Raw genomic sequence first — 111469 nt, 5'->3', positions numbered from 1 at the left:
CGCTGGCACTCGTCGAATTTGTGGTTCGCGTGCCGGAAATTGGTGGAAGGGCTGAAGGGGTGGTTGAGTCATCGCCTTTCCCAGCAGTGCCGAGCGGCTGGCTTCCTTCAAGGTTCTTCGTGGGGCGGTAGAGGTCGGGGGTGGTGATGTTGAGCTGGGCTTGGGCCAGGTCGGTGCTGAGGGTCGACATCAAGGACTGGGCCTGCAGTTGGAGATCCAACTGCCGTGACGCGACCGCGGTAGGCGCGGATACCGGTCCGCGGTACTTGCTGACCGTCTCTTGATAACTCCGCTGTCGGATCGCGTAGGCGTCCAGGTCCTGCTGGTTGGCTACGTACTCTCGATGGATCGCCTCGAGCTTCAACCGGGCGCCGACCAAGGCTGACGTCGCTACTCCCAGGGCACGGTGGTTCTCCACCGTCGCGTGATAGGTCTCGCTCAGGTGTTTGATCAGGTCGTCCAGCCGGTCCAGGTACTTGGCGGACGCCTGGCTCTTCTCCGGAGGCCAGGCTTCCGCGAGGTCTTCGCGGTACCGTTTCACCCGGGACAGGTGATCCACCAGCAGGTCGGCGGAACGCTTCCACGTGAGGAGCAGTTCCTTGTGAGCTGTCCCGTCGTGGGCCGCCAGCATCGACCACATCTCCGGGACGGATTTCTGTGCCCAGTCCGTACCGCCGCCGTTGTCGGAGTTCGCGAACATCAGGCACTCCCCTTGGTTGAGGAGGTGGACGGAGGTGACGCCCAAGGCGACAAGGAGGGTGAGGCAGGCCGCGAAGGCGCCGGCGGATCCTGAGAAGGCGTCGGCGAGGGTGGGGAGGATGCCGGCGGATCCTGAGAAGGCGTCGGCGAGGGTGGGGAGGATGCCGACGGATCCTGAGAAGGCGTCGGCGAGGGCTGGGAGGGTGCCGACGAAGCCTGAGAAGGCGAGGCATCGAACGGCACGGACGATTCAGATGAGGGCGAGACCGGAGCCGACGCCGGCGACAGGTCGGCGGGGGTGCCGGCCGAGGGCGGGGAGCCGGAAGACGGAGCCGCACCCGGTCCCGGCGGCAACAAACCAGCCGTGACCAGCGCCGACTCCACATCCGCCAACCGGGCGCGCGCAAACGCGTCCGACCCCCGATAGAGGCCGCTCACCTGCTCGGCAGCCTTCGCGAAGCCATGGGCCCCGTTCGCGAAGTTGTAGATGTTCTGCTGGCAGCTGTCCTGTGCCCACTCCAGAACGCCCACGAACGCGGCCAGTTCGTTGAACCGGCCGTCCGCCGCTGGGAGGCGTGTCAGTAGCTGGTTCGCCAGGTTGTCGGCGTGCGGGGCGTAGTGATCGTCGACGTACGCCAAGAGGTTTCTGGCGAAGTCTTCCATCGCGGTGATGTCGGCGGAGATGTGACCGTCATCGTGCCCGAGGTCGTCGTTCGGAGCCACGCAGCGAGGCTAACCGTTTACGGCACGCTACATCGACCCCTGTGGAAGGGTCTGTGGACAAGGCTTCCACCGGCGCGTCGTGGTCGGATTTCGGACCGCGGTCGGTGAAGCTGGAACCGGGGCGGGGAAGGGGGAGCGTCAGCGTCCGTGGGGGAGGCCGGAGGATTTCCAGGAGCGTGTTCCCGCTGCTGGACGCGCTGATCGGATCCAGTCTGAGGTGCCTCGCGGCGTAGCTCCCGAATTGACCGAAGTAGATCGAACTGCGAGGATGGCGACAAGGGCGGCCAGCTCATGATCGTCTAGGCTTCCACGTACGACTCCGACCAGCGGTTCCTCTTTCATTGGCCGAGCGTACGACGGGTGGCCCGGCTTCCGGTGACACGTGTCCCACACTCGGCTGATCAATTCGCGGCCGCTCGACAGAACCAGGTATTTTCTGCGTGATGTCTTCTTCTCCCCCGCTCATTGTCGCTGATCGGTACCGGCTCATCGCGCCGCTCGGTCAGGGCGGGATGGGTCGCGTCTGGCGGGCGACCGATGTCGTCCTGCACCGCGAGGTGGCAATCAAAGAGCTGGTGCCCCCGCCCGGACTGACGCCCGCCGAGCGGCAGGAGATGCGCGAGCGATCCCTGCGTGAGGCGCGGGCCATCGCCCGTCTCAACAACATCAACGTGGTGCGCGTCTTCGACGTGCTGCGTACGGACGCCGACCCGTGGATCGTCATGGAGTATGTGCCGTCCCGCTCGCTGCAGGACACGCTCGCCGCCGACGGCCCGTTCAACGCGGTTCGCACCGCCGAGATCGGCCTCGGGGTGTTGAACGCGTTGAAGGCCGCGCACCGTGCCGGTGTCGTGCACCGCGACGTCAAGCCGGGCAACGTGCTGATGGGCGGCGACGGCCGGGTGGTCCTGACCGACTTCGGCCTGGCCACCGTCCCCGGTGACCCGAACGTGACGCGCACCGGCCTGGTCCTCGGCTCCCCGGCGTACATCGCTCCCGAGCGGGCCCGCGACGGCACAGCCGGTCCGGGTGCCGACCTCTGGTCGCTCGGGGCCACGCTCTACGCGGCGGTCGAGGGGCAGTCGCCGTTCGCGCGCCCCTCCGCGATCGCCACGCTCGCCGCGCTGGCCACCGAGAACGTGCCGCCGGCGCGGAACGCCGGCCCGCTCAAGCCGGTGCTCAACGGTCTGCTCCGCAAGGATCCGGCGCACCGGATCGACGCGGAGGAGGCGGAGCGGCTGCTGGCGCGTGCCGCCGGGCGGCGCGCGAAGCTGAGCTTCCCGATGAGCCCGACCATGCGCCGTCCTGGTGTCGGTCGGGAACGGCCGTCGCTGCCGAGCGGTCCGGGTGGCCCGCCGGTGCTGCCGGGCAGCGGTTTCGCGACCGCCACCGGCTCGGCCCCGGTCGTGCCGACTCCGCGCCCGCCGGTGACGCCCCGTCCGGGCGATGTGCCGAACCGTTCGCGGAGCGGCGCCAACAGCATGGGCAACAACGCTCAGGGACGACCGACGATCCCGCCGGCGTCCGGCCGTGCCGGGTTCACGCCGGGCAGGGCCACCGTGGGTAACCCGGTGCCGCCCGCTCCTCCGGCGCGTCCGGGCGAGAATCGGCTGGACCCGACACGGATCGACGGGCCGCCGGTCCGCGACGAGTCGGTCACCCCGGCAGCGCGGCAGGCGCCGCCGGCCACCCCTCCCGGTGCGCGGCAGGCACCCCCGGCCGCGCCCGATGGCACCCGCCCGGGTGCGGTGCCCGGCCGGGCGACCCCGGTCGCACCGTCCACGACCCCGGTCGTGAACACCGCCCGGATCGGTTTCACCGCCGCCGACGTCGCCGCCAACCGCCGTAAGCTGGCAGCTCCGGAGCACGAGGCTTCCCTCGCCGCCGCGACCGGGGCGTTCCCGGTGGTCGCCGCGCCGGAGTCGGCTGACGCCGTCGAAAGCTCCGCGCCGGCCGACGTCCAGAAGCCGGCCGAGGCCGCCGAGCCGGTGGCCGTGGAGGCCCCGGCCACGAAGCCCGCCGAGCCCGAGCCCGCGAAGGCCGAGCCGGAGGCGAAGGACGAAACGAGCGGCGCCGCGCAGGTCACACCGGTGCCGGCTCCGCTGCAGGAGGAGACCGAAACGGCGCCGGCCGCGGCTGAAGAGGGCGAAGCGGCGCCGATCCCGGCCGGAACCGTTCAGCCCGAATCGGACGAGGCGCCGGACACACCCGAGGCGGAAGCCCCGGTTGTCGAGGAGCCCGCGGCGGCGCCCATCGACGCGGCGGAGAAGGCGCCCGAAGAGCCGGTCGAACCCGAACCGGCCGAGGCCCTTGCCGCCCAGCGCCCGGCGACCGCCCTCACTCCGGGACAGCGCCCCGCCTCGGCCCCCGATCAGGACAAGACCTCGGTGGTCGACTTCACCGCGATCGTGCCCCGGTCCCCGGTCGACGAGCCGGCCGGCGCCACCCGAGTGGTCAACCAACTGCCCCCGGCCCAGGATTTCGCGCGATCGAACCGTCCGGCGTGGACGCCGATGCCGGTGCGCCCGATGGGCGGCCGGTCCAACGGCGTCACGATCTTCGGCACCACGCTGACCCGTCGTCAGGCGGTGATCGGTGCGGCGATCGTGCTCACCTTCGTACTGCTGGTCGGCATCATCCTGGTGCAGGCGTTCGGCAACGACGACGAGAAGACGGCGACGCCCCCGGCCGCGAGCAAGCCCGCGGCGACGGGAAGCAAGGCGGGGGCGAGCAATGGGAGCCCCAGCTCGGCGACCAAGCCGTCGGCCACGTCCGCGTCCAGCGCGCCGGCGGCGACAGTCCCGGCCGGCTGGAAGACCGTCTCGTTGGGCGACTATTCGATGGCGGTGCCGGCGGACGTCCAGTTCAACAACAGGGACGGCGGGAAGCAGGCGGATTGGGACGGCCGGCAGCTGTACATCTTCCGGTACGCCGGCGACGAGGATCCGGCGTCGATGTTCCCGCTGAACCCGCGGCCGTCCGGGTTCCAGCAGCAGATCAGCCTCGAGCAGACCACCTACCAGGGCCGGCCGGCCGCCGACTGGCAGTACTACCGCAGCACCAGCAACGGCGGGAAGCAGCGGGTCCTGGTGCGCGGCTTCAGGGTCGGCGGCACGGTCTACCAGATCCGCTGGTACACCATGGAAGACGACTGGAACGCATCGCAGAAGGACCTCGCCGGAGTCCTCGCCGGCTTCAAGGTGGGCTGAACGCACGGCGGGAAACGCGAACCACATGCGTGATTTCTCGGCAACGTGGGTAGTTGCCGGGAATCACGGATGGAGGTACGTCATGAACTGCCGACCGCACGGCGGTAAGCCCACAGTCGCCCTGTGGATGCTCGTCGCCCTCGCCGACGTCGGGATCATCGCGACCGCCGCCGGCCCGGCCCTGGTACTGCTGATCATCGCAGGATTGCTGATCGCGGCCGGTGGCGTCTATGCGGCACGGAGTCTCGGCCGGCGCGCCCCGGCTCCGGCGAAGGCCGAGTTCCGGCGCCGCGCCTGACCCGCGGCCGCACCGGAATCGCCTCGCGGCGCGCGCTGCCGGCGGAAATCGCGCCTTCCTGTCGTACGCCGAAATCGTGTTTTGACTGAACGTTTTGATTTGCGACGACAGTCGGTGCGACGCGACTTCTAGCGGGATCGGCTACAGTCCCCGGCGTGTTGTCGATCGACGGTGTGAGCGACCTGTGGGACCAACTTCTCGGCGCGCAGCCCGACCCGCCCGGGTTGGTGGTTGCCCTGACCGCGGTCGCGGGCTTGCTCGCGGTGGCGTTCCGGCCGGCCTGGCGGGTGGCGCGGAACGCGGTGACCATCGCGCACGAGGGTGGCCATGCCCTGTTCGCGCTGCTGACCGGCCGCCGGTTGCGGGGCATCCGGCTGGAGTTCGACACATCCGGCCTGACCTTGTCGTCCGGCCGGCCGACCGGTTTCGGGATGATTCTGACCCTGCTCGGCGGATACATCGCGCCGTCGCTGGTCGGGGTGCTGGGCGCGTGGCTGCTCGGCGGTAACCGGATCACGCTGCTGCTCTGGCTGGCCGTTGCGCTGCTGCTGCTCATGCTGATCAACATCCGGAACCTGTTCGGGGTGATCTCGCTGCTGGTCACCGGCGCGATCGTGTTCGCGGTGTCCTGGTATGCGTCGCCGGAGGTGCAGTCCGCTTTCGCGTACGCGGGCGTCTGGTTCCTGCTGTTCGGCGGGGTGCGCCCGGTCTTCGAGCTGCAGAGCCTGCGCGGCCGCGGCCGGATGCGCGACTCGGACCCGGACCAGTTGGCCCGGATCACGCATGTGCCGGCGCTCTTCTGGGTCGGCGTTTTCCTGGTGGTGAACCTGGGCGCGCTGGTCATCGGCACGTTCCTGCTCGCCGGCCAGTGGCTGCCGGCGAGCATCTGAGCCGCGCGGATCAGAGCGGGATGTTGCCGTGCTTCTTCGGCGGCAGGGTCTCCCGCTTGGTGCGAAGCATCCGCAGGGCACGGGTGACCTGAGCGCGGGTGTCCGACGGCCGGATCACCGCGTCGACATAGCCCCGCTCCGCCGCGATGTAGGGGTTGGCGAGCGTGTCCTCGTACTCCGTGACCAGCTCGGCCCGCCGCGCCGCCGGGTCCTCGGCCGTGGCCAGCTCGCCCCGGTACAGGATGTTGACCGCGCCCTGCGCCCCCATCACCGCGATCTGCGCGGTCGGCCAGGCGAAGTTCATGTCGGCGCCGATGTGCTTGGACCCCATCACGTCGTACGCCCCGCCGTACGCCTTCCGGGTGATCACGGTGACCTTCGGGACGGTCGCCTCGGCGTACGCGTAGATCAGTTTGGCCCCGCGCCGGATGATCCCGTCCCACTCCTGGCCGGTGCCGGGCAGGAAGCCGGGCACGTCCACGAAGGTCAGCACCGGGATGTTGAACGCGTCGCAGGTGCGCACGAACCGCGCCGCCTTCTCGCTGGCCGCGATGTCGAGCGTGCCGGCGAAGTGCATCGGCTGGTTCGCCACGACGCCGACCGGCCGTCCCTCGACCCGGCCGAAGCCGACCACGATGTTCTGCGCGTAGAGCGGCTGCACCTCGAGGAAGTCCTCGACCACCGTCTCGACCACGGTCTTGATGTCGTACGGCTGGTTCGGTGAGTCCGGCACCAGGGTGTCCAGGGCCAGGTCGGCGTTGCCGGCCGCGAGGTCCGCGGCCTCCTCGTAGACGACCGGCTCGTCCAGGTTGTTGCTGGGCAGGTACGACAGCAGCGCCCGTACGTAGTCGATCGCGTCCTCCTCGTCGGAGGCCAGGTAGTGCGCGTTGCCGCTGCGGGTGTTGTGGGTGCGCGCCCCGCCCAGCTCCTCCATGCCGACCTCTTCGCCGGTGACCGTCTTGATCACGTCCGGCCCGGTGATGAACATGTGCGAGGTCTGATCGACCATCACGGTGAAGTCGGTGATCGCGGGGGAGTAGACCGCACCGCCCGCGCACGGCCCCATGATCAGCGAGATCTGCGGGATGACGCCGCTGGCCCGGACGTTGCGGAAGAAGATGTCGGCGTAGAGGCCGAGCGCGACCACGCCCTCCTGGATCCGGGCGCCGCCGGAGTCGTTGATCCCGATGATCGGGCAGCCGGTCTTCATGGCCAGATCGAGCACCTTGACGATCTTCTCGCCGAAGACCTCGCCGAGCGAGCCGCCGAAGACCGTGAAGTCCTGTGAGAACACGCAGACCTGGCGACCGTCGACGGTGCCGTGCCCGGTCACCACGCCGTCGCCGTACGGCCGGTTCCGCTCCAGGCCGAAGGCGGTGGACCGGTGCCGGGCCAGCTCGTCCAGCTCGACGAAGGAGTCCTTGTCGAGCAGCAGCTCGATGCGTTCCCGGGCGGTCTTCTTACCGCGCGCGTGCTGTTTCTCGACGGCTCGGGCAGAGCCCGCGTTGACCGCCTCCTCGGAGCGGTTCGCGAGGTCCGCGAGCTTACCGGCGGTGGTGTGGATGTCGGGCTGCGTTGTCACGATGGTCTCCACATGCGGGCGGCGATGCACTCCTGATGATCGTAGCCGCGCTCATGTTGCACGCGGAGGCTGTCAATGCGCGTCCGTTTCATACCCGTTGCCCCATTCGTTACGACTCACGTGACGAACTGGATGACCGCGGCCGGGCTCGCTTTCATCGCGGGGGGCCTCGCCACGTTGATCAGTTTTCGCGCCGTGCTGTTCGGCGGCGGCGACGCTGGTGAGCAACGTTCCCGCGGAGCGTCGGCGCCCGGCCGCCGTCGCCCGGTGGAACCGGTGCACACGCCGCCGGAGCTCGAACTCCGCCAGGAGGACGAGGCGGCCGGGGCGGACGAGCCGGGCCGCGGGCGCCGGCTGGCGGCCGCCCTCAGCGGCCGCTCCGTGCGCGCCGCACGCGGCGCCGGTCTCGCCTCGATCGGCCTGGCCGACGAGGACGAGTACGGCGGCGGGCCACGGCAGGAACACGCGGTCCCGGCCCGCCACGACGACGCGGTTCCGGCCCGCTACGACGCGGTTCCGGCCCGCCACGACGACGCGGCCTGGTCCGGCGAGCAGCAAGGCGAGACCTCCTGGCATCGCGACGCGGCCTGGCCCGGTGAGCAGCGTGCCGGGACCTCCTGGCACGGCGACGGGGTCAGGCCGGGGGAGCAGCAGGGCGAGACCTCCTGGCGTGACGACGGGGCCGCCGGCCACGCACCCCATTCCTGGTACGAGAACCAGGCCATCGTCGAGGAGGAGCACAACACTCCCGAGGGCGGGCGCGGCTACGACTATCCGAGGGATCCCGGCTACGACGACCACCGCCCCGAGGTCGCTCCGGCGCATGCCCGCACGGACAGCCCGCTGGGCGACCCGTCCGGTGAGGACTCCCGGTACATCGACAACACCGCCTGGCGGGCGGGTCCGCCACCCAGCCAGGAGACGGCGGAGCCCGGCTGGACCGTCGCCGGCGACGATCAACCGGTCGACGAGCGGTACGTCCGCTTCTCCGGTTCGCCCCGCCCCGCCCCGATCGATCGTTCCGCCCGCGCCTACAGCGATCCGATCGATCGTTCCGCCCATGCCTACAGCGATCCGATCGATCGCTCCGTCCACGTCTACAGCGATCCGATCGATCGTTCCGCCCATGCCTACAGCGATCCGATCGATCGCTCCGCCCGTGCCCACGGCGATCGGGCCGATCGTTCCACCCGCCCCCACGGCGATCGGATCGATGGCTGGGTCCGCCCGCACTATCGCGACCTGGACGACCGTCCAGCCGCCGGTGACTACTGGACCCCGGTCCCCGACGAGCTCTACGCCGACCCGGAGCCGTCGGCCCGCGGCTATGGCTGGCCGATCCTGGTGGAGCGCCTCCCAGCCGTGCCCGACTACGGGCCGGTGACCGGTTTTGATCTGACCCCGGTGCAGGCCGCCGAGCCCACCACCCTGATGCCGGCCTGGCAGCCGCGCGTTCCGGACCACGACCACCAGATCCGGCTGCCCCGCACCTGGGCGGCTCGCGACGAGCAGGGCCGCGGCCACGCACATCTCGGAGAAGTCGGTGCGGAGCCGTCCTGGAACAGGTCGACGGGCCGCAGCCACCACGCCGCCGACCTCGAACCGCCGCACGACCGTGGCCCGCGACCGCGACCGCGCCCCCGCCCGGCCCCCGCGGCCGAGCCGGACTCGTCCTACATCAGCCGCCACTCGGCCGGCCCGTACGGCTGAGCCGAACTCGTTCTCCGCCGGCACAGAGGGCTGAGCCGGACTCGCCTCACGCCGGCCCGCATGGCTGAGCCCGCGCATCGCCCGGAACAGCCGAACCCCTGCGAGCCGGCCGCCCCGGGGACAGGGCATAAGCTGCCGGGATGGCCGCTTCCGGGTACACCGATCTGGACCGTCCGCCGCTCTCCGAGCGCGCGCTGACCCGCGCCCTGGTGCAGCCCGGCGCCCTCTGGTCACGGATCGACGTACGCACCGAGACCGGCTCCACGAACGCGGACGCCGCCGAGGCGGCCCGGCAGGACGCACCGGAGGGCTTGGTCGTCGTCGCGGAGCGGCAGGTCGCCGGCCGCGGCCGGCGGGATCGGCAGTGGCTCAGCCCGGCCCGCGCCGGGCTGACCGTGAGCGTGCTGCTGCGCCCCGGCACGCCGGTGCCGGACCGCGACTGGCCGGCCGCCGGCCCCGGGGTGTTCGGCTGGTTGCCGTTGCTGGCCGGGGTGGCGCTGGCCGAGGCGGTGACCCGGGTGGCCGGCGTCGACGCAGCGCTGAAGTGGCCGAACGACCTGCTGGTCGGGGACCGCAAGTGCGCCGGCATCCTGGCCGAGGTGGCCGGCGACGCGATCGTGGTCGGGATCGGGCTGAACGTGAGCACTCGCGCCGAGGAACTGCCGGAGACCACCGGGCTGCCGGCCACCTCGCTGCACCTGGCCGGTGCGGAGACCCAGGATCGGGATCCGCTGCTGCGGGGGCTGCTGCGTGGTCTGGAGCGCTGGTACACGGGCTGGCGTGAGGCCAGCGGCGACGCCGAGATGTGCGGGCTGCTCGGCGAGTACCGGCGGCGGTGCGCGACGATCGGCCGTGACGTGCGGGTGCTGCTGCCCGGCGGTGGCGAGCTGACCGGCGAGGCCGTCACCGTGGACCGGGACGGGCAACTCGTGATCCGTACGGTGGATGCTGTCGAGCATCGCGTCTCAGCGGGTGATGTGCTGCACGTACGCTGACCGCGTGGCGTTCCCGGCGGATGTTCTCTCGGACCAGGAGGAGGTCGTCCTCCACCTGCGTCCGCACGGCAGGTCGATGGTCGGGCCGGTTCTGGTGGTCGTGCTGGCCGTGGCCGCCATGATCCTGGCCTGGGTGCTGCTGCCGGAGAACGAGGGCGGCCGGATCGGGCTCGGGCTGGTCGCCGCGATCATGCTCTACAACGGGCTCCGCTACGGCGTGCATCCGCTGGCCGAGTGGCGGTGCACGCACTACGTGCTGACCACCGAGCGGATCCTGACCCAGCAGGGCCTTCTCGTCCGGGTCCGGCGGGACCTGCCGCTGAACCGGGTGAACGATCACACGCTGACGCAGTCGCTGCTGGACCGGGTCTTCGGGACCGGCACGCTGGTGATCGACTCGATCGGCGAGCAGAGCGCCCGGCTGTCCGGGGTGCCGCACGCCCAGCGGGTGCAGAGCACGCTCTACGAGCTGATCGAGATGGCTCCGGAGGACGAGGAGGAGGAAGCGGAGGTCAGCTCTTGAGCCGGGTGTCCAGCTCGGCGACGCTGCCCGGCACGTCCATGGCGCTGAGCTCGGCCAGGCCGGCGGTCGCGTCCAGCTCGGTGATCGCGCCCTCGTGCCCGTCGACCGGCGGCTTCAGGAAGACGAACGTGCGGTACGCCCAGAACCGGAAGATCGTGGCGATGCCGATGCCGACGACCGTGACGCCGAGGAACATCAGCTCGTCGTCCTGCTCGGTGAGGCCGAAACCGTACTTTCCGATCGCCACCAGGCCGGACTGGATCACCATGCCGACCAGGTTGAAGCCGAAGAACAGCGTGTACTCCCGGCGCAGCGCGGTGCGCGTGTGGTGCCGGTAGGTCCAGTAGCGGTTCGCCACATACGCCAGCGTGGTGGTGATGAACGTGGCGATGACGCTGGCCTTGACCGCGCCGATCGGCAGCGCCATCCAGTAGATCGCCATGTAGAGCAGCGTGTTTCCGGCTCCGATGATGCCGAAGGCGACAGCTTCCGGAGCGAGACGGCGCAGGCGATCCGTCAGCGATGTGGCTGAAGGCATTGGGCAACCTTACGGGGGCGGGGCGAGAACGCCGAAATCACTGAGGGGTGGGTGACGACGTTGTCACACCGGTCGTCCGAGCCAGGTCGGCCCGGAAGACGAACTTCCGGTATGACCAGAAGCGGAAGACCGTGCCGATCGCGGTGCCGACGAACTGCGCCGCGATGTTGTCGGCGGCCTGGCTCTGCAGCACCGGCCAGAACTGGCCCAGGCCGTAGTGGCTGATCGCGAGGCAGGTCAGGGCGATGCCGAGGCCGACCGCGTTCAGGACGAAGAAGATCGTGTACTGCCGGGCCATGTTGGTGTGCGCGCCGTCGCGCCACGTCCAGAACCGGTTGCCGAAGAAGGCCAGCGAGGTGGCCACGATCGTGGAGACGGCCTTGGCGGTCAGGGTCTCGCTGCCGAGGCTCCACAGCAGGTTGTAGAGGAGTAGGTCGACACCGAACGCGATGGTGCCGACCGTCCCGAACTTGCTCGCCTCCCGAGCCAGGGCGCGCAACCGGGCGTGCAGTCCGGTGGGCCGCGGTGAGGTCGGGGGCACGCGACCGAGGGTACCGTCGCCCGCAACGCACCGCTGATCTCGTTGCACACTCTCAACCGGCGGTGCCCGCAGGGTCACGCTGCCGGTACGGTCCGTGACGGAAGCCGTCGATCTCACGGATTTCGGCGAGCCGTCCGCGGCACTCCGCGCACCGTCCGAGGTGGGTGCGCATCCGGTGCGCGTCGCGGGCCGCGAGCCGGCCGCGCACCTGCGGACCGAGCCGGTTGCCGGCCCACCGGCACTCCGGATGGTCCGCCGCGGTGACGTGCTGCTGGAGATAGAGGCTGCGCAGTCCCTCCCGTGCGCGGTGCGCGAGGACCGCCACCGCGTTCGGGGTCAGTCCCATCCGCGGGGCGAGCTCGGCGGGTGTGTTGCCCTCCACCTCGGTCTGCCAGAGCACGTCGCGCCAGCGCGGTGGGAGCTGCCGGAAGGCGGCCGCCGCGTAACTGCGCTCCAGTCGGTCCAGGGCCGGGTCGATGAACGGCTCGCCGGCGTCGTAGCGGCTCAGGTCGTCGGTGAACTCCAGGCGCCGGTCCGAGCGCGCGCGCTGGTAGCAGACGTGCCGCATGGTGGTGTGCAGGTAGGCGCGGAACGCGACCAGGGGGCCCCGGCCGGCGCGCAGCGAGGCGAACACCTTGGCGAAGGTCTCGGCCACCAGGTCGTCGGCGTCGGCGGGGTCGCGCTCCAGGCCGTACGCGAAGAGTCGTGCCGCTGCGTGGTGCCGCTCGTAGAGCGTTCCGTACGCGGCGGTGTCGCCGGCCCGGACGGCGGCGAGCAGATCCATGTCCGAGTCCACTTCGTTGCCCGGGGCCGTCATTCCGCCTCCTGTGACAGGAACTGCGAGGAAAACCCGATACGTGAAAGTGTACGGCGATAAGTCCGTTTTGCGAAAGTTGCCGAGAATGGCGGTGTGGCTGGCGGGGCTGCGCGGTCGTGCATCGAGCGACGAAGAATCAATCGTCATTGCGCACCGAAACCAAAGATTGTGCGGTTGTCCACAGGTTCAACCGATGAACTGCATGGGTATCGGGATTAACCTGATGTGACTCCCATGACAACAGTCGGATTTTCCGGCCTATCCGTCATTGGTCAGTGCCGACCGAAGGAGCTTCACTTTGTCTCACCCCCACACCTCGCACCCTCGCCTGCTGGCGTGGATCGACGAGGTCGCCGCCCTGACAACGCCCGACCGGATCGTCTGGTGCGACGGTTCGGACGCCGAGTGGACCCGGCTGACCGACGAGCTCGTCGAGTCCGGCGCGCTGGTCCGGCTCGACCAGGAGAAGAAGCCCAACTCGTTCTGGGCTCGCACCGACCCGTCCGACGTGGCGCGCGTGGAGGAACGCACCTTCATCTGCTCGGTCGACGAGGCCGACGCCGGTCCGACCAACAACTGGATGGCTCCGGCCGAGATGAAGTCCCTGATGACGGAGCTGTACCGCGGCTCGATGCGGGGCCGGACGATGTACGTCGTCCCGTTCTGCATGGGTCCGCTCGACGCCGAGCAGCCGATGTTCGGTGTCGAGCTCACCGACAGCCCGTACGTCGTCGCGAGCATGCGCATCATGACCCGGATGGGGGCCGAGGTCCTGAGCGCGATGGGTGACGACGCGGACTTCGTGCCGTGCCTGCACTCGATCGGCGCCCCGCTGGAGCCGGGACAGAGCGACGTCGCGTGGCCGTGCAGCGAGACGAAGTACATCTCGCACTTCCCGGAGACCCGGGAGATCTGGTCGTTCGGCTCCGGGTACGGCGGCAACTCGCTGCTCGGCAAGAAGTGCTACGCGCTGCGCATCGCCAGCGTGGCCGCCCGCGACGAGGGCTGGCTCGCCGAGCACATGCTGATCATGAAGCTCACCTCACCGGAGGGGCAGGTCCGCTACATCGCCGGCGCCTTCCCGTCGGCCTGCGGCAAGACGAACCTGGCCATGCTCGAGCCGACCCTGCCGGGCTGGAAGGTGGAGACCGTCGGCGACGACATCGCCTGGATGCGGTTCGGCGAGGACGGCCGGCTCTGGGCGACCAACCCCGAGTTCGGGCTCTTCGGCGTCGCGCCCGGCACCGACTTCCACACCAACCCGAACGCGATGCGCACGCTCGCGAAGGGCAACTCGGTCTTCACCAACGTGGCGCTGACCGACGACGGCGACATCTGGTGGGAGGGCATGGGCGAGCCGCCCGCGCACCTCACCGACTGGAAGGGCCAGGACTGGACGCCGGAGTCCCAGGCGCCGTCGAGCCACCCGAACAGCCGCTTCTGCACCCCGATCGAGCAGTGCCCGATTCTCGCCGACGAGTACTACGACCCGCGCGGTGTGCCGATCGACGCGATCCTCTTCGGCGGTCGCCGCAAGACCACGATTCCGCTGGTCACCGAGGCCCGTGACTGGGTGCACGGTGTGTACATGGGCGCGACCCTCTCGAGCGAGACCACCGCCGCCGCGGTCGGGCAGGTCGGCGTGGTCCGCCGCGACCCGATGGCGATGCTCCCGTTCATCGGTTACCACGCGGGCGACTACTTCCAGCACTGGATCGACATGGCCAAGGGCGCCTCTGGCGACGCGTCCAAGCTGCCCAAGGTCTTCTACGTGAACTGGTTCCGGCGCGGCGACGACGGCCGGTTCCTCTGGCCCGGATTCGGGGAGAACAGCCGGGTGCTCAAGTGGGTCGTGGAGCGGCTGGACGGCAAGGCCGACGCCGTGGAGACCCCGATCGGGCACGTCGCCACCCCGGAGGCGCTCGACCTGAGCGGGCTGGACCTCGACCCGGCCGACCTCGAGGCCGTGCTGCGCGTCGACACCGACGAGTGGCTGGCCGAGCTTCCGCAGGTCACCGAGTGGTTCGAGAAGTTCGGTGACAAGCTTCCCGCCGTGCTCTGGGCGGAGCTGGACGCGCTGCGCGCGCGGCTGGCCGACGCCTGATCCGACTCGGCTCGCGCCCGCCCTCAGCGTCGAGGGCGGGCGCGGCCGGCCGCCGACCGGACGGCCAGTCCCGGGATGGCACGATCGGCCTGATCCCGGCGCGGATCGTTCCACGGCACACGGCCGCCGCTTGAGTGCGCGGCGCGGGTGGCTACGCTTTGCCGTGATGAGTGTGCGCTCTCTGGTCTACTCCTTCTACGAACGACGGCTCGCTGGGAAACTGCTCGGCAAGCCGGTACCCCGTCATGTCGGTGTGATGTGTGACGGCAACCGGCGCTGGGCCCGCGAGATGGGCTTCGTCGACCCGAACGACGGCCACCGGGTCGGCGCCGTCCGGGTCAAGGACCTGCTTACCTGGTGTGATCAGGCCGGGATCGAGCACGTCACGCTCTATCTGCTGGCCACCGACAACCTGCAGCGCCCGGCCGCCGAGCTGGACCCGCTCGTGCGGATCATCGAGGATCTGGCGACCGAGCTGGCCGAGGAGGGCAACCCCTGGCGGCTGCGCATGGTCGGCGCCCTGGACATCCTGCCCGCCGCGACCGCGGCGACGCTCAAGGCCGCGCAGGAGAAGACGCAGGACCGCAGCGGTGGCGTCGAGGTCAACATGGCCGTCGGGTACGGCGGCCGGCGCGAGATCACCGACGCGGTGCGCTCCCTGCTGCAGCAGCACGCGGCCTCCGGCGGCACCCTGGAGGAGCTCGCCGAGATCCTGGACGTCGAGCACATCGCCGAGCACCTCTACACGCGTGGCCAGCCCGATCCCGACCTGGTCATCCGGACCAGCGGGGAGCAGCGGCTCTCCGGCTTCCTGCTCTGGCAGTCGGCGCACTCGGAGTTCTACTTCCACGACGCCAACTGGCCGGACTTCCGGCGCATCGACTTCCTGCGGGCGCTGCGCTCCTACGGCAACCGCCAGCGGCGTTACGGAGCCTGATCTCCGCCCGGTCGCCGGGCGCGGATCGCGCCGGCGCGGGTCGAGAAGATGATCCGGCTCAGAACCGGTTGAGGCCGTCGTTGATGAACTTGGCGACGGCCTCCGGCGACACGAGGGTCAGGTCGGCGGCGTCGGAGACCTCCGCTCCGGTCTCGTTGTTGGCGACCGCGATCGCCATGCCGAAGAAGCCCGGGTCGGCCGCCTCGCGGGCGCGCAGCGCGTCGAAGGCCCGGATGTCCGACATGTCATCGCCGAAATACCACGCGGTGGCGGAGTCTCGCACCGTCTCGGTGATGACCATGCCCTTGTCCTGGTTCACCGGCGGTTTCAGCTCGACCACCATGCGGCCGCCCTGGATCTTCAGCCCCTCCCGCTCGGCGCGCTCGTGGGCCCACTGCTCGACCTCGGCGGCGCGCTCCGGGCAGTTGCGGAAGTGCAGGGCGACGGAGAGGCGTTTGTACTCCACCTCGACGGGCTCGTGGAACGCCGCCCGGGCCGCGGCGTCGAGCGCCTTCATCGGCTCCACGTAGTCCAGCGCCGCCGGCTTGGTGACGACCTCGCCCTCGTGCAGCATCTCCAGGCCGTACAGACCGAAGAAGTCGACGTGGGTCAGGGTCGGGAAGCGATCACGCAGAAAGTCCACCGGACGGGCGGAGACGATCGCCACCCGTCCGACCTTGGTGGCCAGTCGTTCCAGAACGGCGGGCACCGCGGCCACCGGCTGGGAGTCACCCGGCTTCTTCGTGATCGGCGAGAGGACCCCGTCGAAGTCGAAGAAGAACGTTGTTCTGGAGGCGTGCCGGGCGGTGCGTGCCCAGGCGTCGTCGGCGCTCGCGGGATGGGTCGGACGCTCGGTCTCTGCCACGCCGTCAGACTACCCGCGGCGGGTGTCCTTTTATGCCATGTGGATTTCGCGTGGGGCGCGCGTCACCCGTCGGTGCCCGATTTTGCGCACTACCGCAGGAGGCTGTTGACCGCTAGCGTTTGAGTCATGGCACGGGGTCATCCCGAGCCAGCCGGCCGGCCCGGACCAGCGACGACTTGCGCCACAGGGCCCGCAATCCGTCCCTGTGCATGTGCCGGCGGCCGGAGGTGGCGGACCGCGGGTGGCGGGTTGCACGCCCGCTGGAGCAGGCCTGTGACATCTCGCCGTACCGATGCCGGTGTCGCTTCGTCCGACCCGGTCGACAAGGTCACCAGGACCCGTGCCACGACCACGCGTCGTAAGACCCGTGACCGGCACGCCGACGCCGAGCCCGCCCCGGCCGGCAAAGTCTTCGTCCTGGATACCTCGGTCCTGCTGTCCGATCCGGCGGCGTTCCGCCGGTTCACCGATCACGAAGTCGTGGTCCCGCTCGTGGTCATCTCCGAACTGGAGGGAAAACGTCACCACCCCGAGCTCGGCTGGTTCGCCCGGCAGTCCCTGCGGATGTTGGACGAGCTGCGGATCAAACACGGTCGCCTGGACCAGCCGGTGCTCTGCAACGACGAGGGCGGCACCCTGCGCGTCGAGCTCAACCACGCGGACCAGAGCGTGCTGCCGCACGGCTTCCGCAACGACTCGAACGACACCCGGATCCTCTCGGTGGCGCTCGGGCTGGCCGCGGAGGGCCGGGACGTCACGCTGGTCAGCAAGGACATGCCGCTGCGGGTGAAGGCGGCCTCGGTGGGCCTGACCGCCGACGAGTACCGGCACGGCCAGGCCAGCGATCCCACCTGGACCGGGATGGCCGACCTGCAACTCGGCGAGGAGCAGGTGAACGCGCTCTACGCCGGCGACGAGCTGGAGCTGGAGGAGACGGAGAACCTGCCCTGCCACACCGGCTTGGTGATCCACTCGTCGCGCGGCTCGGCACTGGCCCGGGTCAATCCCGACAAGACGGTCAAGCTGGTCCGCGGTGACCGGGACGCCTTCGGGTTGCGTGGGCGCTCGGCCGAGCAGCGGATCGCGCTGGACATCCTGCTCGACGAGCAGATCGGGATCGTCTCGCTGGGCGGCAAGGCCGGCACGGGCAAGTCCGCCCTGGCCCTCTGCGCCGGCCTGGAGGCGACCATGGAGCGCAACCGCCACAAGAAGGTCGTGGTGTTCCGTCCGCTCTACGCGGTCGGCGGCCAGGAGCTCGGTTACCTGCCCGGCAGCGAGTCGGAGAAGATGTCGCCCTGGGCGCAGGCGGTCTTCGACACGCTCGGCTCCGTGGTGCACGCCAATGTGGTCGATGAGGTGCTGGCCCGCGGCATGCTGGAGGTGCTGCCGCTGACCCACATCCGCGGCCGGAGCCTGCACGACGCGTTCGTCATCGTGGACGAGGCCCAGTCGCTGGAACGCAACGTGCTGCTGACCGTCCTCTCCCGGATCGGCCAGAACTCCCGGGTGATCCTGACGCACGACGTGGCGCAGCGGGACAACCTGCGGGTCGGCCGGCACGACGGGGTCACCGCGGTGATCGAGGCGCTGAAGGGGCATCCGATCTTCGCCCACGTCACCCTCACCCGTTCGGAGCGATCACCGATCGCCGAGGTGGTCACCGACCTACTGGAGGACATTCCACTCTGATGTGACGCCAGCGCGGCTTTTTTGTCCTGAATGTAGGACTAAGCACGGTGACTAAAGTCACAGAACCGCGCTGGCATTTCACATACAACGCGCGCTGCGCCATGGTGTCTGGCGAGCACCAGCGAGTGGCAGCGCGTCGGAGATCGACGGAGGCCACCCCCTCGCGGCCGCGAGGCGGCCTGACGGGTCGCGGTGCTCGCGGCACGACCGTCCGCCATCTGGTGGAGGCGTGCCGCGTCATTGCCCCCGACGAAGGGAATCTTCGTGAATCGGCTCTGGAGCCGGCTCGGAGTTCGTACGGCGTCTGTCGGTCTGCTGGTGGCGGGACTCAGTGGCGGCGTGTACCTCGGACAGAGCCAGAACAGCCAGCAGCAGAGCGCGGAAACGCAGCTCGTCATGCAGGCGAACGCCGAAGAGGTCGCACTCCTGAAGGAACGGCAGGCCGACCACGCCGCCGCCCGGGCGTACCGCCACTCGGCGGAGAACGCCGCCGCGGCGAAGGCCGCCGTCGAGGCCAAGAGCGCCGCGAGCAAGGCGCGCGCCCTGGAGCAGAAGGTGATCGCCGCCGAGGAGGCCGAGAAGAAGGCCGCCGCGGAGAAGAAGGCCAGGGAGTCCGGCGGGGCGGTGCCGTTCGCAGGCGAGATCCCCAGCTCGTGCAGCGAGTTCCCGGGTAGCCGCGGAGTCGGGTGCGCGCTGATGCTGGACGCCGGCTTCGAGATCGACCAGTTCCCGTGCCTGGACAAGCTCTGGAAGCGGGAGAGCGGCTGGAACTACAAGGCCCTCAACAGCGGCTCCGGGGCGTACGGGATTCCGCAGGCGCTGCCCGGCAGCAAGATGGCCTCGATCGCGGACGACTGGAAGACCAACCCGGCCACGCAGATCAAGTGGGGCCTCGGCTACATCGAGGACCGCTACGACACCCCGTGTGGGGCTTGGAACCACTCCGAGAACGTGGGCTGGTACTGAGACTCTGAGACCGAAAAAGGGCCGCGCGGCAAGCCGTGCGGCCCTTTTCTCTGTGAGAAAATGTCCATATGGTACGAAATGTCGCCTCGGCCGTTCTGGCGATAGCCGTGGCGGTCGTCCTCGCCGCCGGTGACGTGCCGGCCCGCGCGAGTGTCGGCGGCCGACCGATCACCGAGGTGGTCGGGGGCAACGTGGCAAAGGCCGGGGAGTTCCCCTGGGCGGTCCGGCTCTCGATGGGCTGCGGCGGCGCGCTCACCGCACCCCGGGTGGTGCTCACCGCCGGGCACTGCGTCGGCCCCACCGGAGCGAACAAGAAGATCGCGGTGACCGCCGGATCGACCGACCTGAAGGCGAAGACCGCGCTCACCGCGCACTCGCTCGAAGTGATCCGCGCACCCGGCTTCACCACCGAGACCAAGGGCAACGACTGGGCGGTGGTCAAGCTGGACCGGGTGCTCGGCCTGCCCACCCTCCGCCTGGTCCCGGACGCCTCCAGTGATCAGGGCGAGGGCACCGTGATGGGGTGGGGCCAGACCACGGAGAGCGCGCTGCGCCAGGAGCAGCGGCTGCATTACGCGACCGTGCCCACGATTCCGGACGACACGTGCGCGAAGGCGTACCTGGCCGCGAAGGTGGCCCTGGTCAAGGAGGACTCGATCTGCGCCGGGCGGCACGGGGTGGACACCTGCCAGGGCGATTCCGGCGGTCCGATGGTGCGGCGCGGCAGGGACGGGCAGTGGGCCCAGGTCGGCATCGTGAGCTGGGGGCTGGGCTGTGCCCGGGACGCGTACCCGGGGGTCTACACGCAGATCTCCAAGTTCCGGACGGCGATCCTGGAAGCCACCCGAAAACTTTCCTGACACGCGCTCGGGTGGCCGGTGACCCGGACGCCTGGGAGCATTCGAGTCATGAGCTATCGGCCGGCCGTCGCGCGTACCGATGAGGCCAGATTCGGCACCGACGCGTTCTATGCGTCCATCGGGCGCGCCTTCGTCACGATGTGCGCGGTCATCCCGATTCTGTTCCTGGTCGAAGCGCTGGACGTCGCTCTCGGCCCCGGCACCCTGGACGTGGCCGGCGGCATCATCCCCCACCACCTCGACGGGCTGGACGGGGTGCTGTTCAGCCCGTTCCTGCACGCCGGCTGGGACCACCTCTACGGCAACGCGGTGCCGCTCATCCTGGTCGGCACGTTCGCGCTGGCCGGCGGGGCTCGCCGATTCATCTGGTCGACGCTGACCATCATGCTGATCAGCGGCCTGGGCGTGTGGTTCGTCGGCGATCCCGACACCATCGTGGTCGGGGCCAGCGGCGTCATCTTCGGCTATCTCGGCCTGCTCTTCGGCCGTGGCTTCGTCGAGCGCAGCTGGTGGAACCTGGGCGTGGCCGCCTTCATCGGGCTGCTCTACTGGTACCAGGTCTACAACATCCTGCCGACCGATCGCACGGTCTCCTGGCAGGGTCATCTGCTCGGCCTGGTCGGCGGTTTCGTCGCCGCGTTCCTGTTCCGCCGGCGCTGATCGCCCGGCGGGGACCCGGGCCGGGCCCCCGCCGCACGGCTCAGCGGCTCGGCTCGTCCCCGCTCGGTCCGGCCGACAGGCGGCCCTCGAAGTCCACCGCGGAGTAGAGCGCCAGCTTCTCCAGCCGGTGATACGAGTCGATCACCCGGATCGTCCCGCTCTTCGACCGCATCACGATCGACTGGGTGTGTGCGCCACCGGCCCGGTACCGAACCCCCTTGAGCAGGTCACCGGAGGTCACCCCGGTCGCGACGAAGAAGCAGTTGTCGCCGGTGACCAGGTCGTCGGTGGTGAGCACCCGGTCCAGGTCGTGGCCGCCGTCGATCGCCTTCTGCCGCTCCGACTCGTCGAGCGGCCAGAGCTTCGCCTGGATCATGCCGCCCAGGCACTTGATCGCACAGGCCGCGGTGATCCCCTCGGGCGTGCCGCCGATTCCCATCAGCACATCCACGTCGGACTCCGAGCGGGCCGCCGAGATCGCGCCGGCGATGTCGCCGTCCGAGATGAACTTGATGTTCGCCCCGGCCCGCCGGACCTCCTCGACCAGCGCCGCGTGCCGCGGCCGGTCGAGGATGCACACGGTCACGTCGGAGATGCTGGACCGCTTGGCCTTGGCGATCCGGCGGAGGTTCTCGGTCGGACCGGCGTTGATGTCGATCACGTCGGCGCAGTCCGGGCCGACCGCGATCTTGTCCATGTAGAAGACCGCGCTGGGGTCGAACATCGCGCCCCGCTCGGCGACGGCCAGGACGGCCACGGCGCCGGGCATACCCTTGCTCATCAGGGTGGTGCCGTCGACCGGGTCGACCGCGACGTCCACCTCCGGCCCGGTGCCGTCGCCGACCCGTTCGCCGTTGTAGAGCATCGGGGCTTCATCCTTCTCACCCTCGCCGATCACGACGACGCCCCGCATCTGGATCGAGTTGATGAGCTTGCGCATGGCGTCGACGGCCGCGCCGTCGCCACCGTTCTTGTCTCCGCGCCCGACCCAGCGGCCGGCCGCCATGGCGGCGGCCTCGGTCACGCGGACCAGGTCAAGGGCGATGTTGCGGTCGAGATCCTGGGGAATCCTGGCAGGCATGTCGGCCTCCTCGCGTCGTTGCGGGGCTGGTGATTCCCTCGATCCTCACATCTTCGGACGTGCCAAGTCCCGGTTCAGCGACATGGTTAACAATGAGCACGTGGAACCCCCTGCTACCGACACCCCGCCGGCTCAGCCGCGCCTGACCAAGCGTGAGGGCCGCTCGCCGCGCGACATGGCCCTGTCCTTGCTGGTGCTGATCGTGCCGATCGCGCTGATGCTCACCTTCTACCGGGTGGTGCTCAGCGGCGACGAGCCGCTGACCGTCGACCCCGCCTCGTCGATCGAGCTGGCGTCGAGGGAGTTCACCGTGCTGGTGCCGGCCGGGCTGAGCGCGGACTGGCGGGTCACCACCGCCAACTTCAAGCGGGAGAGCGGCGGAGCCACGCTCCGGATCGGTTACGTCGACCCGGACGACAGCCCGGTGCAGCTGGTGGAGAGCACCACGCCGGCGGAGAGCCTGGTCCCGGCCGAGGTGGGCAAGGACGGCAAGCGCACCGGGGCGTACCGGACCGACGCGCGGAGCTGGATGGTCTACAGCGGTCGCCCGGAGGAGACCGTGCTGATCTACACCGAGGGGAAGCGCACGGTGCTGATCATCGGCAAGACCGACCAGAAGAACCTCGAGATCCTGGCCTCTGCCCTGAAGTAGGGGCCTCCGCCCTGAGGCAGGGCGTCGAACGCCCGGTCAGCCCCGGTTGGCCCGGGCGGCGTCGATCCGCTCGCGGGCGCCGTCCAGCCAGCGCTGGCAGATGTCGGCGAGCTTCTCGCCCCGCTCCCAGAGCGCGAGCGACTCCTCCAGGCTGCCGCCGCCCTGCTCCAGCCGCCCGACCACCTCGGCCAGCTCGGTCCGCGCCTGCTCGTAACTCAGACTCTCGTCGCTCATGCCGCCACCTCCGCTTCGCTCCGGCGTCGACATGAGCCAACACCTGAGCTGACCGATTCGCTCGCAAGCTCGCTCATGCCCGCCACCTCCGCTGCGCTCCGGCGTCGACATGAGCCAACACCTGAGCTGACTGATTCGCTCGCAAGCTCGCTCATGCCCGCCACCTCCGCTTCGCTCCGGAGCCGACATGAGCCGACAACCGAGCCTGATGATTTGCTCATTCGTTCGTTTCCGGGGTGACCACTGCGGTCAGCGATCCCTCGAACAGCCGGACCCGCAGCGGATCGCCCGACTCCACCTCGTCGGCCGCCCGCACCACGTGCCCGTCCTCGCGCTGCACGATCGCATAACCCCGCTCCAGCGTGGCCAGCGGCGACAGCGCCCGCAGCCGCGCCAGGGTGTGCCGCAGCTCGTCGTCGGCCCGTCGCACCCGGTGCTCCAGGCTCCGGCCGGCGCGGTCGCGCAGCGCGGTCACCTCGCCGGACCGCTGCTCGATCAGCGTCTCCGGCCGGGCCAGGACCGGCCGGGACCGCCACGCCTCGATCCGCTGCCGCTCCCGGTCGATCAGGGCCAGCACCCCGCGGTCGAGGCGGCCCCGCGCCTGCTCGATCAGCCGCAGCTCGTCGCCGAGATCGGGGACGATCCGCTTGGCCGCGTCGGTCGGCGTGGAGGCGCGCAGGTCAGCGACGTAGTCCAGCAGCGGGGTGTCGGTCTCGTGGCCGATCGCGCTGACCACCGGGGTGCGCGCGGCGAACACCGCCCGGCACAGCGCCTCGTCGGAGAAGGGCAGCAGATCCTCCACGCTGCCACCGCCCCGGGCGATGACGATCACGTCGACGGTCTCGTCGTCGTCCAGCACCTTGAGCGCGCCGAGGATCTGCGGCACCGAGTTCGGACCCTGCACCGACACGTGAGCGACCCGGAACTCGGCGGCCGGCCAGCGCCGCCGCACGTTCATGAGCACGTCCCGCTCGGCAGCCGTGTTCTGCCCGGTGATCAGGCCGATCCGGGTGGGCAGGAACGGCAGCCGGCGCTTGCGCTCACGGGCGAACAGGCCCTCGGCGCCGAGCAGTTTCTTCAACCGCTCCAGCCGGGCCAGCAGCTCGCCGAGGCCGACCTGGCGGATCTCGTCGGCGCGCAGGCTCAGCGTGCCCCGCGCCGGGTAGAACTCCGGCTTGGCGTGCAGCGTCACCCGGGCGCCCTCGGCCAGCTCGGGTGCGCCCGCCTCGAGCACGTCGCGGTGCATGGTGACGGTCAGGCTCAGGTCGGCCGCCGGGTCCCGCAAGGTCAGGAAGACCACGCCCGAGCCGGCGCGGCGGCTGATCTGGGCGACCTGCCCGTCGACCCAGACCCAGCCGAGCTTGGCGATCCAGGCGCCGACCTTCTGGCTGACGACGCGCACCGGCCACGGCTCCTCGGCGGTGCTCTTCGGCGGCGCGGCGGCCTGGGCTTCGTTCACCCGGCAAGACTAGGTCAGCCCACCGACATTTTCGTCGGTGCGATGTTGCGCCGCGTACGCGTGCGACTCGCCGTGCCACCCCAGGTATCCGGCCAGCTCCACCGGCACGCGCCGTTCCGGCAGCCGCCGCTCGACCGCCCGCGTCCCGGCCAGCGCGACCAGCCCGGCGCACGCCCAGAAGACCAGGTCGGCGCCGAGGTAGCGCAGGTCGGCGTGCATGCCGTCGCCGGTGCCCAGGAACGGGAACGGAAACCCGTGGCGCTCCGGGTACCCGGCCAGACAGCACCGGGTGGTGACCGGGGGCAGACCGAACCCGAAGCCGGCCACGGTGACGAGGGTGGCGACGGCGTACTCGGTCCGGCCCGGCCGGATGCGGTGCAGGGTCAGCAGGACCACCCCACCGAGCGTCACCGTCACGTGGAACACCACATAGACCGTCCCGTCCACGCCGGTGGCCAGGTTGAGCAGGCCGGCCCCGAAGAGCAACCAGCCGGTCATCACCCGTGCCACCGCCGGGAGCGAGGAGCGCTCGACGTTCATGAACCCGAGTATCCCGTCCGGCGGCCCCGGTACGGCTTGGAACGGATCAAGAAGCCGGGAGGTCAGCGCCCGCGGCCGCGCCAGGCCCGCCCGGTCAGGCCGATCCCGATCGTGAGCAACATGCCCAGGCAACCCCAGACCAGAACATCCAGGACGAAAGGCAAGAAAGAGAAGTCCCAGCCGGACGCGATCGCCATCTGCCGGGCCGCCTCCGGACTGTCCGCGCCGCCCCCGCGGGACAACCACGCGTACGGCCAGCCCCGGTGCTCGTTCCAGCCGAACATGCAACAGAGCTCCTCCGTACGTACCGCAAGAGTCCCGAGCGTGCCCGCGACCGCACCGGCCACCGCGCCCACCGCGGCGAACCCGGCCGAGGGCCGCAGCCGATGCCACCAGACCAGCGTCGCCCCGGCCGCCAGCACCGCCAGCCCGCTCGGGTCGAAGACCGTGAGCAGGGCACCGAGCACGCACGTGCCGGCCCCGATCATCACCTGATACGGGTGATCGCTGATCTTGGAAGACGTCGCCATGGGTGAACCTTCTACCACCCGAGGCCAAGGTTGTGGCACTGATCGCAGGCAGACGGCTCCCGGGAAAGGGCACGTACCATGGCGGGGTGACTGAAGCTCGTAAGCGGGTGTTGCTCGCCAAGCCGCGTGGCTACTGCGCCGGTGTCGACCGCGCCGTGCAGACCGTCGAGGAGGCGCTGAAGCTCTACGGCGCCCCGGTCTACGTGCGTAAGCAGATCGTGCACAACAAGCACGTGGTCAGCACGCTGGAGGCCCGCGGCGCGATCTTCGTCGAGGAGAACTACGAGGTGCCCGAGGGCGCGACCGTGGTCTTCTCCGCGCACGGTGTCGCGCCGGAGGTGCACGAGCAGGCCCGCGAGCGCAACCTCAAGGCGATCGACGCGACCTGCCCGCTGGTGACCAAGGTCCACCACGAGGCCAAGCGGTTCGCCGCCGAGGACTACGACATCCTGCTGATCGGGCACGAGGGCCACGAGGAGGTCATCGGCACCGCCGGCGAGGCCCCCGCGCACATCCAGCTGGTCGACGGCCCCGACGACGTGGAGAACGTCGTCGTCCGCGACCCGGCCAAGGTCGTCTGGCTGTCGCAGACCACGCTCTCCGTCGACGAGACGATGGAGACCGTGGCACGGCTCAAGACGAAGCTGCCGCTGCTGCAGTCGCCGCCCAGCGACGACATCTGCTACGCCACGTCCAACCGGCAGCACGTGATCAAGGAGATCGCGCCGGAGTGCGACGTGGTGATCGTGGTCGGCTCCACCAACTCGTCGAACTCGGTGCGGCTGGTCGAGGTCGCGCTCGGTGCCGGCGCCCGGGCCGGGCACCTGGTCGATTTCGCCTCCGAGATCCAGGACGAGTGGCTCGAGGGCGTCAGCACGGTCGGCGTCTCGTCCGGCGCGAGCGTCCCGGACGAGCTGGTCATGGAGGTCCTCGCGCACCTCGCCGAGCGTGGCTTCGGCGAGGTCACCGAGTTCACCACCGCCGAGGAGCGCCTCACCTTCAGCCTGCCGCAGGAGCTGCGCCGCGACATGAAGAAGGCGGCCGCCGGCTGAGTTCGGAGCGCTCGGGGCTGAAGGCGGCCGCTAGCTGAGCTCGGGCGCCTGAGGCTGGCGCGGCGCCACCTCGATCTGGGGTGGCTGCGCCAGCTCCTCGTCCGAGACGCCCATCTCGGCTAGCTTGCGGGCGCTGACCAGCACCCGCGACTCCAGCGAGCCGACCGCCTTGTTGTACGCGCTGACCGCCCCGTTCAGCGACACCCCGAGCCGGCTCACATGGTCACCGAGGGTGGAGAGCCGGCCGTAGAGTTCCCGGGCCAGGCTGTGCACGGCGACCGCGTTGCCGGTCAGCGTCTCCTGCCGCCAGGAGAACGCGATCGTCCGTAGCATCGCGATCAGCGTCGCCGGGGTGGCCAGCACCACGTCGCGGCGGAACGCGTACTCCATCAGCACCGGGTCACGCTGCAGCGCGGCGTCCAGGAACGGGTCGGCCGGCACGAACAGCACCACGAAATCGGGCGAGGAGTCGAACGCGTTCCAGTACTCCTTCGCCGACAGCGCGTCCACGTGCGCCCGCAGGTGCCGGGCGTGCTGGTCGAGGTGGAGATCCCGGTCCCGCTCGTCGCGCGCCTCCATCGCCGAGAGGTAGCCCTCCAGCGGCGCTTTCGCGTCGACCACCACGGTGCGCCCGCCGTGCAGCCGGACCACCAGGTCGGGCCGGACCACCTGATGGTCGGTCTCGCTGGTCACCTGCTCGGCGAAGTCGCAGTGCTCCAGCAGCCCGGCCGCCTCCACGATCCGGCGCAGCTGGTGCTCGCCCCAGCGGCCGCGTACCTGCGGCGTGCGCAGCGCCGACACCAGCTGCCGGGTCTCGCCGCGCAGCTCGGTGGAGACGACGCCCATCGCCCGCACCTGCTCGCGCAGCTCCGCGTACGCGTCGATGCGGTCGTGCTCCAGGTCGGCGACCCGCTGCTCGTAGCGGCGCAGGGCGTCGTGCAGCGGCGCGACCGCCCGGGCCACCGCCTCCTGCGACTGCGCGGTCGCCTCATAGGAGAGCGTCCGCATCGACTGCTCCAGCCGATGCTCGCCGTCGCGGGCCGCGGCCACCGTCGCCTCCAGGCGGGCGATGTCGGCCGCCGCCCGGGCCCGGGCGGCCAGCCAGCCCAGGGCGGCACCGGTCGCCAGACAGGTCAGGATCACGGCCAGCGTCGAGAACGTCACCATCGCAGATTGCCAGAACCGTGCGACAAGACCACCGGGAGTACCTTGGGAAACATGAACGGCGTGTTGCTCATCCTGGCCATCGTCGCGATCGTCGCCCTGGTCGTCGTCGGCGTTCAGCGCGGCGGCGGAAAGCACCAGCAGACCCAGCTCCAAGACGCCCGCGCCGACGCGCAGCGGTGGTACGAACGGCTCGGCGGTCAGGTGCTGAACCTGCACGCCGACGACCCGGCCGCGCGGCAGGCCCTCGCCGACGCGAGCGAGCGGTACAACGCGGCCGGTGGCCAGTTGCAGCAGGCCAACACGGTGCGACAGTTCGAACTGGCGCGCGAGTCCGCGCTGGAAGGTCTGGCCTACGTGCGGGCGGGTCGCCTCGCCATGGGTCTTGATCCGGGCCCCGACCTGCCGCCGCTCGCCTCCTCCCGGGGCGTCGGGCAGCTCACCCAGGAGCGCGAGGTCAGCGTGCAGGGGCACGCCTACAAGGCGGGGCCGCGACCCGGTGCGGAAACCCCGTACTACTACCCGGGCGGCCGGGTGCAGGGTCGGCCGGTGCCGGCCGGGTGGTATTCGACGCCGGTCTGGAAGACCGCGCTCGGCACCGGCGCCGGTGTCCTCGGCGGCATGTTGATCTTCGATGCGCTCTTCTCGCCGGCCTTCGGCGACGTCGGCTACGCGGACGGCTACCAGGACGGTTTCGACGCCGGCAACGATGTCGGCGACACCAACAGCCTCGGGGACCTCGGCGGCGGTGACTCCGCCGGCGCCGGCGACTGGGGCGGTGGCGACTGGGGCGGCGATTTCGGTGGCGGCGACTTCGGCGGTGGCGACTTCTGAGTCTCCGCCGCGGCGGCTGTCACCAGGGTTGCGGCGGCCGGACGACGGCGGCCGGCCGCGGATAGGGGTGCAGCCGGCGGGTCAGCTCCCGGCGGAGCGCGCGGGGGCTGGGCCAGATCTGGGTCAGGTCGGCGGTGAAGGCCGGACCGCGTGACGTCTCGGTGAGTGCCGGCCAGCCCGTTCCCGAGTCCTGCACCGGGTGGACCGTGTCCAGGTCCACCGGCGTCACCTCCAGCACCGTGCGCAGGCCGTCCCGCCGCACCGTGACGGCGGCGATGTCCGCCCAGGCCAGCAGCACCGGGTCGCTGCCCTGGGCGGCCAGCTCCAGGCCGACGGCGGAGATCCGCACCCAGGTGGAGAGCGCGGCCCGCGCGGACAGCGAGTAGAGGGCGGCGACCGCGGCCCCGACGATCACCGCCTGGATGGTGGTCACCCACCACGGATCGGTGTCGGGAGCGAGCCGCCCCACGATCGGGGAGACCACCAGGAACGACAGCATCAGCACGGCGAACACCGTGACGAACGTCCGGGCCGGCGACGACCGGAACAGCACGGTGTCTCCAGCGGGCGCCTCGACCTCCTTCGGGGCGATCGGCATGCCTCCTATGGTGGACCGAACCACGGGTCCGGCTCCCGGGATCGCGGCTTTTGCCATTCGGGGACCGTGCCCACCGGTACCGGTGCGAACGGGGAGGGCGGAATGGCGGATTCGGTCAGCATCGCGGTGGTGGGCGCGGGCAGCCGTGGCGGGATGTACGCCAGGGTGGCGGCGGAGAGCGGGCGGGCCCGGGTGGTCGCCGTCGCGGAACCCGACGACGAGCGGCGGGAACGGTTCGCCGCCGAGTTCGGTCTGTCCGCCTCGCGGGTCCACCGGGACTGGGCCGGGCTGCTGGACGGGCCGCGGGTCGCCGACGCGGTGATCGTCGCGACTCAGGATCAGCTGCACGTCGAGCCGGCGGTCGCGCTGCTCGGGCGCGGGTACGACGTGCTGCTGGAGAAGCCGATGGCGCCCACCCTGCCGGAGGCCGAGCGGATCGCGGAGGCGGCCGCGGCCAGTGGGCGGATCTTCGCGGTGTGCCATGTGCTGAGGTACACGCCGTACACCGCGACGGTGCGCGAGCTGATCCGGGACGGGGCGCTCGGGGACGTGATCAACGTGCAGCACCTGGAGCCGGTCGGGTGGTGGCACCAGGCGCACTCGTACGTTCGGGGCAACTGGCGTTCCGAGGCCGGGTCCGGGCCGATGCTGCTCACCAAGTCCTGTCACGACGTGGACTGGATCATGCACGTGGTCGGAGACGGCGTGGCCCGGGTGTCGTCGTTCGGCGGGCTCGCGCACTTCCGGCCGGACCGGCAGCCGGCCGGCGCCGCCGACCGGTGCGTGGACTGCGCGGTCGAGAGGGAGTGCCCCTACTCGGCCAAGCGTCTCTACCTCGGCTGCCTCGGCGACGCGCGCCGGGAACGCTGGCCGCTCGGCCCGGTGACCTCGGACGCCACCGAGGCGGGGGTGCTGCACGCGCTGCGGACCGGCCCGTACGGCCGCTGCGTCTACCGCTGCGACAACGACGTGGTCGATCACCAGGTGGTCAACTTCGAGTTCGCCGGCGGTGCCACCGCGACGCTGACCATGACCGCGTTCTCGCCCTCCGACGGTTACCGGCGGACCCGGATCTTCGGCAGTCACGGCAGTCTGGAGGGCGACGGTCGCACCCTGACGCTCACCGACTTCCGCGACGGCGGCGAGCGGGTCATCCCGGTACCGGCCGGCGCCGGCGGCACCGCGGCCGGCGGACACGGCGGCGGCGACGCCGGCCTGGTCGAGGCGTTCCTCACCGCGGTACGCACTCGCGACGACTCCGTCCTCGGTTCCGGTGCGGCCGCCAGCCTCGACAGCCACCGCGTCGTCTGGGCCGCCGAGCAGGCACGGCACACCGGAACCGTGGTCGCTCTCTGACCACGATGGACCCGCGCGGCTGACCTCGATGACCGGCGTGGCGAAGATGACCGAAGAAGCCGCGCGCCTGACCGTCCAGCCACAGTTCCTGGCCCTGCCCGGCGCCGACTTCGACCTGCTCACCGGGCTCGGCGCCGGCCGCGACGTCGAGGTCGCCATGGCGGGCGTCGCTTTCCGGGTGGTCGCGGCCGTCCGCCGGGCGCCGGCCGCCAAGGCTTCGCGATCCGGGTACGACCGATGGGTGGTCCCGGAGCGCAACCTGCTTCTGGGGTACGGCCATCGACACGCCGCGCTCAGCGACGTGACCGGGCTGTCGCTCCCGGGGTGGACCACCATGCGACGGTACGGTCGTCGGGAACGTGCGGGACACCGGTCACGGTTCCGCCCTCGAGCTTGCCGACCAGCCTGGAAAAGCCGTGCACGCTTTACTGTGGACCGGGGAACTCACCGTGCCGGCGGACGTGCTCCAGCATCCGGCGCACGCCGCCCATCCGGATCGCGGCGTCCCGGGCGGCCCGGAAACCGTCGCCGTACACCGGATCGGGGCGGTTCGCGATCCGGCGGCGTTCCCACTCCGCCGGCGCGCCCGGCTGATCCTTCAGCCACGCGTGCGCCAGCAGCTCGCACAGCCCCTCCTCGACCCGCTGGGGCAACATCCCGAACCCCTGCTGGGCCAGGTACGCGTGCATCACCTCGTGGGAGACCACCGCCCCGAACCGCATCAGCGGTAGATCCCGGACCACCATCAGGTCGATCACCTCGGTGCCCGCCGCGACGGTCACGCCCTGCACCTCGCCGTGCCCGCTCAGCAGGCCCTGCGCCTCGGCCAGCGGCACCAACCGGACCCGCACCGGCTTCGTCGTCCGGATCGACAGCGCCCGGATCCGCGCCGCGATCGGTGGGAGCACCCGCTTCACATCCTGCTGGGTGCGGACCGCTGTCGTCGCGCACCGCGGGCACAGCGGCCGGTCCGTACCGAGCGTGAGATCGGCCGGCAGCCCGCAACAGGCGGACGGCTGCTCGTGGGCGTGCCGGTGACAGATCAGCTCACCGTTCTCCGTGACGAACCCGGTCAGCGACATCAGCCGGCCACAGGCGGCACAGCGCGGCAGTCTCACCTCGACCACCGCCGGACCGTCATGTCGCCTCACCGCCACGCATCGAGCTGCCGCCGCGTGCCCAGTGTGCCGCCCACCCGCCACCGAGGGCGGTCACCTCAGCCGGCCGACTCCAGGTGTCACTTCGTTTGTCCAGCCGGTCTCCAGGTGTCACTTCGTTTGTGTTGGGCCGGCCTCCAGGTGTCACTTCGCTTGTGTTCGGCCGACTTCCAGCGGTCGCCTTGCCCGTGTTCAGCCGGCCGACTCGTGCTCCAGCAGCCAGGACTTCACCGGCAGGCCCCACCGGTATCCGCCCAGCGAGCCGTCCGTCCGCAGCACCCGGTGACACGGCACGATCAGCGCCACCGCGTTGCGCGCGCACGCCGCGGCCGCCGCCCGGATCGCCGCCGGGCGCCCGGACAGCTCCGCGTAGCGCGAATACGTCACGGGATCACCCGGCTTGATCTCGCGCATCACCCGCCAGGCGTGCGCCATGAACTCGCCACCGGTGTGCTGCTCCACCACCACCGAATCCAGTGCGAGCAGGTCACCCTCGAAATACGCCCGCACCGCGGCCTGTGCCGCGCCGACGTCGTCGGCCGGCTCCGTCGGCTCCACCAGCGACGGGTGGATCAAGCTGACGAGCTCCGGCAACTCGGTGGTGAAACCGGACGCGCGCACCGCGCCGGAATCCGCGACCACCAGGGTGAACGCACCGCCGGGAGTGTCCATCGTCGAATGACGCAACATGCTTCTCGACTCCTTGTCTCAGGGTGTTCCATCCTGGCCCGTTTCAGCCGGCCGGGAGCAGCTTTCCGCGCTGCCTGTGGAGAGCGAAACCGCCTGTGGACAACGCTTTCCTCGGGCGGTTGGGGGAGTACGTTCGGGTCAGGCCGCCCGCCACAGGCGGATCAGCGCATAGGAGCGCCAGGGCCGCCAGCGTTCGGCATACCCGGCCAGCGCTTTCGCCGAGTCCGGCAGACCGAGCGCGGCCGCACCACGGCGCGCGGCCAGATCGGTGGCGAGGAAGGTGTCCGGGTCGCCCATCGCGCGCATCGCGACGTAACCGGCGGTCCACGGGCCGATGCCGGGGAGCTCCAGCAGGCGAGCGGTGGCCTCCGCGCGGTCGGCGCCCGGCTCCAGGTCGAGCTTGCCGTCGGCGACCGCGGCGGCCAGGGTGCGGATGGTGGCACGCCGCGCCGCCGGCATGCCGAAGGCGGAGTCCGGGAGCTCGGCGACGACCTCCGCGGCCGGGAAACCGGAGAGCTGCCCCTCGACGGGTTCCGTCCCGGCCGCCCGGAGCAGCCGGACCAGCGTGGTTCGCGCCCCCGCGACGCTGACCTGCTGCCCGACCACGGCCCGGACAGCCGTTTCGAAGCCGTCGACGGCCCGCGGCACACGCACTCCCGGTTCCGCGTGGACAGCCGCCGCCAGCGCCGGGTCGGAACCCAGCATGCCGTCGACCGCGTCCGGATCCGCGTCCAGATCCAACAGTCGCCGGCATCGCGCCACAGCGGGCGCGAGGTCCCGGACGTCGCTCAGCCGCAAGGTCGCGAAGATCCAGCGATCCGCCGGCCGTAGTGCGACGCTCGCGAAGCCGTGTGGCAGGACCAACCCTCGCCGGTACGTATCGCCGTCCAGCTCGTCCACTCCCGGAAGCGTCCTGGCGCCCAGGAATTCGAGCAGCGATCCCACGTGCAGCGGAGCCCGATACGCCAGGCGGAGGTTGATGGTTCCGGCCTCGCGCTGGACCGCCCGCCGGGTCTCGCGCAACCGGCTCGGTGACCGCGCGTAGATCTCGAGCATCGTGTCGTTGAACTGGCGCACACTCCCGAACCCGGCCGCGAACGCGATCTCCGCCAGCCCCAGGTCGGTCGTCTCCACCAGGATCCGGGCGGTCTGCGCCCGCTGTGCCCGGGCTAGCGCCAGCGGCCCGGCCCCGAGCTCCGCGGTCAGCATCCGGTTGAGGTGCCGTTCCGTGTATCCGAGGCGCGCGGCGAGCCCGGTGACGCCCTCCCGGTCGACGATCCCGTCGCCGATCAGCCGCATCGCCCGCCCGACGGTGTCCAGTCGCGTGTCCCACTCCGGTGACCCGGGGGCCGCGTCCGGCCGGCACCGCAGGCAGGCCCGGAAGCCGGCGCGCTGCGCCGCGGCCGCGGTCGGATAGAACTCGACGTTCTCACGCTTCGGCGTGACAGCCGGGCAGGAGGGCCGGCAGTAGATCGTGGTGGTCCGCACCGCTGTGTAGAAACATCCGTCGAACCGCTGGTCACGGCTGTCGGCAGCGCGGTAACAACGTTCGAAGTCCAGCTCCATGCCACCGAGTCTGCTCCGCACACCGACCTATCGGCTGGCGGGTTTCGGACATGACCGTCAGAGCTGAAAGGGCTCGAGCTGGCCGGGCAACGGCTCAGTGGCGGGGTGGGTCGAGGATCCAGATCGCTTCGGCGCTGTAGTGCGTGGTCAGCCATGCACCTGTCGTGATCGGCCACGTCTCCCCGGGGTAGCCCGCAGCTTCGGCGATCAATCGGGGGTGCATGATCGAGAAGGTTGGTGTCAACTTGAGTTGACGGCACATGGACTGTCAACTACGGTTGACAGCATGGAGACATTGGTGGCGATGGACGTGCGGTGGCGGGTCTTCGGTGACGGTGGCCCCAAGGTCGTGCTGCTGCACGGCGGTCTGCAGAGCTCGGCGAACTTCACGAAGCTGGCCCACGCGCTGGCCGGCGACTTCACCGTCTACGTCCCGGATCGCCGTGGGCGTGGGCAAAGCGGTCCGGCCGCACCCGGGCACGGCCTGCGGGCCGAGATCGACGACCTGGCCGCGATCCTCGACGAGACGGGGGCGCGCAACGTGTTCGGGCTCAGCTCCGGGGCGGTCATCGCGCTGCGTGCGGCCCTCGAGTTGCCGATCGAGCGGCTCGCGCTCTACGAGCCGCCGCTCAAGCACGGCGGCCACGACCCGGTCGCTTGGCTTGGCAGGTACGAGGCGGAGCTGTCCCGCGGTCGCAAGGGCGCCGCGTTCACCACGGTCGTGAAGGGCACCGGCGGTGCCCGGTTCCTGCCGCGAACGGTGCTGTTGCCGCTGGCCGGCCTGGCGGTGCGCAATCCGGAGATCGCGGCGCTGGTGCCGACGATGCGGCTGGACGCGGCCGTGGTCGAGGACGCGGCCGGGCCGCTGAGCGCGTACGCGCGTGTGACGGCGGAGACGTTGCTGCTCGGTGGGGACCGCTCACCCGCGTACCTCAAATCGGTCCTGAACGGTCTCGAGCCGGTGCTGCCGAAAGCGACCCGGGTCACCTTGAGCGGTGTCGGTCATCTCGCCGCGGACAACAGTGGCAAACCCGCGCTGGTCGCTGCCGAACTGCGGAAGTTCTTCGGATGACACTTGCGTAGACTGGCGTTCCGTGAGCCTCACCATCGGAATCGTCGGCCTGCCCAACGTCGGCAAGAGCACCCTGTTCAACGCCCTGACCAAGAATGACGTGCTCGCCGCGAACTACCCGTTCGCGACGATCGAGCCCAACGTCGGCGTGGTCGGGCTGCCCGACGAGCGGCTGGGGAAGCTCGCCGAGCTGTACGGCAGCGAGAAGATCCTGCCCGCGCCGGTGAGCTTCGTCGACATCGCCGGCCTGGTCCGCGGAGCGTCGAAGGGCCAGGGCCGGGGTAACGCGTTCCTCGCGAACATCCGCGACGCGTCCGCGATCTGCCAGGTGGTGCGCGCCTTCTCCGACCCGAACGTGCTGCACGTCGACGGCAAGGTGTCGCCCTCCGACGACATCGAGACGATCAACACCGAGCTGATCCTGGCCGACCTGCAGACGGTCGAGAAGGCGCTGCCGCGCCTGCAGAAGGAAGCGAAGCTCAAGAAGGAGAAGGCGGCCGCCGTCGCCGCCGCCGAGGCCGCGTTCAAGCTGCTCAACGATGGCGTCACGCTGTACCAGGGCGCCGGCCCGGCCGGCATCGACGTGGCGCTGCTGGACGAGCTCCACCTGCTCACCACCAAGCCTTTCCTGTACGTGTTCAACGTCGACGAGGCCGAACTCGGCAACGAGGCGTTCCTGGACGAGCTCCGTGCCCTGGTCGCCCCGGCCGAGGCCGTGTTCATGGACGCGAAGATCGAGTCCGAGCTGATCGAGCTGGACGAGGAGGAGGCCCTGGAACTGCTGCAGTCCACCGGCCAGTCTGAGCCCGGCCTGAACCGCCTGATCCGGGTCGGTTTCGAGACCCTGGGCCTGCAGACCTACCTGACCGCCGGCCCGAAGGAGGCCCGCGCCTGGGTCGTCCCGGTCGGCGCGACCGCGCCCGAGGCCGCCGGCGTCATCCACTCGGACTTCCAGCGCGGCTTCATCAAGGCCGAGATCGTCAGCTTCGACGACCTGATGGCGGCCGGCTCCATGACGGCGGCCAAGGCGGCCGGCAAGGTCCGCATGGAGGGCAAGGACTACATCATGAAGGACGGCGACGTCGTCGAATTCCGCTTCAACGTCTGATTTCGAGCCGGCGTCTGCCGCATCGGGTCTGCGCCTGAAGCCGGCGCGAGTTCGATCGTAATGCGTTCCGCGCGTCGGCCCTGCCTGGGATTAATCCTGGTCAGGGCCGACTCGCCAGGTTCGGATCAGGCTCGTCCCGTGGCGGTAACACCATGGTATGGTCGATGAATGGCGAGGACGAAGAAGGTCACGATCACGCTGCCGGCAGAACTGCTGGAGAGCATGAAGTCGCATACCGACAACGTCTCCGGCTACCTCACCGAGTTGGCCGAGCGGGCCGAGCGGCGCAGGCTTCTCCGGGAGGAGTTGGATCGCTACCAAGGCGAGTTCGGGGCGTTCACTGACGAGGAGATGGCCGAGGCTCGGGCGCTCCTGCACGGGACCGAGGAGATCGGGCGTGCGGCGTGAGCCTTGAGTCGCTGGTGCTCGACTCGCAAGGCTTGTCGGAGTGGATCGACCAGGACCGCAAGGTGATGCGTCTGCTGGAGCAGGCGGAGCGTGACGGCGTCGACCTTGCCATGTCGGCCGCCACGATCATCGAGGGTTCTCACTCTGGTGTGGATATCGCGCGGCTGAGCTGGCTGCTGTCCCGGATCCGGGTGGAGCCGGTGACGAAAGAAAGCGCCCGCCGCAGCGCGGGGCTACTGAAGGCGGCGGGGCTGCACGGGCACAAGTACGCCATCGACGCCATGGTCGCCGAGTTGGCGCTACGGCTACCCGGGCCGGTGGCGGTCTTGACATCCGATGTCGACGACATGGTCAAGCTGTGCGGGCAGCGGGTTCGGATCATCGGGCTGTAGGTGGGTTCGCCGGTGGTCGCGGTGGGATGTCAAGTCGTTGATCGGCGAGGCACCCCGCCGAATTCCGCGTCAGTGTGTAGCCCGGTTCCGGCCCGATCTTCGGCGGAACTCGGTGCCCGGTCTAGCTCTTGCGACCGGGTACCAGCCCATCCAGATCGAGCTTGATCGCGAACGGCGTCGTGGTCCGCAGCCCGCGTCGGTGGATTCCGGTCGCCACATACGACCGGGTGGGTTCGTCGAGTTCGTAGGCGTGGACTACTGGTGAGCCGTCCTCGTCCTCGACCCGCCAGTAGTTCGCGATACCTGCTTCCGCGTACTTGCGCAGCTTGACTGTCCGATCACGGTGCGCCGATTCCGGCGAGACCACCTCGACCACCAACAGCACCTGGTCGGGCGTGTAGTAAGTCAGGTTCGGGTTGTAGCATGGCGCTCTCGTGGCGAGAAGGTCGGGTTCGGGACGGTTCCGGTCGTCGAGCCGGATTGTCATCTCCCGCTCGACCTCGACGCCCGTCGGTGCCTGCTCCGAAAGCGCGAACAGCAACGCGGAGACAGCCCGGCTGTGCCATGCCCGCTGGGGGGACATCATGAAGACGAGTGCTCCATCGATCAGTTCGGTGTGACGGGGCGCTTCAGGGAGGTGGTCGAGGTCGTCGGCATACCACCCCTCGGGCCGAGGCGGCCGCATCCACTCGGGCACCGCAGTCATGCCGTCACCGTAGCATTCGGTAACGGTCGGCCTGCCCTGCTGAGATCCGCCGTCGATGCTCATTTCCGACGCCGTCCTGGCTGTCGTCCTACGGCGAAGAGTGTTCGAGTGGTGCGCGGCTGAGCGGCTCATTTCGCGGGTGGCCGAGATCTATGTGAGTACGGATGTCGTGATTCCGGGCGCTATTCGATGCTGAGCTTCGCGTCCGCGGCGTTCGGGGCCGACGGCACGCTGGTCGGTACGTATACCGCGAATCTCGAGGCCCTTCCCGAGGCGGTGAGGGATCCGGACACGATGGCCTGGTGGGCGAAGAATCCGGGCCTGGCAGGCGTGCCGGTCCGCGTGACCCGGTGCGGCGATGAGCGAATACCGTACGTCGCCATGCGACGAGCAGCCCGCTCCGCAGACGGCCCGCTCGGTGAGGGAGGGTGCGACCGTCCTGATGCCACATATCGCCGGGATCCGGTTCGACCTTGGGAGGAAACCGAAGCCGTAGCGCTGGAGAAGTGCTGCGGGGAGGGGCTGTGGATAACGTCGAGTGACGTATCCCGTTCCGGGTCAGAGTGGTTGTGAATGGCGTTGGGCAGCTCAGGGCCGGTGGCCGGCGGAACTCGGGAACCCGGCGCTAATGAACGTGGAAACATTTGGGTGGCCTGCCAGAATGGGGCGTGATCAACACCGAGGTGAGCGCGAGCGTGAGCGAGCGGGTCGCGCGCATTGTTTCTGAGGTGCTCGCGCCGGCGGTGCTGGTGGCGGTGCTGCTGGTCGTCGTGGGGTGGCACGCCGGTGAGGCGTCGGGCGTCTCCCGCTGGTGGGGGCTGCCGGGGGCGATCTTCGCGGCGGTCATCCCGCTGGGGTACGTGCTGCATGGGGTGCGGACCGGGCGCCTCACCGACCATCACATCCCGGAGCGGGCCGCCCGACGGGTGCCGCTGCTGTTCGGGGTCGCGTCGCTCTGCGCCGGACTGGCTCTGTTGATGCTGCTCGGTGCGCCGCGGGAGGTGCTGGCGCTGTTGGTCGCCGGCGGCACCGGTCTCGTCATATTCGCGCTGGTCACACACTGGTGGAAGATGTCGATCCACGCGGGGGTGGCCGCTGGGGCACTGGCCACGATGGCAGTGATCTACGGACCGGTGGCGTTGCTCGGGACGCCGCTGGTGGTGCTCGGCGGGTGGGCTCGGGTGCGGCTGACCGCGCACACCCCGGCGCAGGTGGTGGTCGGTGCGCTGGCCGGGGCCATTGTGGCCGGCACGATCTTCCCAGCCCTGCGCTGATCGAGGCGGGCACGGCGCTGAGCGGAGCGGGCCGTGACGCGCGGCAGCGGCCCGGGATGGTGCGGGCCCCGCGCGAGAACGCCACGGGACTCGGCTCGAGCCTGGCCACGGGGCCCGACAGGTCGTACCCGGGAATGGATCTTAAAAGAGACCGAAAGCGATCAGCGCCGCATCCAGCATCTCCACCTGCTGCGTTGCAGGAAAGGCGGCCGGGTCGGCCGCCCCGAGAGCCGCGGCGCCCTCGGTCATCGCGATCAACGCCAGCGCCACCGACGAGACCCGCGCGGGGGCCCAGTCCGGCGCGGCGGCCGCGGTGAGGCGTTCCACCCGGGTGCGCCAGGAGTGGTTGTTCCGGCGATGCTCAGCGATCAGTTCGTCGTCGGAGATCGCGGACGCCAGAAATCCCAGCCAGACGACAGCTTCCTGCCGATTCTGCTCGTCGATGGACATCCCTTGCAGCAGGATCGCGCGCAGCGCGGCGCGGATGGTCGGCGCGGCGGCCTCCAGCGCCTCGACCCGGGCCAGGGTGACCTCGTGGAGCAGTTGCCGGGCGTGCAGCAGAAGCGCCCGCCGGTTCGGGAAGCGGTGCATCACCAGGCCGGTGGTGCAGCCGGCCGCGGCCGCGACGGAGCGGACGGTGAGGCGCTCCAGGCCCTGGGTGGCGAGCACGTCCCAGACCGCGCGGGACAGCGCCGCACCCTGCGCGGACCGGTCTGCCGATCGTGACACGGATCGCACTCCTCTCGTCGTAACGAATGTTACCGTAACGCTTGTTACGAACCGGTCGGTGAGCGGAGGGTCGTCATGACCTGGATGATCGAAGAGCGCCCCTGGGAGGATCCGGCAGGTGCCGCGCTGCGGCTGGCGCAACGGGCCGAGCTGGACGAGCGCTACGGCTGTGACGATCACGAGCCCGGCGGTGCCCCGGTCGCGTCCGAAATCGACATCTTCCTGGTCGCGTCGAGGGACGGCGAGGCGCTGGGTTGCGGAGCCCTGCGGCAGCTCGACGAGCACAGCGCCGAGGTCAAGCGGATGTATGTGGTGCCCGCCGGCCGGGGCTCCGGAGTGGCGACCGCGATCCTTCGCGCGCTGGAGACGGCCGCCCGGGAGCGGGGCTGGACGGCGCTGCGGCTGGAGACCGGGTTCGCGCAGCCCGACGCGATCCGTTTCTATCAGCGCGAGGGCTACCGGGAGATTCCGCTGTACGGCAAATATGTCGGCTCGGAGATCTCCCTCTGCTTCGAGCGGGTCCTATAGCTCCTCCGTCGCCATCGCGGCGAACGCCACGGCCAGCCGGTCCAGATCCAGCTCGCCCAGGTGGTCCAGGATGTGCCGCCGCACGCTGGCCAGATGCGTGGGCCAGGCTTCCCGCAGCCGCTCCATCCCGCGGGCGGTGAGCACCGCGTTCGCCCCGCGCGCGTCCTCCTCGCACCTGATCCGCTTCAGATAGCCGAGCGACTCCAGCTTCGCCGCCAGCCGGGTCATCCCGCTCAGCGACATGTCGCAGGCCGCGGCCAGTTCGCTCATTCGCATCCGGTGACCCGGCGTCTCCGAGAGGTGCCGGAGCACCGAGTACTCGCTGGCCGACATGCGCTGCTCGCGCATCAGGTCGGCGTCGAGCGCCCGCGGGACGACCAGCAGGAACCGGCCGAGCGCGCGCATCACCGCTTCCTCCTCCGGGCTCAGGGGCGTGAGGGGTCCGGATCGCGGCATGCCTGTGATCGTACGACCGGCTGCAAACCCGTGACCTCACACTTCTTGGTGGTGTGGCGGGGTGTAGGGGGCGCGTCGACTCGGTTACGGGCAGCGCTGGTCAGCATTTCGGGGGACTATCGGACACTTGCATTCAGCGCGGGACAAGCAACAATGCTCTGGTGCAAAACCAGACAACTAGTGACTCTCTACAGCATTTGCTTGAAATGCCGCGAAAGTCTTGGTGGGCCCGCCTGCCGTTCGGCGTCCGCATGGTCGCCGGCGTCGGCGCGCTGCTGGTGCTCCTCGGTGGTGCGGCTGGCGCGGCCGTGCTGACCAGGGGCGACGGTCCCGCCGAGACCGCCGAGCAGACACTGGCCAAGGACCCGGGTGCCGCACGCCTGGAGCAGGACCCGGAGGTGGTCAGCCGGGAGGCGGCGGCCGCGGAGCCGTTGCCTCGGCGGCACACACACGCTCCGGTGCAGCCCCAGCCGCCGGCCGCCGGTGAGCCGGCGCAGAGCCTCACGGAAACCGGGGCCGAGTTGAGCCGCGCGCGGGCCGAGGATCCGGCCGACCGCACCGGATCGCGGTCGCCGCGCTCGGCACATCTGGCGCGTTCGGCCAAGGGAGGGTCGACGAAGGACGGGTCGCGAGACGCCGCGAAGAAGAGTCGTGTCAGAGCCGAAGCGGTCGTCACCACCCGTACCGAGGTGGAGACCCGGCCCATTCCGTACCGCACCCAGGTGGTCCGCGACGACACCCTGCCGCGCGGCTACCGGAAGGTGCGGGTCCCGGGCGCCGCGGGCCAGGAGACGGTCCGCTACCTGGTGACCCTCGTCGACGGGAGGCAGGCCGGCCGGCGGGTGCTGGACACCACCGTCACCCGGCAGCCGCGACAGCGGGTGGTGATCTTCGGGACGCGGGACGAGTGTGCCGTCGCCTTCGACCTCTGCCCGCCGAGGGGCCGGATCGCGTGCACCGGCGAGACCGACGTCTCGCAGCCGTACCCGGACGGGCCGGAGGCCGGCGAGAACGGCTCCTCCGCCGTCACCGACGAGGATCTCGCGCTCTTCGATCAGGAGTCGGCGGCCGACGTGCGGCTCGAACCGACGTCGGCGTGCTGATCCATCGCACGCGATGATGTTGTGATGACCGCAGATATTCCCACCATTCTGGCTACCAGCGCCGGCTTCGAGCGGGGCCGGCGTGGCAATTTCGACATCCGCCCGGGCCGGATCCACCACTTCGCGGCCGAGTTGGCCAATGCGACCGCGGCCCCGAAGATCTGCGTGCTGGCCCAAGCGACCGGCGACCCGGATACCCGCATCGGGGCGTTCTACGCGGCCTTCGCCGGGACCAAGTTCACTGTGTCCCACCTGCAACTGTTCCCGATGCCGAACATCGACGACATCCGCTCGCACATCCTGGCGCAGGATGTCATCTGGGTGGACGGTGGCAGCGTGGCGAACCTCTGTGCGGTCTGGCGGGTCCACGGGCTGGACGAGATCCTGCACGAGGCGTGGCAGGCCGGTGTGGTGATGAGCGGGGTGTCGGCCGGCTCGATCTGCTGGCACGCCGGCGGAAGCACGGACAGTTTCGGTCTGACGCTGCGCGGATTCACCGACGGGCTGGGCTGGCTGCCGTACAGCAACGGCGTCCACTACGACGCCGAGGAGCAGCGCCGGCCGAAGATGCACGAACTGATCGGCGACGGCACGCTGCCGGATGGCTTCGCCACCGACGACGGCGCGGGGCTGGTGTACCGGGGGACCTCGCTGCAGGAGGTGGTCGCGGATCGAGAGGGCCCGCTGGGGTACGAACTCAAGCGCGCCACCGACGGCACCGTGACCGAGACCCCGCTGCCGACCCGGATTCTTCCGGTATATCCGAACTAGACGGGCCTACCCGGCTAAACTACGCGCGGACCACAATCGCATCGCGACCGATTCCGCTGTCTGTTGCGGAGTCGATTGCAAAGGGAGAGCTATGACGACGATGGCGAAGCTACCCTGGCCGCGCGGCGGCGAGGGTGGCAGCTACTGACAGCCGGACCCGGGGGTCAGTGCAGCGCGACTGTGGCCAGGCCGACCAGTACGGCCGAGAGCAGCAACGCCATCGCGAAAATCGCGTTCGCGCCGAGCAGCACGGCCAGCCGATGTGGCTGACCCCCTTCCCCGCTGCCGGCCGGCGCGGGGCCGAGATCGTTGCCGAACAGTTCGCGGCTCGGCCTCCGGGTCAACGGCTTCTGCAGGTGGGCCAGCACCGATGCTCGCCTCCGGGAGTCAAAGGGGCATTGATGGATCGCGTTGAAACCTCCTGGGTAGCATGCAAGGGCCGCTCCGAGTCAGCAATGTCTACTCGCCAGTAACCGTTCCTGGGCTCCCGTTCTGGCACGCCGTATCCAGTGATCGGCTTTTTCAAACGTCGCTCGGACGGCGACACCAGATCGGGCTACGTCACCCTCTGACGGGATTTGTCCGACCAGGATCGGTCGGCATCATGATGACGATGTCAGCGACACCGTCGAAGTATCAGTCAGTATTCAGGGGCACCCTGAATGTCCTCATCATGCTCCTCGGGCTGGCCTCCGGCGTCGCCCAGTTGGCCGAGTTCCCGGCCCGGATCGCCCAGTGGGCACTGACCGCCGTCTGCCTCGCCTGCCTGCTCTACTTCGTAGTCCGGTTCTGGCAGATCGCCTTCGTCCTGAAGATCCGCCAGCTGCGCGGCGAGGTGGTGGAGAAGACCCAGGCGCTGGCCCTGCAGCGAGTCGGGCACCAGCGCTATCTGGACGCCATCCAGCGGATCAGTGATCGGGAGAAGCCGCTCTTCCAGGAGACCCTGGAGGTGACCGTGACGGTCGGCGCCGACGACGACAGTGACCGGATCGTGGAGAAGCGGGTCACCACCCCGGGACCGCTGCTCACGCACCGGACCATGCGACCGATCGTGCCGACCTATGACGATCGCATCGTCCGGCTCGACGACGTCGCGTTCAAGGCGTACCGGCAGACCTCCGGCACGATCACCGCGCTGCCGCTGGAGCAGACCCGGCTGCTGCGGGTTTGGATGATCTTCGATCCGGCGATGACCTCGCCGACCGAGTGGCAGGTCGAGTACCGGCCGCGGGGGCTGTGGCGCCCGCTCCGCGAGCGCGGCTGGGATCAACTGGTCTGGGAGGACAGGCTGCCCACGGCCGCCGGTACACCGTCCGCGTTCACCCGCTTCCAGGTGACGTTCTCGTTCCCGGAGAACGCCAAGCCGCCGAGCGTCAAGGAGCGGGAGGGGTACGGCGTGATCGAGGAGCCGGTGCGGGGCCCGTCCGGCCGGTGGGAGATGGTCTGGCGGGACGAGAAGCCCGCCGGCCGCAGGTACATCTGGGATCTGACGCAGTCGGTCGGCGGGCCCTGAATCCGTCGGTGGAGGGTCAGGAAGCGAAGCCGAGGATGAGGTTGTGGGCGTGGTGCGCCTTGTCCGAACCGCGGAACTCGACCTCGTAGACGTGCTGCCCGACGGTGATCGCGATCTCGCCGCTGGAGAAGAACTGGCCGGCCCAGCTCTTGTTGCTGACCACGCTGACCGAGCTCACCTTGTTGTAGGGGATGCTGGTGAGCGCGAACTTCTTACCGACGAACGACTTGTCCTGGATGATGATCCGGCGGTTGGTCAGCCCGATGAAGCCGGTGCCCACGCCGATCGCGTCGTAGACGGCGATGATGGTCTCGCCCTCGAGCAGTCCGCTCTGGATCTGCTCCAGCTGAGATTTGTTGTCGTAGATCACGTCTGCCATGCGGCGCAGCGTAGTCCGCCGGCTCTACGGGTGGTCGAGCACGGTGCGATAGAAATCCTCGATCCGGGCCGCCAGCGTTACCTCACCGTCGGTGATGGCCTCACCGTCCCGGTCACCCAGGCAGATCTGAGTGTGTCCATCGACCCGCCGGATCATCGGGCGGATCGCGAGTGTGTCCGCCGCCACCTTGATCCGCTCGGTCAATGCGGCATGCTGGCTGTCATCACAGGCCAGGTCGCGGCGCAGCTGTACGCCGTCCCGGGTCCAGCCGCCCAACAGCGTGAGAGCATCGCTCAGATAGTCGGAGCCGGGGTCGTTCCGGCGTTTTCTAGCCCGCATGGCCGCACCCCCCGAAGCGTTGTTGCCGGCTTGTGGCCGAACTGTCGCCGTGTCGTCATGGTCGGTACGGACAGTCTTGCCCGTTGGGACAATGATGTCCACGCCCACATATCCGTGTTTGGGGGACGATCGGGGCGGCTCGGGCAACCTGATCGGCGGAGTTTTGTGCGATCTTGGATCTCATGCCGTCGGAACAGTACGTCAAATCCTCGCCATCACCCAGGGTAATCGTGGCGGCCGTCATCATCGATGACGGGCGGGTGCTGGCCTGTCAGCGCAGCTCCCCGCCGGAGGCGGCCGGTAAATGGGAGTTCCCCGGCGGCAAGGTCGAACCGGGGGAGACCGACCAGCAGGCGCTGGTCCGAGAGTGCGCCGAGGAGCTCGGCATCACTGTCGAGGTCGCCGGCCGGGTCGGCCCGGACGTGTCCCTGGCCCACGGCCGTGCCGTGCTCCGGGTCTACGCCGTCGAGGTGCTCGACGGCGGTGTACCGGAGGCGCTGGAGCATTCCGCCCTGCGCTGGCTGACCGTGGACCAGTTGAACAGCGTCCCGTGGCTACCCGCGGACGTGCCGATCGTCGCGGAACTGCCGAAGCTACTGTTCCGCTCCTGAGTACTGCTCGCGCAGCTCCCGCTTGAGCACCTTCATGCTGGGCCCGAGCGGGAGTGACTCGGCGAACCGCACCTGGCGCGGGTACTTGTGCTTGCCCAGGCGCTCCCGGGACCAGTCGATCAGCTCCTGCTCGGTGAGCCCCGCGTCCTCGAGCACGACGACCGCGCAGATCTCCTCGCCGTGCGTCTCGTCCACCACACCGATCACCGCGACCTGCTGGATCGACGGGTGCCGGGCGAGGACCTCCTCGACCTCTCGCGGGTACACGTTGAAGCCGCCCCGGATGATCAGGTCCTTGGTCCGGTCGACGATGCTGATGAAGCCCTCGTCGTCCTTGACGCCGAGGTCACCGGTGCGGAACCAGCCGTCGACGATGGCCTCCGCGGTCGCCTCCGGCCGGTTCAGGTAGCCGGCGAAGACGTTGTGCCCCCGGATCACGATCTCGCCCAGCTCGCCGGTGGGCAGGAACTCGATCCGCTCCGGGATCTCCGGACGGGCGATCTCCACCTCGACGCCCCAGATCGGGTGGCCGACGGTGCCCGGCCGCGCGCCGTACGCCGGCTGGTTCGTGGTCGCCGTCGGCGACGTCTCGGAGAGGCCGTAACCCTCCCAGATGTGCGAACCGAACGCCTCGGCGAACCGCTCCAGCACCGCCACCGGCAGCGACGCCCCGCCGGACACGCAGAGCTTGAGCTTGGGCAGCTCCTCCGCCTTCGCCGCGGCCTCCAGCAGCCCGATGTACATGGTCGGCACGCCGTGGAAGATCGTCACGTTCTCCCGGACGATCAGGTCGATCGCGGCCTCGCCGGAGAAGCGGGGCAGCAGCACCAGCGTCCCGCCCAGCCGGAAGGTGGCGTTCATCCCGACCGTCTGGCCGAACGTGTGGAACAGCGGCAGGCAGCCCAGCACGATGTCGTCGCCGGTGATCGGGTGCACGTCGAAGACGTTCACCGCGGCGTTCATCACCAGGTTGAGGTGGGTGAGCAGGGCGCCCTTCGGCTTGCCGGTGGTGCCGCTGGTGTAGAGGATCACCGCGACGTCCTCGGCCTCGCGGGTCACGTAGGTGTGCAGTGCCGGAACCCGGGCGGACACCTCCTCCAGCCGCTCCGGGGGATTCGGCAGGTCGGCGGGGAGCGGGCCGACGTTGACCAGGCGGGTGCCGGCGAGCTGTGCCGCGCCCGCGCCCACCTGCAGGAACGCGGAGTGGGTGACCAGCAGGTCCGCCTCGCTGTCGGTGAGGACGTAGGCGACCTCCTCCGGGGTGAGCAGCAGCGAGACCGGCACCACCCGGGCGCCCACGGCCAGCGCGGCGTAGTAGACCCGCGGGAAGTCGGCGACGTTCGGGATCATCACGGCGATCGTGTCGCCGGCACCGATGCCGAGCTCGCTCAGGCCCGCCGCATACTCCCGGGCCTGCTGCCAGAGCTCGCGATAAGTGATCCGGGCGCCCGCGTCGATCACCGCGACCTTATCCGGGTAGCGGCGTGCGCTCTCCGCGAGAACGGTGGCCAGGGACAGAGTCGTCATGCTGGGCTTCCTCCGGTCCTAGTAGGCCCGCGAAGTGATGTACGTCGCAGCTTGCGCATAAACTAGCGGCGTAAGTTTTTGCGCGTCCAGTGTTGATTCCTGTTTTTCAGCGATCCGGTTGGAGGAGGAACGGCGGATGGCGAGGCCACGGCAGGCGCTGCTCACCCGTGAGCGCATCGTCGAAGCCGCGTCCACGCTGATCGATGCGGAGGGACTGGACGCACTGTCGATGCGGCGGCTCGCGACCGAGCTGGGCGTGCAGGGCCCGTCGCTCTACAACCACTTCGCCACCAAGGCCGAGATCGTCGACGCGGTCGCCGAGTCGGTGGTCGGCCAGGTGGACATCGGCGTGTTCGCCGACTGCGACTGGCGGGACGGGCTGCGGCTCTGGGCGAAGTCGTACCACGGGGTGCTCTCCGCCCACCCGAACATCGTCCGGGTGCTGGCCACCGGGCCCGGTCGCCGGCCGCACGCGCTGGCCATGGCCGAGGCCGTCTACGGTGCGCTGATCGAGGCCGGCTGGTCGCGCTCGCGGGCCACCCACATCGGCGCGCTGATGCGATACCTGATCACCGGCTCCGCGCTCGGCTCGTTCGCGCTCGGCTTCGAGAACAACCCGGAGATCTACGAGCGCTATCCGCACCTGCACCGCGCCCACGAGCTGTCGGCCCACCGCGCCGCAGTGGACGAGGGTGCCTTCGAACTCGGGCTGGACCTGCTCCTCGCCGGCCTGTCCGAACACTACGACCAGGGGGTACGCCGATGACGTCGGAATTCCGGGAACAGCTCTACATCGGTGGCAATTGGGTGCCGCCCGCTTCCAGCGAACGGATCGAGGTCGAGAACCCGTACACCGAGAAGGTGATCGGGCACGTCCCGGCCGGCACCGCCGAGGACGTGAACCTCGCGGTCTCCGCGGCCCGGCAGGCCTTCGACGGCTGGGCCGGCCTGCCGATGGCCGAGCGCGGTGCCGCCCTCGACCGGCTGCACACGGCGCTCGCCGCCCGCGCGGGTGAGATCGCCCGGACGGTCGGCCTGGAGCTGGGCAGTCCCCTGAAGATCGCGCAGGCGATCCAGGCGGGCCTGCCGCTCGCGGTTCTCCGGGGGTACGCCGATCTGGCCGGCCGCCCCGACGAACCGGAGACGATCGGCAACTCGCTGGTCGTACGCGAGGCGGCCGGCGTGGTCGGCGCGATCACCCCGTGGAACTACCCGCTGCATCAGGTGGTCGCGAAGGTCGGGGCGGCGCTGGCGGCCGGGTGCACGGTGGTGTTGAAGCCGAGCGAGCTCACCCCGCTGGTGGCGTACCTGCTCCTGGACGCCGCGGACGAGGCGGGACTGCCGCCCGGCGTGCTCAACCTGGTCACCGGCACCGGACCGGAGGTCGGCGCGGCGATCGCCGGCCACCCGGACATCGACATGATCTCGTTCACCGGCTCCACCGCGACCGGCCGGGCCATCACGCGCGCCGCCGCCGACCGGATCGCCAAGGTCTCCCTGGAGCTGGGCGGCAAGTCCGCCAACGTGATCCTGGAGGACGCCGACCTGGTCAAAGCGGTCAAGGTCGGCGTCGGCAACGCGTTCCTCAACTCCGGCCAGACCTGTACGGCCTGGACCCGGATGCTGGTGCACCGCGACAACTACGACGAGGCCGTCGCGCTGGCCGCCAAGACCGCGGCCGGCTACAACGTGGGTGACCCGTTCGACCCGGCCACCCGGCTCGGCCCGCTGGTCTCCGCCGCCCAGCGGGAGCGGGTCCGCGGCTTCATCGAGCGGGCCGACGCCCGCCTCGTGGCCGGCGGGCTGGACGTGCCGCTGCCCGGCACCGGGCACTTCGTGGCCCCGACCGTCTTCGCCGACGTCGACCCGGACAGCGAACTGGCCCAGGAGGAGATCTTCGGCCCGGTGCTGTCGATCATTCCGTTCGGAACCGACGACGAAGCCGTCGCGATCGCCAACAATTCGAAGTATGGCCTGGCCGGCGGAGTCTGGGGCGGCGACGAGCACGCGCTCGCGGTGGCCCGGCGGATCCGCACCGGCGCGGTCGACGTGAACGGCGGCTCGTTCAACCCGTTCGCCCCGTTCGGCGGTTACAAGCAGTCCGGCGTCGGCCGGGAGATGGGCCGGTACGGCCTGGAGGAGTTCCAGCAGGTGAAGGCGATCCAACGATGAGCTACTACATCTCCGGCCTGGTGGCTCGCACCGACGGTGCCCCGCCCACGGTCGAGGAGCTGCGCCGGCCCGAGGTCGGCCCCGGCCAGGTGCGCGTGCGGGTCCGGGCGGCCGGCGTCTGCCACTCCGACCTGTCGATGATCAACGGGACGCTCCGGCCGCCGCACCCGCTGGTGCTCGGCCATGAGGCGGCCGGCGAGGTGGTCGAGGTCGGCGAGCACGTCACCCGGGCCGCGGTCGGTGACCACGTGGTCCTGAACTGGCAGCCGCCGTGCCGGTCCTGCTGGTTCTGCGAGCACGGGCAGCCGTGGCTCTGCTCCACCTCCTCCGGGGTGGCGGCCCTGGAGAACGGCATGACGCTGGACGGCGCCCCGGTGCACGTGTGCCTCGGGCTGGGCGCGTTCGCCCAGCAGGTGGTCGCGCCGGAGAACGCGGTCATCGCCGTACCGAAGGAACTCGATCTCGAACTCGCGGCCCTGCTCGGGTGCGCGGTGCTGACCGGCTCCGGCGCGGTCCGCAACACCGCGAACGTGCAGCCCGGCGAATCGGTGGTGGTGATCGGGCTCGGCGGGGTCGGGCTGTCGGTCGTCACGGCGGCCCGGGCGGCCGGCGCCGCCCAGGTGATCGCGGTCGACGTCAGCGAGGCGAAGAAGGGGCTGGCCGAGGCGGCCGGCGCGACCGACTTCCTGGTGTCGTCGGAGGCGCTCTCCAAGGAGGTCCGGGTGCGCACCGAGGGGCGCGGCGCGGACCACGCCATCGAGTGCGTCGGCCGGGCGTCGACGATCCGGGCCGCCTGGCGGGCCACCCGGCGCGGCGGGCAGGTGACCGTGGTCGGGATGGGTTCGGCCGACGACATGGTGCAGCTCGCGGCGCTGGACGTCTTCTCGTCGGCGCGGACCCTGCGGGCCTCGGTGTACGGGCAGGCGGACCCGGACGTGGCGGTTCCGGCGCTGGCCCGCGACGTCCTCGACGGCAAACTGTCCCTGGACCACCTGATCACCGACCGGATCGGCCTGGCCGACGTGCCGGCCGCCTTCGACCGGATGGCTCGGGGCGAGGGCGCCCGCTCGATCGTCCGCCTCTGACGTCCACCGCATCCGACACCCGGTCCGCTTCAGCCGGCCCGGGTGTCGGCGCTTTTCCGGGCGTACCGGGCGTCATCGACGCCGCGGTGAATCGAAAGCGGCCATCGGTCTGGATCGGTGCTATCGGATGTCGGATAGCTGATGGAGTGGGGTGGAGGCCGGTGTCATGGTGCGGCGGTGGGGGAGACGAACGGCGGGGGCGGGCTGCTGGAGCGGTCCGAGCAACTGGCTGAGCTGCGTCAGGCGCACGAGACCGTCCGGAGCGGCCGCGGCGGTGTCCTCGTGCTGCTCGGTGGGGAGGCCGGAGGCGGCAAGACCGCGCTGGTCCGGCGGTTCCGGGCCGAGTGCCGGACGAGCCGGCCGGTGCTCCAGGGCGCCTGCGATCCGCTCTACACGCCCCGGCCGCTGGGCCCGTTCCTGGAGATGGCGCAGGACGCCGGCGGCGCGATCGGGGAGCTGATCGAGCGCGGGGCGAAGTCGTACGAGCTGGCCACCGCGATCATCCGGGACGTACGTGAGCGGCCCGGTCTGGTTCTGGTCCTGGAGGACCTGCACTGGGCCGACGAGGCCACCCTGGACGTGCTCAGCCTGCTCGGCCGGCGCATCGGCGCGCTCCCGGCGCTGGTGATCGCCACCTACCGCAGTGACGAGGTGGGCCGGGGGCACCCGCTGCGGCGGCTGCTCGGTGAGCTGCGGGGCGCGGGAACCCGGCGGCTGAGCGTCGGGCCGCTCTCCGCCGGTGCGGTCTGCGAGCTGGCGAGGTCGCATGGGCGGGACGGGACGGCGCTGCACCGGGCCACCGGCGGCAATCCGTTCTTCGTCACCGAGGTGCTGGCCGGCGATGACGGCGAAGTGCCGCTGACCGTGCGTGACGCGGTGCTGGCCCGCGCCGCCCGGCTCGGTCCCGAGGCGGCCGCGGTGCTGGACGCGGTCTCGGTGACCCCGCCCTACGCGGAGCTGCGCCTGATCGAGGACGCGACCGGCCTGGACGAGGCGCTGCGCGCCGGGATGCTGGAGAGCGTGCCCGGCGGGGTGGCGTTCCGCCACGAGCTGGCGCGGATCACCGTCGAGGAGTCCCTCGCCCCGCACCGGCGCCTGGAGCTGCACCGCGGCGTGTTGCGGGTGCTGCTCGGCGAGCCGGAGAAGGCCGACCCGAGCCGGGTCGCGCATCACGCCGACGCGGCCGGCGACGATGAGGTCGTGCTGGCCTGGGCGCCACGCGCCGCCGAGCGGGCCGCCGGCTCCGGTGCGCACCGGGAGGCCGCCGCGCAGTACGCCCGCGCCCTGCGGTACGCGACCGGCCTCGATCCGGCGGCCCGTGCCGGCCTGCTGGAACGCCGCTCCTACGAGTGCTAGCTGACCGAGCAGACCCAGGACTCGATCGAAGCGCTGCGAGAGGCGATCGACGAGCATCGGCGGGCCGGCGACCGGACCGGCGAGGGCCTCGCGATGTCCACCCTGTCCCGGCGGCTGTGGTGCGGCGGCTGCACCGACGCGGCCGTCGAGGCCGGGCGGGCGGCGTTGCGGCTGCTCGACACGGTGGCGGCCGGGGCGGAGCTGGCGGTGGCGTACACCAATCAGGCCTCGGTCGCGCTCAACATCGAGGAGTACGCCGACACCCTGGAGATGGGGGCGCGGGCGCTGTCGCTGGCGGAGCGGCACAGCGTGCCGGAGGTCGTGGTGCACAGCCTGAACAACGTCGGCACCATGATGCTGCTGGCCGGGGAGGCGGAGGGGATCGGCAAGCTGGAGCGCAGCCTGGCACTGGCCGAGCGGGAGGGCCTGGAGGAGCACATCGGGCGCGCGTACATCCACGCCGGCTGGGCGATGACCCGGGTCCGCTCGTACCACCTGGCGTCCTGGCTGGACCGGGGTGTCCTGGCCTGCGCCGACCTGGGGCTGGAGGCGTGGAAGCACTACGTGCTGGCCTACCGGGCGCGCTACCACCTCGACCTGGGTCGCTGGGAGAAGGCCGCCGCCGACGCCGAGGAGGTGCTGCGCGACGCCAAGCCGGTGCCGCTGCCGCGGATCCTGGCGCTCAGCGTGCTCGGGCTGATCCGGGCCCGGCGCGGTGGCGACGACCCGTGGCCGCTGCTGGACGAGGCGCGCGAGCTCACCGTCGGGCGGGCCGAGCTGCAGTACGTGGCTCCGGTGGCGACCGCCCGGGCCGAGGCGGCCTGGCTGGCCGGCGCCCCGGTGGAGCCGGAGCTCGCGCAGGCCTGGGACCTGGCGTCCCGGCGCGGCGCGAGGTGGATGCTCGGCGAGTTGGCCTGGCTGCGCCGGCTCGCCGGTGACCCGGACCGCGACCTCGCCGGTACGGGGCTGCTCGAACCGTACGCACTGCAGCTCGCCGGTGAGGTGGCGGCCGCCGCCGAGCGCTGGCGGAAGCGGGACTGCGCCTACGACGCGGCGCTCGCCCTGGCCGGTGCCGCGGACGAGGCGTCCCTGCGCACCGCCCTCGCCGAGTTCCAGCGGCTCGGTGCCCGCCCGGCCGCCGCGATCGTGACCCGCCGGCTGCGTTCCCGGGGTGTCCGCGACATCCCGCGCGGCCCGCAGCGCTGGACCCGCGGCAATCCGGCCGAGCTGACCCGCCGGGAGGTCGAGGTGCTGGGCCTGGTTCAGCAGGGGCTGTCGAATGTGGAGATCGCGGAGCGGCTGTTCCTGTCGACGAAGACGGTCCACCACCACGTCTCCGCGATCCTGCGGAAGCTCGGGGTGTCCCGGCGGGGCCAGGCCGCGGCCGAGGCTGCTCGGCTGGGCCTGACCCCGTTCAGCTGACGAGCGTCAGGCAGCGGACGTGATCAGGGCGCGGACGCCCCGGGCGAGGGCGGCCTGGGCCGCCTCGACCGGCAGGTCCATCGCCTCCCGCCAGATCGACCAGGTCGGCCAGAGGCTGATCGCGGTCAGCGCGTCCAACAGATCCCTGTCCGCCCCGATCTCCTCGGGAAACGTGCTGGTCAGCTCGTCGCGGACCCGGGCGACATGGAGCCGGCGGTAATGCTGCAGCGCGTCGGAGAACGGCTCCTTCAGTGCGGACGCCCGCGCCGCCGGCCCGACCTCCTCCAGCAGGCGGGCCCGCTGCCGGCAGTACGCCTCGATCCGCTCGCCGAGCGGCAGGTCCGCCGGAATCGGCAGGTACGACGCGTCACGCTGCTCCAGCACCCGCTGCCCGCTCGCCGCCATCAACGCCTCCATGTCGGCGAAGTGGCTCCACAGCGCACGCAGCGAGACACCGGCGAGCTTGGCGATCCGGTCCGCGGTCGGCCGCAGGTCGCCCTCGGTGATCAGCTGGAGGTGGGCGTCGACGATCGCGTTGCGGGTCCGCTCGGACCGGGCGGTGCGACCGTCGACGCGCGGTGGCTGGGTCACGGACGGCTCCGGTAGCGGTTCAGCTCCCGCCGGGCCAGCGACCGCTTGTGCACCTCGTCGGGGCCGTCGGCGAGACGCAGCGTCCGGGCCGCCACCCAGATCGCGGCGAGCGGCGTGTCCTGGCTGGTGCCGACCGCGCCGTGCGCCTGGATCGCCTTGTCCAGGATCCACTCGACGGTCGCCGGAACCACGATCTTGATGGACTGGATCTCGGTGTGCGCGCCCTTGTTGCCGACGGTGTCCATCAGCCAGGCGGCCTTGAGCACCAGCAGGCGGGCCTGCTCGATCCGGACCCGGGACTCCGCGATCCAGTCCTGGATCACGCCCTGCTCGGCGAGCGGCTTGCCGAACGGGGTCCGGCTCAGCGCGCGCGTGCACATCAACTCCAGGGCGCGTTCGGCCATGCCGATCAGCCGCATGCAGTGGTGGATCCGGCCGGGACCGAGCCGGGCCTGGGAGATCGCGAAGCCGCCGCCCTCGACGCCGATCAGGTTGGTCGCCGGCACCCGGACGTTCTCGAAGATCAGCTCGGCGTGGCCGCCGTGGTCGCCGTCGGTGTAGCCGAAGACGGTCATGCCGCGCTTCACCGTGAGGCCCGGGGTGTCCCGTGGCACCAGGATCTGGCTCTGCTGCACGTGCCGGTCCGCGTCCGGGTCGGTCTTGCCCATCACGATGAAGATCTTGCAGTTCGGATTCATCGCGCCGGTGATGAAGAACTTGTGGCCGTTGATGACGTACTCGTCACCGTCCCGCTCGATCCGGGTGCCGATGTTGGTGGCGTCCGAGGAGGCCACCTGCGGCTCGGTCATCGCGAACGCGGATCGGATCTCGCCGGCCAGCAGCGGCTTCAGCCACCGTTCCCGCTGCTGCGCGGTGCCGAACTCGGCGAGCACCTCCATGTTGCCGGTGTCCGGGGCGTTGCAGTTCAGCGCGGCCGGTGCGATCGCCGGGCTGCGCCCGGTGATCTCGGCGAGCGGCGCGTACTGCAGGTTGGTCAGCCCGGCACCGTGCTCTCCCGGAAGGAAGAGATTCCAGAGCCCGGCGGCTTTCGCCGCGGATTTCAACTCCTCCAGTACGGCCGGGGGCTCCCAGCCGTCGGAGTGGAACGAGGCTTCGGCCGGGTACACGTGCTCGTCCATGAAGGCGAGCAGCCGCTTGCGGTAGTCCTCGGTCGTCGCGTCGAACTCGAAGTCCATCAGTGTCCTTCCAGCGCTCGGTGGCCCTGTTCGATCAGCGCGGGCACCATCGCGCCGACGTTGTCGAAGCCGGCGCCGACGGTCTGGCCCTTGGTGTAGCGATAGTGCACGCCCTCCAGGATGACGGCGAGCTTGAACGCGGCGAATCCCACATACCAGTGCAGATCGCTCACATCGCGACCGCTGCGTTCGGCGTACCGCGTGCTCATCTCGTCGAGCGAGGGGTGGCCGGGCAGGTCGATCGGGGCGAACGGTTCGCCGTCCTTGAAGAGCAGCGGGCGGCCGACGTAGACCAGCATCAGGGCGAGGTCGCTGAGCGGGTCGCCGAGGGTGGACATCTCCCAGTCGAGCACCGCGTTGACTTCCAGGGAGCCGCCGATCAGCACGTTGTCCAGGCGGAAGTCGCCGTGCACGACCGCACCCGGGCCGCCGGCCGGGATCTCCGCGGCCAGCCGGGCGTGCAACTCCTCGATGCCGGGCAGTTCCCGGCTGCGGGACGCGTCGAGCTGCTGCTTCCAGCGGCGCGCCTGGCGCGCGTTGAACCCCTCCGGCTTGCCGAAGTCGCCCAGCCCGATCTTCTCCGGGTCCAGCGAGTGCAGGTCGGCGAGCGTGTCCACCAGGGTGAAGGTCAGCGCCCGCAGGTCGACTCCGTCGAACTGGGTCGCGTCCCGGTAGATCGTGCCGTCGACGTGCTCCATCAGGTAGAAGGGCGCGCCGAGGACCGCGAGGTCGTCACAGAGCAGGACCGGCGCCGGGACCGGGAAGCCCGCCTGGGAGAGCGCGGACAGCACGCGGTGCTCGCGGGCCATGTCATGCGCGGTCGGAAGCACGTGCCCGAGCGGCGGCCGGCGCAGCACCCAGCGGTTCGTCCCGTCGGTCACCGCGTACGTCAGATTCGACCGCCCACCGGCGAACATCGTCCCGGTCAGCGGGGGACTGTCCAGATAGGCCTGGAGCTTCTCCAGGTCGAGGCCCTTCATTTCGCGCCCTCGAAGCCGCGCTGCAACTTGTTCATGCCACCCAGCCAACGGTCCGGATCCGCCGCGCGCAAGCGGTAGTAGTCGGCGACCTCCGGATGCGGCAGGATCAGGAACTCGTTGCCGTCCAGCGACTCGGCGACCAGGTCGGCCACCGCGGCCGGCTCCAGGGCGCCGTTGGCGAGCAGCGCCGCGCTGCCGCTGCCGCGGGCGTTCCCGCCGGTCAGCATGTCGGTGCGGACACCCTGGGGGCAGAGCGCCTGGACGATCAGACCCCGGTGCGCGTACGTGGCCCGCAGCCACTCCGCGTAGGCGAGCGCCGCGTGCTTCGTCACCGAGTAGGTGGCGCTGCCCAGCAGGGTCAGCAGCCCGGCCGCGCTCACCGTGATCAGCAGCCGCTTCGGCGTCTCCGAGTCGAGCCAGCGGGGCAGCAGCGCGCGGGTCACGTAGACGTGCGACATCACGTTCACGCCGAAGTCGCGTTCCCACAGCCCGTCGGGGGTGTTCTCGTCGCCGGCGGTGAGCACCCCGGCGTTCGAGCAGAACAGGTCGATGCCGCCCAGCTCGGAGAAGGCGACCTCGATCAATCGCTGGGTGTCGGCCTCCGACGCGGCGTCCGCGGGAACCGCGATCCCGCCGATCTCGGCGGCGACCCGCGCCACCGCGTCCGGGTCGATGTCGCTGACCACGACCTTCGCGCCGTCGGCGGCGAACCGGCGGGCCAGCGCCGCGCCGATCCCGCCGCCGGCGCCGGTGACGACGACCCGGGTCACTCGACCACCCCGGTCAGGGTGACGCCACCGTCGATCACGATGGTCTGGCCGGTGATCCAGGAGGCGTCCGGCGAGCAGAGGAACGCGACCGTGCCGGCCACGTCCTCCGGAGCGCCCAGCCGCTTCAGCGGGTACGTCGCGGTGACCTGCTCCTCCCGGCCCTCGAAGAGCGCGGCGGCGAAGCGGGTCTTGACCACGGCCGGGGCGACCGCGTTCACCCGGATCTTCGGGGCCAGCTCGACGGCCAGCTCCTCGGTGAGGTGGATCAGCGCGGCCTTGGTGGTGCCGTAGAACGCGATGCCGGGCGCCGGGCGGACCCCGGAGACCGAGGAGATGTTGACGACCGAGCCGCCGGCCTCGGCCAGCCCGCCGCGCAGCGCCTCCTGCACCCAGCCGAGCGTGCCGATCAGGTTGACCTCGGCCATCTTGCGGGCCGCGTTCAGGTCGAGCTTGGCCAGCGGCCCGTACGCCGGGTTGATCCCGATGTTGTTGATCAGGGTGGTTACCGGCCCGAACTTCGTGTTCACCGCGTCGATCACCTCGGCCCGGTGCCCCGCGTCGTCGCCCTTGCCGGCCACCCCGAGCGCCACGTCCGGGCCGCCCAGCTCCTTCACCGCTGCTTGCAAGGCGTCCGCGTCCCGACCGGTGATCGCGACCTTCGCGCCCTGGGCGACGAAGCGTTGCGCGATGGCGAACCCGATTCCCCGGCTTGCCCCGGTCACGATTGCCACTTGGTCCGCCATCGCACTACCTCCTAGGTTTTTTGCACTCAGAGTGCGGATACTACGCTGCCGGGATCCCGTTCTGCGGGGGTGTCACGGCTTGGCCGGTGTACGGCTGCACGGGGCTGTCGCCGTCATCCGTGCTGTAGGCCTGACCGAAGAAGACCGCCTTGCCGCCCTCGATCTTGGTGAGCTGGGTCCCGCCGTACCCGGAATGGTCCTTGTCGCTGAAGCGCAGCGGGACCAGACCCGGGCCCTGGAAACCGTTCTTCTGCACCGCGGCGATGATCCCGTCGCGGGTCAGGTCCTTGCCCGCGGCCTGCAGCGACTGCACGAACAGGTACGCCACGGCCATCCCGTAGACGATGTTGTTGTCGAACTCCGCGCCGCCGTTGTACTGGGCGTTGACCTTCTTGAAGAGCTGGATCCACGGGCTGGCGTCATCCGTGGTGAGCGGTAGGTAGTTCGCCGCGACCACGCCCTCCAGCAGCGCCGCGGCCGGGCCCAGCGCCTTGCTGACGGTGGCCGGGTCGGCGCCCACGTTGCTCACCACGAACTGCGGCTTGAAGCCGATCTTCGCGGCGGTGCCGATCGACAGTGCGGTGAAGCCCGGGATGGTGGCCAGCAGGACCACCTGGCAGCCGGCCGCCTTGAGCGCGCCCATCTGCGGGCCGACGTTCGGGTTGCTGGTCACGTAGGTCTGCTTGTCGGCGATCGGGCCCAGGGTCTTCTCGATTCCGGCCAGGCTGTCCTTTCCGAAGTCGTCGCCCTGGCCGAGGAAGCAGGCCTTCTTGCCGGCCAGGTTCTCCTTGACGTAGGTGCCGAGAACCTTGCCCTCGACGGTGTAGTCCGGATTGAAGCCGAACGTGCCCGGGTACTTGTCCGGCTGGTTCCAGCTGCGGCTGCCGCTGGCCACGAAGAGGTCCGGCACCCGGTTGGTCTTCAGGAAGTCCAGCACGCCGGAGTGCGTCGGGGTGCCCAGGCCGTTCAGGATCGCGAAGACCTTGTCCTGCAGCACCAGCTCCCGAACCACCTGCTGGGTGGTCGCCGGGTTGTAGCCGTCGTCCTTGATCTTGTACGTGATCTTCCGGCCGTTGATCCCGCCGCCCGCGTTGACGAAGTCGAAGTACGCCTTCGTGGCCGGTGCGATCTTGGAATATCCGGCCGCGGCCGGGCCCGTCAGGGGCATGTGGGTGCCGACGACGACTTCGGTGTCGGTGACGCCGGGGACGCTGGCGCTGCTGGTGTTGCCGCCTCCGGAGCCGCTGTCACATGCCGCGGCGAACAGAAGGACGGCGAGGAACACCGCCGTGGTGCGTTTCATCGTTTCCTCCTGAAATTGGTGTGGATTGACGCGAGGCCGCCCGGGGCGGCGAGCATGACGACGACGAGCACCACGCCGAAGATCACCAGGGCCAGGTTCCCCTCCAGGTGCTGCGAGCCGGAGCGTTCACTGGCGGTCTGTGCCAGCGCCGGCAGGGCCACCAGCAGCACCGCACCCAGCAGTGCGCCGACCAGGCGGCCCAGGCCACCGATCACGATGGCCATGACCAGGAACAACGACAGGGTCAGCGGGAACGCGCCGGGCGAGACGCTCTGCGCCAGGAAAGCGAAGAGGACGCCGGCCAGGCCGGCGCAGGCCGCGCTGACGACAAAGGCGATCACCTGGGTACGGGCGACGTGCACCCCGGCCAGTCGCGCCGCGGTCTCGTCGTCGCGCACCGCGCGCAGATCCCGTCCGAACCGGCCCCGCACGAGCGTGGCCAGGAGGAACGCGGTGACCAGCGCGCCCGCCCAGCAGAGCCAGGCCTGCCACTGCTCCATCGGGACGACCCCGGGTGGTGGGTCGAGCGCCACCGACAGGCCCATGTCGCTGTTGAACGTCTCGTCGAACGTGCTGGTCACCGACGGCACCACGACCGCGACCGCGAGGGTCAGGCCGGCCAGGTACGGACCACGCAGCCGAGCCGCGGCCAGACCGATCACCACGCCCGCCAGAGTCGTGGTGAGGATCGCGGCCAGGACGCTCAGCGGCATGGACAGCCACCGGTTCTGTGCGAGGGCGAACGTGTACGCGCCGGTGGCCATCAGCGCGCCGTGCCCGAGCGAGAGCTGCCCGTTCAGTCCGGTGAGGACGGTCAGCCCCGCGGTCACCGTGAAGTAGGCGCCGACCGTCGCCAGCTGATAGTTCCGGAACGGCGGCAGCACGTAGGTCAGGGCCAGAACGAGGAGAGCGCCCAGGATGATCGGTACGAGCGGCGGGACGCGCCGCCTTCTTCGTGCCAGCGTCTGTCCGGACCTGGTGGGACTCTTCTGCAGCACTCCGGTCACGCCAGCCTCGCCTTCGAACTGGAGAAGAGCCCGCCGGGACGGCCCAGCAGCACCACCACGAGCAGGAGCAGCACCGCCATCGGGGCGACCGTCGCACCCAGGTAACCGCTGACGTAGGAGAGCAGGAGCCCGACGATCAGGCCGCCGGTCACCGCACCGATCGGACTGTCCAGGCCGCCCACCACGGCCGCCGTGAACGCGGACACGAAGACCACATCCATCGCGGTCGGGTGCAGGCCCAGCTCGGTCGGGACCACCAGCATCCCGGCCAGGGAACCGACCGCGGCGGCGAGGGCCCAGCCCAGCGTCAACATGCCACCGACCGGGACGCCGAGCAGCCGCGAGACGTCCGGGGCGAACGCCGCCGCTCGCATGCGCAGACCCACCGGCGTACGGGTGAAGAGAACCGTGAGAGCGACGACCACCGCGCCCACCGCGGCGAAGACGAAGACGTCGTAGCGGCTGAGCAGCGCGACGCCACCGACCTCGAACGCGTCCCGCCGGAACGGGGTCTCGACCGGGCGGTACTCGTTGCCGTAGAGGATGCCGAGCACGCCCTGCACGATCAGAACCAGGCCGAGCGCGACGACCACGCCGTTGAGCGGCGACGAGTGGTCGACGAAGCGCATCACCGCCTTCTCCACCGCGATGCCCAGAAGCAGGCCGAAGACGAGCGAGGCGGCGAAACCGAGCCAGTAGGAGCCGGTCTTCTCGGTGACCGAGTAGCCGACGTAGACGGCGGCGACCGCCATCGCGCCCTGTGCGAAGTTGACGATCCGGGCGGCCCGCCAGATCAGCACCAGGGCCAGCGCGAACGCGGCGTAGACCGCGCCGCGGCTGAGCCCGTCGAAGGTCAGGTAGACAAATCTGTCCATCGGTCCCCCTCAGAAACCCAGGTAGGCGTGCCGGAGCGCGGCGTCGTCGCGCAGGTCGGCGGCGCTGTTGCGGGTGACCACCCGGCCCAGCGACAGCACGACGCCCTCGTCCGCGACCGACAGCGCGCTGCGCACGTTCTGCTCGACCAGCAGGACCGCGAGGCCGGTACGTTCCCGCAGGTCACGCAGGAGCGCCAAGATCTGCGCGGTCACCATGGGGGCCAGCCCCAGCGACGGCTCGTCGAGCAGCAGCAGCCGCGGCCGGCCGATCAGCGCCCGGCCCAGCGCGAGCATCTGCCGCTCGCCGCCGGAGAGTTGATGGCCGGCGCTGGCACGTCGTTGTGCCAGCGCCGGGAAGAGGTCGTAGACCTCGCTCAGGGCGCGTGCCGCGTCCGCGCGATCACGTCGCCAGAGACCGCCGAGCCGCAGGTTCTCGTCGACGGTCAGCTCGGTGACCACCCCACGGCCCTCGGGGACGTGGGCGATCCCGCGGCGCACCATCTGCTCGACCCGGACTCCGCGCAGCTCCTCACCGTCGAAGGCGATCCGCCCGTGATCCGCTCTGACCAGGCCGGAGAGGGTACGCAGCAACGTCGTCTTGCCAGCACCGTTCGCACCCAGGACGGCGACGATCTCGCCGGGTCGCACGGTCAGGCGGACGTCGTGCAGGACGGGTGCCGCGCCGTACCCGGCGGTGAGGTCCTCGACCTCGAGCAGCGGGGTCCGCTTCTGGTAGGGCTCGTCCAGCCCGGCCGCTTTCACGCCACGGCTCCCAGGTACGCCTCGGTGACCTTCTCGTTCGCGCTGATCTCGACCGGTGGGCCGAGCGCGATCGGTTTGCCGAAGTCGAGGACCAGGATCTCGTCGCAGACCGCCATGACCAGGTCCATGTGGTGCTCGACCAGCAGCACCGTGGTGTCCGTGTCGCGGATCAGCCCGGCCAGCCACTGGATCTCGTCGGCGTCCAGCCCACCGGCCGGTTCGTCGAGCATCAGGATCCGTGGCCGGGAGGCGAGGGCGCGCGCCAGCTCGATCCGCTTACGGATCGCGTAGGGCAGCGCGCCGGGGTGCTCGTACGCATATTCCGCGGCGCCGCATCGCTCCAGGGCATCGAGAGCGTCCTGTTCGGACCGTTTCTCGCGGCCCCCTCGCCACCCGCGTCTCGAGGGCTGTCCGGAGTGCCGGCCTTCGTGCTCGCCTTGTTCCGAGGGCTGTCCGGAGTGCCGGCCTTCTTGGCCGCCGCGTTCCGAGGGCTCTCCGGAGTGCCAGTCTCCTTGCTCGCCGCGTTCCGAGGGCTGTCCGGAGTGCCGGCTCTCTCGCCATCCTCGTTCCGAGGGCTGCCTGGAGTGGCGGTTCCGGATGCCGACCTGCACGTTCTCCAGGACGGTGAGGCCGCTGAACTGACCCACTCCCTGCAGCGTGCGGGCGATCCCGAGTCGGTTGAGGTGGTGTGGCCGCGGCCGCCAGGCCCTGCCGTCGAGGGTGATCTCCCCGGCGGTCGGCGTGACGAAGCCGCAGATGACGTTGAAGAGCGTGGTCTTGCCGGCGCCGTTCGGCCCGATCACCCCGACGATCCGCCCGGCGGGAACCCGCAGCGAGACGTCATCGAGAGCGGTCAGCCCACCGAAGCGAACCGTTATGTGGTCGAGTGCAAGCTCGTGATCAGGGATTTTCGTCGACATGGCCACCTCGTTCGGACAGCAAGGGTCCACAGTGGAGCGTGATGGTCAACTATTTACACTAGGAGTGTAACTTTCTGATCGGGCTCGTCAACTACTTGCAACATCCCCGTTACCTAACGCATCGCCCGATGCTCGTGATCAGCGAAAAGGCCCGCTGCTGCAGGGGTTGTCCAGTGGGTCTACCCTGCGCTGAGCCATCGAATGCGAGTGCCCGAGGAGCCCGATGAGCGCCCAGTCGCCCCACCCCACTCCGGACGACGCCCAGCCGGACGCGTCTCGGGACGAGGGCCTGACGCCGCCCGCCGACCCGTGGTCGTCGAGCGACCCGCTGTCCGCTCCGGATCCGTTCTTCACGGCCCCCGCGTCGCCGGCCTCCGACCCGCTGGCTACCGCCACGCCGCCGCCGGTCCGGCCCTCCGCGCCAGTGGCCGATGCGCAGCCTCCGTCGTCGACGCCGCTGCCCCCGTCGGCATCGCTGCCTCCGCTGCTGCCGTCGGCAGCCCCGTTGCCGAGCGCGTACACGCCGCCCCCTGCGCAGCCGTCGCCCTACGGGACCACGCCTCCCGGACCGCAGGTCTACCCGCCGCAGGCCTACCCAGCCCCGGCTCCGGCCTATCCGACCTACCCGGCCCAGGGCTATCCGGGCGCGGCGCCGGGCGCGGTTCAGGGCTATCCGGGCGCGGCATCGGGCGCGGCTCAGGGCTATCCGGGCGCGGCGCCGGGCGTGGCTCCGGGCTATCCGGGGGCGGCGCCGGGCTATCCGGGCGCCGCGCCGAACTACAACGGCACCCAGGCGCCCTACTACTACCCCCAGGCCTACCCGGCCGGCCCGATCAGGTCGTTGCGCGTCCCGGCCGGCCTGGCCATCGCCGGTCTGGCCCTGGCCCTGGTCTTCGGGTTCCTCCTCGAGATCATGGACTTTGTTGTCGGCGATGGACTCACGAGCGCGGGCGTCGACGGCCTTGGGGCTGCCGCGGGCGTTGGTTACCTGATCGCCTTCATCTTCACGATCGTGACCTTCATGGTCTGGCTCCACCGGGCCTCGACGAACCTCTGGAATACCGGCCACGGGATGAAATGGCGCCCCGGCTGGACCATCGGCGGCTGGTTCATCCCGTTCGCGAACCTGGTCATCCCGCTCCTGGTGTTCCGCGAGGTCGACCGCGAGACCCATGACCACGGCAGCGGCCTCTTCGCGACGTGGGCTGTCGCCTGGATTCTCACCCCCATCTTGGAGCGCGTCGGCCAGGTCCCGGGCACGTTGCTGTCCGCCTCCTCGGGCGTTGCTCTCCTGGTCTCCGGGGTAGCTGCGATCTTCCTGATCCGCCGGATCACCGACGGCCAGGAACAGCGGTTCCTCCAGTCCCAGCCCAACTGATCACCCGCCTGGGTGGCTGCCCGAACCGGCCGGCCTCCCAGGCCGTCATCAGAACCATGGCTGCCTGGCACCGCGTGGCTGCCTGAACGGGCTGGCCTCCCCGGCTGTCATCAGAACCGTGGCTGCCTGGCGCCGCGTGGCTGCCTGAACGGGTCGGCCTCCCATGCTGTCATCAGAACCTCGGCCGCTTCACGCCACGCCCCGGGGCCGGAACTGCACACTCACGCGTGGCCCCACTGCCCGAGCCGTCTTGGGCACGGCGTGCTCCCAGGTTCGCTGGCAGGACCCGCCCATCACGATCAGATCCCCGTGTCCCAGCGGGAACCGCAACGTCTCGCGCTCTCCGGCCCGCGGCCGCAGCAACAGATTCCGTGGCGATCCCACCGACACGATCGCCACCATCGTGTCCTCGGTCGCCGACCGGCCGAGCGTGTCCCCGTGCCAGGCGACGCTGTCCCGCCCGTCCCGGTAGAGACACATCCCCGCCGTCGCGAACTCCTCACCGAGCTCCTCCGCATAGTGGGAGTTCAGCGCCGCACGCGCGGCGACCAGCGCCGGATGCGGCAGCGGCTCGTCCTCCCGGAACCATCGCAGCAGCCGCGGCACGTCGACCACGTCGTCGTACATCCTCCGCTGCTCGGCCCGCCAGTCGATCCCGAGCAGCGTCTCGAACACCGCGTCGGACCCGTGCATCCAGCCTGGCAGCACGTCGACCCAGGCTCCGGCGGTGAGCCGATGCCGGGTCGCCCCGGTCAACGGCTCCAGCGTCGGCTCCGCCGGACCCATCAGGTCGAGCATCGAAGGCTGGTATGCACCGCTCATGCCGCAATATTAGTACTGATGTTCGGCTCCTCGGCCACTCCTGTGGATAGCCCCGGGCGCAGCACCAGCGCGGCCACGACCGCCGCCGCGAGCCCACCCACCACGCCCAGCCAGGACGTCGTGGCGATGGCATCGACGAAGGCGTCTTTCGCGACCTGCGCCAGCGACGGGTCTCCGATCCGCAGCGCGTCCCCGATCGAGTCCCGTGCCGCGGCCGGCGCGTCCGACGGCATCGCCGCCCGATAGGCCGTGGTCAGGACACTGCCCAGCACCGCGACGGACAGCGCCGCCCCGACCTGCTGAACGGTGTCGTTGACCGCCGACCCGACCCCCGCCCGCTCCTTCGGCAGAGCCCCGAGCAGCGTGCCGACCGCGGCCGGCGTCGCCGTGCCGCTACCCGCCCCGATCACCACCAGAGCGATTGCCAGCTTCAGGTAACCGTCGGTCGGCTCGAGCGAGGCCAGCACCCCGAACCCGCCCCCCATCAGCAGCAGGCCGAGCGCGAGGGCGATCCGGGTGCCGAGCCGCTTGTCGATCACCACGCCGATCCCGTTGAACATCAGCCCACTGACGATCATCGGGACGAACGCGAACCCGGCCTTGAACGGCTCATATCCCAGGACGAACTGCACGTACTGCGTGAGGGCGAGCATCACCCCGCCGGCGGAGAACGAGAGCAGCACGATGGAGAGGCTGGCCCCGGCGAAGTTGCGGTTGCGGAACAGCGAGAGCGGCAGCATCGGTTCGTCGGTGTGCCGCTCCCAGAGGGCGAAGACGATCAGCGCGACCGCGGCGACCGCGAACCCGCCCAGCGTCCGCGCGGAGGCCCAGCCCTCCTTCGGCGCCGAGATCACGCCCCAGACCAGGGCGGTCATGCCGATGGTCGAGGCGAGCGCGCCGACCACGTCGGGCCGGCCGGCCGGGCCGCGCGACTCCGGGATGATCGCCAGCGCGGCGATCACCCCGAGTGCGGCGATCGGGATGTTCATCAGGAAGACGGAGCCCCACCAGAAGTGCTCCAGAAGCAGCCCGCCCAGGCTGGGGCCGCCGAGCGCGCCGAGCATCAGCACCGAGCCCCAGATCGCGATCGCCTTCTTCCGCTCCTCGTCGTCGAAGACCGTGGTGAGGATGGAGAGCGTGCCGGGCATCAGGAACGCCGCGCCGACCCCCATCAGGGCGCGCGTCGCGATCAGCTGACCGGACGTCTGGCACATGGTGGCCAGCAGGGACGCGCCACCGAAGACGATCAGGCCGATCACCAGACCGCGGCGGCGCCCGTGCCGGTCGGAGAGGCTGCCGGCGGTGAGCAGCAGACCGGCGAAGACCAGAATGTACGCATCGATGATCCACTGGATTTCGGCGGTGCTCGCGCCCAGGTCACGGATCAGGGCCGGGATCGCGATGTTGAGCACCATGTTGTCGATGACGACCACGAGCATCGCCAGGCACAGCACGCCGAGGATCAACCAGCGGCGGGGATCGCGCTCCGGTACGGGCGACTCAGTCATGGACGGACTTCTCTCGTACGGTGTTCCAGGACTCGTACAACGTACCATCGACTCGAACGGTGTACGAGAGTCGTTAGGATCTGACCATGGCCGACTTGAACTCGGTGTGGGCCCATCCGCCCCGCGCCACCCGCGGTGCCCAGCCCACCTTGAGCCGTGAGCAGATCGTTCGTGCCGCCCTCGAGCTGCTCGACGCGGAGGGCCCGGCCGGCCTGAGCATGCGCCGCCTCGGCACCAAACTGGGCTCCGGCACCACCTCGGTGTACTGGTATGTGGCGAACAAGGAGGAGCTGCTCGAGCTCGCCGTCGACGAGGTGCTCGGCGAGGTCTACGTGCCGGAGCCCGGCGACACCGACTGGCGCGTCGGCGCGTCGATCCTGGCCAATGGCATGCGTGCGGCGCTCCTGCGGCATCCCTGGGTGCTCGGCCAGCTCGGCGGCCGCCCGACCCTGGGGCCGAACGCGATGCGGATGGGCGATCGGACGGTCGCACTGCTCGCCGCCGCGGGCTTCACCGGGCTCGAGATCTCGTACGCGGGCTCGCTCCTGCACTCCCACGCGATCGGCTCCGCGACCACCGAGTCGGCCGTGGCCGGCGTCGTGACCCGCAGCGGCCTACGCCCGGGCGAGCTGGCCGAGCAGATCAAGCCGCTGGTCGAGCGGATGGCCGACGACTATCCGCACTACGACGCCTGGCGCCGGGCCAACGGTGGCGTCGCCGGTCCCGACCCCGACCGGATGATGGACAACACCTTCGCCTTCGGCCTGGAGCGCCTGCTGGACGGCCTTGCCCTGTGGCTCGACCGAAATCCCGAAGCCCGAAATCCCGAAGCCCAGAAGGCCGCAACCGGAAAACCCGAAGCCCAGAAGGCCGGAACCCGAAAACCCGAAATCCGAAAAGCGGGCTGAGCGCGTACGCCATCAGCCTCCCGTTCCCGCAAGAACTCAGCCCGGCAGCCCCCGGCGCGCACTGAGCACCACCAGGTAACGGCACGTCTCCGTGCCCGGGTTGTGGTACTCGCAGGGCGTCGGTGCTCCCAGCTCCAGGCAGTCCCCGGTCGCCAGGTCGTGCACGACCTCCCCCTCCCGGAACCGGAGCCGCCCGCCCAGCACATAGATCTGATGCCTGGCCAGCGCAAAGGAGTCGGCCGGGTAGGCCACCGAGGCGCCCGGCGGCAGCTCCACCTCGACGAGCTGTGCCGGCCCGTCGGCGGGAGAGACGGACCGTCGCCGATACCCGGTCTCCGGATCGACCCACACCGCCTGGTCCGCGCGCCGGGCCAGCCGTGGGGTCTCCTTCTCGGTACGGGCGAACAGCTCCGACAGCGTCAACCCGAGCACCGCCGCGAGGCGTCCCAGCAGCGCCGCGGTCGGCTGAGCCTCGCCGCGTTCGATCTTGGTGATCATCGCCCGGGACACACCGGACCGCTCGGCCAGCGCGTTGACCGTGAGGCCCTGTTCGCCTCGCACGTCCCGCAGTGTCGCGGCCAGCTCCGAGGTCAGATCATCCGACATGACTGTCACTATAGTCATCATCAGTGGCTACTATGATGTACATGACCCTCCTGATCCGGGACGCCACCGCCACCGACGCGGAAGCCTGCGCCGCCATCTACCAGCCGTATGTGCTGGACACCGCGATCACTTTCGAGACCGAGCCGCCGACCCCGGCCGAGATGGCCGACCGCATCGCCGGGTCCTCCGCAACCCACGCCTGGCTGGTCGCGGAGGAGGCCGGCCGGGTCGTCGGCTATGCCTATGCCCGTCCGTTCGCGGCCCGGGCCGCCTACCGCTGGTCCTGCGAAGTCAGCATCTACCTGGAATCCGGCCGCAAGCGCACCGGAGCCGGCCGCGCCCTCTACGACGTCCTGCTCCCGCGCCTGACCTCGCTCGGCTTCCGGGTGGCGGTGGCGAAGACCACCCTCCCGAACGAAGCCAGTCTGGGCCTGCACGCCGCCTTCGGTTTCGAACCGGTGGGGACCCACTCCCGAATCGGCTGGAAGCAGGACACCTGGCACGACGTGGCCATCACCCAGCTCTTCCTGACCTCGTCCTCCGCGGCTCCCAGCGACCCTCGCTGATCCCGGCCTCCTGCGCCCGGCCGGGAAACCGCTGTTCAGGACGAGGTGCTACCGGGTCGGTCGGTGGCGAGGCGGGCGTGCTGATGCATGTCGTGCCAGCCGTCGGTGTGCCGTGCCTCGGCGCGCTTGACCCCCTCGGCCGGATATCCGGCCTGCTCGGCGACGCGGCAGGAGGCCACGTTCACGGTGGAGTGATTCAGCTCCAGCCGGTGCAGCCCCGCTCGGCTGAAGGCCCAGTCGGTCAGCGCGGCGAGGGCCCGCGGTGCGATCCGTCGCCCACGGAATGCGGGCAACACCCAGTAGGAGAGCTCGGCCGCCGCGTCGACCAGGTCGATCCGCCGAAAGCTGATCTGCCCGGCGACCTGACCATCGTCCGGCCCGTCCGCGGCGGTGAGATCCACGATGGCCCAGCCCGCGCCGGTCTCCGCCCGCCAGCGCTGGGGCCAGCCGGCGATCCAGGCCGCGGCCTCCGCCTCGTCCATGGTCCGGCAGTGCCATCGCTGGATCGAGGGATCGGCGTATCCCGCGATCACCGCTGCCCGATCCGCCTCCCGCCACGGGCGCAGCAGCAGGCCGTCGCCACGGATCTCCGGCTGCTCGAACGCGGCCAACGACCCGGTGGTCAGAGCGGATGCGACAAGCGAAGGCATGCGACGACCCTATGCCGCTCGGTCACCGGCCTTCCCGTGGTTCACGGCAGCGATTCGGGGGCGTCACCGGAGACTCAGGCGTACCCGCGTTCCTAGGAATTGCTACCGCCTGTCGCCGGCGGCTCGGACTGCGGCAGGGTCGGATCCGGCTCCGGGTGGTGATAGGTGACCTGCTCCGGTGGCAGCGGAAACGTCAGGTCCTCCCCGAACGGCGACAGCCCGCCCTGCGACGGCGCCGCGAGTTCGGAGATGTCGAGACGTCCATCCGGCCCGACCGCCGGCGCTTCGGGAAGGCGCCGTCCCGACGGGGTCTCCGCGGTGACGCGGGCCGTGCGCTGACTGGGGAGGGCACCCTCGGACTCCAGCTGATCCCGGCGGAAGATCTTGCGACCGAGCCGGACCAGAGGGTCGTAACGGCGATCCACGACGCGCTCCTTCATCGGGATGATGGCGTTGTCGGTGATTTTGATGTGTTCCGGGCAGACCTCGGTGCAGCACTTGGTGATGTTGCAGAAGCCGAGCCCCTGACTCTGCTGGGCGTGCTGCTTACGGTCGGTGCGGTCGTCGAGCGGGTGCATGTCGAGCTCGGCGGCGCGGATGAAGAAGCGCGGGCCGGAGAAGGCTTCCTTGTTCTCCTCGTGGTCGCGGACCACGTGACAGGTGTTCTGGCAGAGGTAGCACTCGATGCACTTGCGGAACTCCTGGCTGCGTTCCACGTCGATCTGCTGCATCCGGTACTGACCGGGGGCGACGCCGGCCGGCGGGGCGAAGGCCGGGGTCTCGCGCGCCTTCTCGTAGTTGAAGGAGACGTCAGTGACCAGGTCACGGATCACCGGGAAGGTCCGCAGCGGGGTGATCGTGATCGTCTCGGCCGCGGTGAACGTGGACATCCGCGTCATGCAGCCGAGTCGCGGCATGCCGTTGATCTCCATCGAGCAGGAGCCGCACTTGCCGGCCTTGCAGTTCCACCGGCAGGCCAGGTCAGGCGCCTCGGTGGCCTGCAGGCGGTGGATGATGTCGAGTACGACCTCGCCGTCGTTGACCTCGACGTCGAAGTCCTCCAGATCGCCGCCGGACGAGTCGCCCCGCCAGACACGGAAGTGGCGTTTCACTCTGCCCCCAGCTCCTCGTCGGTCATGTACTTGGCCAGTTCACTGCGCTCGAAGAGGTCGAGCAGCTCGGGCCGCAGGGTCGGCACCGGCTTGCGTTCCAGGTGCACCTCGCCGGCCTCGTCGAGCGAGCAGACCAGGTTGATCCGCCGCCACTCCGCGCTCATCTTCGGGAAGTCCTCCCGGGTGTGGCCGCCGCGCGACTCCTCGCGCTCCAGCGCGGCCTTCGCCGTGCACTCCGAGACGATCAGCATGTTGCGCAGGTCGAGGGCCAGGTGCCAGCCGGGGTTGTAGCGGCGGTCGCCGCCGACCGCGACGTTCGCCACCCGCACCCGCAGCTCGTGCAGGCGCTTGAGCGCGTCGCTCAGCTCGCCCTCCCGGCGGATGATGCCGACCAGATCGCCCATCACCGCCTGCAGATCCTGCTGCAGCCGGTACGGATTCTCGCCCTCGCCGCGGACCAGGGGCGCGAGCGCGACCTCGGTCGCCGCGGCCAGATCCACCCGCGACGGCGTGGGGCGTTTGGCCAGCGTCTCCACGTAGGCCGCGGCGTGCTCGCCGGCGCGCTTGCCGAAGACCAGCAGGTCGGAGAGGGAGTTGCCGCCGAGCCGGTTCGACCCGTGCATGCCGCCGGAGACCTCGCCGGCCGCGAACAGCCCCTGCACCGATCCGAACGCGGCGCCGGAGTCCGGGTCGACCTCCACCCCGCCCATCACGTAGTGGCAGGTCGGGCCGACCTCCATCGGCTCCTTGGTGATGTCGACGTCGGCCAGTTCCTTGAACTGGTGGTGCATCGACGGGAGACGCTTGATGATCTGCTCGGCCGGCAGCCGGGTGGAGACGTCCAGGAAGACGCCGCCGGCCGGACTGCCGCGTCCTGCCTTGACCTCACTGTTGATCGCCCGGGCCACCTCGTCGCGGGGCAGCAGTTCGGGCGGGCGGCGGTTGTTGTCCGGGTCGGTGTACCAGCGGTCGGCCTCCTCCTCGGTCTCCGCGTACTGCTTGCGGAAGACGTCGGGGACGTAGTCGAACATGAACCGCTTGCCCTCGGAGTTGCGCAGCACCCCGCCGTCACCCCGGACCGACTCGGTGACCAGGATGCCCTTCACGCTCGGCGGCCAGACCATGCCGGTCGGGTGGAACTGCAGGAACTCCATGTTGATCAGCGTCGCGCCGGAGCGCAGGGCGAGGGCGTGCCCGTCGCCGGTGTACTCCCAGGAGTTCGAGGTGACCTTGTAGCTGCGGCCGACACCACCGGTGGCGAGCACCACCGCGGGCGCCTCGAAGACCACGAAGTCACCGGAGTCGCGGTAGTAACCGAACGCGCCGGCGATCCGGTCGCCGTCGAGCAGCAGCTCGGTGATGGTGGTCTCCTGGAAGACCCGGATCCGCGAGTCGTAGCTACCGGTCTCGGCGAAGTCCTCCTGCTGCAACGAGACGATCTTCTGTTGCAGGGTGCGGATCAGCTCCAGACCGGTCCGGTCGCCGACGTGCGCGAGCCGCGGGTACTCGTGGCCACCGAAGTTGCGCTGGGAGATCTTTCCATCCTTCGTACGGTCGAAGAGCGCGCCGTACGTCTCCAGCTCCCAGATCCGCTCCGGGGCCTCCTTGGCGTGCAACTCGGCCATCCGGAAGTTGTTCAGGAACTTGCCGCCCCGCATGGTGTCCCGGAAGTGCACCATCCAGTTGTCCCGGCTGTTCACGTTCCCCATCGCGGCGGCCGCGCCACCCTCGGCCATCACCGTGTGCGCCTTGCCGAAGAGCGACTTGGAGATGATCGCGGTTCGCTTGCCGGCCAGCCGGGCCTCGATCGCGGCGCGCAGTCCGGCCCCGCCGGCGCCGATCACGACGACGTCGTACAGCTGGCGTTCGGTAGTGGTGGTCATGCGTTCGTCGCCCCTAACCGATGATCCGCAGGTCGGAGAACCAGCCGGCGGAGACCGCCATGATGTAGAAATCGGTCAGCGCGAGCGTCCCGAGGGTGATCCAGGCCAGCTGCATGTGCCGGGTGTTCAGCTTGGACACGAAGGTCCAGAAGCGGTATCGCACCGGGTGCTTGGAGAAGTGCTTGAGCCGGCCACCGGCGATGTGCCGGCAGGAGTGGCAGGAGAGCGTGTACGCCCAAAGCATGATCACGTTCACCCAGAGGACCACGTTGCCGAGGCCGAGCCCGGTGGTCTGGGCGCGGACCGCGTCCCAGGTGTTGATGATCGAGATCAGGAACGCGGCGTAGAACGCGTACCGGTGAGCGTTCTGGAAGACCAGCGGGAAGCGGGTCTCGCCCGAGTACGTCCGGTGCCCGTCCGGCACCGCGCAGGCCGGTGGCGAGAGCCAGAACGCCCGGTAGTACGCCTTCCGGTAGTAGTAACAGGTCAACCGGAAGAGCAGGAGGAACGGCAGCGTGAGCGCCGCCTCGGGGATCAGCCAGAAGTTCGGCAGGGGAGTGCCGAACTCGGCCGCGTCGCCGCACCGGTCGGTGAGGCAGGGCGAGTAGAACGGGGTCAGGTAGTGGTACTCGTCGACGTAGAACCACTTGTGCAGGAAGACCCGGACCGTCGCATACGCCACCCAGGCGCTCAGCCCGAGGAACGTGATCAGTGGCGCCAGCCACCACCGGTCGGTCCTGAGTGTCCGAGCGGAGATCGCGGCGCGCGCCCGCCCACCCGGCCTCGTTGCCGTCGTCGTCATGCCATCCCCCTGCCGGTGCCGGCGTCAGGTGCGCGGGGCTGGCCGGAAGCGGACACACGGGTAGCCGCCTCAGCCGTCCTCGCGCGACGGTGATGTGGGGCACACGTTACGCCGAAGGTCGGACACTTTGCGGGCCGGGGATGCCAAGTGGGTCACAAAAACATCATCCCGGCCCGCAAAGATGATCACCGATGCGCTAAGTGATCTATCCAGATGCGTTGCCGGTGATGTTCCAGGACGCCAGGTGCAGGGCGGGTGCCGCGTAGTGGGCACCACCCCAGTTGTCCGGCAGCAGCACCGACTCGGCGCCGATACCGAGCACCCGGCCCGGGCCCAGGGCCCGCGGGTAGGACTGGGTGAAGCGCAGATTGCCCACCGGCCGGGTGACCTCCCCGTCCTCGACGAGCCAGACACCGTTGCGGGTCAGCCCGGTCACCACCAGCGTCTTCGGGTCCAGCACCCGGGTGTACCAGAGGTCGGTGACCAGCAGACCGCGACGCATCCGGGCGACGAACGGGCGAGCCGACTCGGCGATCGACGGCGGGCCGTCGGGGATGCCGCCGGCCGGCGCCGCGCCGGCTTCCAGGCGCAGGTGAGCCGGGAACGGCCCCCAGGAGCGCGAGGTGGGCGCGGCGTGCCCGGTCGACTCGGCGCCGGCCTGGGCCGCGGACGTCCGGTCGTGTGTCACCGCCTGGGTCACCCCGTCCCGGACCAGCACCAGGGACCGCGCCGGGGTGCCCTCGTCGTCGAAGGGCAGGCCGGGCGCCGGCTCCCCGCGACTGCCCAGCGGGTCGTCCACGATGGTCACCGACGGGTCGAACTGCGCCTTGCCCAGCTCGGCGAAGGACTGCTTCTCCGCCCAGGACTTCCCGTTGAACCCGAACACCGAGAAGTTCTGCAGCAGGTCGGCGACCGCGGTCGGCTCGAGCACCACCTCGTACTGCCCCGGGGGTAGCTCGACCGCGTCCGCGGTGGCCCGTGCCTTGGCCGCGGCCCGGGCACCGAGCAACGCCCCGTCCAGGTCCGCGAGCCGGGACGCGGACAGCCGGGCCACACCGTCCCTGCTCGCCCCGCCGGGCAGTCCCGAAGGAGCCCCGGCGAAGCCGGCGTTCCGGGCGATGCCGTCCATCGCGGCCTCCGCCGTGCGGCCCTCCACGGCCTGACCGGCGGTGTTCGCGAAGGCGGCCGAGAGATATTCCGTCCGGCAGAAACCGGCGGTCTCCAGCCCGCCGGCCGCGTCGACGAAGGCGCGCACCCGCTCGGCGCGCTCCGCCGGGGTGGCCCGGGCGGTCGCCTCGTCGAAGCCGAACGCCAGCCCGGAGTGCTCGCCGGAGCCGGGGTGGCCGGCCGAGATGTGCAGCGCGGCGGGGTGGGCGAGGCCGGCCCAGCCCGGGTCGGGCGGGGTGACCCGGGCCGCCGCGATGGTCCGCTCGACCAGCGAGCGCAGCCCCTGCGCCCCGGTCACTGTGGTGGATCCGCTCGCCGTCCGCCCGTCCAGGTGCAGCCGGAGCCGCACGCCGGTGGTCGCCTCGGCCACGTTCTGGTGGATCGCCGAATTGGCGAACCGGGTCAGCGCGAGCGCGTGATGCCGGACCATGACCTCGGCCTCGGCGGACCGGCCGGCCAGCTCCCGGATCAGCTCCACCACTTTCGCCGCGAGTTGCAGCTCGGCGCTCATGCCGCCACCTCCGCTTCGCTCCGGCGTCGACATGAGTCAATAACTGAGCCCATTGATTCGCTCGCAAGCTCGCTCATGCCGCCACCTCCGCTTCGCTCCGGCGTCGACATGAGCCAACAACTGAGCCCATCGATTCGCTCGCAAGCTCGCTCATCCCTGCACCCCCACCCGCACATCGGTGAACCGGGCCGGCGCGGCCGGGTGCCCGGTGTGCCCGATCTGGCCGGGCTGACCCTTACCGCAGTTCGGCGTGCCCCAGGCGATCGTCTCGGACGAGAGCATGTCCATCGACTGCCAGAACCGGGGGCCGATCCCGGTGTAGGTCGGGTTGCGTAGCATCCGTCCCCGCTTCCCGTTCTTGATCTCATAACCGATCTCGCAGCCGAACTGGAAGTTCAGCCGCTGGTCGTCGATCGACCAGGACCGGTTGACGTCCATGAACACACCGTCGTCGGTGGCCGCGATGATCTCGTCGAGGGTGTGCGGCCCGGGTTCCAGGCCGACGTTGGTCATCCGGACCATGGGGAGCCGGGCCCAGCCGTCGGCGCGCACGCTCCCGGCGTAGTCCAGCCCGGCGACCGCGGCCGAGTCCCGCCCGGCCAGCACACCCACCCAGATGCCGTCCCGGACCGCGTGCCGTTTCGCCGCCGGGGTGCCCTCGTCGTCGAAGCCGAAGCTGCCGAGGGCGCCCGGGAAGGTCGGGTCGATGGTGATGTTCATCAGGTCGGACCCGTACCGCAGCGTGCCGAGCCGGCTCAGGTCCAGCCAGCTGGTGCCGGCGAACGCGGCCTCCCAGCCGAGGATCCGGTCGAGCTCGATGGCGTGCCCGACCGACTCGTGGATCTGCAGCGCCAGCTGCGAGCCGCCGAGGATCAGGGTGGTCTCGCCGGCCGGGCAGAGCGGCGCGGTGAGCAGCTCGCGGGCCTCCTCGGCGAGCCGGGGCGCGTTGCCGACCAGGTCGAGCTCCTCGACCAGCTCCCAGCCGCGGGTGCCGTACTGCCCGGGCAGGGAGCGGCGCTGGACCTCGCCGTCGCCGATGGCGTGCGCGGTCACCCCGCCACCGCACTCCCGGATGTGCTGGTCGATGCGGTGACCCTCGCTGGAGACGAACCACTTGTGCGTGTCCCAGATCGAATAGTTCGCCTGGGCGAGGTCGGCGCCCGCCTCCTTGGCCGCGGCGGTGGCGCGGACCAGCAGGTCACCCTTGTCGGCCAGGGGGACCGAGAGCGGGTCGATCTTGCAATCGCTGGCCCAGCTGGCGGTCACCGGTGGGGCCGGCATCAGCTCGGCCGGCGAACCGGCGACCAGGGCGCTGGCCGCGGCGATCTGCGCGGCGCGGCGCCCGGCGGCGCGGGCGGCGGGTTCGGAGAGATCGGGAACGGCGTAGAAGCCCCAGCTCGAGCCGACCAGGGCACGTACGCCCAATCCGGCGCTCTCGTCGGAGCCGAGATCCTCGACGGCCCCGTTGCGGGCCGTCATCGACTCGGTGCGGCAGACCATGACGCGGGCATCCGCATAGCGGGCGCCGGCGTCGAGCGCGGCCTGAACCGCCGCGCCCGCCTCATCGAAGTGGTTCATGTCCCCGACCCTATGGGGCGGGTGCGACAATCCGCGGCCACCTCACTGGGGCGGCAGCAACTCCGCCGGATCGATCGTCACGGTCACCGGGTCGGTCAGCCGCAGCGGCACGCCGGGCTCGGCACTGGCGTGCAACTCGTACTTGCCGTCGGAGATCTTGTACAGGAGCAGCTCGCCACTGACGGGATCTACCAGCAGGTACCACGGAATTCCTGCCGTGGCGTAGTACTGCATCTTGATCACCCGGTCGTTGTCCGCGTTGGACGGCGAGATGATCTCGCAGACCAGAAGTACCGATGACGCGTCGATCACCGGTTCGCGGAAGTCGATTTCCCTCGTGATGACGAGGTCGGGGATGGGAATGCGGTTGGGCTGGAGTCGAACGTTCACCGCCTCCAGTTCGAAGAGGCCGGCCCGTCGTGCCGCGGTGCGGAACAAGACCTTCAGCTCACCGGAGACGTATTGATGATCGGGCGTGGGTGCGGGTGTCACGAGGAGGCCTCCGTCGAAAAGCTCGATGCGCTCGGGCGTTTCGCCGATGGCCAGGAACTCCGCCTCGGTCAGGGGCCGGTCTTCCTTGAAGATTGTGGATGTCATGGCGTCTCCCGGGTCGTCGGGATCCGACTGTCGCATGAACACTAGTCCCATATCAACCCGTCTCATGACTATCTTTCAGGTGACGACACAACCTCCTGCAGGAAGGCTAACTCCTCGGTGAGCGACGCCGCCGGTGTCGAACGCAGGCCCGGCAGCTCCGCGCCGACCAGCAGGACCGGCCCGTGCCGGGGCGCCTCCGCGACCGCCTCGGTCAGGCTGTGATTGCGGTAGATGTGCGCCGAGTCGGAGGGATCCCCCAGATACCGCTCGGCGATCGGTCGCGGCAGATCACCCCAGTCCAGCACCGGCTCCCGGGCGACCGCGCACCGGAACACCTCCGGCCGGCGCAGCACAGCCAGCGCGGCCAGCCATCCGCCGAGCCCGTGACCCCGCGCGGCGACCCGGGTCAGGTCCAGTTCGGGATGCTTGCCGGTGAGCGCCCGCAGAGCGTCCACCAGGTCGGCCAGGGCCACATCGGCGAGCCGCCGGTGGATCGCCTTCTCGAAGCTCGGTGCGACTCCGGGCGTACCCCGGGAATCGACGCTGACCACGGCGAACCCGGCGTCGGCCCACCATTGCCGCTCCTGCCAGGCGGCGTCCTCCGCCCACACCTGTTGATCTCCCGGGCCTCGGCCGAGGGTGACCAGGACCGGCAGGCCACCGCCGACGAACCCGGCCGGATAGAGCACGGCGGCCGGCAGGCAGCGGTCGGTGACGCGCTCCAGGACCGGCTCGGGCCGGTACGGCAGCGCCGCCGCCAACGACCGCAGCGAGCCGATCCGCTGATCGTCGCGCCACACCTGGTCGCCGGCGACCAGCACGTCGCCGCCGGTGGTGACGTCCCGGGAGGCCCCGGGCAGCCGGGTCACCTCCGGGCCGCCCCCGCCGAGCGAGGTGCGCACCCGGTACACCTCCCACACCGACGGGTCGTCACGGCTGCCCTCGACGATCAGGTCCGGCGCGCCTGCTCCTCCGCCCGGGCGGGGAAGCAGGCCGGCCACCCGCCGCACGTAGAGGCCGGGTGGGGTGAGCAGGCTGCCGTCGGCGAACAGGCACCGCGCGTCGAAGCCGTCGTGCGCCAGCTCCCCGCCGACCAGCACCCTGCCGTCGGGCAGGTGCCGCGGGGTGCCCGGGATCGGCTCCACCCAGCGAGCGTCGGCCAGCTCCGCGTGCACCTGCGTCTCCCCGGTCCGCGGGTCGACCGAGAGCACCAGGCCGTGCTGCTGCATCCGGCGCAGCACGGTGATCAGCGGGGCGCCGCCGGACCAGCGCACCTGGGCCAGGTGCGGGTACGTCTCCCGGTCCCAGTGCACGTCCACCCAGCCGTCGTCCAGGTCGAGCAGGTGCAGGCTGTTCGACGCGGCGGTGCGGACGGCCAGCACCTGGTTGCCGTCCGGCGCCCACCACCAGCCCCGGGTCCGGCCGAACTCGGCCGCGCCGGCGCCGGCCACGCCCCAGGCGATGCTGCCGCCGTGCTCCCGCCAGGCGTTGCCCGGCTCGCCGGCCAGCAGCCGGTCGCCGTCCGGCCCGGTGACCCGCAGCGACGCCGACCGGTCCGGGTCGATCACGTAGCCGATCTGGAGGCCGTGCGGGTCGGGACGCGGGTCGTGCACCGGGTCGCCGGTCGGGATCGCGGTGACCTCGCCGGTGACCAGGTCGGCGCGGAACAGCCGCCCGCCGCGGGTGAAGGCCGCCACCCGGGCCTCGTGGTCGATCGCGTACGAGTCGATCGGCCCCGGCGCGATCAGATGCTCCTCGCCGGAGGCCACCTCGTGCAGCCAGAGCGCGGCCTCCGGATCGAAGGCGCCGGAGGAACGCAGGAAGGCGACTCGTGCCCCGTCGGCACCGACCTTCACGGCGTGGGGGGCGCCGTGGCTGAAGTCGCCGGTGCGCGCGGCGAGTCCGGGGTAGTCCACGATCTCAGCATCGCTGATGGAGGTCGGCTCCCGCCGGGTAAACCGTCGGCTGGTCGGGCGAACCTGTCGCTGGTCGCGCGTACAGTAGCCGCCGTGACCGCACCTGATTCGTTGCCCGCTCGCCGTCTGCTGCTGGTGCACGCCCACCCCGACGACGAGGTCATCGGGACCGGCGCCACCATGGCGCACTACGTCTCCGCCGGCGCCCACGTGACGCTGGTGACCTGCACCCTCGGCGAGGAGGGCGAGATCCACGTCCCGGCGCTGTCACAGCTGGCCGCCGGGCAGGCCGACCAGCTCGGCGGGTGGCGTCTGGTCGAATGGGAGCGGGCCTGCGCGGCGCTGGGCGTCACCGACCACCGCATGCTGGGCGGCGCCGGGCGCTATCGGGACTCCGGGATGATGGGGCTGGAGACCAACCAGCATCCGCGCGCGTTCTGGGGTGCCGACCTGGACGAGGCCGCCGCGCACCTGGTGAAGATCATGCGGGAGATCCGCCCGCAGGTGATGATCACGTATGACGAGAACGGCTTCTACGGCCACCCCGACCACATCCAGGCGCACCGGGTCGCGATGCGCGCCGCCGAGCTGGCCGGCCCGGACGGCCCGGCGAAGATCTACTGGACGGCGCAGCCGCTGAGCGTGTTGCGCGACGGCATGGAGGCGTTCCGGGAGTCGGACAGCAACCCGTTCGCCGGCGTGGAGAGCATCGAGGATCTGCCGTTCGGCACGCCGGACGAGGAGATCGCCGCCCGGATCGACGGCACCGAGCACTACGCGAAGAAGACCGCCGCGATGCGCGCCCACGCCAGCCAGATCCCGGACAACTCCTGGCTGTACGGGATGGCCGGCGACTTCGGCGGCGAGTTCATGGGCGTCGAGTACTACACGCTGGCCCAGGGCGCGCGCGGCCCGGGCGAGGGTCCGCACAAGTGGGAGACCGACCTCTTCGCCGGCCTGGATCTGGACGGCAGATGACGATGCCGGAGACGGTGGAGGCGGTGCCGGCCCCGGAGGCGCCGGTGAAAGAGCCGTGGGCCGGCTGGGACGCCGTGCTGCGCCTAGCGGGGGTGCTGGTCAGTGTGGCCGCCACGCTGGTCGTCACGCTGGTCGAGCTCGAGCTCAGCGTGCTGCGGGTGGGCGGCGTGACCGACCTCTTCCACGGCGATTTCGGCGTCTGGGCCGGTGGCGGTGAGCTGATCGGCCTGGCCATCCCGTTGACCGTCGGGGCGAACCTGGCGCTCGCCTGGTTCGCCTCGACCACGATCGGGCGCAACTGGGCGATCGGCGTGCCCTGGGCCCTCTGGACCCTGCTCGTGCTGGGTGCGGCCGGCACCCGTACAGCCGAGGGCGACTATCTGCTCGGCGGCGACAACTGGGTGGCCCTGGTGATGATCCTGGTCGGCAGCCTCACGTTCGCGGTGTACGCCTATCGGATGATCATGAAGCCGCTCAAGCGGGCCTGACTTTCAGCCGACTCACAGCCTGCCTTTAGGAATCGTCGCGCACCATCCGCGAAGATGACCGGGAGATCGAGTGCCGAGGTTTTCCCCGGCGCTACGATCCCGGCCACGACGTGTTCCCCATGGAGGACTTGATGAGGCAGCAACGCTGGTTCCGGATCGCGGTGCTGGCGGGCGCCCTGTTCGCGATCAACGCGGTGATCAGACTGGTCGTCCGCATCGGATTCGACGGGTCGGACGCCGCGCAGGGCCGTGGTTCGATCGTGATGTTCGCGCTGGTCGCGCTCGTGCTGGGCGGGCTCACGTTCGTCTGGTGCCAGCACCGGCGCCCCAGCGGCTGGCTGCCCGACATCGGCTTCGGCGCCCTCGCCGGGATGCTGGCGACCGTCCTGGTGGGCCCGTTTCTCAGCGGCAGCGAGCCGTTCGTGAACGGTGCCGGTGACTTCTTCGCGCAGATCTGGCTCTATTCCGGCTTCGCGATCGGCGGCACCGTGGTCGGTTACTGGGCCGCGGTGCTGCTCGGCCGCGACTACCGCTCCCGCGCCCTCCAGGCGTACAGCCGGAACCGGACGACCCGCCCACGCAAGATCGTCCGCCGCTGACCCTGGCCGGTGCAGGCCCCCAGTCGAGGGCGCGACCGGCGATCAGGGCAGCGGGGCCTCGCGGGTCAGATAGGTGTGGTGGGTGCTGAAGCCGAGCCGGCCGTAAAGACCCACCGCCCCCGTGTTCCGCTCCTCCACCTGCAGGTAGGCCCGGGTCGCACCACGCTGGGCGGCCCACCGGGCGAGCCCGCGGACGACGTGCCGCCCCAGGCCGCGGCGGCGTGCGGCCGGCGCGGTCTGGACCAGCGAGATCCCCAGCCAGCGGTCCGGTCCGGTGACCGTACCGCGGGCGACCGCGAGCAGGTCACCGTCCGCGTCGCGGACGTGGGCGAAGACCTTCTCCGGTACGCCGGTGAGGATGCGGAGAGCGGAGCCCGGCAACGTCCCCTTGTGCTCGGCGACCATCGCGTACCAGTCGTCGCCGGGGGAGTCGGCCAGGTCGACCGGCGGCAGGTCGGCGTCGGCCGGCACGGCCAGCAGCGGGGCCAGCACCGTGGTCTGCACCAGGGTGAGCGGCCGGGCCGACCAGCCGCGCTCGTCCAGCATCGCGTTGACCGGAGCGGCCAGCGGCATCGGCGCGTTGACCATCGGGCGTTGGCCGTGGTCCCGGTACCACCGCTCGACCGCGTCGATCGCGGCCTCCAGCGGCCGGTCCGGGTCGCCGACCGCGAGCGCCGAATTCGCCCTGCCGGTCCAGTTGTCCGCGGCCCGCAGCAACCAGTTGCCGAGCCGGGCGCGAACCGGCGCCGGCCAGCCCTCGTCGGCGGCGAGTTCCAGGGCGATGACCGCGGCGGCGTGCGGGCGGCGGGCCGGTGGGACCCGTTTGGCGCGGTGCACCTCGCGCAACGGCACACGCAGGGTGCCTTTGGCGGTGGCGAGTGTGAGTTCGGTCTCCGTGAGGTCCACGAGTTCGCCGAGCGCATCCGTGTACAGCGGCCGATCCCCGGATACGCCTACAATTCGCCGTACCACCACCCGGTGTCCCACATCCTGCTGTCGGAGCACGCATCACCTCCTTCGGCGGGAATACTAGGCTCTGCATTTGTCGTCGGCGGTTCCCGCGGCGCGGCTTTGAAGGGAAAGACCCGTGACCTACATCATCGCTGAGCCCTGCGTCGATGTTCTCGACAAGGCATGCATCGAGGAATGCCCGGTCGACTGCATCTATGAGGGCAACCGGATGCTCTACATCCACCCCGATGAGTGCGTGGACTGCGGGGCCTGTGAACCGGTCTGCCCGGTCGAGGCGATCTTCTACGAGGACGACGTCCCCGAGCAGTGGAAGGACTACACGAACGCGAACTACGAGTTCTTCGAGGATCTCGGTTCGCCCGGTGGTGCTTCCAAGGTCGGCAAGGTGGACAAGGACGCGACGTTCGTCGCGGCCCAGGCTCCGCGCGGAGACGCACACTGAGCGCTCTGTCGTCGGCCCTGCCGGACTTCCCCTGGGACCTGCTGGAGCCGGCCAAGACCCGTGCCGCTTCGCATCCGGGCGGCATCGTCGACCTCTCGGTCGGCACGCCGGTCGACCCGGTCCCCCCGGTCGTCCGGCAGGCCCTCGGTGACTCGGCCGACACGCCCGGCTACCCGCTGACCGCCGGCACCGCGAAACTGCGTGCCGCGATCGCGGGCTGGCTGGCGCGTGCCGCTCGCGCCTCCGGCGACCTGGGCGTGCTGCCCACCATCGGTTCCAAGGAGCTGGTCGCCTGGCTGCCGACGCTGCTCGGCGTCCGGCCCGGCGACAAGGTGGTCATCCCACAGGTCTGCTATCCGACGTACGAGGTCGGCGTGCGCCTGGCCGGTGCCGAGGTGATCCGCTCCGACTCGCTGACCGCGGTCGGCCCGGAGCGGGTGAAGCTGATCTGGATCAACTCGCCGTCCAACCCGACCGGCCGGGTCCTGCCCGCCGAGCACCTGCGCAAGGTGGTCGCCTGGGCCCGCGAGCGCGGCGCGATCGTGGTCAGCGACGAGTGCTACCTGTCGCTCGGCTGGGAGGCCGAGCCGGTGTCGGTGCTCGCCGACGAGGTGACCGGTGGCGATTACACCGGTGTGCTGGCGGTGCACTCGCTCTCCAAGCGCTCCAACCTGGCCGGATACCGTGCCGGTTTCGTGGGTGGCGACCCGGCCCTGGTCGGCGAGCTGCTCGCGGTGCGCAAGCACGCCGGCATGATCGTGCCGGCCCCGGTGCAGGCGGCCATGGTCGCGGCGCTGGAGGACGAGGAGCACGTGACCCAGCAGCGCGCGCGGTATGCGGCGCGCCGCGAGATCCTGCGTGCCGCCCTGGTCAAAGCCGGTTTCGAGATCAGTCACTCGGAGGCCGGACTCTACCTCTGGGCGACCCGTGGCGAGGACTGCTGGCAGACCGTCGACCGGCTCGCCGAGCGGGGCATCCTGGCCGCTCCGGGCGCGTTCTACGGGCCGGCCGCCGCCCAGCACGTGCGGATCGCGATGACCGCGACCGACGAGCGGGTGGCCGCGGCCGCCGACCGCCTCGCGGAAGGTTTCTGACGGCGGAGCGCCTCCCGGTCGTCGTCGCCACCGGCGCGGCCGTCCGGGAGGTGCTTCCCGAGCAGGCGAAGTGCGGGCTGCGGTCAAGGGCCGCAGCCGGGAGCGAGCCGGCCGCCGGCGTCGGGCTCAGCGGCGGCTGACCGCCCACGCCGCCCCGGCGGCGAGCAGCCCGCCACCCGCCGCGCCCAGCAGCCCGTGGTGCTGGGAGGCCCAGAGCTGCAGACTTCTCGACGCCGCCCGGTCGTCGAAGGTACCGTGCGCCCCCTGATCCTCGCCTCGAGCCTCATCCTTCGGCGACCACAGGTTGGCCGGCTGGTCCGACGGCCGCGGCTCGTCGGTCTGCTGCCCCTTGAACCCGGTCCGGGCCAGGTAACGGTCCAGGATTCCGGGCGCGACCGCGTTCGCGAGCAGGGTGAGCACGGTCGACCCGCCCACCCAGTACTCCCGCCGTTTCGGGTGGTCGGCGGCGTACTCCACGGCCCGGGCGGCCACCTCGGGCTGGTAGATCGGCGGCACCGGCTGTGCCTTGCGCGGTAGCCGGGACAGCACCCAGCCGAACTGCGGGGTGTTCACCGCCGGCATCTGCACCATGGTCACGTGCACGTTGCTCTTGTCGTGCAGCAGCTCGACCCGTAGCGACTCGGTGAATCCTTGGATCGCGTGCTTCGCCCCGCAGTACGCGCTCTGCAGCGGGATCCCGCGGTACGCCAGCGCCGAACCGACCTGCACGATCACGCCCTGGTCGCGGGTGCGCATCCGGGACAGCGCGGCCCGGGTGCCGTAGACGTATCCCAGGTAGCTGACCTCGGTGGTCCGGACGAACTCCGGCATCTCGATCTCCATGAACGGGGCGAACACGCTGGAGAACGCGTTGTTGACCCAGAGCCCGATCGGCCCGAGCTCCTTCTCCACCCGCTCCGCGGCGGCTTCCACCGCTTGGTGGTCGGCCATGTCCACCTCGATCGGCAACGCGGTGCCGCCGGCCCTGCGGACGTCCTCGGCCGCGCCCGCCAGGCCCGCTTCGCCGCGGGCCAGCAGGGCGACGGTGTCACCCCGGGCCGCCAGCCGCCGGGCCACCGCCCGCCCGATTCCGCCGCTCGCACCGGTCACTACCGAAATTCTGGTCATGGCCGATGAATGACCGGGATCCGGGCCGGGGAAACCTAGCGCTGGATGCCCTCCGCCCGCAGCGGCACCGTGAAGGTCGCTCCCACACACGCCTCCGGCACCGCGTTCGACATGGTCAGCGCGTCGTCGACGGCGAAAGCGCCGACGGTGTTCCGCGCGACCTCCCAGGAGACCGAGAAGACCGGCCGATTGATCCGTACGCCCGGCTCGGTGCACCCGGCGTCGCGATGCTCCGGATCGGCCACCACGTTCCCCGGTCCCATCCGGATCGAGGTGATCCGGATCGGCACGGTCTTGTCGTTGGTCACCGTCACCAGGAGGTTCCCGGTGTCTCCCGGCCGTAGCGTCTGGGCGAGGTCGTTCCGCGCGCGCAGCACCATGTCGATCGCCACCGGCGCCGGTTCGGCGACCTGGCTGGGCTCGGTGATCTTCCAGTACGCCCAGGCCGCCCCGGCGTTGGCCAGGATCGCCGCGAGCGCCGCCGCGCCCAGGATGGCCCGCGACCGGCGGTCGAACCGCCGTTTCCGGGGCTCGCGCACCTCCCAGGTCGGCTCCTCCTGATCCGCGCCGACCAGCTCGATCCGGCCCTCCGTGTTCCCGCCGGCCTCGGGTGCGCCGGTCAGGACGTCGCGCCGGATCACGAGCCGGCCTTCGAGGCGGCGGCCGCGGGCGGGTCGCTCACGTGTGGCATGCGGCTCGTTCCTCCTCGGACGCCGGTGGAAAAGGCCAGGCTGGCGTTCATACAACGTTCCCCGATAGAGATGTCCGATGTGATCGGTTTTCCGTCCGCCGTTGTAGGCGCATAAATCGGAACGATCTACCCGACCGGTTTACCCCGGCCGAGGGAACGGCCATCTCACGAGGCTGCCGCCACACCGTCCACGTTGTCGTGTACAGCGCCCGTGACCTGCACCGATGCCCGCCTAGCGGCCGCGGTCCGCTGTCCCAAATCCGCGGCCGTCGAGGCGTCCGAGCTACTCCGCCGGCGCCGTCGTCCCGGCGGTCCCCGCCGTCTCGGTGGGGGTCGAACCGGCCGTCCCGGGGCTCACCGTGGGCTGCCCCGGCGTGGTCCCGGTCGCCGCGGTCGGGCTGGTTCCGGTCGGCGCGGTCGTCGGCGCCGTCTCGGTCGCCTTCGGGGTGGACTTCGCCTTCGGCTTCGATCCGCCGGTCGTCGCGGTGCTCGTCGGCTCTGCCGCGCCGACGGCCGCGTCGAGGACCAGGTTCTCGTTTCCGGGTGCGTACGTGACAGCCGCGCTCGCCGGGCCGATCCACTTGGAGCCGGCGAGCGCGCGCACCACGAAGGTCCCCTCGGGCCGACCAGACGGGGTATACACACAGGTCAGGCTCCCGCCGGTGGCCTCGCAGGCGGTGCCCAGGAAGGCGCCCGCGGTCGCCACCACCCGGTAGCCGCCGACGGCCGCCCCGGACGCGAACCTCGCTTCGTTCCAGGAGAACGTGAGCTTCTTGCCGTTCGCTCGCACGGCCAGGTTCTCCACGCCGGGCAACTGCCCGGTCTGGGCGAGGCCCTGGACCGGCGTGGCGCTGACCGCCCAGGTCGCCCAGGCGGTCAGCCCACTACCGGCCGCGATCGCCCCACCCACGATGGTCACCATCAGGGAGACCGCGGTCCGGCGCTTCATCGGTTCACCGTCCGCGCGGATCCGCTGACCGCCAGCCGGAAGGTGGCCCGCTGGCACGCGTCGTCGACCGAACCCGGCATCTGAACCTCGAATGCCCCGGCGTCGGCCCGCCCGCGCGCCGGAATGGTCAGCGGTAGCCGCCCGTGGAACCGCCCGACTCGAAGGTTCCGCGCCGACGGCCGGCATCCGCGCCGGGATGTCGAGTCGACCCGTGCCCCGATCGACCGCACGCTGATCGGATACGGATATGGATTCGTCACCGTCACCCGGCTCCGCCGCACCGCTCCCGGGTAGAGCCCGTTCACCGGTGTCGCCCGGAGCCCGAAGGTCGCGGTGTCCCGTGAGACAGGCTCTGGGGCCGGAGCCTGTCTCACGGAGGCTGTCCCCAGACAGAGAAGTACCGCCGCGGCGCCGGCACCCCAGCGCCGTCCGCGGGGGAACCGGTCACTGCGCATCGTTACCTCCGGAAAGGGGTGAGGGGGATCAGGCTTCGCTGTTCGCGCTCACGCCGGTGGTGAAGCTGAAGACCGCGCCTTGGCAGTTGTCGTCGGCGTCGGCCTTCATGCGGATCGATCCGGTGTAGGTGATCGTCTTCGTGCCGTTGCTGGCACCCACCTTCGCGGGAACGAGGAGGTCGGCCGGAGTCGACGAAAGGGTGCCGGTCGGGAAGGTGATGTTGGCGCCCACGTTGCAGTCCTCGCCCTGGCCCTTGGTGAGTCCGGTGAAGGTGAACCCGGTGACCCGCACCGGGAACGGGTTGGGGTTGTTGACCGTGAGGACGACGTTGCCGGTGACGTTCGGGGTCAGCTGCGTCACAGTGACGTTCGTGACGGTCAGCTCCGCGGCGGAGCCGGCCGTGGCGTTCGCCGCGCCGGTGCCGGTGAGGCTCCAAGCGGCCCAGGCCGCCCCGGCTCCGACGACCGAGACGGCGACGGCGGAGGCGACGACGACGGAACGCTTGGTCATGTTGCGCATGGGGAGGTTCCTCCTGGAACGGGGATCGGGTGTGCGCCATCGCGTACCGGCGGTTGCGGAGCGACGGAACGGCGGGCGCGTCGTTGATTCGGGTGGAGCCGGAGCCCGTTGGCGTCCCGGCGCTGGGACAAAGATGGCTGACCAGCCCAGACCCGGCGATAGGGCTTCCAGTCGACCTGTTCCGGATGATCCGGTCACCACGCTTGGCTTGTACGCCTAACCCACGAGTGTCTGGAAGCCGGCGTGGAGCGGCGTGGCCGCGCCGAGGTGCGGTCACCTGACCTGCGGCGATACGCGACAGCAGAGGCAAGCCGCCGGATCAAGCCCGAGTTCGTCTCATATGCCGGAAACGCCCCCGGAAGCCGTCTCGGCGATGGTTGAGGGGTGAAGTTTTCGAGGAGGAATTCCGGTCGTCGGCCCCGAACGGGTTAAACCGATCGCCGCAGCGTTCCCCTGAAAGAGGCTTTCCGATTACGCCTCTGTCGGCCGCTGCGCTCGGAGCAGGAACCTGTGCGCTCGGACGGTGAACTCGCCGCGGGTGCGGATGACCGCGGCGAGGCGGGCCAGCTCCCGTTCGTACCGCAGCGGAGTGAAGTTCCGGACCTGCCACGGAACCGTGCGCAGGTGGTGGACCACCGCCCGGATGTCCCGGAAGGCCAGCACCGGGTGCTCCTCGCGCACGTCGGTGACCCGCAGGCCGGCCGCGGTCAGGGCGGCGGTCGCGGCCTTGGCGTCCCACCGGCGGGGGTGCGGCGGCGGGGCGCCGAGCGCGTCGTTCAGCTCGGCCAGGTCGTCGCTGCCGACCTGCTGGGTGAGCAGCACCCCGCCGGGCTTGAGCAGGCGGGCGACGTCCGTGGCGGGCAGCCGGCCGTGCCGGCTGAGCACCACGTCGAACTCGTTCTCCCCGGCGGGCAGCTCGGTGAGCACCTCGACGCCGAACGAGGCGAGCCGCTCCCGTGCGATCGGGATGTTGCGGGACCAGCTCTCCACCGCGACGGTGTACGGCGGCAGCGGGGCCAGCTCGGCCAACAGCTCCCCGCCGCCGGTGTCCAGGTCGAGCAGGCTGCCGGCCGGACGCACCAGTGGGCGGGCGATCTCCGGGTACGACCAGGACGGCTCGGCCGCCACGGCCAGGCCGTCCAGCCAGGCGAACTCCCACCCGGTCATGGACGCGCCGGCCGCCGCGGTGTTGAGGTCGTCATCCGGCGGACTGCTGCGCACACGCCGACGGTAACCAGAGCGTGCGCTCAAAGTCGCGGTGGTCTCACCGTTCACGGAAGTCGTGGCTGAACCGTGTTCAATCCGCGACTCGACGCGCTCCGGCCCGATCAGGCCCGGACAGGCATGAGGATCGAGAACCGGGACTCGTCGCCGGCGACCCGGATGGTCAGCGGCTGCACCGGACCGTCCAGTTCGAGCAGCAGCTGGCCGGGGCCGCCGGCGTCCACCGCCTGGAGCAGGAACTCCCGGTTCACCGCGATGTGCGCGTCGCTGTCGGCGCTCCACTCGGACTCCCCGGCCGCGCGCAGGCCGCCGGCCGGATCAACGGCGAGGATCGAGACCGGGTAGGTCGTTCCCTCGTGCTCGCGTCGCACCTCGGGCGCATCGGACACGAGTTTCCGCAGTTCGTCCCGCTCGACCGGGATCCGGCGGGGCGCCGTGCCGGCGGAGCCGATCAGCCGGCGGTAGTCCGGGAAGTCCACGTCCAGCGGCTCGGTGCGGAGCTCGGCGGTGCCGGCCTCCGTACGTACGAAATCGGAATTGAGGTCGAGGGTCAGCGGCCCGGCACCGATCAGCCGGAGTTCGTCGGCGAAGGCCAGCGGCAGGTACTGCCGCGCCGGAGGTCCCTCGATCGTGGCCGGGGCGGTCGCCACCGCGAGCCGGTACCGGTCGGTCGCGACCAGGGTGAGCGTGCCGTCGCCGGTCTCGAACAGCACGCCGCCCGGGAACGGCGCGCCGGGGATCGGGTCGGTGGCCGCGAACCGGACCGCGGCGAGGGCGGCTTGCAGGTCGGCGGCGGACAGGGTGATCCGGGTCATCAGGTTCTCCTCCAGGTCGAGCAGGGTGTGCAGGCGGAGGAGTTCGCGGCGGGCGTCGGCCAGGCCGGCCTCCAGCCGGGCCCGGTGCGCGTCGAGCCGATCCCGTACGCGATCGGGGTGCTCGAGGTCTCGCACCGCCAGCGCGATCTCGGCGACCGGCATGCCCACCCGGCGCAGCCCGGCGATCAGCCGGGCCGCCCGGATCTGCTCGGCGGTGTACCGGCGATAGCCGGTCACCGGGTCGACCGCCACCGGGACCAGCACGCCCGCGCCGTCGTAGTAGCGCAGCGCGCTGATCGAAAGGCCGCTGGCCCGGGCCACCTCGCCGATGTTCCGCATCTCGCTCCTCACGCCGATGAACCCTGGGGCCTCGACCTGGTGGAGGGTCAAGCCGGGATCAAGAGTGACGCGGCGACCCCGGCCATGACCAGGGCGATCAGCCCGTCCAGCACACGCCAGGCGCCGGGGCGGGCCAGCAGTGGGCCGAGCTTGTGCGCGCCGAGGCCGAGCGTGGCGAACCAGGTGAGGCTGGCCGCCGCCGCGCCGAGGCCGAATCCCCAGCGGTGCGGGTGCTGCTGCGCGACCGAGCCGAGCAGCAGCACGGTGTCCAGGTAGACGTGCGGGTTGAGATAGGTCAGGGCCAGACAGGTGAGCAGGGTGGCGCGAAGCGTGGCCGGGGCCTTGCCCGCCGAGTCGAGGCTGCCTTCGGGCCGCAGCGCGCGGCGGGCGGCCAGTACCGCGTACCCGATCAGGAAGGCCGCGCCGATCCACCGGATCGCGGTGACCAGTTCCGGTCGGGCGGTCACGACCGCGCCGAGGCCGGCGATCCCGGCCGAGATCAGCGCCAGGTCGGAGAGGGCACAGGTCAGGACGACCGGAAGGACGTGTTCCCGGCGCAGACCCTGGCGGAGGACGAACGCGTTCTGGGCGCCGATGGCGATGATCAGGACGGCGGAGGCGGCGAAACCGGCGAGGACGGAGGTGAGCACGAGCCGACGTTAGGACCGATTCATCCTTCACTCCAGCTAAAGATTTTCAGGATGAATTAGCAATACTTAATCGTGGACCAGGTACAACTGGCGACCTTCCAGGCCGTCGTGGAGCAGGGCAGTTTCGAGGCCGCGGCGCGGGCGCTGCATGTCACCCCGTCGGCGGTCAGCCAGCGGATCAAGGCACTCGAACGGGCGGTCGGCCAGGTGCTGGTGCGCCGGGCCAAGCCGTGCACGGCCACCGCGGCGGGCGAGGCGCTGGTCCGGTTCGCCGGGCAGGTGGCGCTGCTGGAGCGGGAGGCGCTGGCCCAGGCCCGGGGCGGCACCCGAGTCTCGATCGTGGTCAACGCCGACTCGCTGAACACCTGGTTCATGCCGGTGCTGACCCAGGTTCCGGGCGCGACCTTCGAGATCCACACCGACGACCAGGACTACACCGCCGACCTGCTCCGGACGGGCACCGCGATGGCCGCGGTGACCGCGGAGAACGTGGCGGTCCAGGGCTGCCGGGTGGAGCGGCTGGGCGCGATGCGCTATCTGGCGGTCCGCGCGCCCGGCCTGGACTTCGCGACGGCGCCGATGCTCGTCTACAACCGCAAGGACCAGTTGCAGCACCGGTTCCTGGCCTCGCTGGGCCACCGGCGGGACTCGCCCGTCCACTACGTGCCGGCCGCGGCGGCCTTCAACGAGGCGATCCGGTTGGGGCTGGGCTGGGGCATGGTGCCGGAGCAGAACGCGCTGCCGCTGCTGGAGTCCGACGGCTACGTCGAGATCTTCCCCGGCAGATACCTGGACGTCCCGCTCTACTGGCAGTACTGGCGAATCGAGTCGGCCCTGCTGAACACGCTGACGGCCGCCGTTCGCACGGCGGCCGTCGCGGCGTTGCGGTGAATCAGTCGTTGCTGTGCAGGGCGGCGTTCAGCTCGATGCCGGTGCCCTTGCGCGGGCGGGCCTCCAGCGCGCCGTTCAGCGAGTTCCGCCAGAACAGGAGATTGTTCACGCCGGAGAGCTCGATGGCCTTCACCACCCGGCCATCGGGCAGCGCGATCTTCGACGACGCGGTGACGTAGGTGCCGGCCTCGACCACGCAGTCGTCACCGAGCGAGATGCCCACGCCCGCGTTCGCGCCGAGCAGGCTGCGCTCGCCGATCCGGATCTTCTCCTTGCCGCCACCGGAGAGGGTCCCCATGATCGACGAACCGCCGCCGATGTCGGAACCGTCGCCGACCACCACGCCCTGCACGATCCGGCCCTCGACCATCGAGGTGCCCAGCGTGCCGGCGTTGAAGTTGACGAATCCCTCTTGCATGATCGTCGTGCCCGAGGCCAGGTGAGCGCCGAGCCGGACACGGTCCGCGTCGGCGATCCGGACGCCGGACGGGGCGACATAATCGGTCATCCGGGGGAACTTGTCGATGCCGTGCACGGTCAGGTGCCGGCCCGCGGCGCGCTCCAGGAAGCGCAGCTCGTCGACCCGGTCCGGCGGGCACGGGCCGGCCGAGGTCCAGGCCACGTTCGCCAGCAGGCCGAAGATCCCGTCCAGGTTCAGCTCGTTCGGCCTGATCAGGCGGTGCGAGAGCAGGTGGAGCCGAAGGTACGCCTCGGAGGTGTCGGCGATCGGCTCGGCCAGCGACTTGATCGTGGTGCGGACCTCGACGATCGAGAGCCCGGGCAGCGGCTTCGGGCCGACCAGGCCGGCCGGGAGGACCGGCGGAGTGGCCGGCTCGTCGCCCAGGCCCAGGAAACCGGCCGGGTACCAGGTGTCGAGGACCTGCCCCTCGGCGGTGACGGTGGCGAGGCCGATGCCCCAGGCGGACGAAGTCGAGATCGCGGTATCCACGACGTGAACCCTACCCGCCGGCAAGGTCGCGGATCGGGGGCGTCCGATGCTCGGGACTGCCTTGTATGGTGCGCACATGGCCAACCCGCTGACCCCGGACGTGCTTGTCGACCCGGTCGAACTGACCCGCGCGCTGGTCGACATCGAATCCGTGTCCCGCGACGAGAAGGTGATCGCCGACTGCGTGGAGGACGTCCTCCGGCACACGAAGCACCTGACCGTCAAGAGGGTCGGCAACACGGTGATGGCGCGCACCGGCCTGGGCCGGGAACAGCGGGTGGTGCTCGCCGGTCACCTCGACACGGTGCCGATCAACGACAACTGGCCGTCCACTGTCGTCGACGACCTCATCTACGGCTGCGGGACGTCGGACATGAAGTCCGGTGTCGCCATCGCGCTGCACCTGGCGGCCACTCTGCCCGATCCGGCGTACGACGTGACCTACCTGTTCTACGAGGCCGAGGAGATCGAGTCCGAGTACAACGGGCTCAACCTGGTCTCGGCCGGCCATCCGGAATGGCTGCGGGCCGACTTCGCGGTGCTGCTCGAACCGACGTACGGCGCGGTCGAGGCGGGCTGCCAGGGGACCCTGACGGCCGTGGTGCACACCCGCGGGCGGCGCGCGCACACCGCCCGGGCCTGGCGCGGGGTGAACGCCATCCACGCCGCCGGCGAGGTGCTGCGCAGGCTGGAGGACTACCACCCGCGGACGGTGACGATCGACGGGTGCACGTACCGGGAAGGGCTCAACGCCGTACGCATCACCGGTGGCGTCGCCGGCAACGTCGTCCCGGATGAGTGCGCGGTCGAGGTCAACCTGCGGTTCGCTCCGGACCGTTCGGAGAAGCAGGCCCTGAAGCACCTGCACAAGGTCTTCGAGGGTTTCGACCTGGAGGTCGTCGACTCCGCGCCGGGGGCACTGCCCGGCCTGGAGGCCCCGGCGGCCCGGGAGTTCCTCCTTGCGGTCGGCGTCGAGCCGGCGGCCAAGCTCGGCTGGACCGACGTGGCCCGGTTCGCGGCGCTGGGCATCCCCGCGCTCAATTACGGGCCAGGCGATCCGTCCCTCGCGCACGCGCCGGACGAGCACGTGGAGATCGGCCGGATCCGGGACGGCGCGGCGACGCTGCACCGCTGGCTGGCGGGCTGATCGACGCAGGTCCGGGCCGGCGTCAGATCTGGGGGATCACCACGCGGCCGATCGCGCGTTGCGGCAACACCACCGGCGGCTCGGGGGGCGGAATCTCCATCGTGGTCTCCGGGTCGAAGGCCGGCTCCGGTGCCCGCGCGGCGAAGGCGACGCGGCGTTCCTCCACCACCAACTGGATCCGCCGTTGCATGCGACGGTGCATCTTGAGGCGCTCGTATCGGTTCGTCACGGTGCTCGCCCCTTCCCCGGGGGCACCCGGTAGCCGGGCGCCGTGCCTGCCGTGTGAACGCGGTTCGGTAACTGTACAGATGCGCCAGAGCTACCGTCCGTTGATTCAATCTGGCAAAAAGGTCTCCACGCCGCAATCCTCTTACCGAAACGGAGCCTGTTATTCACCGGGTACTGACCGTCCGCACTACCGTTGACGCATGACGGAGAGCACCAACGGGCGACCACCGGCCGCGCCGCAGCGTCATCGCGGAGCCGTCACGCTGCGTCGGGAGGCCGTTCCACCCAGTACTGCGGATGAGAAGCTGCTCGATTCGCACCATCGCGGGGAGTGGAGAACCAAGGACGCCTGGCGCGCCCTGCGGATCCTCTCCGAGTTCGTCGAGGGCTTCGACACCCTGGCCGACCTGCCACCCGCGGTCAGCGTCTTCGGGTCGGCCCGCAGCAAGCCGGAGAGCGTCGAGTGCGAGCTCGCCACCCGGCTGGGCGCCGCGCTCGCCGAAGCGGGATACGCCGTGATCACCGGGGGTGGCCCGGGCGTGATGGAGGCGGCGAACCGGGGAGCCACCGAGGCCGGCGGGATGTCCGTCGGGCTCGGCATCGAGCTGCCGTTCGAGCAGGGCCTCAACGACTGGGTCGACGTCGGCATCGACTTCCGTTACTTCTTCGTCCGCAAGACCATGTTCGTCAAGTACGCGCAGGCGTTCGTGGTGCTGCCCGGCGGCTTCGGCACCCTCGACGAGCTGTTCGAGGCGGTCACCCTGGTGCAGACCCGGAAGGTGACCCGGTTCCCGGTGATCCTGATGGGCGTCGACTACTGGAGCGGTCTGCTCGACTGGATCAAGCAGCGGATGCTCGACGACGGCAAGATCAGTGCGGCCGATCTGGAGCTGATCCGGGTCACCGACGACGTGGCCGAAGCGGTCCGGATCATCGTGGACGCCAACGAGGCTTTCTCCGATGCCGAGGCGGAGCGCTGATGGCCGCGATCTGCGTGTTCTGCGGCTCGTCGAGCACGCTGGAACAGCGCTGGCTCGACCTGGCCGGCGAGACCGGCCGGGCGATCGGCGAGCGTGGGCACGCTTTGGTCTCCGGCGGCGGCTGCGTCGGCATGATGGGCACGGTCGCCGACGGTGCCCGGGCCGGCGGCGCGCACACCCTCGGGATCATCCCGCAGTGCCTGGTCGACCTGGAGGTGGCCGACACCGCCGCGGACGAACTGATCGTCACCGACGACATGGGCGGCCGGAAAGACGTGATGATCGAGCGGTCGGACGCGTTCCTCATCCTGCCCGGCGGCCTCGGCACCCTGGACGAGCTCTTCGAGGTATGGACCACGGCGACGCTCGGCGTGCACCACAAGCCGATCGTCGTGCTCGACCCGGACGGCTTCTACGACGGTCTGATGACCTGGCTCAACGGCCTGGTCGCCACGAAGTTCGTGCGCGCCGGGGCGATGGACACGGTGCTGGTCGCCCGTTCGGTGCCGGACGCACTGGACGCGATCGAGGCCGCATCGGCCGGATGACCCGCGGGAAACGTCGTACCGGCGTGCTCTCATAGATGCCGTGAACACGCCGGCCCCCCAAGATCCGGTGCGCCGGCCGGCCTATCGCCTGGTCCGGCGACCCCGCCCGGCCGCGCCCGCCCTGCGCGACGATCCCGTGCAGGCCCGGGTCGCCGCGCACACCGGCGGTCCGCTGCTGGTCGTCGGCGGTCCCGGCACCGGCAAGACCACCGTGCTGGTCGAGGCGGTGGCCGCCCGGATCGCCGAGGGCGTCGATCCGGAGCGGATCCTGGTGCTCACCTTCGGCCGCCGCGGCGCGGCGGCGCTCCGCGACCGGATCGAGGCGCGGATCGCCGGCGACCCCGGGCGGATCGTGCACGAGCCGCTGGTCCGGACCTTCCATGCGTACGCGTTCGGCCTGCTCCGCCGCGCCGCCGCCGACCGCGGTGAGCCGGCCCCGCGGCTGCTCACCGGCCCCGAGCAGGACCTGATCATCCGTGAGCTGCTCGCCGTGGTGGAGGACCCGGACACCGCCGACACCATCGGCTGGCCGGCGGAGCTGCGGCCGGCCCTGCCCACCCGCGCCTTCGCCCAGCAGCTGCGTGACCTGATGCAGCGTGCCGCCGAGCGCGGCATCGGCCCGCTCGAGCTGGCGGATTACGCCGCCCGGCTCGGCCGCGACGACTGGTCGGCCGCCGCCCGCTTCCTCCGGGAGTATGTGGAGGTGCTCGCCCTGCGCGACGCCACCACCCGCGGCTCGGTCGCCTACGACCCGGCCGAGCTGGTCCGGGCCGCCTCCGGCCTGCTCGCCGACGAGCCCGACCTGCTGGCCGCCGAGCGCCGCCGGTTGGCGTTCGTCTACGTCGACGAGCTCGCCGAGACCGACCCGGCCCAGGTCGAGCTGCTCGCCCAGGTCGCCGGCGGCGGGAAACCGCTGGTCGCGTTCGCTGACCCGGACTCCTCGATCTTCGGCTTCCGAGGCGCCGATCCCGAGGTGGTCGCCGGTTTCGCGGACCGGTTCCGCACGGCGGCCGGTGCCCCGGCCGAGACGGTCACCCTGCACACGAACTATCGCGCGGCGCCGTCGCTGCTCGCCGCGACGTCCGGGGTGGCCCGACGGATGCGGGGCCCGATCGGCCACCGCCCGATGTTCCCCCCGTCCCCGGCCGAGCCCGCCGACGAGTCCGCGACCGCCGACGCGGCGGTCACCGGGGACGAGATCTCCCCGAGCGGACCGATGGCCGAGGCGGTCGTGCGGACCTTCCGGTCATCCGCCGCGGAGACCGCCTTCATCGCGCACGCCCTGCGCGAGGCTCACCTGCTCTACGGCGTGCCCTGGTCGCGGATGGCGGTGCTGATGCGCTCCGCCACCCTGCAACAGCCCTCGGTGCTGCGGGCCCTCGCCGCCTCCGGCGTGCCGACCGTGATCCACGCCGAGGACCTGCCGCTGCACCTGCAGCCCGCGGTCGCCCCGTTCCTGCTGCTGCTGCGCTGCGCGCTGGACCCCGACCGGCTCGACGAGGAGGCCGCCGTCGCGCTGCTGCACTCGGCGCTGGGCGGCGCCGACCCGCTTGCCGAGCGGCGGCTGCGGCAGGGCCTGCGGGCGCTCGCGGCGGCCGCCGGCGACCGGCGACCCTCCGGCGAGCTGCTGGTCGACGCGCTCCGTGACCCCTCCGGGCTGGACCTGGTGGAGCGCCGCTGGGCTCGCCCGGCGCAGACCATCGCCCGGCTGCTCGCCGTGGCTCGGGTGGCGGCCGCCGAGCCCGGCGCCTCGGCCGAGGACGTGCTCTGGACGGTCTGGCGGGCCGGCGGCCTCGCCGACCGGTGGTACGCGATGAGCACCGGCAACCTTCGCGTCACCGACCAGGTGCAGGCCGGCCGGGCCCGCCAGTGGCGCGCCGAGGCCGCCGACCGCGACCTGGACGCCATGGTCGTGCTCTTCGACGCGGCCGCCCGCTTCGTCGACCGGCTGCCCGGCGCCGGGGTCGGCGTCTTCCTCGATCACGTGCTGGGCCAGGACCTGCCCGCCGACACCATCGCGCCCAGCGCGGACCGAGGCGACGCGGTCCGCCTGCTGACCGCGCACGCCGCTAAGGGCCTGGAGTGGGACGTCGTGGTGCTGGCCGGTGTACAGGAGGGCATCTGGCCCGACCTGCGCCTGCGCGGCAGCCTGCTGGGCTCGGAGCGCCTGGTCGACGCGGTCGCCGGCCGGGCCGCCGCCGGGTCGGAGGCGATCGTCGCCGAGACGTCCGCGCTGCTGGACGAGGAGCGCCGGCTCTTCTATGTGGGCGCCACCCGGGCCCGCCGCCGGCTGGTGGTGACCGCGGTCGCCTCCGCGAGCGCGGGCGGCGCGTCGATCGAGGAACAGCCCAGTCGCTTCCTCACCGAGCTCACCGCCGCGGGGCCGCGGCCCGGCGACGACCCGGCCGCGGACGTCCCACCGCCGCCGGATGAGCCGCCGCCGGACGAGCCGTCGGATCCGGACCTCGGTGATCCCGACTCCACGCCGCCGTCGAACAGCTCTGACCTGTCCGACGATGCGCCTTACGCGGACAGCGAGACCGATGAGGGTGTCGAGCCGCCCGACAGCGAGCCCGACGAGGAGAGCGAGCCTGACGAGGCCGGCGAGGCCGACGGGGACGTCGAGCTGCCGACGGGGCGGGCTCCACGGGCGCTGACGCTGGCGGCGCTCGTGGCCGAACTCCGTACCGTCGTCGTCGCCACCGCGGAGACCCCCAGCCGGCGGCGCGCGGCCGCCGCCGAGCTCGCCCGCCTCGCGTCCGCCGGCGTCCCCGGCGCCCACCCGGACGAGTGGTGGGGCCTGCGCCCGCTCTCCGACGACCGCCCCCTCGTCGACGAGGGCGTCCCGGTCAAGGTCACCCCGTCCTCGATGGAGAGCGCCCTCCGCTGCAGCCTGCGCTGGCTGCTCGAACGCCACGGCGGCTCGGCCCCGGCCGGTCCGGCGCAGGGCATCGGCAACCTGGTGCACGCCGCCGCGATGCTGGCCGAGGACGCCCACGCCGACCGGGAGAAGCTGGTCGAGTACGTCTCGGCCCGGTTCGATTCGATCGAGCTGGCCGCCCGCTGGATGGCCGGGCCCGAGCAGGAGCGCGCCGAGGCCATGGTGGACAAGCTGCTGCGCTGGCTCGCGGTGAACCCGCGCCGCCTGCTGGCGATCGAGCACGAGTTCACCGTCCGGCTGGAGGACGAGAACCGTCCGATCCAGCTCACCGGCCGGGTGGACCGGCTGGAGATCGACGAGGACGGCCGGCTCGTCGTGATCGACCTGAAGACCGGCAAGTCCACCGCGCTCTCCGCCGACGTGGCGGCGAATCCGCAGCTCGCCGGCTACCAGGCGGCGGTCGACGCGGGCGCCTTCGGGGACTACGGCACGGACAGCGGCGGCGCCGCCCTGGTGCAGCTCGGCCCCGGTAAGGACGCCCGGGAGCAGATGCAGGTGCCGATCACCGAGGCGACCGATCCGCAGTGGGCGCACGCGATGGTCCGCCGCACCGCGGAGACGATGGCGGCCGCTACGTTCTCCGCGATAGCGAACAGCCGATGCCGGGTCTGCCCGGTCCGAACCAGTTGCCCGATCTCCGGAAAGGGCAGGCAAGTGGTGGAACCCCCGCGATGAGAAGAGCACGGGCCGATGCCGGCCCCCGTTTCACCCCGGCGGAGCTGGCCCGCCTGCTCCGCCTGCCCGCCCCGACACAGGAGCAGGCCGCGATCATCGCCCACCCGGTGCAGCCGCTGCTGGTGGTGGCCGGTGCCGGCTCCGGCAAGACCGAGACCATGGCGTCCCGGGTGGTCTGGCTGGTCGCCAACGGGTATGCGCATCCCGGCGAGATCCTCGGCCTGACCTTCACCCGCAAGGCGGCCGGTGAGCTGTCCCACCGGGTCCGGACCCGGCTCGGTCAGCTGGTCCGCCGGCTGGGCCGGGACGACGCGTTCGCCGGTGAGGCGACCATCTCCACCTACCACTCGTACGCCGCCCGGATCGTCACCGAGCACGGCCTGCGCGGCGGTTTCGAGCCGTCCGCCCGGCTGCTCACCGAGGCGGCCCGCTGGCAGATCGTGGATTCCCTGGTCCGGACGTACACCGGCGAGATGACCGGCCTGAACCGAGCACCCAGCACGGTGACCGACGACGTGCTGGCCCTCTCCGCGGAGCTCGCCGAGCATCTGAGGTCCCCGGACGACCTGGCCGCCTGGACCGGCCGGTTCTTCGCCGAGGTGCAGTCCTTCCCGGGCCGGGTCTACAAGGACGTCTCCGAGATGCTCCGCCGGCAGCAGCACCGGCTCACCCTGCTGCCCCTGGTCCGCCTCTACGCGCAGCGCAAACTCGACCTGGAGGCGATGGACTTCGGCGACCAGATGGCCCGTGCCGCGCTGGTCGCCCGGGATCATCCCGCGGTCGGTGAGGTCGAGCGCGGGCGTTACAGGGTGGTCCTGCTCGACGAGTACCAGGACACCAGTCACGCCCAGGTGGTCATGCTGAACAACCTGTTCGGGGGCGGGCATCCGGTGACCGCGGTGGGCGACCCGTGCCAGTCGATCTACGGCTGGCGGGGCGCGTCGGCCGGCACCCTGGAGCGCTTCCCGAGCGAGTTCCCGGACACCGGGGGCCGGCCGGCCTGGGTGCACAGCCTGACCCGGAGCTGGCGCAACCGCCCCGAGATCCTGAACGTGGCGAATGTGGTCTCGGCGCCACTGCGGGCCCAGGTCGGCGTGCTCCAGCCGGCCGAGCGGGTGGCCGAGGCGGTCGGCGGGCGGACCGTCACGTGCGCGTTGCTGCCGACGTACGCGGACGAGGCGTCCTGGATCGCCGACTCGATGCTGGCCGCCTGGCGGATCGCCGCGGCGATGCCGAAGGCGCTGCCGGAGGAGATCCCGCTGGAGCGCCGCCCGACCAGCGCCGTGCTGGTCCGGGTCCGCAGCCAGATCCCGGTGATCGAGGAGCAGCTGCGCGCTCGTGGCCTGCCGGTCGAGGTGGTCGGCCTGGGTGGCCTGCTGGACACCCCGGAGGTCCGGGACGTGGTGTGCACGCTGCGGGTGCTCGCTGACCCGACCGACGGCGCGTCGCTGTTGCGGCTGCTCACCGGCGCCCGCTGGCGGATCGGCCCGCGCGACCTGGTCGCCCTGCACCGGCGGGCCCGGGCCATCGCGGCGGACCGGGCGGTCGAGAGCGACGCGGCGGAGCCGGAGGAGGTGATGGCGGACCGGCTCGACGACGCCACGCTGATCGAGGCGATGGCCGATCTCGGCTCCCCGCACCAGTTCTCGGTGGAGGGCTTCGCCCGGCTCGCCGCGTACAGCCGCGAGCTCGGCGCCCTCCGGCAGCGCCTCGACCAGCCGCTGCCGGACCTGCTGGCCGACATCGAGCGGACCGTCGGCCTGGACGTCGAGGTCGCGGTCCGTGGCTGGGCGGCCGGCGACGCCGGTCTGGCCCGGGCGCACCTGGACGCGCTCGGCGAGGCCGCCACCCGCTACGGCTTCGAGAACGAGAACGGCACGCTCGCCGGTTTCCTCGCGTTCCTGGCCGCCGCGGAGGAGGAGGAACGGGGCCTGGAGCCGGGCCAGGTCGACGTGGTCGAGGGGGCGGTGCAGATTCTCACCGCGCACGCCGCCAAGGGCCTGGAGTGGGACGTGGTCTCGGTCGCCGGCCTGTGCCGTGGCGTCTGGCCGGGCCTGGTCCGCGGCTCCGATCACTACCTGGGCGGCATCGGTGTGCTGCCGTTCCCGCTGCGCGGCGACGCGTCCGGCCTGCCGGAGCTGGAGCTTGACGACGCGGTCGAGCAGAAGGACGTGGTGGCCGCGCTCTCCGAGTTCGGTCGCGCCTGGCGCGAGCACGACGAGTTGGAGGAGCGCCGCCTGGCGTACGTGGCGGTGACCCGCCCTCGCCGCCTGCTGCTCTGCTCCGGCTACTGGTGGGGCGACGGCGTGAAGCGTCCGCGCGGCCCGTCGGCCTTCCTCGACGAGGTCCGTGCCACCTGTGCGGAGGGCGCCGGGGTGGTGGCGGTCTGGACGCCCGAGCCCGCGCCCGGCGAGACGAACCCGAGCGACGAGGTGGTGGCGACCGCCGAGTGGCCGGCCGACCCGCTGGGACTGCGCCGTCCGGCGATGGCGACGGCCGCCGACCTGATCCGCCGCATGATCGCCAACCCGGACGCCTCCGCCGCCGAGGCCTTCGCCGATCTCGCGGAGGCCGATCCCGAGGTCGCGGCCCGTGCCGGCCTCGCGGCCGACCTGGCGGGCCTCGCCGGCCCCGGTTCCCCTCCGGTCGCCTCGCCGCAAGGCCCGTCCGAAGACCGAGATTCGCCGGTACGGCCGGAGCCCGCCACCCCGGCCACCCCAGTGCTCGACCGGGCGGGGCTGCTGCGGGCCGCGACCGCCGCGGACCGGGTGGCCGCCGCCGTCGACCCGGACATCGCCCGTTGGCGCCGCGAGGCACGACTGCTGCTGGCCGAGCGTGCGGAGCGCACTCGGCGGGACGGCCCGATCGAGGTCGCCCTGCCGCCGCACCTCTCCGTCTCGCAGCTGGTGGTGCTGCGCCACGACCCGCAGGCCCTGGCCCGTTCGCTGCGTCGGCCGCTGCCGCAGCGCCCGGCCCCGCACGCCCGCCGCGGCACCGCCTTCCACCTCTGGCTGGAGCAGCGTTTCGGCGCGGCCCGGCTGATCGACATCGACGAGCTGCCCGGTGCCGCCGACGATCACGCGGCCGGCGACGAGGAGCTGGCCGAGTTGCAGGCGGCGTTCCTGAGCGGCGAGTGGGCCGACCGCACCCCGCTCGACGTGGAGGTGCCGTTCGCCACCACGGTCGGCGGTGTGGTGCTCCGCGGCCGGATGGACGCGGTCTTCGCGGACTCCGGCGACCGTTTCGACGTGATCGACTGGAAGACCGGCCGGCGCCCCACCGGCGCGGCGGCCGAGGCGGCCGCCGTGCAGCTCTCCGCCTACCGGATCGCCTGGGCCACCCTGGCCGGGGTGCCGATCACGCGGGTCCGCGCGGGTTTCCACTACGTCCGTGAGCAGGTGACCGTCCGTCCCGCCGACCTGATGGACGTCGCCGCCCTGGCCGCCCTGATCACCGAGATCCCCGAGGAGGCCCTCTGACCTATGTCGGTCAGAGAAGTGCCGCCACGGACGCTTTCCGGCGGGCTCGCCGGGGGTCCCCGCGTGGGCGGTGGGGCCGGGTCGGACCGGTCGCCGATCCGCCCGGTTCCAGCCCGGTTGGACCGTCTTGAGCTGCCGTGCCATTCGCAGGCCGAGCACTTGTCGGCCTCGCGCCGTGCTACTCTCGATGCGTTGTCAGTTTGGTTCCCAAGTACTCAGGAGCGCCTGTGGGGAAGTCTGCCCCAGGCGCTCTTTGTCGTAACCCGGGTTTCTCCGGTACGGGCGATCAGTACGGCGACACGAGTCCCGCAGAATGCGGGTCTTATTACCTCGTTCACGTCCATAATGGGCGGGAGCGATCGACCGTCGAGGAGACGATCATGGTTACCGGCGTTGTGAAGTGGTTCAACGCGGACAAGGGCTTCGGGTTCATCACCCCCGACGACGGCGGCGCCGACGTCTTCGCCCACTTCTCCGCGATCCAGATGTCGGGCTACCGCAGCCTGGAGGAGAACCAGCGGGTCGAGTTCGAGGTGACCCAGGGCCAGAAGGGCCCGCAGGCCGCCAACATCCGCTCCGTCTGATTTCTGATCCGCGTTGCTCAGGGGCTGCCATCCGTAGCCACTGACATCGTGCGAACTCGGCGCCGTGCCCGGCTGGGCGCGGCGCCGAGGCCGTTTCAGCGCCGCCACACCGCTGCCGGGCCGTTTCGGCGTCACCCACAGCGCTGCCGAGGCCGTTTCGGCGGGAGCTGGACCGCGGGGACCGAGACCGTTCGGGCGGGCGACCCGCCCCGGGCTGTGGCCGTGTCGGCGGGTACCCGCACCGGAGTCGAGACCGCTTCGAGCGGCAGACCCGGTACCGGCTGGGAAGACGAAAGCGGCTCCGGGCACACGCCCGGAGCCGCTTTGATCGATTTCGGTCAGACCGCAGCCGCGGGTTGCGGCAGCGGCGCGGTCCCGCCGAGATGCGCCGGAAGCCACCACCGGTCGTCGTCGTTGGCCGGCTTCTCCGGGTACGCCCGCTGGACCGCGTCGAGCAGGGAGCTCAGCCGCTGCTTGAGGGTCACCGTGATCGCCTCGGGGCTCGCGCCCTCGGGCAGATGGATCGCCTCGCCGATCTTGATGAGAACCGGCACGTGGCGCTTGGTGAGCTCCTTCTTCCGGCCCTTGGTCCACAGCCGGTGGGGGCCCCAGACCGCCATCGGGATCAGCGGCACCCGGGCCTCCTGCGCCATCCGCGCGGCGCCCGTCTTGAGCCCCTTGACGGTGAACGACTCGCTGATCGTCGCCTCCGGGAAGACGCCGACCACCTCGCCGCGCTCCAGCGCGGTGGTGGCCTCGTGGAACGCCCCGATCCCGGCCCTGCGATCGACCGGGATATGCCGCATGCCACGCATCAGCGGGCCACTGATCTTGTGGTCGAAGACCGCCTTCTTGGCCATGAAGCGAACCAGCCGCTTGGACGGCTGGGCGCCGAGGCCGCAGAAGATGAAGTCGAGGTAGCTCGAATGGTTGCTGGCCAGCACCGCCCCGCCCGTGGTCGGGATGTGTTCGTGGCCCTCGACCTCGATCTTGAGGTCGAGTGCGCGGAACATCGTCTTGGCCAAGGCGACGACCGGGGGATACACCAGTTCCATGGCAGCACGGTAGCGGACATTTCTGGGAAACGACTGGACCGGGCGGACTTTCCACAGGTGCGTTTCGGTGGTTTCCGGCCTTGTGGTGTTCACTGGTGGGCATGTCCGAGCCGCACCCCCAGGAGCCCGTCTGGTCCCGGCCGGGCGGCGCGTGGTCCTCTGGCGCGGTGACCAGTGTCCCGGCGCCGGCTCGGACACCGCCGGTCGCGCCGGCGGCACCGAAGCGGATCGATCCCGCGCGGCGGCACCGCCAGCAGCTGATGATCTTCGGTGGGGTCGCCGGGGTGATCCTGGCGGGCGGTCTGATCGTGCTGCTGGTACTGCTCTTCGGCAGTGAGGACAACCCGTTCGGGGATCGGGCGTCCGGGCCGACCGACGTCCGCCCGCCGCTGGCGCAGGCCTGCCCGGCGCCGAGTGCGTCCCCGAGCGGTCCGGCCACCTCGGCGCCCGCGTCCCCGCCGGCCGATACCGGCGCCCGGACGGTCGACGAGGAGGTCGGCATCTCCTACCGGAGGTACGGAGCGCCCTGGATCACCTGGAACGAGGTGTGGCGGGCCGGCACGCTGCGGGTGCCCTACCGGGTCGGGCAGCACTTCGTCACCGAGACCTACAGCGGCGGGGAGTACCACGCCTCGATCCTCTCCGCGGCGGTCCCGGCGGCCGACAACGACGCGGTCTCGCTGGACCTGGAGTGCGTCGGCCGGCAGATCACGGCGGACGTCCGCGCCAACTACTACCCCCAGCCGAACACGCTGGAGCCGATCCGTGACGGGGTCACCACGCTCGGCGGGCGGCCCGCCTACGTGAGCGAGTTCCGGCTGCGCTTCACCGCCGACGGACTGACCGCCACCTCGGAGTTGTCCGCGGTGGCGGTCATCGACGTCGGCAGGCCGGCGGCGGCTGTCCTCTACGTGTCCATCCCGGGCACGCACCGGCAGTTCGACTACGTGATCGAGGACGTCTTGAAATCGGTCCGGGCGCTCTAGCTCCCGGTCAGGCCCCAGCGCTTGCGCAGGGCGTTGTCGGCGGCGTTGAAGAGCTGGTCGATCAGGATGCCGATGACCAGCACCACCAGGATGTAGCTGATCACCAGTGGGGTGTCCGACAGGTCCCGGGCGTTCTGCATCCGTACCCCGACCGAGATTGTGCCGGGCACGATGACCAGCAGCTCACCGGCCATCAGGCTGCGCCAGGAGAACGCCCAGCCCTGCTTGAGGCCGGAGACGAAGGACGGCAGCGACGCCGGCAGGATCAGGTGCCGGTACCGGGAGAAGCCCTTCATGCCCATCACCTGACCCACCCGCAACCAGGTCCGGGGCACGTAGTCGATGCCGCTGATCAGGCCGTTCGCCACGGACGGCGCGGCGCCGATGACGACCACGAACATGATCGCCTGCTCGCCGAGCTGGAACAGCAGGATGGCGAGGGGGAACCACATGATCGACGGCATCGTCTGCAGGCCGGTGATCAGCGATCCGATAGCGGCCCGCAGCGGTGCGAACCGGGAGACCGCCGCGCCGACGACCGTGCCGATCGCCACCGCCAGCGCGAAACCGGTGATCGCCCGGGTCATGGTCAGCCGTACGCCGTCCCAGAAGTCCACGGTGGTGACCAGGTCCTTGAGCGTCGCGAAGACGTCGGTGGGGGAGGGGAAGACGTACGCCGGCTTCCACTCGGCCAGGTAGACCAGTTCCCACGCCAGGACCACGATGGCGATCGCCAGCAGCTTCGGCCACGCGCTGTTCCAGAGGCGCAGGCCGAGCCGGCCCTTCTCCCGCTTCGGGGCGAGTTCCAGCGCGTCCAGCCCGCTGACCTCGTCGGCCGTCAACGTCTTGATCTTCTGGGGCTCCGGGCCGAGGCCGGTCGTCTCGGCCGCGAGGAGGCCCTCCAGCCCGGCACGGGCTCCGGCGTACTTCGTCGGTGCGGGGGGTTCAGTTGGCATGGCGGGCGACCTCCGCGCGGAGTCGATCGGTGATCTCGCCGGCCTGGCCGGAGACCTCGGGGGAGTCGATGCGCCGCGGGCGCGGGTGCTTGATCGGGAAGTCCTCGATCACCCGGCCCGGCCGGCTGCTCAGCAGGATGACCCGGTCGCCCAGGCGGACTGCCTCCCGTACGTTGTGGGTCACGAAGAGCACGGTCAGGTTCTGCTCACGCCAGATCCGCTCGAGCTCGTCGTGCAGGATGTCGCGGGTCATCGCGTCCAGCGCACCGAACGGCTCGTCCATCAGCAGCACGTCGGCGTTCTGGGCGAGGGCCCGGGCCAGCGCGACGCGCTGCCGCATGCCGCCGGAGAGCTCGTGCGGCCGCTTGTCGGCGAAGCCGCTCAGCCGGACGACTTCCAGCAGTTCCAGCGCGCGCTTGCGCCGTTCGGCCTTGCCCACGCCCTGTAGCCGCAACGGCAGCTCGACGTTGCCGATCACCGAGAGCCAGGGGAAGAGGGCGGCCTCCTGGAACATCAGCGCGACCTTGCGGCCGCCGGTGTCCAGGGTGCCGCTGCTGATCCCGTCGAGCCCGGCGACCAGTGAGAGCAGCGTGCTCTTGCCGCAGCCGGAGGCGCCCAGCAGGCAGACGAACTCACCCTGCTGGACGTCCAGGGACACACGATCGAGGGCGAGCAGGGCATTGCCCCCTGAACCGTACGTCTTGGAGACGTTCTCGATGCGGACGACCGATTCGGTACGAACGCTGGTGGTCTCGAGAATAGACATGCTCTACTCGCCCTCCTTCAGTTCGTCAGGATGCCGCGGCGTCGCTGACCGCGGGCAGCCCGTCGGCCTGCAGCAGCTCGTTCAGCGGGCCGAGGTCGTAGATGCCCTTCAGATCGACCTTGTCCAGCAGGCCGACCTCCTCCGCGTGCTGCGCGCTGGTGTACAGCGACGACGCGATCGGGTCGTTGGTGAACTTGAGGTTCTTGAACGCGGCGGCCAGGATCTCGTCCTTGAGGGCCTTGCCGGTCAGCGCCGCGATCTGCGCGTTCGCGGCCTTCTGCGCGTCGGCGTTGTTGTCGTTGATGTACTTGATCGCCGCGTTGTGCCCCTGGAGCAGCTTCTTGACGGTGCCCGGGTACTCCTTGAGGAACTTCTGGCTGACGATCAGGTGGGTGGTGACGAACTGCTCGTTCGGCCACAGGGTCTTCTCGTCGACCAGCAGCTTGCCCTTCGACTCCAGCAGCATCTTGCTCAGGTTCGGCTCCGGCACCCAGGCGCCGTCGATGGCGCCCTGGGCGAACGCCTGCACCGCGGTCGCGTTGTCCTGCGGCAGGATCGAGACGTCACCGCCACCGTTCTTGTCGGCGTTCAGGCCGTTCTGCTTCAGCCAGGCGCGCAGCGCGACGTCCTGGGTGTTGCCCAGCTGGGGGGTGGCGAGCTTCTTGCCCTTGAGGTCGGCGGGGCTGTTGATGCCGTCCCTGACGACCAGTCCGGCGCCGCCGGAGGTGCTGCCCGCAATGATCTTCAGGGCGGCGCCCTTGGACTTGACCCAGCCGTTGATCGCCGGGTTCGGGCCGATGTAGGTGGCGTCGATCGCGCCGGAGAGCAGCGCCTCGATCGCGGCCGGGCCGGCGTTGAAGGTCTGCGTCTTGAGCTCGGTGCCGCCGCCCAGGGCCGTCGCGAACAGGCCCTTGTTCACGCCGACCAGGGCTGGAGCGTGGGTGATGTTCGGGAAGTAGCCCAGATTGATGGTCTTCGCCTCAGCGGCGGTGCCGGCGGTGGTGCCGGCCTTCGCGTCGTCGTCGGATCCGCACGCGGACAGCGCGGTGGTGGCCACGACCGCGGCCGTGGCGAGGGCGAGTGCACGGAGGGGGAGGGAGCTCATGCTTTCGACTCCTAGTTCTTCTTTATCGAGCCAATGGAGAGTTCGGCCAGGTTTCGGTGGTCGACGACGCCCTCGATGGCGGCCTCGACAGCGATCCATACGTCGTGCAGCGCGGTCGCCGCGCCGTGATAGGTCGCGGTCGCGGTCGGCAGCCCGCGGACCGTGGTGAGGGCCCCGCCGACGGCGCGTACGACGTCGCCGACGGTGATCTCCTCGGCGGCGCGGGCCAGGGCGTATCCACCGTCCACGCCGCGGTGGCTGTGCAGCAGCCCGGCGCGGCGCAGATCCAGCAGGATGCCCTGCAGGAAGCTCAACGGGATGTCCTGCGCGGCCGCCAGACCGGCGGCCTTGACCAGACGCGGGTGCGCCGCGGTGACGGCGAGCATGGCACGGACGGCGTAGTCAGTGCGGGCCGATACGTACACGGCGGTGCCTCCTCCCGGTGGATCAATCTGCGCTTAATCTATCTGTTGGATGGGAATACTGGATCAGGTGGGTTTAGTGCGTCAAGCACCCGACCGCATGACGGGACCGGGAAGCCCGCCGCGGGCCGCCGCCACACGTAGTCACACAGGTCGTCACGGAGCGCGCTAATGTCACCTGGTGGCGTCCAGAATCCAGATCCCCGCGACGAAATATCCGGTCGAACGGTTCACCCTCGCCAACGGTCTGCGCGTGGTCCTCTCACCGGACCGCAGCGCCCCGGTCGTCGGCGTCGCCGTCGTCTACGACGTGGGCATCCGCAGCGAGCCGGAGGGGCGGACGGGCTTCGCCCACCTCTTCGAGCACCTGATGTTCCAGGGCTCGGAGAACCTGGAGAAGCTCGCCCACTTCCGGCACGTGCAGGGCGCCGGCGGCAGCTTCAACGGCTCGACCCACCTGGACTACACCGACTACTTCGAGGTGCTGCCCGCCGGTGCGCTGGAGCGCGCGCTCTTCCTCGAGGCCGACCGGATGCGCGGCCCCCGGCTCACCGAGGAGAACCTGCGCAACCAGGTCGACGTGGTCAAGGAGGAGATCCGGGTCAACGTCCTGAACCGGCCGTACGGCGGCTTTCCCTGGTTGAAGCTGCCCCCGGTGATGTTCAAGACCTTCCCCAACGCCCACGACGGCTACGGCTCGTTCGAGGACCTGGAGAGTGCCACCGTCGAGGACGCGCAGGGCTTCTTCGACCGCTACTACGCCTGTGGCAACGCGGTCCTGTCGGTCGCCGGCGACTTCGACGTGGCCGAGGCGACCGCGCTGATCGAGAAGCACTTCGGCGACGTGCCGTCCCGGCCCGCCCCGGTGCTGCCCGCTTTCGACGAGCCGGACCTGGACGGCGAGCGCCGGGAGTCGTACACGGATCACATCGCTCCGCTGCCCGCCGTCGCCGCGGGTTACCGCGTGCCCGACCCGATCGCGGCCTTCGACGCATACCTGCCGTTCTCGGTCCTCGCCGAGGTGCTCACCGACGGCGACGCGTCCCGCCTGGTCGAGCGCCTGGTCCAGCGGGACCGCTCGGTCACCAACATCGGTGGCTACCTCGGCTTCATGGGTGACGAGTACCAGGTGCGCAACCCGACCGCGCTGCTGCTCCAGGCCCACATGCCGCCGGAGGGCGACGCCGGCAAGGTGCTGCGCACCATCGACGAGGAGCTGGACCGCCTGGCCGCGGACGGTCTCAAGCCCGGCGAGCTGGAGCGCACCCAGACGCGGATGGCCGCCCGCCTGTTGCAGAGCACCGACGAGGTGCTCGGCCGAGCGCTGCCGATGGCCGTGCTGGAGCTGCAGCGCGGCCGCCCGGGGCTGCTCAACGAGCTGCCCCGGCTGATCAACGAAGTCACCGCGGAGCAGATCGTCGCCGCCGCGGCCACCCTGCGGCCGGAGCGCCGTGCCGTCGTCGAAGTGACCCCGGGAGCAGGAGCATGACGAAGACCCTGCCGGACCTGATTCCGGACTCCGAGTTGACGCTGCCCCCGCAGGCCGAGCGCAAGCTGCCGAACGGGCTGATCGTGATCGCCATCCGTCGCGCCGCGGTCCCGCTGGTCGAGGTGCGGCTGCGCGTCCCGTTCGGCCGCGCCCCGCTGGCCGCGGCCACGTTGCTGTCCCAGGCGCTGTTCACCGGCACCGGCTCGATGTCGATGCTCGACATCGCCGCCGAGCTCCAGGCGGTCGGCGGCAGCCTGGGCGCCGGTCTGGACCCGGACCGGCTGCAGATCAGCGGCAACGCGCTCGCCGACGGCCTGGGCCGGACCCTGGAGATCCTGGCCGGGGTGCTGACCGACGCCACCTACCCGGGCGAGGAGGTGGTGACCGAGCGGGAGCGTCTCGTCGACCACATCCAGGTCGCCCTGAGCCAGCCGTCGCACCTGGCCCGGGTCGCGCTGCTCAAGCGGATGTTCGTGGACCACCCCTACGCGGTGCAGACCCCGTCCGAGGCGGAGGTCCACGCGGTCGAGCCGGAGGCCCTGCGCGAACTGCACGCCGACCGGGTGCGTCCGGACGGCTCGACCCTGGTCCTGGTCGGTGACATCGATCCGGAGCAGGCCATCGACGTCGCGGAGAAGATGCTCGGCGGCTGGACCGGGGTGGCCCGCGACGGAGAGATCCCGCCCACCCCCGCGCTGCGGCCCGGCTCGCTGCTGCTGGTCGACCGGCCCGGCTCGGTGCAGTCCTCACTGCGGATCGCGCTGCCCGCGTTGACCCGCACCGACCCCGACTACGCCGCGCTCGCCCTGGCCAACCTGGTCTTCGGTGGCTACTTCTCGTCCCGCTGGGTGGAGAACATCCGCGAGGACAAGGGCTACACCTACGGTTCGCACTCGGTGGTCGAGCACTTCGCGGCCGGCTCCGCGCTGGTCGCGGCGGCCGACGTGGCCACCGAGGTGACCGGCCCGGCACTGCTCGAGACGACCTACGAGCTGGGCCGGATCGCCAGCCTCCCGCCCGGCGAGGAGGAGCTGGAACAGGCCCGGCGGTACGCGCTCGGCACCCTTCGCCTGGGCATGTCGACCCAGGCCGGGCTGGCCAGTCTGGCCAGCGTCTACGCCGGCTTCGGCCTGCGGCTGGGGCACCTGCGGGACCACTCGGCCGCACTCGCCGCGGCCACCCGGGAGCAGGTCGCGGCCGTCGCGGCGAAACACCTCGCCCCGTCCCGCGCGGTGACCGTGGTCCTCGGCGACGCCGCGGCGATCGAGGACCAGCTCTCCACGCTGACCACGGTGGAGCGCGGCGCGCAGTGACCAGCCCGGAGCAGCCCGACCTGGGAGAGCAACCCGGCACCCCGCCGTTGGCCAGGACCTCCCTGGACCGCGCCGCCGAGCGTCGCAAGGACGACGCCTGGCTCGCCGAGGCCTGGACCCGCGGCCGGGTCCTGGTGGTGGACCTGGCCAGGGGCGGCCGGGCGCTGGTCACCGACCGGGCCGACGGCGGCGCCGCACTGGTCCTGGTGGCGTCCGGCGAGGCGCCCGACGCGGAGCGCTGGTTCCTCGGTGTGGACACCGACGGCACTCCGCTCTGGACCATGGACACCACACCGCCCACGGCCGAGGGGGCGCGTGCGGTGACGCTGCGCGAGATCGGGCACCTGCTCGACGACCGCGACGCCGGGATCTTCACGGCCGCCGCGGCGCTCGCCAACTGGCACGCCAGCCACCGTTTCTCGCCCCGCTCGGGCCGGCCCACCGTCGCGGTCGAGGCCGGCTGGGCCCGCGCCGACGACGAGGGCCAGCTGATGTGGCCGCGCACCGACCCCGCGATGATCGTGCTGGTGCACGACGGCGTGGCCGGCCCGGCCGGCCGGTGCCTGCTCGGCCACAACTCCGGCTGGGGTCGCGGCCCGGACGGGCTGACCCGTTTCTCCTGTCTGGCCGGTTACGTCGAGCCCGGCGAGTCGGCCGAGGCCGCGGTCGTCCGCGAGGTCCGCGAGGAGGTCGGGATCAAGATCAGCACCTTGCGGTACGAGAGCAGTCAGTCCTGGCCCTACCCGGGCTCGCTGATGCTGGGCTTCCTGGCGACCGCCGATCCGTCGCAGCCGCTACGGCTGGATCCGGAGGAGATCGACGAGGCGCACTGGTTCTCCCGTGAGGACATCGCCAAGATGATCGCCGGGGGTTTCGTTCACCCGGAATCGGGTGTCCCGATGAGCCTGCCGATGCGGTCCTCGATCGCGTTCTACCTCATCGAGAGATGGCTCGATCGGAGTATCCATGATCACTTTTGAGTGTCCGATCAGAGAATTTCTCGTTTAGGAGGCAACCTGGGTACGGTCCCGGTGCGTCATGCTTACAAAGACGAGAGGGGATCCGATGACCCAGGTGGAAGCGCCGGCGTGGACGCCGATGTCCGCGGAGGAGCGGGAGGCGTTCGACCGCGATGGATACATCATCGTGCCGTCGGTGCTGAGTGAGAGCGAGATCGAGGCCGGTCGGGCCGCGATCCTGGGGTATTACGAGAAGGCCAAGGCCGAGGGCAAGCTGAGCGCGACCGGCGCCCTGCACCAGCTCTCGCCGATCGCCTACGTGCCCGAGCTGGCTTTCCTGCTCGACCACCCCAAGGCTTTCAAGTACATCTGGTCGCTGCTCGGGTGGAACATCCACGTGTACCACTCGCACATCGATGTGCACCCGCAGCTGCACGAGAAGCAGAAGGAATGGTGGCACTGGCACCAGGACGGCGGCCGCCAGAACCGGGAGATCGAAACCGACCCGCGGCCGATGCTGTCGGTGAAGCTGGCGTACTGGTTCTCCGACGTCAGCGAGACCGGCCGGGGCAACTTCACCGTCCTGCCCGGCAGCCACAAGACCAACTGGCTGCCCGGCCCGCCGAGCCGTGGCGTCCCGTGGCCGCAGCCCGAGGGTGCCGTCCAGATCACCGCCAACCCGGGTGACCTGGTCGTTTTCGACCGGCGCATCTGGCACGCCCGCTCGGACAACTACTCCGACATCACCCGTGTCGGTGCGTTCTTCGGCTACACCCCGCGCTGGATCGCCATCCGCGACGAGGTCGCCGACCTGCCGAGCCGTCCCGAATGGGACGGCAAGACCGAGGTGCAGAAGCAGCTGCTCGGCGGCTTCGGCAAGGGCGACGGCGACCACCAGTGGGGCCACTACCCGGAGAGCACGCCGCTCTACGGCGCGCTCAAGGAGCGGGGCCTGCTCGACTCCAGCATCCCGGCTCTCATTCCGTGACACGCTGAGCGCATGAGAAAGGGGCCGTCCATCCGGACGGCCC

General features: G+C 70.8%; 112 protein-coding genes and 1 pseudogene (1 of these 113 running past the window's edge). 51 read left to right on the top strand and 62 right to left on the bottom strand.

Annotated features, from left to right (window positions below; genetic code table 11):
- From CHC09_RS44930 to CHC09_RS04480, 3 genes are all read right to left on the bottom strand, one after another.
- On the bottom strand, positions 1-700 hold the 5' portion of the coding sequence (locus tag CHC09_RS44930) for a hypothetical protein (RefSeq protein ID WP_143232206.1). Its footprint begins 626 nt before the window's first position; only the first 700 of its 1326 coding nucleotides appear in the window; its start codon is at positions 698-700; its stop codon lies off the left edge, out of view.
- A complete protein-coding gene (locus CHC09_RS44925) occupies positions 700-1422 on the bottom strand; it encodes a hypothetical protein (protein WP_143232205.1) in 723 nt (240 codons plus the stop codon). The genes CHC09_RS44930 and CHC09_RS44925 overlap by 1 nt, the downstream gene beginning before the upstream one ends.
- A gap of 138 nt (positions 1423-1560) precedes the next feature.
- The gene (locus tag CHC09_RS04480; protein ID WP_089291616.1) at positions 1561-1764 is read right to left on the bottom strand and encodes an acyl-CoA carboxylase subunit epsilon; all 204 of its coding nucleotides are present in this window, start codon (positions 1762-1764) and stop codon (positions 1561-1563) included.
- 101 nt (positions 1765-1865) lie between these two features.
- Between CHC09_RS04480 and CHC09_RS04475 the strand changes: the two are divergent.
- From CHC09_RS04475 to CHC09_RS04465, 3 genes and pseudogenes are all read left to right on the top strand, one after another.
- Positions 1866-2850, top strand: a pseudogene (locus CHC09_RS04475) (serine/threonine-protein kinase); the annotation flags it as partial.
- A gap of 1863 nt (positions 2851-4713) precedes the next feature.
- Complete coding sequence (locus CHC09_RS04470; RefSeq protein ID WP_089291615.1) at positions 4714-4929, top strand: hypothetical protein; 216 nt, start codon at positions 4714-4716, stop codon at positions 4927-4929.
- A gap of 155 nt (positions 4930-5084) precedes the next feature.
- Positions 5085-5819, top strand: a complete 735-nt coding sequence (locus CHC09_RS04465) for a M50 family metallopeptidase (RefSeq protein WP_089291614.1) — start codon at positions 5085-5087, stop codon at positions 5817-5819.
- Positions 5820-5829: 10 nt separating this feature from the next.
- Here CHC09_RS04465 and CHC09_RS04460 read toward each other — a convergent pair whose 3' ends face one another.
- Positions 5830-7401 (bottom strand): acyl-CoA carboxylase subunit beta, encoded by a 1572-nt coding sequence (locus tag CHC09_RS04460; RefSeq protein WP_089291854.1) that lies wholly within the window; start codon positions 7399-7401, stop codon positions 5830-5832.
- A 120-nt stretch (positions 7402-7521) separates the two neighbouring features.
- Between CHC09_RS04460 and CHC09_RS04455 the strand changes: the two genes are divergently transcribed.
- The 3 genes from CHC09_RS04455 (at position 7522) to CHC09_RS04445 (ending at position 10629) form a co-directional block, all read left to right on the top strand.
- Positions 7522-9111, top strand: coding sequence for a hypothetical protein (locus CHC09_RS04455; RefSeq protein ID WP_143232204.1), 1590 nt, complete (start codon positions 7522-7524; stop codon positions 9109-9111).
- 140 nt (positions 9112-9251) lie between these two features.
- The gene (locus tag CHC09_RS04450) at positions 9252-10106 is read left to right on the top strand and encodes a biotin--[acetyl-CoA-carboxylase] ligase (protein WP_089291612.1); all 855 of its coding nucleotides are present in this window, start codon (positions 9252-9254) and stop codon (positions 10104-10106) included.
- Between the two features lie 4 nt (positions 10107-10110).
- Positions 10111-10629 (top strand): PH domain-containing protein, encoded by a 519-nt coding sequence (locus tag CHC09_RS04445; RefSeq protein ID WP_179276936.1) that lies wholly within the window; start codon positions 10111-10113, stop codon positions 10627-10629.
- Here CHC09_RS04445 and CHC09_RS04440 read toward each other — a convergent pair.
- The 3 genes from CHC09_RS04440 to CHC09_RS04430 are packed head-to-tail and all read right to left on the bottom strand — an operon-like array spanning position 10619 to position 12525.
- Entirely contained in the window at positions 10619-11167 is a 549-nt protein-coding gene (locus CHC09_RS04440) for a GtrA family protein (protein WP_089291610.1), read from the bottom strand. The genes CHC09_RS04445 and CHC09_RS04440 overlap by 11 nt on opposite strands.
- Before the next feature lie 37 nt (positions 11168-11204).
- Complete coding sequence (locus CHC09_RS04435; RefSeq protein ID WP_239137984.1) at positions 11205-11708, bottom strand: GtrA family protein; 504 nt, start codon at positions 11706-11708, stop codon at positions 11205-11207.
- Between the two features lie 52 nt (positions 11709-11760).
- Positions 11761-12525, bottom strand: a complete 765-nt coding sequence (locus CHC09_RS04430) for a sigma-70 family RNA polymerase sigma factor (RefSeq protein ID WP_089291609.1) — start codon at positions 12523-12525, stop codon at positions 11761-11763.
- Between the two features lie 298 nt (positions 12526-12823).
- Here CHC09_RS04430 and CHC09_RS04425 point away from each other — a divergent pair, with 298 nt between their 5' ends.
- Both CHC09_RS04425 and CHC09_RS04420 read left to right on the top strand, forming a co-directional pair.
- Positions 12824-14629 (top strand): phosphoenolpyruvate carboxykinase (GTP), encoded by a 1806-nt coding sequence (locus CHC09_RS04425; RefSeq protein WP_089291608.1) that lies wholly within the window; start codon positions 12824-12826, stop codon positions 14627-14629.
- 166 nt (positions 14630-14795) lie between these two features.
- On the top strand, positions 14796-15566 hold the full coding sequence (locus CHC09_RS04420) for an isoprenyl transferase (protein WP_089291607.1): 771 nt from the start codon (positions 14796-14798) through the stop codon (positions 15564-15566).
- A 58-nt stretch (positions 15567-15624) separates the two neighbouring features.
- Here CHC09_RS04420 and otsB read toward each other — a convergent pair whose 3' ends face one another.
- Positions 15625-16431 carry a trehalose-phosphatase gene (gene otsB / locus CHC09_RS04415; protein ID WP_089291606.1) on the bottom strand — a complete coding sequence of 269 codons (807 nt, stop codon included), beginning with the start codon at positions 16429-16431 and terminating at the stop codon, positions 15625-15627.
- A 273-nt stretch (positions 16432-16704) separates the two neighbouring features.
- On the opposite strand from otsB, the gene phoH2 reads away from it, so the two are divergent.
- The 4 genes from phoH2 (at position 16705) to CHC09_RS04395 (ending at position 20606) form a co-directional block, all read left to right on the top strand.
- Positions 16705-18120, top strand: a complete 1416-nt coding sequence (gene phoH2 / locus CHC09_RS04410) for an RNA 5'-3' helicase PhoH2 (protein ID WP_089291605.1) — start codon at positions 16705-16707, stop codon at positions 18118-18120.
- A 264-nt stretch (positions 18121-18384) separates the two neighbouring features.
- Positions 18385-19086: an aggregation-promoting factor C-terminal-like domain-containing protein gene (locus CHC09_RS04405; protein ID WP_089291604.1), complete on the top strand. Its 702-nt coding sequence runs from the start codon at positions 18385-18387 to the stop codon at positions 19084-19086.
- A gap of 68 nt (positions 19087-19154) precedes the next feature.
- On the top strand, positions 19155-19946 hold the full coding sequence (locus CHC09_RS04400; protein WP_089291603.1) for a S1 family serine peptidase: 792 nt from the start codon (positions 19155-19157) through the stop codon (positions 19944-19946).
- Between the two features lie 48 nt (positions 19947-19994).
- Complete coding sequence (locus tag CHC09_RS04395) at positions 19995-20606, top strand: rhomboid family intramembrane serine protease (RefSeq protein ID WP_089291602.1); 612 nt, start codon at positions 19995-19997, stop codon at positions 20604-20606.
- 40 nt (positions 20607-20646) lie between these two features.
- Here CHC09_RS04395 and glpX read toward each other — a convergent pair whose 3' ends face one another.
- Positions 20647-21687: a class II fructose-bisphosphatase gene (gene glpX / locus CHC09_RS04390; protein ID WP_089291601.1), complete on the bottom strand. Its 1041-nt coding sequence runs from the start codon at positions 21685-21687 to the stop codon at positions 20647-20649.
- 100 nt (positions 21688-21787) lie between these two features.
- Here glpX and CHC09_RS04385 point away from each other — a divergent pair, with 100 nt between their 5' ends.
- A complete protein-coding gene (locus CHC09_RS04385) occupies positions 21788-22339 on the top strand; it encodes a DUF4245 domain-containing protein (protein ID WP_239137985.1) in 552 nt (183 codons plus the stop codon).
- A gap of 36 nt (positions 22340-22375) precedes the next feature.
- Here the strand turns inward: CHC09_RS04385 and CHC09_RS04380 are convergent, their stop codons facing one another.
- The 4 genes from CHC09_RS04380 to CHC09_RS04365 all read right to left on the bottom strand — a co-directional run bounded on the left by CHC09_RS04380 (position 22376) and on the right by CHC09_RS04365 (position 25102).
- A complete protein-coding gene (locus CHC09_RS04380) occupies positions 22376-22573 on the bottom strand; it encodes an exodeoxyribonuclease VII small subunit (RefSeq protein WP_089291599.1) in 198 nt (65 codons plus the stop codon).
- Positions 22574-22790: 217 nt separating this feature from the next.
- Positions 22791-24032, bottom strand: a complete 1242-nt coding sequence (xseA, locus tag CHC09_RS04375) for an exodeoxyribonuclease VII large subunit (RefSeq protein WP_089291598.1) — start codon at positions 24030-24032, stop codon at positions 22791-22793.
- Between the two features lie 9 nt (positions 24033-24041).
- On the bottom strand, positions 24042-24572 hold the full coding sequence (locus CHC09_RS04370; RefSeq protein ID WP_089291597.1) for a hypothetical protein: 531 nt from the start codon (positions 24570-24572) through the stop codon (positions 24042-24044).
- 62 nt (positions 24573-24634) lie between these two features.
- Positions 24635-25102, bottom strand: coding sequence for a hypothetical protein (locus CHC09_RS04365; RefSeq protein ID WP_089291596.1), 468 nt, complete (start codon positions 25100-25102; stop codon positions 24635-24637).
- 41 nt (positions 25103-25143) lie between these two features.
- Here CHC09_RS04365 and CHC09_RS04360 point away from each other — a divergent pair, with 41 nt between their 5' ends.
- Positions 25144-26154, top strand: a complete 1011-nt coding sequence (locus tag CHC09_RS04360; protein WP_239138018.1) for a 4-hydroxy-3-methylbut-2-enyl diphosphate reductase — start codon at positions 25144-25146, stop codon at positions 26152-26154.
- A gap of 30 nt (positions 26155-26184) precedes the next feature.
- On the opposite strand, the gene CHC09_RS04355 is transcribed toward CHC09_RS04360, so the two are convergent.
- Entirely contained in the window at positions 26185-27321 is a 1137-nt protein-coding gene (locus CHC09_RS04355; protein WP_179276935.1) for a DNA recombination protein RmuC, read from the bottom strand.
- Positions 27322-27372: 51 nt separating this feature from the next.
- On the opposite strand from CHC09_RS04355, the gene CHC09_RS04350 reads away from it, so the two are divergent.
- Entirely contained in the window at positions 27373-28152 is a 780-nt protein-coding gene (locus CHC09_RS04350; RefSeq protein WP_089291594.1) for a hypothetical protein, read from the top strand.
- Positions 28153-28171: 19 nt separating this feature from the next.
- Here CHC09_RS04350 and CHC09_RS04345 read toward each other — a convergent pair whose 3' ends face one another.
- Positions 28172-28750 (bottom strand): hypothetical protein, encoded by a 579-nt coding sequence (locus CHC09_RS04345; protein WP_143232203.1) that lies wholly within the window; start codon positions 28748-28750, stop codon positions 28172-28174.
- A gap of 102 nt (positions 28751-28852) precedes the next feature.
- Here CHC09_RS04345 and CHC09_RS04340 point away from each other — a divergent pair, with 102 nt between their 5' ends.
- The gene (locus tag CHC09_RS04340; protein ID WP_089291592.1) at positions 28853-30106 is read left to right on the top strand and encodes a Gfo/Idh/MocA family protein; all 1254 of its coding nucleotides are present in this window, start codon (positions 28853-28855) and stop codon (positions 30104-30106) included.
- A gap of 425 nt (positions 30107-30531) precedes the next feature.
- Here CHC09_RS04340 and CHC09_RS04335 read toward each other — a convergent pair whose 3' ends face one another.
- From CHC09_RS04335 to CHC09_RS48305, 4 genes are all read right to left on the bottom strand, one after another.
- A complete protein-coding gene (locus CHC09_RS04335) occupies positions 30532-31233 on the bottom strand; it encodes a protein DA1 (RefSeq protein WP_089291591.1) in 702 nt (233 codons plus the stop codon).
- Between the two features lie 222 nt (positions 31234-31455).
- A complete protein-coding gene (locus tag CHC09_RS04330; protein WP_089291590.1) occupies positions 31456-31953 on the bottom strand; it encodes a methylated-DNA--[protein]-cysteine S-methyltransferase in 498 nt (165 codons plus the stop codon).
- Positions 31954-32091: 138 nt separating this feature from the next.
- Positions 32092-33519: a DNA-3-methyladenine glycosylase 2 family protein gene (locus CHC09_RS04325; RefSeq protein WP_089291589.1), complete on the bottom strand. Its 1428-nt coding sequence runs from the start codon at positions 33517-33519 to the stop codon at positions 32092-32094.
- Positions 33520-33613: 94 nt separating this feature from the next.
- Positions 33614-33742 (bottom strand): hypothetical protein, encoded by a 129-nt coding sequence (locus CHC09_RS48305; RefSeq protein ID WP_275407848.1) that lies wholly within the window; start codon positions 33740-33742, stop codon positions 33614-33616.
- A gap of 63 nt (positions 33743-33805) precedes the next feature.
- Between CHC09_RS48305 and CHC09_RS04320 the strand changes: the two genes are divergently transcribed.
- From CHC09_RS04320 to CHC09_RS04305, 4 genes are all read left to right on the top strand, one after another.
- Positions 33806-34591, top strand: a complete 786-nt coding sequence (locus CHC09_RS04320) for an alpha/beta fold hydrolase (protein WP_239137987.1) — start codon at positions 33806-33808, stop codon at positions 34589-34591.
- Positions 34592-34613: 22 nt separating this feature from the next.
- A complete protein-coding gene (gene ychF, locus CHC09_RS04315; RefSeq protein ID WP_179276934.1) occupies positions 34614-35699 on the top strand; it encodes a redox-regulated ATPase YchF in 1086 nt (361 codons plus the stop codon).
- Between the two features lie 168 nt (positions 35700-35867).
- Positions 35868-36107 (top strand): hypothetical protein, encoded by a 240-nt coding sequence (locus tag CHC09_RS04310; protein WP_089291587.1) that lies wholly within the window; start codon positions 35868-35870, stop codon positions 36105-36107.
- Positions 36104-36499: a PIN domain-containing protein gene (locus CHC09_RS04305; RefSeq protein ID WP_089291586.1), complete on the top strand. Its 396-nt coding sequence runs from the start codon at positions 36104-36106 to the stop codon at positions 36497-36499. The genes CHC09_RS04310 and CHC09_RS04305 overlap by 4 nt, the downstream gene beginning before the upstream one ends.
- Positions 36500-36620: 121 nt before the next feature.
- Here the strand turns inward: CHC09_RS04305 and CHC09_RS04300 are convergent, their stop codons facing one another.
- The gene (locus CHC09_RS04300) at positions 36621-37268 is read right to left on the bottom strand and encodes a Uma2 family endonuclease (protein ID WP_239137988.1); all 648 of its coding nucleotides are present in this window, start codon (positions 37266-37268) and stop codon (positions 36621-36623) included.
- 605 nt (positions 37269-37873) lie between these two features.
- Between CHC09_RS04300 and CHC09_RS04295 the strand changes: the two genes are divergently transcribed.
- Complete coding sequence (locus tag CHC09_RS04295) at positions 37874-38479, top strand: phosphoesterase PA-phosphatase (protein ID WP_239137989.1); 606 nt, start codon at positions 37874-37876, stop codon at positions 38477-38479.
- A gap of 141 nt (positions 38480-38620) precedes the next feature.
- Here the strand turns inward: CHC09_RS04295 and CHC09_RS04290 are convergent, their stop codons facing one another.
- Positions 38621-39208 (bottom strand): TetR/AcrR family transcriptional regulator, encoded by a 588-nt coding sequence (locus tag CHC09_RS04290; protein ID WP_089291585.1) that lies wholly within the window; start codon positions 39206-39208, stop codon positions 38621-38623.
- Positions 39209-39283: 75 nt separating this feature from the next.
- Here CHC09_RS04290 and CHC09_RS04285 point away from each other — a divergent pair, with 75 nt between their 5' ends.
- Positions 39284-39736 carry a GNAT family N-acetyltransferase gene (locus CHC09_RS04285; RefSeq protein WP_089291584.1) on the top strand — a complete coding sequence of 151 codons (453 nt, stop codon included), beginning with the start codon at positions 39284-39286 and terminating at the stop codon, positions 39734-39736.
- Here the strand turns inward: CHC09_RS04285 and CHC09_RS04280 are convergent.
- Positions 39731-40192, bottom strand: a complete 462-nt coding sequence (locus CHC09_RS04280; protein ID WP_239137991.1) for a MarR family winged helix-turn-helix transcriptional regulator — start codon at positions 40190-40192, stop codon at positions 39731-39733. The genes CHC09_RS04285 and CHC09_RS04280 overlap by 6 nt on opposite strands.
- Positions 40193-40398: 206 nt before the next feature.
- Here CHC09_RS04280 and CHC09_RS04275 point away from each other — a divergent pair, with 206 nt between their 5' ends.
- Both CHC09_RS04275 and CHC09_RS04270 read left to right on the top strand, forming a co-directional pair.
- The gene (locus tag CHC09_RS04275; RefSeq protein WP_089291582.1) at positions 40399-41295 is read left to right on the top strand and encodes a G5 domain-containing protein; all 897 of its coding nucleotides are present in this window, start codon (positions 40399-40401) and stop codon (positions 41293-41295) included.
- Between the two features lie 24 nt (positions 41296-41319).
- On the top strand, positions 41320-42066 hold the full coding sequence (locus CHC09_RS04270) for a Type 1 glutamine amidotransferase-like domain-containing protein (RefSeq protein ID WP_089291581.1): 747 nt from the start codon (positions 41320-41322) through the stop codon (positions 42064-42066).
- 164 nt (positions 42067-42230) lie between these two features.
- Here CHC09_RS04270 and CHC09_RS04265 read toward each other — a convergent pair whose 3' ends face one another.
- Positions 42231-42434: a hypothetical protein gene (locus CHC09_RS04265; protein ID WP_089291580.1), complete on the bottom strand. Its 204-nt coding sequence runs from the start codon at positions 42432-42434 to the stop codon at positions 42231-42233.
- Positions 42435-42739: 305 nt separating this feature from the next.
- On the opposite strand from CHC09_RS04265, the gene CHC09_RS04260 reads away from it, so the two are divergent.
- Positions 42740-43579 (top strand): hypothetical protein, encoded by an 840-nt coding sequence (locus CHC09_RS04260; protein WP_239137993.1) that lies wholly within the window; start codon positions 42740-42742, stop codon positions 43577-43579.
- A gap of 16 nt (positions 43580-43595) precedes the next feature.
- On the opposite strand, the gene CHC09_RS04255 is transcribed toward CHC09_RS04260, so the two are convergent.
- Positions 43596-43958 (bottom strand): PH domain-containing protein, encoded by a 363-nt coding sequence (locus CHC09_RS04255; protein ID WP_089291579.1) that lies wholly within the window; start codon positions 43956-43958, stop codon positions 43596-43598.
- Between the two features lie 24 nt (positions 43959-43982).
- Positions 43983-44297 carry a pterin dehydratase gene (locus CHC09_RS04250; RefSeq protein WP_089291578.1) on the bottom strand — a complete coding sequence of 105 codons (315 nt, stop codon included), beginning with the start codon at positions 44295-44297 and terminating at the stop codon, positions 43983-43985.
- Positions 44298-44479: 182 nt separating this feature from the next.
- Here CHC09_RS04250 and CHC09_RS04245 point away from each other — a divergent pair, with 182 nt between their 5' ends.
- Complete coding sequence (locus CHC09_RS04245) at positions 44480-44908, top strand: (deoxy)nucleoside triphosphate pyrophosphohydrolase (RefSeq protein WP_089291577.1); 429 nt, start codon at positions 44480-44482, stop codon at positions 44906-44908.
- Here the strand turns inward: CHC09_RS04245 and CHC09_RS04240 are convergent.
- Positions 44891-46435 (bottom strand): long-chain-fatty-acid--CoA ligase, encoded by a 1545-nt coding sequence (locus tag CHC09_RS04240; protein WP_089291576.1) that lies wholly within the window; start codon positions 46433-46435, stop codon positions 44891-44893. The two genes, CHC09_RS04245 and CHC09_RS04240, sit on opposite strands and share 18 nt — an antisense overlap.
- A gap of 136 nt (positions 46436-46571) precedes the next feature.
- Here CHC09_RS04240 and CHC09_RS04235 point away from each other — a divergent pair, with 136 nt between their 5' ends.
- The 5 genes from CHC09_RS04235 to CHC09_RS47390 all read left to right on the top strand — a co-directional run bounded on the left by CHC09_RS04235 (position 46572) and on the right by CHC09_RS47390 (position 52470).
- Complete coding sequence (locus CHC09_RS04235) at positions 46572-47201, top strand: TetR/AcrR family transcriptional regulator (protein ID WP_089291575.1); 630 nt, start codon at positions 46572-46574, stop codon at positions 47199-47201.
- Entirely contained in the window at positions 47198-48607 is a 1410-nt protein-coding gene (locus CHC09_RS04230) for an aldehyde dehydrogenase family protein (protein WP_089291574.1), read from the top strand. The genes CHC09_RS04235 and CHC09_RS04230 overlap by 4 nt, the downstream gene beginning before the upstream one ends.
- Positions 48604-49692, top strand: coding sequence for an alcohol dehydrogenase catalytic domain-containing protein (locus CHC09_RS04225; RefSeq protein WP_179276933.1), 1089 nt, complete (start codon positions 48604-48606; stop codon positions 49690-49692). The genes CHC09_RS04230 and CHC09_RS04225 overlap by 4 nt, the downstream gene beginning before the upstream one ends.
- Positions 49693-49869: 177 nt before the next feature.
- A complete protein-coding gene (locus CHC09_RS47395; RefSeq protein WP_239137995.1) occupies positions 49870-51048 on the top strand; it encodes an ATP-binding protein in 1179 nt (392 codons plus the stop codon).
- Between the two features lie 93 nt (positions 51049-51141).
- Positions 51142-52470, top strand: a complete 1329-nt coding sequence (locus CHC09_RS47390) for a helix-turn-helix transcriptional regulator (RefSeq protein WP_239137997.1) — start codon at positions 51142-51144, stop codon at positions 52468-52470.
- Between the two features lie 6 nt (positions 52471-52476).
- Here CHC09_RS47390 and CHC09_RS04215 read toward each other — a convergent pair whose 3' ends face one another.
- From CHC09_RS04215 to CHC09_RS47065, 10 genes are read right to left on the bottom strand one after another with little or no spacing between them, the layout of a single operon-like run.
- Positions 52477-53061 (bottom strand): TetR/AcrR family transcriptional regulator, encoded by a 585-nt coding sequence (locus tag CHC09_RS04215; RefSeq protein WP_089291573.1) that lies wholly within the window; start codon positions 53059-53061, stop codon positions 52477-52479.
- Positions 53058-54257, bottom strand: a complete 1200-nt coding sequence (locus tag CHC09_RS04210) for an acyl-CoA dehydrogenase family protein (RefSeq protein WP_089291572.1) — start codon at positions 54255-54257, stop codon at positions 53058-53060. The genes CHC09_RS04215 and CHC09_RS04210 overlap by 4 nt, the downstream gene beginning before the upstream one ends.
- Complete coding sequence (locus CHC09_RS04205) at positions 54257-55237, bottom strand: phosphotransferase family protein (protein ID WP_089291571.1); 981 nt, start codon at positions 55235-55237, stop codon at positions 54257-54259. The genes CHC09_RS04210 and CHC09_RS04205 overlap by 1 nt, the downstream gene beginning before the upstream one ends.
- Positions 55234-56007, bottom strand: coding sequence for an SDR family oxidoreductase (locus CHC09_RS04200; RefSeq protein WP_089291570.1), 774 nt, complete (start codon positions 56005-56007; stop codon positions 55234-55236). The genes CHC09_RS04205 and CHC09_RS04200 overlap by 4 nt, the downstream gene beginning before the upstream one ends.
- Complete coding sequence (locus tag CHC09_RS04195; protein ID WP_089291569.1) at positions 56004-56750, bottom strand: SDR family oxidoreductase; 747 nt, start codon at positions 56748-56750, stop codon at positions 56004-56006. The genes CHC09_RS04200 and CHC09_RS04195 overlap by 4 nt, the downstream gene beginning before the upstream one ends.
- A 40-nt stretch (positions 56751-56790) precedes the next feature.
- Positions 56791-58053: an ABC transporter substrate-binding protein gene (locus tag CHC09_RS04190; RefSeq protein WP_089291568.1), complete on the bottom strand. Its 1263-nt coding sequence runs from the start codon at positions 58051-58053 to the stop codon at positions 56791-56793.
- Positions 58050-59060, bottom strand: a complete 1011-nt coding sequence (locus CHC09_RS04185) for a branched-chain amino acid ABC transporter permease (RefSeq protein WP_373871877.1) — start codon at positions 59058-59060, stop codon at positions 58050-58052. Before CHC09_RS04185 ends, CHC09_RS04190 begins: the two co-directional genes overlap by 4 nt.
- Entirely contained in the window at positions 59057-59935 is an 879-nt protein-coding gene (locus CHC09_RS04180; protein WP_089291567.1) for a branched-chain amino acid ABC transporter permease, read from the bottom strand. The genes CHC09_RS04185 and CHC09_RS04180 overlap by 4 nt, the downstream gene beginning before the upstream one ends.
- 9 nt (positions 59936-59944) lie before the next feature.
- Positions 59945-60697, bottom strand: coding sequence for an ABC transporter ATP-binding protein (locus CHC09_RS04175; protein ID WP_089291566.1), 753 nt, complete (start codon positions 60695-60697; stop codon positions 59945-59947).
- Positions 60694-61617: an ABC transporter ATP-binding protein gene (locus CHC09_RS47065; protein WP_203833014.1), complete on the bottom strand. Its 924-nt coding sequence runs from the start codon at positions 61615-61617 to the stop codon at positions 60694-60696. Before CHC09_RS47065 ends, CHC09_RS04175 begins: the two co-directional genes overlap by 4 nt.
- 223 nt (positions 61618-61840) lie before the next feature.
- Between CHC09_RS47065 and CHC09_RS04160 the strand changes: the two genes are divergently transcribed.
- Positions 61841-62995, top strand: coding sequence for a DUF4328 domain-containing protein (locus CHC09_RS04160; RefSeq protein WP_089291565.1), 1155 nt, complete (start codon positions 61841-61843; stop codon positions 62993-62995).
- Between the two features lie 189 nt (positions 62996-63184).
- Here the strand turns inward: CHC09_RS04160 and CHC09_RS04155 are convergent, their stop codons facing one another.
- Positions 63185-63817: an alpha-ketoglutarate-dependent dioxygenase AlkB gene (locus tag CHC09_RS04155; RefSeq protein ID WP_089291564.1), complete on the bottom strand. Its 633-nt coding sequence runs from the start codon at positions 63815-63817 to the stop codon at positions 63185-63187.
- Positions 63814-65325 (bottom strand): MFS transporter, encoded by a 1512-nt coding sequence (locus CHC09_RS04150; protein ID WP_089291563.1) that lies wholly within the window; start codon positions 65323-65325, stop codon positions 63814-63816. Before CHC09_RS04150 ends, CHC09_RS04155 begins: the two co-directional genes overlap by 4 nt.
- Before the next feature lie 86 nt (positions 65326-65411).
- Here CHC09_RS04150 and CHC09_RS04145 point away from each other — a divergent pair, with 86 nt between their 5' ends.
- Entirely contained in the window at positions 65412-66233 is an 822-nt protein-coding gene (locus tag CHC09_RS04145) for a TetR/AcrR family transcriptional regulator (RefSeq protein WP_089291562.1), read from the top strand.
- 36 nt (positions 66234-66269) lie between these two features.
- Here the strand turns inward: CHC09_RS04145 and CHC09_RS04140 are convergent, their stop codons facing one another.
- On the bottom strand, positions 66270-66839 hold the full coding sequence (locus CHC09_RS04140) for a helix-turn-helix domain-containing protein (RefSeq protein WP_089291561.1): 570 nt from the start codon (positions 66837-66839) through the stop codon (positions 66270-66272).
- A 41-nt stretch (positions 66840-66880) separates the two neighbouring features.
- On the opposite strand from CHC09_RS04140, the gene CHC09_RS04135 reads away from it, so the two are divergent.
- Positions 66881-67405 (top strand): GNAT family N-acetyltransferase, encoded by a 525-nt coding sequence (locus tag CHC09_RS04135; protein WP_203833015.1) that lies wholly within the window; start codon positions 66881-66883, stop codon positions 67403-67405.
- A gap of 35 nt (positions 67406-67440) precedes the next feature.
- On the opposite strand, the gene CHC09_RS04130 is transcribed toward CHC09_RS04135, so the two are convergent.
- The 8 genes from CHC09_RS04130 to CHC09_RS04095 all read right to left on the bottom strand — a co-directional run bounded on the left by CHC09_RS04130 (position 67441) and on the right by CHC09_RS04095 (position 77561).
- Complete coding sequence (locus CHC09_RS04130; RefSeq protein ID WP_089291559.1) at positions 67441-68055, bottom strand: GNAT family N-acetyltransferase; 615 nt, start codon at positions 68053-68055, stop codon at positions 67441-67443.
- Positions 68056-68147: 92 nt separating this feature from the next.
- Positions 68148-69167 (bottom strand): succinate dehydrogenase/fumarate reductase iron-sulfur subunit, encoded by a 1020-nt coding sequence (locus tag CHC09_RS04125; RefSeq protein ID WP_089291558.1) that lies wholly within the window; start codon positions 69165-69167, stop codon positions 68148-68150.
- On the bottom strand, positions 69164-71050 hold the full coding sequence (locus CHC09_RS04120; RefSeq protein ID WP_089291557.1) for a fumarate reductase/succinate dehydrogenase flavoprotein subunit: 1887 nt from the start codon (positions 71048-71050) through the stop codon (positions 69164-69166). Before CHC09_RS04120 ends, CHC09_RS04125 begins: the two co-directional genes overlap by 4 nt.
- Before the next feature lie 13 nt (positions 71051-71063).
- Positions 71064-71852 carry a hypothetical protein gene (locus tag CHC09_RS04115; RefSeq protein ID WP_089291556.1) on the bottom strand — a complete coding sequence of 263 codons (789 nt, stop codon included), beginning with the start codon at positions 71850-71852 and terminating at the stop codon, positions 71064-71066.
- Between the two features lie 205 nt (positions 71853-72057).
- Complete coding sequence (locus tag CHC09_RS04110; RefSeq protein ID WP_089291555.1) at positions 72058-73530, bottom strand: TldD/PmbA family protein; 1473 nt, start codon at positions 73528-73530, stop codon at positions 72058-72060.
- Positions 73531-73680: 150 nt separating this feature from the next.
- Positions 73681-75108, bottom strand: a complete 1428-nt coding sequence (locus CHC09_RS04105; protein WP_089291554.1) for a TldD/PmbA family protein — start codon at positions 75106-75108, stop codon at positions 73681-73683.
- Positions 75109-75150: 42 nt separating this feature from the next.
- Complete coding sequence (locus tag CHC09_RS04100; RefSeq protein ID WP_239137998.1) at positions 75151-75741, bottom strand: Uma2 family endonuclease; 591 nt, start codon at positions 75739-75741, stop codon at positions 75151-75153.
- Positions 75742-75773: 32 nt separating this feature from the next.
- On the bottom strand, positions 75774-77561 hold the full coding sequence (locus CHC09_RS04095) for an alpha/beta hydrolase family protein (RefSeq protein ID WP_373871878.1): 1788 nt from the start codon (positions 77559-77561) through the stop codon (positions 75774-75776).
- Positions 77562-77714: 153 nt separating this feature from the next.
- On the opposite strand from CHC09_RS04095, the gene mshB reads away from it, so the two are divergent.
- The 3 genes from mshB (at position 77715) to CHC09_RS04080 (ending at position 79686) form a co-directional block, all read left to right on the top strand.
- On the top strand, positions 77715-78599 hold the full coding sequence (mshB, locus tag CHC09_RS04090) for an N-acetyl-1-D-myo-inositol-2-amino-2-deoxy-alpha-D-glucopyranoside deacetylase (protein ID WP_089291552.1): 885 nt from the start codon (positions 77715-77717) through the stop codon (positions 78597-78599).
- Positions 78596-79087, top strand: coding sequence for a hypothetical protein (locus CHC09_RS04085; protein ID WP_179276932.1), 492 nt, complete (start codon positions 78596-78598; stop codon positions 79085-79087). Before mshB ends, CHC09_RS04085 begins: the two co-directional genes overlap by 4 nt.
- Positions 79088-79218: 131 nt before the next feature.
- On the top strand, positions 79219-79686 hold the full coding sequence (locus tag CHC09_RS04080) for a hypothetical protein (protein WP_089291842.1): 468 nt from the start codon (positions 79219-79221) through the stop codon (positions 79684-79686).
- Positions 79687-79728: 42 nt separating this feature from the next.
- Here CHC09_RS04080 and CHC09_RS04075 read toward each other — a convergent pair whose 3' ends face one another.
- Positions 79729-80691, bottom strand: a complete 963-nt coding sequence (locus CHC09_RS04075; RefSeq protein WP_089291551.1) for a GNAT family N-acetyltransferase — start codon at positions 80689-80691, stop codon at positions 79729-79731.
- Positions 80692-80773: 82 nt separating this feature from the next.
- Here CHC09_RS04075 and fdxA point away from each other — a divergent pair, with 82 nt between their 5' ends.
- Both fdxA and dapC read left to right on the top strand, forming a co-directional pair.
- Positions 80774-81100 carry a ferredoxin gene (fdxA, locus tag CHC09_RS04070; protein ID WP_218827154.1) on the top strand — a complete coding sequence of 109 codons (327 nt, stop codon included), beginning with the start codon at positions 80774-80776 and terminating at the stop codon, positions 81098-81100.
- Entirely contained in the window at positions 81097-82194 is a 1098-nt protein-coding gene (dapC, locus tag CHC09_RS04065; RefSeq protein WP_218827158.1) for a succinyldiaminopimelate transaminase, read from the top strand. The genes fdxA and dapC overlap by 4 nt, the downstream gene beginning before the upstream one ends.
- Before the next feature lie 126 nt (positions 82195-82320).
- Here the strand turns inward: dapC and CHC09_RS04060 are convergent, their stop codons facing one another.
- From CHC09_RS04060 to CHC09_RS04025, 7 genes are all read right to left on the bottom strand, one after another.
- The gene (locus CHC09_RS04060; protein WP_089291549.1) at positions 82321-83322 is read right to left on the bottom strand and encodes an SDR family oxidoreductase; all 1002 of its coding nucleotides are present in this window, start codon (positions 83320-83322) and stop codon (positions 82321-82323) included.
- A gap of 35 nt (positions 83323-83357) precedes the next feature.
- Positions 83358-83963: a hypothetical protein gene (locus CHC09_RS04055; RefSeq protein WP_089291548.1), complete on the bottom strand. Its 606-nt coding sequence runs from the start codon at positions 83961-83963 to the stop codon at positions 83358-83360.
- 333 nt (positions 83964-84296) lie between these two features.
- On the bottom strand, positions 84297-84962 hold the full coding sequence (locus CHC09_RS04050) for a hypothetical protein (RefSeq protein ID WP_089291547.1): 666 nt from the start codon (positions 84960-84962) through the stop codon (positions 84297-84299).
- A 483-nt stretch (positions 84963-85445) separates the two neighbouring features.
- Positions 85446-85928, bottom strand: coding sequence for a hypothetical protein (locus CHC09_RS04040; RefSeq protein WP_143232202.1), 483 nt, complete (start codon positions 85926-85928; stop codon positions 85446-85448).
- A gap of 480 nt (positions 85929-86408) precedes the next feature.
- Complete coding sequence (locus tag CHC09_RS04035) at positions 86409-87158, bottom strand: class I SAM-dependent methyltransferase (RefSeq protein WP_089291544.1); 750 nt, start codon at positions 87156-87158, stop codon at positions 86409-86411.
- Positions 87159-87265: 107 nt separating this feature from the next.
- The gene (locus CHC09_RS04030) at positions 87266-88315 is read right to left on the bottom strand and encodes a DNA polymerase III subunit beta family protein (protein WP_089291841.1); all 1050 of its coding nucleotides are present in this window, start codon (positions 88313-88315) and stop codon (positions 87266-87268) included.
- 47 nt (positions 88316-88362) lie between these two features.
- A complete protein-coding gene (locus tag CHC09_RS04025; protein WP_089291543.1) occupies positions 88363-88965 on the bottom strand; it encodes a LysE/ArgO family amino acid transporter in 603 nt (200 codons plus the stop codon).
- Positions 88966-89034: 69 nt separating this feature from the next.
- Between CHC09_RS04025 and CHC09_RS04020 the strand changes: the two genes are divergently transcribed.
- Positions 89035-89856 (top strand): LysR family transcriptional regulator ArgP, encoded by an 822-nt coding sequence (locus CHC09_RS04020; protein WP_089291542.1) that lies wholly within the window; start codon positions 89035-89037, stop codon positions 89854-89856.
- A gap of 1 nt (position 89857) precedes the next feature.
- Here CHC09_RS04020 and dapD read toward each other — a convergent pair whose 3' ends face one another.
- Positions 89858-90805 carry a 2,3,4,5-tetrahydropyridine-2,6-dicarboxylate N-succinyltransferase gene (dapD, locus tag CHC09_RS04015; protein WP_179276931.1) on the bottom strand — a complete coding sequence of 316 codons (948 nt, stop codon included), beginning with the start codon at positions 90803-90805 and terminating at the stop codon, positions 89858-89860.
- 76 nt (positions 90806-90881) lie between these two features.
- On the opposite strand from dapD, the gene dapE reads away from it, so the two are divergent.
- Complete coding sequence (dapE, locus tag CHC09_RS04010) at positions 90882-91952, top strand: succinyl-diaminopimelate desuccinylase (RefSeq protein ID WP_089291541.1); 1071 nt, start codon at positions 90882-90884, stop codon at positions 91950-91952.
- Positions 91953-91974: 22 nt separating this feature from the next.
- Here the strand turns inward: dapE and CHC09_RS04005 are convergent, their stop codons facing one another.
- Positions 91975-92181: a hypothetical protein gene (locus CHC09_RS04005; RefSeq protein ID WP_089291540.1), complete on the bottom strand. Its 207-nt coding sequence runs from the start codon at positions 92179-92181 to the stop codon at positions 91975-91977.
- A 199-nt stretch (positions 92182-92380) separates the two neighbouring features.
- Here CHC09_RS04005 and CHC09_RS04000 point away from each other — a divergent pair, with 199 nt between their 5' ends.
- The 5 genes from CHC09_RS04000 (at position 92381) to cspE (ending at position 101387) form a co-directional block, all read left to right on the top strand.
- The gene (locus CHC09_RS04000) at positions 92381-93160 is read left to right on the top strand and encodes an LOG family protein (protein WP_089291539.1); all 780 of its coding nucleotides are present in this window, start codon (positions 92381-92383) and stop codon (positions 93158-93160) included.
- Positions 93160-93708 carry an LOG family protein gene (locus CHC09_RS03995; RefSeq protein WP_089291538.1) on the top strand — a complete coding sequence of 183 codons (549 nt, stop codon included), beginning with the start codon at positions 93160-93162 and terminating at the stop codon, positions 93706-93708. The genes CHC09_RS04000 and CHC09_RS03995 overlap by 1 nt, the downstream gene beginning before the upstream one ends.
- Positions 93709-93748: 40 nt before the next feature.
- Positions 93749-97324 carry an ATP-dependent helicase gene (locus CHC09_RS03990; RefSeq protein ID WP_203833016.1) on the top strand — a complete coding sequence of 1192 codons (3576 nt, stop codon included), beginning with the start codon at positions 93749-93751 and terminating at the stop codon, positions 97322-97324.
- Positions 97321-100803, top strand: coding sequence for an ATP-dependent helicase (locus CHC09_RS03985; protein WP_089291536.1), 3483 nt, complete (start codon positions 97321-97323; stop codon positions 100801-100803). The genes CHC09_RS03990 and CHC09_RS03985 overlap by 4 nt, the downstream gene beginning before the upstream one ends.
- Positions 100804-101183: 380 nt before the next feature.
- Positions 101184-101387, top strand: a complete 204-nt coding sequence (gene cspE / locus CHC09_RS03980) for a transcription antiterminator/RNA stability regulator CspE (protein WP_014447450.1) — start codon at positions 101184-101186, stop codon at positions 101385-101387.
- A gap of 338 nt (positions 101388-101725) precedes the next feature.
- On the opposite strand, the gene CHC09_RS03975 is transcribed toward cspE, so the two are convergent.
- Entirely contained in the window at positions 101726-102442 is a 717-nt protein-coding gene (locus tag CHC09_RS03975) for a lysophospholipid acyltransferase family protein (RefSeq protein ID WP_089291535.1), read from the bottom strand.
- A 101-nt stretch (positions 102443-102543) separates the two neighbouring features.
- Between CHC09_RS03975 and CHC09_RS03970 the strand changes: the two genes are divergently transcribed.
- The gene (locus tag CHC09_RS03970) at positions 102544-103428 is read left to right on the top strand and encodes a hypothetical protein (protein ID WP_089291534.1); all 885 of its coding nucleotides are present in this window, start codon (positions 102544-102546) and stop codon (positions 103426-103428) included.
- Here CHC09_RS03970 and CHC09_RS03965 read toward each other — a convergent pair.
- The 4 genes from CHC09_RS03965 to CHC09_RS03950 are packed head-to-tail and all read right to left on the bottom strand — an operon-like array spanning position 103425 to position 106680.
- A complete protein-coding gene (locus CHC09_RS03965) occupies positions 103425-104384 on the bottom strand; it encodes an ABC transporter permease (protein ID WP_089291533.1) in 960 nt (319 codons plus the stop codon). The genes CHC09_RS03970 and CHC09_RS03965 overlap by 4 nt on opposite strands.
- Positions 104374-105150 carry an ABC transporter ATP-binding protein gene (locus CHC09_RS03960; RefSeq protein WP_089291532.1) on the bottom strand — a complete coding sequence of 259 codons (777 nt, stop codon included), beginning with the start codon at positions 105148-105150 and terminating at the stop codon, positions 104374-104376. Before CHC09_RS03960 ends, CHC09_RS03965 begins: the two co-directional genes overlap by 11 nt.
- A 25-nt stretch (positions 105151-105175) precedes the next feature.
- Positions 105176-106255 carry an ABC transporter substrate-binding protein gene (locus CHC09_RS03955; RefSeq protein ID WP_089291531.1) on the bottom strand — a complete coding sequence of 360 codons (1080 nt, stop codon included), beginning with the start codon at positions 106253-106255 and terminating at the stop codon, positions 105176-105178.
- Between the two features lie 11 nt (positions 106256-106266).
- Positions 106267-106680 carry an RrF2 family transcriptional regulator gene (locus CHC09_RS03950; RefSeq protein ID WP_089291530.1) on the bottom strand — a complete coding sequence of 138 codons (414 nt, stop codon included), beginning with the start codon at positions 106678-106680 and terminating at the stop codon, positions 106267-106269.
- Positions 106681-106858: 178 nt separating this feature from the next.
- On the opposite strand from CHC09_RS03950, the gene CHC09_RS03945 reads away from it, so the two are divergent.
- The 4 genes from CHC09_RS03945 (at position 106859) to CHC09_RS03930 (ending at position 111426) form a co-directional block, all read left to right on the top strand.
- Positions 106859-108166 (top strand): M16 family metallopeptidase, encoded by a 1308-nt coding sequence (locus tag CHC09_RS03945; protein ID WP_089291529.1) that lies wholly within the window; start codon positions 106859-106861, stop codon positions 108164-108166.
- The gene (locus CHC09_RS03940; RefSeq protein WP_089291528.1) at positions 108163-109479 is read left to right on the top strand and encodes a M16 family metallopeptidase; all 1317 of its coding nucleotides are present in this window, start codon (positions 108163-108165) and stop codon (positions 109477-109479) included. The genes CHC09_RS03945 and CHC09_RS03940 overlap by 4 nt, the downstream gene beginning before the upstream one ends.
- Entirely contained in the window at positions 109476-110459 is a 984-nt protein-coding gene (gene nudC, locus CHC09_RS03935; RefSeq protein ID WP_089291527.1) for an NAD(+) diphosphatase, read from the top strand. Before CHC09_RS03940 ends, nudC begins: the two co-directional genes overlap by 4 nt.
- Positions 110460-110544: 85 nt before the next feature.
- Positions 110545-111426, top strand: coding sequence for a phytanoyl-CoA dioxygenase family protein (locus CHC09_RS03930; RefSeq protein ID WP_089291526.1), 882 nt, complete (start codon positions 110545-110547; stop codon positions 111424-111426).
- Positions 111427-111469 lie beyond the last annotated feature (43 nt).

The organism is Actinoplanes regularis (genome assembly GCF_900188005.1).
Taxonomy (GTDB): domain Bacteria; phylum Actinomycetota; class Actinomycetes; order Mycobacteriales; family Micromonosporaceae; genus Actinoplanes; species Actinoplanes regularis.
The sequence above is the reverse complement of the archived record's forward strand: the minus strand, read 5'-3'. Positions and strand labels throughout refer to the sequence as shown.

Excerpts from the sequence above, each read along its gene's own strand:
- CHC09_RS04480 (WP_089291616.1), bottom strand. The coding sequence starts at position 1,764 with ATGAAAGAGGAACCGCTGGTCGGAGTCGTACGTGGAAGCCTAGACGAT.
- CHC09_RS04470 (WP_089291615.1), top strand. The coding sequence starts at position 4,714 with ATGAACTGCCGACCGCACGGCGGTAAGCCCACAGTCGCCCTGTGGATG.
- CHC09_RS04450 (WP_089291612.1), top strand. The coding sequence starts at position 9,252 with ATGGCCGCTTCCGGGTACACCGATCTGGACCGTCCGCCGCTCTCCGAG.
- CHC09_RS04440 (WP_089291610.1), bottom strand. The coding sequence starts at position 11,167 with ATGCCTTCAGCCACATCGCTGACGGATCGCCTGCGCCGTCTCGCTCCG.
- CHC09_RS04430 (WP_089291609.1), bottom strand. The coding sequence starts at position 12,525 with ATGACGGCCCCGGGCAACGAAGTGGACTCGGACATGGATCTGCTCGCC.
- CHC09_RS04420 (WP_089291607.1), top strand. The coding sequence starts at position 14,796 with ATGAGTGTGCGCTCTCTGGTCTACTCCTTCTACGAACGACGGCTCGCT.
- CHC09_RS04400 (WP_089291603.1), top strand. The coding sequence starts at position 19,155 with ATGGTACGAAATGTCGCCTCGGCCGTTCTGGCGATAGCCGTGGCGGTC.
- CHC09_RS04395 (WP_089291602.1), top strand. The coding sequence starts at position 19,995 with ATGAGCTATCGGCCGGCCGTCGCGCGTACCGATGAGGCCAGATTCGGC.
- glpX (WP_089291601.1), bottom strand. The coding sequence starts at position 21,687 with ATGCCTGCCAGGATTCCCCAGGATCTCGACCGCAACATCGCCCTTGAC.
- CHC09_RS04380 (WP_089291599.1), bottom strand. The coding sequence starts at position 22,573 with ATGAGCGACGAGAGTCTGAGTTACGAGCAGGCGCGGACCGAGCTGGCC.
- CHC09_RS04370 (WP_089291597.1), bottom strand. The coding sequence starts at position 24,572 with ATGAACGTCGAGCGCTCCTCGCTCCCGGCGGTGGCACGGGTGATGACC.
- CHC09_RS04365 (WP_089291596.1), bottom strand. The coding sequence starts at position 25,102 with ATGGCGACGTCTTCCAAGATCAGCGATCACCCGTATCAGGTGATGATC.
- CHC09_RS04355 (WP_179276935.1), bottom strand. The coding sequence starts at position 27,321 with ATGGTGACGTTCTCGACGCTGGCCGTGATCCTGACCTGTCTGGCGACC.
- CHC09_RS04350 (WP_089291594.1), top strand. The coding sequence starts at position 27,373 with ATGAACGGCGTGTTGCTCATCCTGGCCATCGTCGCGATCGTCGCCCTG.
- CHC09_RS04345 (WP_143232203.1), bottom strand. The coding sequence starts at position 28,750 with ATGCCGATCGCCCCGAAGGAGGTCGAGGCGCCCGCTGGAGACACCGTG.
- CHC09_RS04340 (WP_089291592.1), top strand. The coding sequence starts at position 28,853 with ATGGCGGATTCGGTCAGCATCGCGGTGGTGGGCGCGGGCAGCCGTGGC.
- CHC09_RS04330 (WP_089291590.1), bottom strand. The coding sequence starts at position 31,953 with ATGTTGCGTCATTCGACGATGGACACTCCCGGCGGTGCGTTCACCCTG.
- CHC09_RS04325 (WP_089291589.1), bottom strand. The coding sequence starts at position 33,519 with ATGGAGCTGGACTTCGAACGTTGTTACCGCGCTGCCGACAGCCGTGAC.
- CHC09_RS48305 (WP_275407848.1), bottom strand. The coding sequence starts at position 33,742 with ATGCACCCCCGATTGATCGCCGAAGCTGCGGGCTACCCCGGGGAGACG.
- CHC09_RS04320 (WP_239137987.1), top strand. The coding sequence starts at position 33,806 with ATGGAGACATTGGTGGCGATGGACGTGCGGTGGCGGGTCTTCGGTGAC.
- CHC09_RS04310 (WP_089291587.1), top strand. The coding sequence starts at position 35,868 with ATGGCGAGGACGAAGAAGGTCACGATCACGCTGCCGGCAGAACTGCTG.
- CHC09_RS04300 (WP_239137988.1), bottom strand. The coding sequence starts at position 37,268 with ATGAGCATCGACGGCGGATCTCAGCAGGGCAGGCCGACCGTTACCGAA.
- CHC09_RS04285 (WP_089291584.1), top strand. The coding sequence starts at position 39,284 with ATGACCTGGATGATCGAAGAGCGCCCCTGGGAGGATCCGGCAGGTGCC.
- CHC09_RS04280 (WP_239137991.1), bottom strand. The coding sequence starts at position 40,192 with ATGCCGCGATCCGGACCCCTCACGCCCCTGAGCCCGGAGGAGGAAGCG.
- CHC09_RS04275 (WP_089291582.1), top strand. The coding sequence starts at position 40,399 with ATGCCGCGAAAGTCTTGGTGGGCCCGCCTGCCGTTCGGCGTCCGCATG.
- CHC09_RS04270 (WP_089291581.1), top strand. The coding sequence starts at position 41,320 with ATGACCGCAGATATTCCCACCATTCTGGCTACCAGCGCCGGCTTCGAG.
- CHC09_RS04260 (WP_239137993.1), top strand. The coding sequence starts at position 42,740 with ATGCTCCTCGGGCTGGCCTCCGGCGTCGCCCAGTTGGCCGAGTTCCCG.
- CHC09_RS04255 (WP_089291579.1), bottom strand. The coding sequence starts at position 43,958 with ATGGCAGACGTGATCTACGACAACAAATCTCAGCTGGAGCAGATCCAG.
- CHC09_RS04250 (WP_089291578.1), bottom strand. The coding sequence starts at position 44,297 with ATGCGGGCTAGAAAACGCCGGAACGACCCCGGCTCCGACTATCTGAGC.
- CHC09_RS04245 (WP_089291577.1), top strand. The coding sequence starts at position 44,480 with ATGCCGTCGGAACAGTACGTCAAATCCTCGCCATCACCCAGGGTAATC.
- CHC09_RS04240 (WP_089291576.1), bottom strand. The coding sequence starts at position 46,435 with ATGACGACTCTGTCCCTGGCCACCGTTCTCGCGGAGAGCGCACGCCGC.
- CHC09_RS04235 (WP_089291575.1), top strand. The coding sequence starts at position 46,572 with ATGGCGAGGCCACGGCAGGCGCTGCTCACCCGTGAGCGCATCGTCGAA.
- CHC09_RS04230 (WP_089291574.1), top strand. The coding sequence starts at position 47,198 with ATGACGTCGGAATTCCGGGAACAGCTCTACATCGGTGGCAATTGGGTG.
- CHC09_RS04225 (WP_179276933.1), top strand. The coding sequence starts at position 48,604 with ATGAGCTACTACATCTCCGGCCTGGTGGCTCGCACCGACGGTGCCCCG.
- CHC09_RS47390 (WP_239137997.1), top strand. The coding sequence starts at position 51,142 with ATGTCCACCCTGTCCCGGCGGCTGTGGTGCGGCGGCTGCACCGACGCG.
- CHC09_RS04210 (WP_089291572.1), bottom strand. The coding sequence starts at position 54,257 with ATGGACTTCGAGTTCGACGCGACGACCGAGGACTACCGCAAGCGGCTG.
- CHC09_RS04205 (WP_089291571.1), bottom strand. The coding sequence starts at position 55,237 with ATGAAGGGCCTCGACCTGGAGAAGCTCCAGGCCTATCTGGACAGTCCC.
- CHC09_RS04195 (WP_089291569.1), bottom strand. The coding sequence starts at position 56,750 with ATGGCGGACCAAGTGGCAATCGTGACCGGGGCAAGCCGGGGAATCGGG.
- CHC09_RS04190 (WP_089291568.1), bottom strand. The coding sequence starts at position 58,053 with ATGAAACGCACCACGGCGGTGTTCCTCGCCGTCCTTCTGTTCGCCGCG.
- CHC09_RS04180 (WP_089291567.1), bottom strand. The coding sequence starts at position 59,935 with ATGGACAGATTTGTCTACCTGACCTTCGACGGGCTCAGCCGCGGCGCG.
- CHC09_RS47065 (WP_203833014.1), bottom strand. The coding sequence starts at position 61,617 with ATGTCGACGAAAATCCCTGATCACGAGCTTGCACTCGACCACATAACG.
- CHC09_RS04160 (WP_089291565.1), top strand. The coding sequence starts at position 61,841 with ATGAGCGCCCAGTCGCCCCACCCCACTCCGGACGACGCCCAGCCGGAC.
- CHC09_RS04155 (WP_089291564.1), bottom strand. The coding sequence starts at position 63,817 with ATGAGCGGTGCATACCAGCCTTCGATGCTCGACCTGATGGGTCCGGCG.
- CHC09_RS04150 (WP_089291563.1), bottom strand. The coding sequence starts at position 65,325 with ATGACTGAGTCGCCCGTACCGGAGCGCGATCCCCGCCGCTGGTTGATC.
- CHC09_RS04145 (WP_089291562.1), top strand. The coding sequence starts at position 65,412 with ATGGCCGACTTGAACTCGGTGTGGGCCCATCCGCCCCGCGCCACCCGC.
- CHC09_RS04140 (WP_089291561.1), bottom strand. The coding sequence starts at position 66,839 with ATGTCGGATGATCTGACCTCGGAGCTGGCCGCGACACTGCGGGACGTG.
- CHC09_RS04135 (WP_203833015.1), top strand. The coding sequence starts at position 66,881 with ATGACCCTCCTGATCCGGGACGCCACCGCCACCGACGCGGAAGCCTGC.
- CHC09_RS04130 (WP_089291559.1), bottom strand. The coding sequence starts at position 68,055 with ATGCCTTCGCTTGTCGCATCCGCTCTGACCACCGGGTCGTTGGCCGCG.
- CHC09_RS04120 (WP_089291557.1), bottom strand. The coding sequence starts at position 71,050 with ATGACCACCACTACCGAACGCCAGCTGTACGACGTCGTCGTGATCGGC.
- CHC09_RS04115 (WP_089291556.1), bottom strand. The coding sequence starts at position 71,852 with ATGACGACGACGGCAACGAGGCCGGGTGGGCGGGCGCGCGCCGCGATC.
- CHC09_RS04110 (WP_089291555.1), bottom strand. The coding sequence starts at position 73,530 with ATGAGCGCCGAGCTGCAACTCGCGGCGAAAGTGGTGGAGCTGATCCGG.
- CHC09_RS04105 (WP_089291554.1), bottom strand. The coding sequence starts at position 75,108 with ATGAACCACTTCGATGAGGCGGGCGCGGCGGTTCAGGCCGCGCTCGAC.
- CHC09_RS04100 (WP_239137998.1), bottom strand. The coding sequence starts at position 75,741 with ATGCGACAGTCGGATCCCGACGACCCGGGAGACGCCATGACATCCACA.
- CHC09_RS04085 (WP_179276932.1), top strand. The coding sequence starts at position 78,596 with ATGACGATGCCGGAGACGGTGGAGGCGGTGCCGGCCCCGGAGGCGCCG.
- CHC09_RS04080 (WP_089291842.1), top strand. The coding sequence starts at position 79,219 with ATGAGGCAGCAACGCTGGTTCCGGATCGCGGTGCTGGCGGGCGCCCTG.
- CHC09_RS04060 (WP_089291549.1), bottom strand. The coding sequence starts at position 83,322 with ATGACCAGAATTTCGGTAGTGACCGGTGCGAGCGGCGGAATCGGGCGG.
- CHC09_RS04050 (WP_089291547.1), bottom strand. The coding sequence starts at position 84,962 with ATGAAGCGCCGGACCGCGGTCTCCCTGATGGTGACCATCGTGGGTGGG.
- CHC09_RS04040 (WP_143232202.1), bottom strand. The coding sequence starts at position 85,928 with ATGACCAAGCGTTCCGTCGTCGTCGCCTCCGCCGTCGCCGTCTCGGTC.
- CHC09_RS04030 (WP_089291841.1), bottom strand. The coding sequence starts at position 88,315 with ATGCGGAACATCGGCGAGGTGGCCCGGGCCAGCGGCCTTTCGATCAGC.
- dapE (WP_089291541.1), top strand. The coding sequence starts at position 90,882 with ATGGCCAACCCGCTGACCCCGGACGTGCTTGTCGACCCGGTCGAACTG.
- CHC09_RS04000 (WP_089291539.1), top strand. The coding sequence starts at position 92,381 with ATGACGGAGAGCACCAACGGGCGACCACCGGCCGCGCCGCAGCGTCAT.
- CHC09_RS03995 (WP_089291538.1), top strand. The coding sequence starts at position 93,160 with ATGGCCGCGATCTGCGTGTTCTGCGGCTCGTCGAGCACGCTGGAACAG.
- CHC09_RS03985 (WP_089291536.1), top strand. The coding sequence starts at position 97,321 with ATGAGAAGAGCACGGGCCGATGCCGGCCCCCGTTTCACCCCGGCGGAG.
- cspE (WP_014447450.1), top strand. The coding sequence starts at position 101,184 with ATGGTTACCGGCGTTGTGAAGTGGTTCAACGCGGACAAGGGCTTCGGG.
- CHC09_RS03975 (WP_089291535.1), bottom strand. The coding sequence starts at position 102,442 with ATGGAACTGGTGTATCCCCCGGTCGTCGCCTTGGCCAAGACGATGTTC.
- CHC09_RS03970 (WP_089291534.1), top strand. The coding sequence starts at position 102,544 with ATGTCCGAGCCGCACCCCCAGGAGCCCGTCTGGTCCCGGCCGGGCGGC.
- CHC09_RS03965 (WP_089291533.1), bottom strand. The coding sequence starts at position 104,384 with ATGCCAACTGAACCCCCCGCACCGACGAAGTACGCCGGAGCCCGTGCC.
- CHC09_RS03960 (WP_089291532.1), bottom strand. The coding sequence starts at position 105,150 with ATGTCTATTCTCGAGACCACCAGCGTTCGTACCGAATCGGTCGTCCGC.
- CHC09_RS03955 (WP_089291531.1), bottom strand. The coding sequence starts at position 106,255 with ATGAGCTCCCTCCCCCTCCGTGCACTCGCCCTCGCCACGGCCGCGGTC.
- CHC09_RS03940 (WP_089291528.1), top strand. The coding sequence starts at position 108,163 with ATGACGAAGACCCTGCCGGACCTGATTCCGGACTCCGAGTTGACGCTG.
- CHC09_RS03930 (WP_089291526.1), top strand. The coding sequence starts at position 110,545 with ATGACCCAGGTGGAAGCGCCGGCGTGGACGCCGATGTCCGCGGAGGAG.